General features: G+C 37.1%; 97 protein-coding genes and 1 tRNA gene (1 of these 98 running past the window's edge). 50 read left to right on the top strand and 48 right to left on the bottom strand.

The window, feature by feature from the left end; genetic code table 11:
- The 18 genes from APR43_RS01710 to APR43_RS01795 all read left to right on the top strand — a co-directional run.
- Positions 1-2,172 carry the 3' portion of a hypothetical protein gene (locus APR43_RS01710; protein ID WP_123959090.1) on the top strand. 90 nt of this gene lie to the left of the window's left edge, so 2,172 of the gene's 2,262 nt are visible here — the last part of the coding sequence; its start codon lies off the left edge, out of view; it ends in the stop codon at positions 2,170-2,172.
- A 6-nt stretch (positions 2,173-2,178) separates the two neighbouring features.
- A complete protein-coding gene (locus APR43_RS01715; RefSeq protein WP_053471307.1) occupies positions 2,179-3,639 on the top strand; it encodes a lectin-like domain-containing protein in 1,461 nt (486 codons plus the stop codon).
- An 11-nt stretch (positions 3,640-3,650) separates the two neighbouring features.
- Positions 3,651-4,892: a gliding motility-associated C-terminal domain-containing protein gene (locus tag APR43_RS01720; RefSeq protein ID WP_053471308.1), complete on the top strand. Its 1,242-nt coding sequence runs from the start codon at positions 3,651-3,653 to the stop codon at positions 4,890-4,892.
- 112 nt (positions 4,893-5,004) lie between these two features.
- Complete coding sequence (locus APR43_RS01725) at positions 5,005-5,922, top strand: type IX secretion system membrane protein PorP/SprF (RefSeq protein ID WP_053471309.1); 918 nt, start codon at positions 5,005-5,007, stop codon at positions 5,920-5,922.
- An 11-nt stretch (positions 5,923-5,933) separates the two neighbouring features.
- Complete coding sequence (locus APR43_RS01730) at positions 5,934-7,853, top strand: OmpA family protein (protein ID WP_053471310.1); 1,920 nt, start codon at positions 5,934-5,936, stop codon at positions 7,851-7,853.
- A 790-nt stretch (positions 7,854-8,643) separates the two neighbouring features.
- Positions 8,644-10,302, top strand: coding sequence for an arylsulfatase (locus APR43_RS01735; RefSeq protein ID WP_053471312.1), 1,659 nt, complete (start codon positions 8,644-8,646; stop codon positions 10,300-10,302).
- Positions 10,303-11,151: 849 nt separating this feature from the next.
- Positions 11,152-12,030 carry a helix-turn-helix domain-containing protein gene (locus APR43_RS01740; RefSeq protein WP_053471313.1) on the top strand — a complete coding sequence of 293 codons (879 nt, stop codon included), beginning with the start codon at positions 11,152-11,154 and terminating at the stop codon, positions 12,028-12,030.
- An 85-nt stretch (positions 12,031-12,115) separates the two neighbouring features.
- A complete protein-coding gene (locus APR43_RS01745) occupies positions 12,116-12,706 on the top strand; it encodes a sugar O-acetyltransferase (protein WP_053471314.1) in 591 nt (196 codons plus the stop codon).
- Between the two features lie 15 nt (positions 12,707-12,721).
- Positions 12,722-13,207: a cyclophilin-like fold protein gene (locus APR43_RS01750; RefSeq protein ID WP_053471315.1), complete on the top strand. Its 486-nt coding sequence runs from the start codon at positions 12,722-12,724 to the stop codon at positions 13,205-13,207.
- Positions 13,208-13,219: 12 nt separating this feature from the next.
- Entirely contained in the window at positions 13,220-13,720 is a 501-nt protein-coding gene (locus APR43_RS01755) for a cupin domain-containing protein (protein ID WP_053471316.1), read from the top strand.
- Between the two features lie 32 nt (positions 13,721-13,752).
- Positions 13,753-14,499, top strand: coding sequence for an SDR family oxidoreductase (locus APR43_RS01760; RefSeq protein ID WP_053471471.1), 747 nt, complete (start codon positions 13,753-13,755; stop codon positions 14,497-14,499).
- 91 nt (positions 14,500-14,590) lie between these two features.
- A complete protein-coding gene (locus APR43_RS01765; RefSeq protein WP_053471317.1) occupies positions 14,591-15,637 on the top strand; it encodes an alpha/beta hydrolase in 1,047 nt (348 codons plus the stop codon).
- 458 nt (positions 15,638-16,095) lie between these two features.
- Positions 16,096-16,572 (top strand): (2Fe-2S)-binding protein, encoded by a 477-nt coding sequence (locus APR43_RS01770; protein ID WP_053471318.1) that lies wholly within the window; start codon positions 16,096-16,098, stop codon positions 16,570-16,572.
- Between the two features lie 78 nt (positions 16,573-16,650).
- A complete protein-coding gene (locus APR43_RS01775) occupies positions 16,651-17,268 on the top strand; it encodes a hypothetical protein (protein WP_088636378.1) in 618 nt (205 codons plus the stop codon).
- A 27-nt stretch (positions 17,269-17,295) separates the two neighbouring features.
- Positions 17,296-19,455, top strand: coding sequence for a xanthine dehydrogenase family protein molybdopterin-binding subunit (locus APR43_RS01780; protein WP_053471320.1), 2,160 nt, complete (start codon positions 17,296-17,298; stop codon positions 19,453-19,455).
- 573 nt (positions 19,456-20,028) lie between these two features.
- Positions 20,029-20,682, top strand: a complete 654-nt coding sequence (locus APR43_RS01785) for a hypothetical protein (RefSeq protein ID WP_123959093.1) — start codon at positions 20,029-20,031, stop codon at positions 20,680-20,682.
- Positions 20,683-20,847: 165 nt separating this feature from the next.
- Positions 20,848-22,122 carry a hypothetical protein gene (locus APR43_RS01790; RefSeq protein ID WP_123959096.1) on the top strand — a complete coding sequence of 425 codons (1,275 nt, stop codon included), beginning with the start codon at positions 20,848-20,850 and terminating at the stop codon, positions 22,120-22,122.
- 173 nt (positions 22,123-22,295) lie between these two features.
- Entirely contained in the window at positions 22,296-22,925 is a 630-nt protein-coding gene (locus APR43_RS01795; RefSeq protein WP_053471323.1) for a hypothetical protein, read from the top strand.
- A 701-nt stretch (positions 22,926-23,626) separates the two neighbouring features.
- On the opposite strand, the gene APR43_RS01805 is transcribed toward APR43_RS01795, so the two are convergent.
- Positions 23,627-26,293 (bottom strand): UvrD-helicase domain-containing protein, encoded by a 2,667-nt coding sequence (locus APR43_RS01805; protein WP_053471324.1) that lies wholly within the window; start codon positions 26,291-26,293, stop codon positions 23,627-23,629.
- A 378-nt stretch (positions 26,294-26,671) separates the two neighbouring features.
- Between APR43_RS01805 and APR43_RS24635 the strand changes: the two genes are divergently transcribed.
- The 4 genes from APR43_RS24635 to APR43_RS24375 all read left to right on the top strand — a co-directional run bounded on the left by APR43_RS24635 (position 26,672) and on the right by APR43_RS24375 (position 29,381).
- Positions 26,672-27,250 (top strand): SH3 domain-containing protein, encoded by a 579-nt coding sequence (locus tag APR43_RS24635; protein ID WP_053471325.1) that lies wholly within the window; start codon positions 26,672-26,674, stop codon positions 27,248-27,250.
- 169 nt (positions 27,251-27,419) lie between these two features.
- Positions 27,420-28,169 (top strand): hypothetical protein, encoded by a 750-nt coding sequence (locus APR43_RS01815; RefSeq protein ID WP_053471326.1) that lies wholly within the window; start codon positions 27,420-27,422, stop codon positions 28,167-28,169.
- 478 nt (positions 28,170-28,647) lie between these two features.
- Positions 28,648-29,220, top strand: a complete 573-nt coding sequence (locus APR43_RS01820; RefSeq protein ID WP_205720326.1) for a zeta toxin family protein — start codon at positions 28,648-28,650, stop codon at positions 29,218-29,220.
- Entirely contained in the window at positions 29,217-29,381 is a 165-nt protein-coding gene (locus APR43_RS24375; RefSeq protein WP_165590680.1) for a hypothetical protein, read from the top strand. The genes APR43_RS01820 and APR43_RS24375 overlap by 4 nt, the downstream gene beginning before the upstream one ends.
- Before the next feature lie 1,064 nt (positions 29,382-30,445).
- Here APR43_RS24375 and APR43_RS01825 read toward each other — a convergent pair.
- The 4 genes from APR43_RS01825 to APR43_RS01845 form a co-directional block, all read right to left on the bottom strand.
- A complete protein-coding gene (locus APR43_RS01825) occupies positions 30,446-31,114 on the bottom strand; it encodes a hypothetical protein (RefSeq protein ID WP_053471327.1) in 669 nt (222 codons plus the stop codon).
- Between the two features lies 1 nt (position 31,115).
- Positions 31,116-31,820 carry a hypothetical protein gene (locus tag APR43_RS01830; protein ID WP_053471328.1) on the bottom strand — a complete coding sequence of 235 codons (705 nt, stop codon included), beginning with the start codon at positions 31,818-31,820 and terminating at the stop codon, positions 31,116-31,118.
- A 686-nt stretch (positions 31,821-32,506) separates the two neighbouring features.
- Positions 32,507-32,917, bottom strand: a complete 411-nt coding sequence (locus APR43_RS01840; protein ID WP_053471330.1) for a hypothetical protein — start codon at positions 32,915-32,917, stop codon at positions 32,507-32,509.
- 246 nt (positions 32,918-33,163) lie between these two features.
- On the bottom strand, positions 33,164-33,457 hold the full coding sequence (locus tag APR43_RS01845) for a hypothetical protein (protein ID WP_123959099.1): 294 nt from the start codon (positions 33,455-33,457) through the stop codon (positions 33,164-33,166).
- A 1,038-nt stretch (positions 33,458-34,495) separates the two neighbouring features.
- On the opposite strand from APR43_RS01845, the gene drt2 reads away from it, so the two are divergent.
- Both drt2 and APR43_RS01855 read left to right on the top strand, forming a co-directional pair.
- Positions 34,496-36,082: an antiviral reverse transcriptase Drt2 gene (gene drt2 / locus APR43_RS01850; RefSeq protein WP_053471332.1), complete on the top strand. Its 1,587-nt coding sequence runs from the start codon at positions 34,496-34,498 to the stop codon at positions 36,080-36,082.
- A 219-nt stretch (positions 36,083-36,301) separates the two neighbouring features.
- Positions 36,302-37,084: a hypothetical protein gene (locus APR43_RS01855; RefSeq protein WP_053471333.1), complete on the top strand. Its 783-nt coding sequence runs from the start codon at positions 36,302-36,304 to the stop codon at positions 37,082-37,084.
- 106 nt (positions 37,085-37,190) lie between these two features.
- Here APR43_RS01855 and APR43_RS01860 read toward each other — a convergent pair whose 3' ends face one another.
- From APR43_RS01860 to APR43_RS01900, 9 genes are all read right to left on the bottom strand, one after another.
- Positions 37,191-37,583, bottom strand: a complete 393-nt coding sequence (locus APR43_RS01860) for a hypothetical protein (RefSeq protein ID WP_053471334.1) — start codon at positions 37,581-37,583, stop codon at positions 37,191-37,193.
- A 124-nt stretch (positions 37,584-37,707) separates the two neighbouring features.
- Positions 37,708-38,640: a hypothetical protein gene (locus APR43_RS01865; RefSeq protein ID WP_053471335.1), complete on the bottom strand. Its 933-nt coding sequence runs from the start codon at positions 38,638-38,640 to the stop codon at positions 37,708-37,710.
- Positions 38,641-38,826: 186 nt separating this feature from the next.
- On the bottom strand, positions 38,827-39,552 hold the full coding sequence (locus tag APR43_RS01870) for a hypothetical protein (RefSeq protein WP_053471336.1): 726 nt from the start codon (positions 39,550-39,552) through the stop codon (positions 38,827-38,829).
- A gap of 230 nt (positions 39,553-39,782) precedes the next feature.
- The gene (locus APR43_RS01875; RefSeq protein ID WP_053471337.1) at positions 39,783-40,394 is read right to left on the bottom strand and encodes a hypothetical protein; all 612 of its coding nucleotides are present in this window, start codon (positions 40,392-40,394) and stop codon (positions 39,783-39,785) included.
- Between the two features lie 193 nt (positions 40,395-40,587).
- Positions 40,588-41,196, bottom strand: a complete 609-nt coding sequence (locus APR43_RS01880) for a hypothetical protein (protein ID WP_053471338.1) — start codon at positions 41,194-41,196, stop codon at positions 40,588-40,590.
- Between the two features lie 176 nt (positions 41,197-41,372).
- Positions 41,373-41,900: a hypothetical protein gene (locus tag APR43_RS01885; protein ID WP_053471339.1), complete on the bottom strand. Its 528-nt coding sequence runs from the start codon at positions 41,898-41,900 to the stop codon at positions 41,373-41,375.
- Positions 41,901-41,926: 26 nt separating this feature from the next.
- Positions 41,927-42,559 carry a hypothetical protein gene (locus tag APR43_RS01890; protein ID WP_123959102.1) on the bottom strand — a complete coding sequence of 211 codons (633 nt, stop codon included), beginning with the start codon at positions 42,557-42,559 and terminating at the stop codon, positions 41,927-41,929.
- 188 nt (positions 42,560-42,747) lie between these two features.
- Complete coding sequence (locus tag APR43_RS01895; protein WP_053471341.1) at positions 42,748-43,419, bottom strand: hypothetical protein; 672 nt, start codon at positions 43,417-43,419, stop codon at positions 42,748-42,750.
- Positions 43,420-43,615: 196 nt separating this feature from the next.
- Positions 43,616-44,248 carry a hypothetical protein gene (locus tag APR43_RS01900; protein WP_053471342.1) on the bottom strand — a complete coding sequence of 211 codons (633 nt, stop codon included), beginning with the start codon at positions 44,246-44,248 and terminating at the stop codon, positions 43,616-43,618.
- 747 nt (positions 44,249-44,995) lie between these two features.
- Between APR43_RS01900 and APR43_RS01905 the strand changes: the two genes are divergently transcribed.
- The 8 genes from APR43_RS01905 to APR43_RS01940 all read left to right on the top strand — a co-directional run bounded on the left by APR43_RS01905 (position 44,996) and on the right by APR43_RS01940 (position 50,624).
- Positions 44,996-45,406 carry a single-stranded DNA-binding protein gene (locus APR43_RS01905; protein ID WP_053471343.1) on the top strand — a complete coding sequence of 137 codons (411 nt, stop codon included), beginning with the start codon at positions 44,996-44,998 and terminating at the stop codon, positions 45,404-45,406.
- A 56-nt stretch (positions 45,407-45,462) separates the two neighbouring features.
- Complete coding sequence (locus APR43_RS01910; RefSeq protein ID WP_053471344.1) at positions 45,463-46,536, top strand: DUF932 domain-containing protein; 1,074 nt, start codon at positions 45,463-45,465, stop codon at positions 46,534-46,536.
- Positions 46,537-46,653: 117 nt separating this feature from the next.
- Positions 46,654-47,028 (top strand): hypothetical protein, encoded by a 375-nt coding sequence (locus tag APR43_RS01915; RefSeq protein ID WP_053471345.1) that lies wholly within the window; start codon positions 46,654-46,656, stop codon positions 47,026-47,028.
- Entirely contained in the window at positions 47,012-47,680 is a 669-nt protein-coding gene (locus APR43_RS01920) for a PRTRC system protein E (protein ID WP_053471346.1), read from the top strand. The genes APR43_RS01915 and APR43_RS01920 overlap by 17 nt, the downstream gene beginning before the upstream one ends.
- A 15-nt stretch (positions 47,681-47,695) precedes the next feature.
- Entirely contained in the window at positions 47,696-47,914 is a 219-nt protein-coding gene (locus tag APR43_RS01925; RefSeq protein WP_053471347.1) for a PRTRC system protein C, read from the top strand.
- Between the two features lie 16 nt (positions 47,915-47,930).
- Entirely contained in the window at positions 47,931-49,103 is a 1,173-nt protein-coding gene (locus tag APR43_RS01930; protein ID WP_053471348.1) for a hypothetical protein, read from the top strand.
- Positions 49,096-49,824 (top strand): PRTRC system protein B, encoded by a 729-nt coding sequence (locus APR43_RS01935; protein WP_053471349.1) that lies wholly within the window; start codon positions 49,096-49,098, stop codon positions 49,822-49,824. Before APR43_RS01930 ends, APR43_RS01935 begins: the two co-directional genes overlap by 8 nt.
- Positions 49,821-50,624, top strand: a complete 804-nt coding sequence (locus APR43_RS01940) for a PRTRC system ThiF family protein (protein ID WP_053471350.1) — start codon at positions 49,821-49,823, stop codon at positions 50,622-50,624. Before APR43_RS01935 ends, APR43_RS01940 begins: the two co-directional genes overlap by 4 nt.
- Before the next feature lie 227 nt (positions 50,625-50,851).
- On the opposite strand, the gene APR43_RS01945 is transcribed toward APR43_RS01940, so the two are convergent.
- The 14 genes from APR43_RS01945 to APR43_RS02010 form a co-directional block, all read right to left on the bottom strand.
- Positions 50,852-51,403, bottom strand: a complete 552-nt coding sequence (locus tag APR43_RS01945; protein ID WP_053471351.1) for a hypothetical protein — start codon at positions 51,401-51,403, stop codon at positions 50,852-50,854.
- Positions 51,404-51,585: 182 nt separating this feature from the next.
- A complete protein-coding gene (traN, locus tag APR43_RS01950; protein ID WP_053471352.1) occupies positions 51,586-52,479 on the bottom strand; it encodes a conjugative transposon protein TraN in 894 nt (297 codons plus the stop codon).
- Positions 52,480-52,501: 22 nt separating this feature from the next.
- Complete coding sequence (traM, locus tag APR43_RS01955; RefSeq protein WP_053471353.1) at positions 52,502-53,788, bottom strand: conjugative transposon protein TraM; 1,287 nt, start codon at positions 53,786-53,788, stop codon at positions 52,502-52,504.
- A 4-nt stretch (positions 53,789-53,792) separates the two neighbouring features.
- On the bottom strand, positions 53,793-54,062 hold the full coding sequence (locus tag APR43_RS01960; RefSeq protein ID WP_053471354.1) for a hypothetical protein: 270 nt from the start codon (positions 54,060-54,062) through the stop codon (positions 53,793-53,795).
- Positions 54,063-54,081: 19 nt separating this feature from the next.
- On the bottom strand, positions 54,082-54,510 hold the full coding sequence (locus APR43_RS01965; protein WP_053471355.1) for a hypothetical protein: 429 nt from the start codon (positions 54,508-54,510) through the stop codon (positions 54,082-54,084).
- A gap of 9 nt (positions 54,511-54,519) precedes the next feature.
- Entirely contained in the window at positions 54,520-55,143 is a 624-nt protein-coding gene (traK, locus tag APR43_RS01970) for a conjugative transposon protein TraK (protein WP_053471356.1), read from the bottom strand.
- A 19-nt stretch (positions 55,144-55,162) separates the two neighbouring features.
- Positions 55,163-56,158 (bottom strand): conjugative transposon protein TraJ, encoded by a 996-nt coding sequence (traJ, locus tag APR43_RS01975; RefSeq protein ID WP_053471357.1) that lies wholly within the window; start codon positions 56,156-56,158, stop codon positions 55,163-55,165.
- Between the two features lies 1 nt (position 56,159).
- Positions 56,160-56,792 (bottom strand): DUF4141 domain-containing protein, encoded by a 633-nt coding sequence (locus APR43_RS01980; RefSeq protein ID WP_053471358.1) that lies wholly within the window; start codon positions 56,790-56,792, stop codon positions 56,160-56,162.
- Positions 56,793-56,821: 29 nt separating this feature from the next.
- A complete protein-coding gene (locus APR43_RS01985) occupies positions 56,822-59,323 on the bottom strand; it encodes a TraG family conjugative transposon ATPase (RefSeq protein WP_053471359.1) in 2,502 nt (833 codons plus the stop codon).
- Positions 59,320-59,652, bottom strand: a complete 333-nt coding sequence (locus APR43_RS01990) for a DUF4133 domain-containing protein (protein WP_053471360.1) — start codon at positions 59,650-59,652, stop codon at positions 59,320-59,322. The genes APR43_RS01985 and APR43_RS01990 overlap by 4 nt, the downstream gene beginning before the upstream one ends.
- Positions 59,653-59,661: 9 nt before the next feature.
- Positions 59,662-59,967, bottom strand: coding sequence for a DUF4134 domain-containing protein (locus APR43_RS01995; RefSeq protein WP_053471361.1), 306 nt, complete (start codon positions 59,965-59,967; stop codon positions 59,662-59,664).
- 228 nt (positions 59,968-60,195) lie between these two features.
- On the bottom strand, positions 60,196-60,828 hold the full coding sequence (locus tag APR43_RS02000) for a hypothetical protein (RefSeq protein ID WP_053471473.1): 633 nt from the start codon (positions 60,826-60,828) through the stop codon (positions 60,196-60,198).
- A 1-nt stretch (position 60,829) separates the two neighbouring features.
- On the bottom strand, positions 60,830-61,246 hold the full coding sequence (locus tag APR43_RS02005; RefSeq protein WP_053471362.1) for a DUF3408 domain-containing protein: 417 nt from the start codon (positions 61,244-61,246) through the stop codon (positions 60,830-60,832).
- 4 nt (positions 61,247-61,250) lie between these two features.
- Positions 61,251-62,018, bottom strand: coding sequence for a ParA family protein (locus APR43_RS02010; RefSeq protein ID WP_053471363.1), 768 nt, complete (start codon positions 62,016-62,018; stop codon positions 61,251-61,253).
- 644 nt (positions 62,019-62,662) lie between these two features.
- On the opposite strand from APR43_RS02010, the gene mobA reads away from it, so the two are divergent.
- The 4 genes from mobA to mobC all read left to right on the top strand — a co-directional run bounded on the left by mobA (position 62,663) and on the right by mobC (position 67,811).
- Complete coding sequence (gene mobA / locus APR43_RS02015) at positions 62,663-63,100, top strand: conjugal transfer protein MobA (RefSeq protein ID WP_053471364.1); 438 nt, start codon at positions 62,663-62,665, stop codon at positions 63,098-63,100.
- A gap of 1 nt (position 63,101) precedes the next feature.
- Positions 63,102-64,388: a conjugal transfer protein MobB gene (gene mobB / locus APR43_RS02020; RefSeq protein WP_053471365.1), complete on the top strand. Its 1,287-nt coding sequence runs from the start codon at positions 63,102-63,104 to the stop codon at positions 64,386-64,388.
- A gap of 118 nt (positions 64,389-64,506) precedes the next feature.
- Complete coding sequence (locus APR43_RS02025; RefSeq protein ID WP_053471366.1) at positions 64,507-65,544, top strand: YhcG family protein; 1,038 nt, start codon at positions 64,507-64,509, stop codon at positions 65,542-65,544.
- Between the two features lie 257 nt (positions 65,545-65,801).
- On the top strand, positions 65,802-67,811 hold the full coding sequence (gene mobC, locus APR43_RS02030; RefSeq protein WP_053471367.1) for a conjugal transfer protein MobC: 2,010 nt from the start codon (positions 65,802-65,804) through the stop codon (positions 67,809-67,811).
- 54 nt (positions 67,812-67,865) lie between these two features.
- Here mobC and APR43_RS02035 read toward each other — a convergent pair whose 3' ends face one another.
- From APR43_RS02035 to APR43_RS02055, 5 genes are all read right to left on the bottom strand, one after another.
- Positions 67,866-69,944, bottom strand: coding sequence for a type IA DNA topoisomerase (locus APR43_RS02035; protein ID WP_053471474.1), 2,079 nt, complete (start codon positions 69,942-69,944; stop codon positions 67,866-67,868).
- Positions 69,945-69,950: 6 nt separating this feature from the next.
- A complete protein-coding gene (locus tag APR43_RS02040; protein WP_053471475.1) occupies positions 69,951-71,387 on the bottom strand; it encodes a DUF3945 domain-containing protein in 1,437 nt (478 codons plus the stop codon).
- A gap of 81 nt (positions 71,388-71,468) precedes the next feature.
- Entirely contained in the window at positions 71,469-71,777 is a 309-nt protein-coding gene (locus APR43_RS02045) for a helix-turn-helix domain-containing protein (RefSeq protein WP_053471368.1), read from the bottom strand.
- 230 nt (positions 71,778-72,007) lie between these two features.
- A complete protein-coding gene (locus APR43_RS02050) occupies positions 72,008-72,856 on the bottom strand; it encodes an RteC domain-containing protein (protein ID WP_371079491.1) in 849 nt (282 codons plus the stop codon).
- Between the two features lie 104 nt (positions 72,857-72,960).
- Positions 72,961-75,387, bottom strand: coding sequence for an aminotransferase class I/II-fold pyridoxal phosphate-dependent enzyme (locus APR43_RS02055; RefSeq protein WP_053471370.1), 2,427 nt, complete (start codon positions 75,385-75,387; stop codon positions 72,961-72,963).
- Positions 75,388-75,639: 252 nt separating this feature from the next.
- Here APR43_RS02055 and APR43_RS02060 point away from each other — a divergent pair, with 252 nt between their 5' ends.
- From APR43_RS02060 to APR43_RS02075, 4 genes are all read left to right on the top strand, one after another.
- Entirely contained in the window at positions 75,640-76,023 is a 384-nt protein-coding gene (locus APR43_RS02060) for an STAS/SEC14 domain-containing protein (RefSeq protein WP_053471371.1), read from the top strand.
- Positions 76,024-76,066: 43 nt separating this feature from the next.
- Positions 76,067-77,011, top strand: coding sequence for a helix-turn-helix domain-containing protein (locus APR43_RS02065; protein ID WP_082356400.1), 945 nt, complete (start codon positions 76,067-76,069; stop codon positions 77,009-77,011).
- An 80-nt stretch (positions 77,012-77,091) separates the two neighbouring features.
- The gene (locus APR43_RS02070; RefSeq protein WP_053471373.1) at positions 77,092-78,624 is read left to right on the top strand and encodes a MauE/DoxX family redox-associated membrane protein; all 1,533 of its coding nucleotides are present in this window, start codon (positions 77,092-77,094) and stop codon (positions 78,622-78,624) included.
- Positions 78,625-78,715: 91 nt separating this feature from the next.
- Entirely contained in the window at positions 78,716-78,991 is a 276-nt protein-coding gene (locus APR43_RS02075; RefSeq protein ID WP_053471374.1) for a DUF6520 family protein, read from the top strand.
- A gap of 71 nt (positions 78,992-79,062) precedes the next feature.
- On the opposite strand, the gene APR43_RS02080 is transcribed toward APR43_RS02075, so the two are convergent.
- Genes APR43_RS02080 through APR43_RS02090 form a run of 3 tightly spaced genes read right to left on the bottom strand, consistent with a single transcriptional unit; the run spans position 79,063 to position 86,180 of the window.
- The gene (locus APR43_RS02080) at positions 79,063-81,714 is read right to left on the bottom strand and encodes an alpha/beta hydrolase family protein (protein WP_082356401.1); all 2,652 of its coding nucleotides are present in this window, start codon (positions 81,712-81,714) and stop codon (positions 79,063-79,065) included.
- Positions 81,715-81,745: 31 nt separating this feature from the next.
- Complete coding sequence (locus APR43_RS02085) at positions 81,746-83,149, bottom strand: RagB/SusD family nutrient uptake outer membrane protein (RefSeq protein ID WP_240514912.1); 1,404 nt, start codon at positions 83,147-83,149, stop codon at positions 81,746-81,748.
- Positions 83,150-83,159: 10 nt separating this feature from the next.
- Positions 83,160-86,180, bottom strand: coding sequence for a SusC/RagA family TonB-linked outer membrane protein (locus APR43_RS02090; RefSeq protein ID WP_053471376.1), 3,021 nt, complete (start codon positions 86,178-86,180; stop codon positions 83,160-83,162).
- Between the two features lie 956 nt (positions 86,181-87,136).
- On the opposite strand from APR43_RS02090, the gene APR43_RS02095 reads away from it, so the two are divergent.
- The 3 genes from APR43_RS02095 to APR43_RS02105 all read left to right on the top strand — a co-directional run bounded on the left by APR43_RS02095 (position 87,137) and on the right by APR43_RS02105 (position 89,950).
- Entirely contained in the window at positions 87,137-87,400 is a 264-nt protein-coding gene (locus APR43_RS02095) for a helix-turn-helix domain-containing protein (RefSeq protein ID WP_053471377.1), read from the top strand.
- A gap of 269 nt (positions 87,401-87,669) precedes the next feature.
- Positions 87,670-89,205, top strand: a complete 1,536-nt coding sequence (locus APR43_RS02100; protein WP_053471378.1) for an AAA family ATPase — start codon at positions 87,670-87,672, stop codon at positions 89,203-89,205.
- A complete protein-coding gene (locus APR43_RS02105) occupies positions 89,189-89,950 on the top strand; it encodes a hypothetical protein (RefSeq protein ID WP_053471379.1) in 762 nt (253 codons plus the stop codon). The genes APR43_RS02100 and APR43_RS02105 overlap by 17 nt, the downstream gene beginning before the upstream one ends.
- On the opposite strand, the gene APR43_RS02110 is transcribed toward APR43_RS02105, so the two are convergent.
- From APR43_RS02110 to yhhA, 4 genes are read right to left on the bottom strand one after another with little or no spacing between them, the layout of a single operon-like run.
- Positions 89,904-90,746, bottom strand: coding sequence for an aKG-HExxH-type peptide beta-hydroxylase (locus APR43_RS02110; RefSeq protein ID WP_053471380.1), 843 nt, complete (start codon positions 90,744-90,746; stop codon positions 89,904-89,906). The genes APR43_RS02105 and APR43_RS02110 overlap by 47 nt on opposite strands.
- 2 nt (positions 90,747-90,748) lie before the next feature.
- On the bottom strand, positions 90,749-91,336 hold the full coding sequence (yhhC, locus tag APR43_RS02115; RefSeq protein WP_053471381.1) for a cyclophane-containing peptide 2OG-Fe(II) oxygenase YhhC: 588 nt from the start codon (positions 91,334-91,336) through the stop codon (positions 90,749-90,751).
- A complete protein-coding gene (gene yhhB, locus APR43_RS02120; protein WP_053471382.1) occupies positions 91,329-92,474 on the bottom strand; it encodes a cyclophane-forming radical SAM/SPASM peptide maturase YhhB in 1,146 nt (381 codons plus the stop codon). The genes yhhC and yhhB overlap by 8 nt, the downstream gene beginning before the upstream one ends.
- Complete coding sequence (gene yhhA / locus APR43_RS24380) at positions 92,464-92,658, bottom strand: YhhA family cyclophane-containing RiPP (RefSeq protein WP_053471383.1); 195 nt, start codon at positions 92,656-92,658, stop codon at positions 92,464-92,466. The genes yhhB and yhhA overlap by 11 nt, the downstream gene beginning before the upstream one ends.
- Before the next feature lie 536 nt (positions 92,659-93,194).
- Between yhhA and APR43_RS02125 the strand changes: the two genes are divergently transcribed.
- From APR43_RS02125 to APR43_RS02140, 5 genes are all read left to right on the top strand, one after another.
- On the top strand, positions 93,195-94,868 hold the full coding sequence (locus APR43_RS02125; protein WP_053471384.1) for a DUF262 domain-containing protein: 1,674 nt from the start codon (positions 93,195-93,197) through the stop codon (positions 94,866-94,868).
- Positions 94,869-95,016: 148 nt separating this feature from the next.
- A complete protein-coding gene (locus tag APR43_RS02130; protein WP_053471385.1) occupies positions 95,017-95,466 on the top strand; it encodes a hypothetical protein in 450 nt (149 codons plus the stop codon).
- Between the two features lie 93 nt (positions 95,467-95,559).
- Entirely contained in the window at positions 95,560-98,736 is a 3,177-nt protein-coding gene (locus APR43_RS02135; RefSeq protein ID WP_053471386.1) for an SIR2 family protein, read from the top strand.
- Positions 98,737-99,058: 322 nt separating this feature from the next.
- Positions 99,059-99,229: a hypothetical protein gene (locus tag APR43_RS24385; RefSeq protein WP_165590683.1), complete on the top strand. Its 171-nt coding sequence runs from the start codon at positions 99,059-99,061 to the stop codon at positions 99,227-99,229.
- A complete protein-coding gene (locus APR43_RS02140) occupies positions 99,226-100,776 on the top strand; it encodes a recombinase family protein (protein WP_082356403.1) in 1,551 nt (516 codons plus the stop codon). Before APR43_RS24385 ends, APR43_RS02140 begins: the two co-directional genes overlap by 4 nt.
- On the opposite strand, the gene APR43_RS02145 is transcribed toward APR43_RS02140, so the two are convergent.
- Positions 100,742-100,815: transfer RNA gene (locus tag APR43_RS02145), tRNA-Arg, on the bottom strand. The genes APR43_RS02140 and APR43_RS02145 overlap by 35 nt on opposite strands.
- A gap of 112 nt (positions 100,816-100,927) precedes the next feature.
- On the opposite strand from APR43_RS02145, the gene APR43_RS02150 reads away from it, so the two are divergent.
- Positions 100,928-101,440, top strand: a complete 513-nt coding sequence (locus APR43_RS02150; RefSeq protein ID WP_053471387.1) for an adenine phosphoribosyltransferase — start codon at positions 100,928-100,930, stop codon at positions 101,438-101,440.
- A gap of 201 nt (positions 101,441-101,641) precedes the next feature.
- Here the strand turns inward: APR43_RS02150 and APR43_RS02155 are convergent, their stop codons facing one another.
- Both APR43_RS02155 and APR43_RS02160 read right to left on the bottom strand, forming a co-directional pair.
- Positions 101,642-102,292 (bottom strand): response regulator transcription factor, encoded by a 651-nt coding sequence (locus APR43_RS02155; protein WP_053471388.1) that lies wholly within the window; start codon positions 102,290-102,292, stop codon positions 101,642-101,644.
- Positions 102,276-103,064: a sensor histidine kinase gene (locus APR43_RS02160; protein ID WP_053471389.1), complete on the bottom strand. Its 789-nt coding sequence runs from the start codon at positions 103,062-103,064 to the stop codon at positions 102,276-102,278. The genes APR43_RS02155 and APR43_RS02160 overlap by 17 nt, the downstream gene beginning before the upstream one ends.
- 42 nt (positions 103,065-103,106) lie before the next feature.
- Here APR43_RS02160 and APR43_RS24390 point away from each other — a divergent pair, with 42 nt between their 5' ends.
- Positions 103,107-103,361: a hypothetical protein gene (locus APR43_RS24390; protein ID WP_159439046.1), complete on the top strand. Its 255-nt coding sequence runs from the start codon at positions 103,107-103,109 to the stop codon at positions 103,359-103,361.
- Positions 103,362-103,692: 331 nt separating this feature from the next.
- On the opposite strand, the gene APR43_RS02170 is transcribed toward APR43_RS24390, so the two are convergent.
- The 5 genes from APR43_RS02170 to APR43_RS02190 form a co-directional block, all read right to left on the bottom strand.
- Positions 103,693-104,127 carry a hypothetical protein gene (locus tag APR43_RS02170; protein WP_053471391.1) on the bottom strand — a complete coding sequence of 145 codons (435 nt, stop codon included), beginning with the start codon at positions 104,125-104,127 and terminating at the stop codon, positions 103,693-103,695.
- Positions 104,128-104,743: 616 nt separating this feature from the next.
- The gene (gene pheT / locus APR43_RS02175; RefSeq protein ID WP_053471392.1) at positions 104,744-107,164 is read right to left on the bottom strand and encodes a phenylalanine--tRNA ligase subunit beta; all 2,421 of its coding nucleotides are present in this window, start codon (positions 107,162-107,164) and stop codon (positions 104,744-104,746) included.
- 135 nt (positions 107,165-107,299) lie between these two features.
- On the bottom strand, positions 107,300-108,163 hold the full coding sequence (locus APR43_RS02180; protein ID WP_053471393.1) for a bestrophin family protein: 864 nt from the start codon (positions 108,161-108,163) through the stop codon (positions 107,300-107,302).
- A 204-nt stretch (positions 108,164-108,367) separates the two neighbouring features.
- On the bottom strand, positions 108,368-109,678 hold the full coding sequence (locus tag APR43_RS02185; RefSeq protein WP_053471394.1) for a TolC family protein: 1,311 nt from the start codon (positions 109,676-109,678) through the stop codon (positions 108,368-108,370).
- A 56-nt stretch (positions 109,679-109,734) separates the two neighbouring features.
- On the bottom strand, positions 109,735-112,830 hold the full coding sequence (locus tag APR43_RS02190) for an efflux RND transporter permease subunit (RefSeq protein WP_053471395.1): 3,096 nt from the start codon (positions 112,828-112,830) through the stop codon (positions 109,735-109,737).
- Positions 112,831-112,860: the final 30 nt, after the last annotated feature.

Below are 112,860 nucleotides of genomic sequence, written 5' to 3' on the forward strand. Positions count from 1 at the left end.
ACAGTTTCAGATATCATTCCTGGTTATTATTACTGGTATAATAATAAGTGGATTCGATTAGGAGTGGAAGGAAATATTACTAATCTTATAGATAATGGAGACGGAACGATTACTTACATTAATGAATTAAATATTAAAGAAACAATTAATGTTTCCCAAATAGTTCATGATTATGAAACGTTGACATCGGCCAGTTTTGATCCCGCAACGGGAATCCTGACTTATAATGACGAAGCCGGTGCGGCCAATGCATTGAACCTGTCGACCATGATTCCGAATTTTGAGACCCTGACCTCGATTTCCCAAGATGTGGCGGCGGGCACCATTACCTATGTTGCAGAAAATGGAACACCGACAGTTTTGAATATCGCAGCTTTGATTGCCCAGAATGAAACCCTGACTTCGGCCAGTTTTGATCCCGCAACGGGAATCCTTACCTATAACGATGAAGCCGGAGCGGCCAATGCATTGAACCTGTCCACCATGATTCCGAATTTTGAGACCCTGACTTCTATTTCACAGGATCTTCCCGCAGGAACTATTACGTATATTGATGAAAACGGTGCCTCAACTGTTTTGGACATTCTGACTTTAATCAAACAAAATGAAACGCTGACTTCGGCCAGTTTTGATCCCGCAACGGGAATCCTTACCTATAATGACGAAGCCGGAGCGGCTAATGCATTGAACCTGTCGACCATGATTCCGAATTTTGAGACCCTGACCTCGATTTCCCAGGACTTGGCGGCGGGCACCATTACCTATGTTGCAGAAAATGGAACACCGACAGTTTTGAATATCGCAGCTTTGATTGCCCAGAATGAAACCCTGACTTCGGCCAGTTTTGATCCCGCAACGGGAATCCTTACTTATAACGATGAAGCCGGAGCGGCCAATGCATTGAACCTGTCCACCATGATTCCCAATTTTGAGACCCTGACTTCTATTTCACAGGACTTGGCGGCCGGAACGATTACTTATGTGGATGAGGCTGGAACTTCAAATGTTTTGAATATCGCAGCTTTGATTGCCCAGCATGAAACTGTAACAACATTGGGACTCTCAAATGGAATTTTGTCCTATACCAATGAAAACGCTACGAATTTGCCTTTAAATTTGGTCTCAACTGATGCAAATAATGCTGTTATAGCAGGAACTGATGGTGCTCTTTACGCTGATACAACTTCGTTGGCAATAGAGCCATGGTTTGCTCAGGGAAGTAGTAATAAAGCGACATTAAATACCCAGGATATTTATCAAATGGGTCGGGTGGGAATAAACAAGCAAACTGCAGATAAACAATTGGATGTTCAGGGAGATTTCAGATCAGTAAGTCCTGCATCTGATGGAAAATTTCATAGTATGGAGGTAAATAGTACCACTCTTGGCCGATCATCAACTCATATGTTTGTGGGAAATGGCCCTAGTCCTGATACTTCTTTAGACATGAGCGTAATAGCGGTCGAGAACGGGAGTGCCACGATATATTCCAAAGGCACAACTTCTCAAAGTGCTGCTATTTTGACTGCATATAATCAGGGAGTACATTTTATATTTGACAGTGCAAGTAATTCTGTAGAAGGATCGTATATTTTTCCACGAAATAATGGTTTTCCTAATCAGGTACTAACCACTGATGGAAATCCAATTACTGCTCAGCTACAATGGTCTGATATTAAGGTATTTGCTCATAATGGTCTTCAAGGGAGTGGAATGGATGTTATATTGGGAGGCCAATTAGATATGCCCACTACAATTCTAACTAATGGCGGCAATACTCTGGCTATCCAGGGTCTACAACCTGGAAACGCAACAAATGATAGAGTGGTCGTTACAGATGCAAATGGTGTTTTAAAAAATATATCCCCCATGCCCAGATTTTTTTATATGCCTGCCATTACCTTTGATACTACAGCAATTGGAGCCGGATTAACTAAAAATTTATATCAGGAATACGTTGCCCAGTTTACCAACGTGACGGTAAGAAATACAAGCGCTCCTGCGAACATTGCCTATATACCCCTTAATACTGAACTTAATTATTATATAACTTATTTCGATCCGGCTGTTTTTGCAAATTTAAGTATAGATGACAATGGCATTCTAACCTATGACATTATAGGTACAGGTAACCCAACATCTTATTTAAATATAGTTTTTGCGTTAAAATAGGATATTATGAGAGTAAACTTAAAATACAACAAAAAAAATAATTATGGTAGGTCTATAGTAGCTATTCTGCTTTCCATGTTTTATGTGAATGAGCTAAAAGCCCAATTTACTTTTAAAGATGATTTTAAAAATAATTCCGCGCCAGATGTAATTATTGGAGGTAGTGGCGGGGCAAATGGCACTGCCTATCTGACTTCGGGAATTGATGATCCTTCAGGAGCAGGCTGGCTACGCCTGACGAAAGCTGCAACAAATCAGGGCGGTTATGCCTATATCGCACAATCATTTCCTTCGACCCTGGGTATTGTAATGGATTTTGAATATAAAATGTGGCGCAATGTCAATGACCCTACCTTTAACGGTGCCGATGGTATAGGTGTTTTTCTGTTTGATGCTGCTGATGTTCAGATAAATGGATTCAGGCTTGGTGCATATGGAGGCGCCCTAGGCTATACTTCCAACACAGATGAAGGAATTACCTACGGACTAAGGGGCGGTTATATCGGGATTGGCTTTGATGCCTTAGGTAATTATGCCAATACCGTTTTTGGGCCTAAAAATGGCGGTGTGGGAATTCGCCCCAATGCCGTTTCGCTTCGTGGCCCGACAAATGATGTTGACCTCACGCAGTCAAATGTTTTTTTAACCGGGGTAACAATTTTAAGCGGGCATACGGTTGTACCCATTACTACTCAAGGAAATTGGACTGATAATGAACTGGATTATAATACAGTTGTTAGCGCCAGACCTGATGATAATACATTTTACAGAAGAATTCAAATCGAAATGCAGCCCGAAGGCGGAGGTTATCATATCACAGTGCGCTGGAAAACAGCTCTTAACAGCGATTTTGTTCCGTTAATTGATTACACGACCCCGTTACCTCCGCCGGCATTGCTTTCGGTTGGTTTTGCAGCATCAACTGGCGCTGGGGTCAACTTACATGAGGTTCGTAATTTAACCTTAACAACTCCGGGTAATCTCAGAATTACCAAACAGGCAGATAAGACTTATTTAAGGGCTGTAACAACTTCAGGATTAAATCAGATCACCTATTACATTGATGTGGTCAATGATACTGCGGCGGCGTTATCAGATGTTGATTTTACAGATATATTAACCGATGGCAACGGAACTCAAATTACGCCGTCGCTCTTTACAATTACTAACATTTCAAATACCGGTTTTTTAGCAGGAACAAATTTGCCGACAACTTCTGCTACTAATCAATTTACCGGAACATTGAATATGGCTGCCAATAGTACCGGCCGAATTATCATTACAGGTGAATTAACAACTGGCCAAATTCCGACAGGAAATGTTATAACGAATACTACAACTGTATTTTCATCTGCTATTACAGATCAAGATCCGGGAAACAACACTGCTGAAGTTACTGTCCCGGTGCTCGCTGAAAGTAAAGTCGTTTCAAACCCGATGGTTCGTCAAAAAGTAAAATATAATTAAATCAGAAAAAAATGAAACCGAAAATTCCCATACTGCTGTTTCTGGCTTTAATTAGAACTGCATTTGCACAAAATGCCCAAACTGTCAATGAAGGTTTATTACATGTAAATCCCAATACACTGGTAAGTGTGGAGTGGGATTTTGACAACAAAAATAGCGGCGATTACGAAAATAATGGCGAGGTCATTTTTAAGGGACATTTCAACAATAATGGCATAGTAACTTTTGACCCTCAATTTCAGGGTTACACCCGCTTTGAAGGTTTGTTGAATCAAGATCTTACCGGTATGGCAGCTTCTGATTTTTTTGATGTATTGTTTAACAATATAAGCCCTCAGCCTGCTTTTCGCTTGCACAGCGCTATTTATGTTGCCGGTGATGCCGATTTTAATAAAGGTATTGTACAATCTGATGATTTTGGGGGGAGTTTTACTTTTGAAAGAAATGCAACTCATACACATACCTCCAATACAAGCCATGTTGATGGCGAAGTCACTAAAAATGGAAACGAAGGATTTTTATATCCTATTGGTGACAAAGGCTTTTTTAGGTATGCTGCCATTTCTGCTCCGGGCAATAACGATAGCAGTTTTAATGCACATTATCTTTTAGAAAATTCTAGTGCGCTCTTTCCCCACGATAAAAAAGATGACACAATCATTGATATTATTGATGATAAGGAATACTGGACAGTTGATAAAAATGCAAGTACAACAGATATAGTCCTGACACTAAGCTGGGATGAAGCTACCACTCCGACGGCTATTATTGCCAATCCGCAGGATGTTATTCATATTGTAAGATGGGACGATGCAAAACAATTGTGGACAGACGAAGGTGGCGTTGTAAACACTAATGAAAAAACAGTTACTTCAATAGCTACTGTTTCCGGTTATGGTGCCTTTACTTTGGCAAGGGTAAAAAGCAGCGTCGATGACGATGTTGAAATTTTTGATGCAATAAGCCCAAATGAAGATGATAAAAATGATTATTTCTATATTAAAAACATAACGAAATATCCCGACAACAGGGTTCAGATTTTTAATCGCTGGGGAATAAAAGTTTTTGAAACTACAAATTATGACTCCAAGGGCAATGTCTTTAGAGGTTATTCCGATGGAAGAGCTACGATAAGCCCAGATCATTTGCTGCCAAACGGAACATACTTTTATGTTGTCCAATATACAAAAATAACGGGTGGATTATCCAGTACAGTAAAAAAAGCCGGGTATTTATATTTGAGCAGGAATTAAACAGAGATTTTCCTATTGATGATCCGGTGGTACTATGAAATGGACGCTATAGAATCTGGTAGTACACTGAATGGTATTCTTTTAAGCATAACTAAAAAATCCAATTGCTGCTATGAAAACTAAATTAATTTCCATCATTATAATGTTTTTTACAATTACAGGTTTTGCGCAGCAGGATGCTCAGTTTACGCAATACATGTACAATACCATAAATATAAATCCTGCGTATGCGGGTTCTCGGGGAGCTTTGAGTATTTTTGGCTTATACCGCACGCAATGGGTCGGACTCGATGGAGCTCCTGAAACAAGCAGTTTTTCAATTAATACACCTATCAATAATAGTAATCTGGGAATTGGAGGCTCGCTGGTGAACGATAAAATAGGACCAACCAATGAGAATAATATCTCAGTTGATCTTTCGTATACGGTTCAGACATCGGCCAATTTCAAGCTTTCTTTTGGTATAAAGGGAACTGCCAATATCTTAAATTTAGATGTCAGCAAACTGAATCCTGAAGATCAGGGAGATCCACAATTTCAGGATCTGGACAATAAATTCTCCCCAAATGTGGGAGCCGGTGTTTACTGGCATTCTGACAAGGCCTACATAGGTTTGTCTGTACCTAATTTCATAGAAACCAACAGGTACGATGATAATGATGTCGCTATTTACAAGGATAAAATCAATTATTATTTAATGGCCGGTTATGTATTTGATTTGGATAAATACCAATATACCAAATTCAAACCTGCTGTACTTACTAAAATGGTAGAAGGTGCTCCGCTTCAGGTTGATATTTCAGCAAATTTTATGTTTATGGACAAATTTGTAGTGGGTGTTGCCTACAGATGGAGCGCTTCATTGAGTGCTATGGCAGGATTTCAAATCACAGATGGCCTTTATTTAGGATACGGTTATGATCGTGAAACCACAAACTTAAACAATTATAATTCAGGATCGCATGAGATATTCCTTCGCTATGAATTTATCATTAACAATGGTAAAATGACAACTCCTCGTTTCTTCTAAAAAAATATGAAATGAAAAATTATATATTATCTGGCCTGTTATGTATAAGCTTTTTTCAATTTGAGCTTTATGCCCAAAAGTCAAAAGTTACTACTGCTGATAAAAAATATCAGAAGTACGCTTATATTGATGCCATAAAAACCTATGAAATAGTAGCAAACAAAGGATATAAGTCTGAGGACATGTTTAAGAAACTGGGGAATGCCTACTATTTCAACTCGGATTTTGAAGGCGCGGCAAAGTGGTATGGCGAGCTCTTTGCCATGAATGGAAATGTTGAAACCGAATATTATTACAGATATGCCCAGTCTTTAAAATCAACAGGACAATTGGATAAAGCCGCTAAAACGCTTCAGGAATTTAATTCACAAAATAAAGCCGACAGCAGAGGAAAGTTATTTAAGGAGAAAACAAATTATCTTGACGAAATTAAAGCTAACTCCGGACGGTATGATATTGAAAATGCCGGAATCAACTCAAAATATTCAGACTATGGAACCTTTGTGCACGACAATAAAGTATATTTTGCTTCTGCCAGAGATACGGGCAACTTTTCAAAACGAAAACATGCCTGGACAGATCAATATTTCACCAATCTGTATGTCGCTGACGTTGATTCTGCAAAAGTAATAAAATTCAAAACTGACATAAATACCAAATTCCACGAAGCATCTCCGGTTTTTACCAAGGATGGAAAAACAGTCTATTTTACCAGAAATAATTATGTTAAAGGGAAAAAGGGAAAAGATGGCGAAAAAGTTACTTTAATTAAAATTTATAAGGCAACACTTGAAAATGGAAAGTGGACTCATATTACACCACTTCCATTTGACAGCGATAATTACAGCACGGCACATCCTGCACTTAGTCCCGACGAGAAAACATTATATTTTGCATCTGATATGCCCGGAACGTTAGGCCAGTCTGATCTTTATAAAGTGAGCATAAACAATGGCAGTTTTGGGACTCCCGAGAATCTGGGGAAAAGCATCAATACGGAGGGAAAAGAAACGTTTCCTTTTGTAACGGATAAAAACGAAATCTATTTTGCCTCAGACGGACATCCCGGACTTGGAGGTTTGGATGTATTTGCAGGAAAACTAGCAAGTGACGGAACTGTAAGTGATATTCAGAATCTTGGTGCAGATATCAATTCCCCAAAGGATGATTTTGCCTATATTATTGATCCGGATTCCCGAAAAGGATATTTCAGTTCCAATAAAGATGGCGGACAGGGGTCTGATGATATTTACAAGTTTGTCGAGAACAGAGCGCTAAGATGCATTCAGGAACTTAACGGTACGATAACTGATTCTGAAACCGCTTTTGTTTTACCTGGAGCAAAAGTTGTTCTGTACGAAAATCGACTTGTAAAAGAGACTACAATTACTGATGCCAACGGGCTTTATAAATTTTCGGTCGAATGTGGTAAAAGCTATACTGTTAGAGCTGAAAAAGAAAAATATGCTACGAAGGAAGTTATTATATCAATTGGAAAATTGTCAGGAAAAACTAGCCTTCCAATTGCCTTGGATCCTGTTACTTGCAAAGTAACGGTGGGAGACAATTTGGGAAAATGCTTTAATATAAAAATGATTTATTTTGATTTGGACCAATCTAATATCCGTACCGAAGCGGCTATTGATTTAGAAAAAATACTGGTTGTTCTGCATAACAATCCGACAATGACACTCGATATCCGTTCGCATACCGATAGCCGTGCAACATCCAAATACAATCAGGGATTATCCGAGAGAAGAGCAAAATCAACCATACAATGGCTGGTTAAAAATGGCATCAACGCGAACCGACTAACAGGCAGGGGATATGGCGAGACACAGCTGGTAAACAAATGTGCCGATGAGAAACCTTGTAGCGAAGCTGAACATCAGCAAAACAGACGAAGTGAATTTATTATCACTGCTCTATAAATCAGTCAAATGGTTAAATACAATCTTAAATTTTAATGAGGTATAAATATAAAAAGTTCAATACAGCAATAGTACAGCAAAAAAAAGAGGTACGATTGTAAAAACAACTGGATTGGAAACTTAAATTAATATTTCATCTTGCGGTTTTAAAAAAGTACTATGACTTGAATGATATAAGTACAGTATAGAAATTCTACCTTTTGTTTCATTTTATAATTTGCAACCATTTAAAATAACGATAGTATGGTGTAAAAGATGAAATCGCTTAATTTTGAGTATTGCGTTATAAAACTAAAATATAGCTATAACAATTATTTCTATGTCTATTCCAGATGAATTGTACAATGGAACCTTTGCCAAATATATCGAATCCATTGAAATTATGTATCTGGTAGATGATGATTTCAAAATGATTTGCAATGATTATTGCTACTGTAAGAACAAAATTGAGAAATATAACAAAAATCTTAAAAAATATTTAAAGAGTAGCATCAAAGAGGAAAAATTATCACAAGAGCTGCAGGAAGAGATTATATTCTACTTAATACGGAAAATTTAAAGTTCACGATAATTAAAAACAAATAGATGTTAAAAGGATGAATAAAAATCGTAAATTAGTTCTGTTTATCTCACGGTATATCAAATCTTTAGCGCAATGTAAACTTTTTTATTTTCAAGACAAAAAAACGAAGCAAATTGCATGGATTCTATAGCTGATAGTCTATTTAATTAAATTCTTAGAAAACTAATTACACATTTAATTAATATTTAACTTAATACCTACAATAATATGAAGCTTGAAAAAGTAATAAAAAATTGCGGTAAAAAAGCACTAATTGGCATCTTTGTGGCTATAGGGCTAATTTCTTTCCAACAGGCTGAGGCACAGACTGCCAAGAAACCAAACATTTTAATCATATTCGGCGATGATATCGGGCAGTCCAATATCAGTGCCTATACCCACGGACTGGTAGGGTACCAGACCCCAAACATTGACCGTCTGGGAAAAGAGGGCACTATGTTTACCGACTACTATGCCGAGAACAGCTGCACGGCCGGGCGCTCGACCCTCATTACCGGACAAAGCTGCTATCGCACAGGACTCTCTAAAGTCGGCATGCCGGGCGCCCCAATTGGCCTGCAGGCCCGTGATATTACCATAGCGCAGGCACTTAAGCCTTTGGGCTATGCGACAGGGCAATTCGGGAAAAACCATTTGGGGGACCTCAACAAGTACCTGCCGACCGTTCATGGTTTTGACGAGTTCTTCGGAAACCTGTACCACTTAAACGCTGAGGAAGAACCCGAAGATCCGAGTTATCCTTACAAGGATTCGGCATTTGTGAAATCCTATATGGTAAGGGGAGTGCTCAAATGCAAAGCTACAGACCGCGATGACCCCACGGTTGACCCGCGTTTTGGAAGGGTGGGCAAACAAACTATTGAAGATTCCGGGCCACTGACCAAAAAAAGGATGGAAACGATCGACGATGAGACTTTTGCAGCCGCTATTGATTTCATTAAAAGGCAGAATGCCGATGGAAAGCCCTTTTTCTGCTGGATGAACGCAACGCGCATGCATGCTTTTACCCACGTTCGCGAATCCCTGCGAGGAAAAAGCGGTATGTCCGATAATGAGTATGCCGATGGTATGCTGGAGCATGACACCGATGTAGGGCTGATATTGAAAGCTTTAGATGATTTGGGAATTGCAGAGAATACCATTGTTATTTATACTACCGATAACGGGCCCAACATGTTCAGCTGGCCTGATGCGGCGATGTCTCCTTTCAGGAGCGAGAAAGACTCCAACTGGGAAGGCGCGTTTCGTGTGCCTGCCTTTGTACGCTGGCCCGGGCATATTGCGGCGGGAAAGATATCCAATGAAATCCTCTCAGGGCTTGATTGGTTCCCGACAGTACTCGCTGCGGCCGGAGAGCCTGCCATAAAGGAAAAACTGTTGACCAGTTATAAATCACAGGGCACCACTTTCAAAGTGCACCTGGATGGTTTTAACCAATTGCCGTACCTGACCGGGCAGCAGCCGAAATCTGCACGAACCGAATTTTATTATTTCAACGATGATGCGGAGCTTGTATCGATGAGGATGAACGACTGGAAGATCGTTTTCCAGGAGCAGAGAACCCAGGGCGGTTTTGGCATATGGGCCAATCCATTTACCCCGCTTCGCGTTCCCAAATTATTCAATCTTCGTATGGATCCCTATGAAAGGGCCGATATTACCTCTTTTGTGTATGAGAAATGGTGGGGAACAAAGATGTATATAGTGGCTGAAGGCATTCAGAAAGGGGCCGCATTTTTGGAATCCTTTGTCACTTATCCCCCAAGCCAGGATCCGGCGAGTTTTTCGATTAATGATATAAGCGAGAACGTTAAGGACCAGATTAAGATGATCCGTTCCCAGCAGCAAAATGCAGTAAGGAAATAATATTTATAATGGTGCCTGATTAAATAAAAGGCAGCTGATTTAAAACCTTAAAGTCTTAAGGATATTGTTTTTTTTTAAACTAAACATTTTAACACCTGCAATACCGTTTTATTTTTGTAATTTAGTAACTGTTTCATGGAAGGGCCAATTGACTTATTTTTAAGTCATTGGCTCTTTTTTATAATACTCGTCCCTTTAAAGGGTCATTCTCTATAAGGTCCTTTTCTATGTCCTTGCACGTTATGTCTTTGGGGCCGCTTTGGGGTTCCTTTTAAGGGTTCTGCGGGTCATAGGGGCTGGGTGTTTTTGGCTGCGTGTTTTGGGGCTTTGGTTTGGTTTTGGGAATTACGGTGGTGCTTGTGGTAATTTTTGGTTGTATGGGAAGTTGTCGTTTTATTTTTTGAATTGAATTATTGGTGTTGTTTTTTTAAAGGGGTGCCGGAGCGGGTTGGGCGGTATTGCGTTGCTTGTCCGGGGTTGTACTTATGCTTTGTTTGTACTTTGTACTTAGTGAATTGTATATAGTTTTATTTTTTGGAGCTTTTTCCCGCTATCCATTCCAATCTTTTGTGCCGAACCCCGGCACAAAAGGATTTCCACTGCTATCGGGGCTAGGATCTGCAACAGATCCAATTTGTCTTTGGAGAATGTAAATTTGAACCAATTCTTCTATTGTCTAGTTTACAGGCATTGCAAAAAATAAAGCATTTTTTTTAAGATATGTTTTTGCTTTTTTATGCCTTTTAAAAAAGGATTCTAAATTTGGTCAGTATTGTAAATAGGGAAGTGATTTAGGTAGAAATTAAGATTAAAGAGTTATGGTATGTTTGAATTTCTTAACTTTGCAAAATGAAAGAGATCATAACAAGAGAAATTTCGAAGTTTAACAATGAACTGAAACTCCAGGGTTTTAAAGCATTTCAGATAGAGGATGATGGCGCAGAAACCAGAACCTACAGCAGAAAGGAATTTTATAAAATCTGCCTCACTACAGGGAAAAGCAGGATTCATTATTCCGATAAGACCTATGAGCAGGAAGGCACGATTCTTTTTTTCGGAAATCCGCACATTCCGTATTCGTGGGAAACCATTTCCACCACTTACGTTGGTTACACTATTTTATTTTCTGAGGAGTTTTTTAAAAACTCCGAACGTTCTGAAAGCCTGCAGCAATCTTCCTTTTTTAAAATAGGGGGAACACCTGTTTTGAAAATCACAGAAGAGCAGAGAGGCTTTCTGAATACTATTTTTCAGAAAATGATTGCCGAGCAAAAAAGTGATTATGTATTTAAAGATGAACTGATTCGCAATTACATCAGTCTGATTATCCACGAATCCTTAAAGATGGAACCTTCTGAGAATTTCGAGCAAAACAAGAATGCTTCTTCCAGATTAGCATCTGTGTTTTTAGAACTGCTGGAAAGACAGTTTCCTATTGAAACCGCTTCGAATCCGCTCCAATTAAGAACGGCGCAGCATTACGCGCAGCATCTCAATGTGCATATCAATTACCTGAACAGGGCTGTAAAAGAAGTGACGGGAAAATCAACAACGACCCATATTACAGAGCGCATCATCACAGAAGCCAAGGCGCTTTTGCAGCACACCGACTGGAGTATTTCTGAGATCGCATATGCCTTGGGATTTGAATACCCGACCTACTTCAATAATTTCTTCAAAAAGACTACGGGAACCAATCCCACTGCATTTCGTCTGGCAGAAGTTTGAATTTCTTAAGCTTTGGTTTGATAATCGTTACTTCCCTGCTTAAAGGCAGCCTTATCTTTGTATCTGGATATTTAATTCAAATACTATGTCAGATTCAAAACCTATTTCTACTGCTTCATCGTCTCAAAAAGATATTTTTGAGAGGCTTTTAGCCGGTGAGGCGATACTTCCAAACGATCCGCAACTAGGCAGATTAAGAGAAGAGGCATTTGCTGTCAAAGCATTGCTTAACCAGATGAATAAATCCTCAAATCCAGAGGAAATTGAACAGATACTGAGCATAATTTTAGATACAAAAGTTCAGGATGTAACCGTTTTTACACCCCTTTACATCAACTACGGAAAACACATTTCGATCGGCAAAAACGTATTTATCAATTTTGACTGTACTCTTTTGGCCTTGGGCGGTATTACCATTGAAGACGATGTTTTAATTGGCCCGAAAGTCAGCCTTATTACCGAAAGCCATCCCTTAGATCCGGAGCAAAGAAAAGGACTCATTGGAAAACCTATCCACATTAAAAAAAATGCATGGATTGGTGCCAATGCAACGATTTTGCCCGGCGTTACCATTGGAGAGAATGCCGTTGTCGCCGCAGGGGCCGTAGTTTCCAAAGATGTTCCCGATAATACTATCGTGGGCGGGATTCCTGCAAAATTCATTAAAAATGTTTAACCTTAAACATATCGTATGAAACTGAAATCTTTTCTAACCGTTATGGCTGTTGTTTTCGTTTTTTGTTTTTGTAATGCAGGCTGCAGCAAGGACAATGAAACGTTACCGCAAAACAATGAGAATGGAAATGAAAATACTAATACTAATTCAACAAGTAAAATGAAAATTACAATTGGTACAGCAGTTTTTACAGCAACATTGTATAACAACCCGAGCGCCGCTGCACTAAAAGCAAGACTTCCCCTTACCATCGATATGACAGAACTGAATGGCAATGAAAAGTATTATGATTTTCCCAGTCCGCTTCCAACAAATGCTTCAGTTGGAGGCGATATAAAAGCGGGCAATTTAACGCTTTACGGAAACAATGTCCTGGTGCTTTTTTATAAAAGTTTCAACACTTCCTATAGTTATACAAAACTAGGATATATTGATAATCCATCGGGACTGGCCGCTGCATTGGGTACAGGAAATGTAGTTGTGAAATTTGAAAACAATTAAAACAGGATCTTTATGAAAAGTAATTTTAAAACAGCATTTTTATTCATCATGTTATTGGCAATGGCTATTGCTTGCAACAAGAATAAAAACCATGAAAAAACAAATGGAGATAAAAACCAGCTGACTCAAATTTTTCCAAAAGGTGAAAAAGGTTCAAAAGATTTATTTACAGGTAATGCATACAATACCGGTCTGGTTGATGCCGATAGGGTTTTTACAACAGCGGTTGGCAATGTATATTTCCAGCCTGGTGCAAGAAGCAACTGGCACAGTCATCCCGCGGGTCAAATCCTGATTATTACCGATGGTGTTGGTTATCATCAGATTGAGGGCAGGCCTGTTGAAATTATCAAAAAAGGGGATGTCATCAAATGTCCGCCCAATGTAAGGCATTGGCATGGTGCGAGTGCTGATGTAGGTTTGCAGCAATTATACATCGTTCCAAACACGGAAAAGGGAATTGTAAACTGGAACGAAGCCGTAACCGATAAGGTGTATCAAAGCGCAAAATAGTTTTCAAAACAATGGACTTAAATGAAATAATTATGGAAAACAATATCAAAGATAAAGTAGTAATCATTACAGGAGCAAGCAGCGGGATGGGAGAGGCTGCGGCAAAACATTTGGCAGGATTGGGAGCAACTGTGATCTTAGGGGCGAGAAGAGCTGATAAAATTGAAAAGCTGGCGACAGATATTCAAGCAGCGGGAGGGAAAGCCCTAGCTGTAAAAGTGGACGTGACAGATCTGCAGCAGGTAAAAAACCTGGTTGATTCAGCAGTGCAGCAATTTGGGCGTGTAGATGTCATCGTGAATAACGCTGGGATCATGCCTTTGTCTCCTATGGACAGAATAAATGTGGAGGAATGGAATACCATGATAGATGTGAATATCAAAGGCGTACTCAATGGTATTGCCGCTGTTCTTCCTTATATGAAAGAGCAAAAACTTGGTCAGATCATCAACACTTCTTCTGTGGCCGGCCATAAAGTATTTTACGGTTCTGCCGTTTATTCGGCTACCAAATATGCGGTGCGCGCCTTAACGGAAGGCTTGCGAATGGAGCTCAAGCCCTATAATATCCGAACCACCATTGTATGCCCCGGTGCTGTCAAAACAGAGCTATTGGAACAGATTTCAGAGGCAGATATCCAGAAGGCCAACAAGGATTATGTAGGGGAGGTAGGAATCAGTCCGGACAGTTTTGCCCGTGTAGTAGCTTTCGCAATCAGCCAGCCTTTGGATGTAGACATTAATGAAATCATCTTTCGCCCAACAGCACAGGAGCTTTAATAGACTTCCGTTCCAAATATAGAATAGTAAATTGGGGAAGTCCATAACTCAGAAGTGGTACTTAAGTATTAAAAATTAATTCAAACATAAAATGAAAAAAGCATTGGCAATCATAATATTGTTTCTGATAACAGGGCAATTATTTGCACAAAAAACAAAATTAAATTCAGAGAAAATGAACACGTCAAAAGAGCATTATACATTCCAATTAAGCGATAAGGTAACCCGTCAAAAAGTTGCATTCAAAAATCGTTATGGGATTACGCTTTCAGGAGATTTATACCTTCCAAAAAATGCAGCAAACCAAAAATTATCTGCATTGGCTATTGGCGGGCCTTTTGGAGCAGTCAAGCAGCAATCATCAGGATTATATGCCAATCAAATGGCAGAACGCGGGTTTATTGCTTTGGCTTTTGACCCGTCTTATACAGGAGAAAGTGGAGGTGAACCCATAAACCTGGCCTCTCCGGAAATCAATACGGAAGATTTCAGCGCCGCGGTTGATTTTTTGGGATTGCAAAAAAACGTTGACAGGAACAAAATTGGGATCATCGGGATTTGTGGTTTTGGCGGCTTTGCCTTAAATGCCACGGCTGTTGATAAAAGGGTGAAAGCGGTCGCCGTGACAAGTTTGTATGATATGACAAGAGTCATGTCCAAAGGCTATAATGACTCGGTTACTCCCGAACAAAGAACCAAGACACTGGAAGCTTTGGGTGAGCAGCGCAACAAAGATGCCCAGGCTGGTAAACCGGCAGCTGGTCCAAGGAATCTGCCCGAGAAATTAAAAGGTGATGAGCCGCAATTTGTAAAGGAATATTTTGACTATTACAGGACACCGCGCGGTTTTCAGGTCAATTCTGTGAACTCAAACGGGGCCTGGCTTGCAACCAATCCAATAGCTTTTATGAATATGCCGATACTCTCTTATGTAAAGGAAATTGCGCCACGACCAATGTTATTGATTGCAGGGGAAAAGGCACATTCAAGGTATTTTAGTGAAGATATTTTTAAAGTGGCAAACGAGCCAAAAGAATTAATCATTATACCAAATGCGGTTCATGTGGATCTATATGACAAAGTCGATGTGATTCCTTTTGATACATTAGGGCGTTTCTTTAATGATAATTTGAAATAAGATAGTGAACTATTATTGAAAAATAGTACATGCTAAATGGAATAAGGCTCAAAGAATTATAAGAATTGTCAAATTTTAGTTTGTGGCACAGATAGTTTCCTAATGACGTTTTTAATATAGCTGCAGCTCCTAATCCGTTAGATTATAAACCTCCAAAGTCATTTGATTTAGGAGGTTTTTGTGTAGGTTTATGACATGTAGAAACCTTGGCGGTAACCGGCTTTTTTACAATTGAAAAGAGGTGATATGACCAACTCATTTTTTGAGCTGTTGAAAATAATTAATTCTAAAAAAAATCCGGATGAGATTCAATGGTGGAGCCTCTTTAATTCTTTGATTAGCTTAACTAATAGTTTGAATTTATAATTTTATGCAAACCTTTTATGTTAATTTTGATTATAAATTAAATCCTAAAGTATTTATGATTAATTTTAAATAAAAACTAAATTAATTAGAATATGATTAAATTAAATGTAAATAATAAATCACATGATTGTGACATTAGCAGTGATATGCCTCTGCTTTGGGCGTTGCGTGATATTCTCCAGCTAACCGGTACAAAGTATGGATGCGGCGTGGCGCAATGCGGTGCCTGTGTGGTACATCTTGACGGGGAAGCAGTGCGCTCCTGCGTTACTAAGGTGAGCCGTGCGCAGGGGAAAAAAATCACTACCATTGAAGGCTTATCTTTAAACAATGATCATCCTTTGCAGCAGGCATGGCAAAATATTGATGTTCCGCAGTGTGGTTATTGCCATTCCGGGCAAATTATGTCAGCTGCCGTACTGCTTCGTGAGAATAACAACCCTACAGATCAGGATATAGACAATGCAATGGCCGGTAATATTTGCCGCTGCGGTACTTATCCCAGAATTCGAAAAGCGATACATATTGCTGCGGAAATACAACGAAAATCAGCTGAGAAATCAAAGTGATCTCTAGGATTCTAAATTTATACAACTTTTCAATTCTTCAGTATGATAAAAAATAGGTACTCAAAAAACATAAGTGTTATGCTCCGAAAAAAAGGCGGCTCAATTGCAGCTGTAATCCTGGTTATGATTACCATTGCAGCTTTTGGTTTTAGCAATACATACAGTTCCGATAAAGTATACAAAGATATACCCGCCCCTATTGCAAAGGACAGTATAGCATCGGTAAAGGCTTTTGAGAAAGTATATAGTGTGCTGATGAGCCCCAGATGTGTTAACTGCCATCCCATTGGGGATATACCCCTGCAGGGAGATGACAGCCATATCCACAAAATGTTTCCAAAACGTGGAGCAGACGGTAAAGGGCTTTATGCCATGAAGTGTGCCAATTGCCACCAATTGGAAAATACTGCAGGTCCTAATGCGCCTCCTGGGGCTCCAAACTGGCATTTGCCCCCGGCTAATATGAAAATGGTTTTTCAGGGCAAATCGGCACATGATCTTGCCAAACAGCTAGTAGACCTGAAACAAAACGGCAATAAGAATATGAAACAGCTCCTGGAGCATGCCGATGACGAACTGGTGCTGGCAGGCTGGAAGCCTGCCCAGGGGCATTCAATGCCCCCGATGAGCCACAGCGAATTTAAAAGAGCGTGGACTGCCTGGATTAAAAACGGGGCCTATGCGCCGGCTAAATAATGAATTTACAATAAAATACTCAAAAACATGTCAGAGTCAAATAAAGTGCCAGTCTCAAGGAGAAGTTTTCTTAAACTGGCTGGTATAGGGGGAACGGCTTTCTACCTTGGTGTATTTAACAGCGCGGGTGCATCGGCCAATATCGTAAATCCGCAGCTGGGCATGCTTGATTCGGTGGAGATGAATGCCTGGATTATTATTGAGCAAAGCGGCCAGGTAACCCTTATAGACCATCGCGCAGAAATGGGGCAGGGTTCTTTTCATTCTGTACCCCAAATTATAGCCGAAGAGCTTGAAGTGGACCTCAAGGATATTAATGTGGTATTTGCACAGGGAAGTAAGAAATATGGGGGCCAGATCACAGGGGGAAGCTCCACAATTAGAGGTTCGTATAAAAATCTTCTCAAGTTAAGCGCCACGGCCAGGGAAATGCTCATCGCTGCAGCGGCCGGTGTCTGGGCTGTGCCGGCAGGTGAATGTTTTGCCCAATCAGGCCATGTCATCCATAGGCCGTCGGGAAAAAGCCTGCATTATGGGGAGTTGGCCCAGAAAGCCTCCAAACTGGCTGCCCCTTTAGAGGTAAAATTAAAAAAACGCTCGGATTATAAGCTGATTGGCAAAGGTATCCGACGAATTGATACGGCCAGAAAAACCAATGGAACTGCCGTATTTGGAATTGATAAAAGAATTCCCGGGATGCTTTTTGCAGCAGTAGAGCGCAATCCCAGGCTGCGGGGAAAGCTCGTGAGCTATGATGACAGCGAGACCTTGAAAATTGCCGGGGTAAAAAAGGTATTTAAGATAAAAATGAAGGTCCATAACACCTTGCGTGAAGGGGTGGCAGTAATAGCGGACAATACCTGGGCTGCCCTGCAGGGCAAAAAAGCATTAAAAATAGTTTGGGACGACAGCGGCTTTGAGCACTTGGACAGCGCTGAAATATCCAAAAGGCAATTGGGGCTACTGCAAAATGAGCAGGGGCTTATCTTTAAAAAAGTGGGTGATCCCGATAAAATTATAGAGGGTGCAGTAAAAAAGCTCGATGTGACCTATCAGACGCCCTACCAGTCGCACTATGCAATGGAGCCTTTAAATTGCATAGCGCACCATCAGGGAGATAAAATTGAAATTTGGGGACCCCTGCAGGCCCCGGACTGGATGCAGGAATTTATAAGTGCAAGTTTCGGGATCCCTCTGGATTCGGTTATCGTAAATATGACTTTTTTAGGCGGTGGTTTTGGACGAAAGGCCTTTACGGATTTCGTTCATGAGGCCGTTGTGATCTCCAAGGAGATCAGGGGACCTGTCCAGGTCGTATGGACAAGGGAAGATGATGCCAGCCAGGGGCCTTTCAGGCCGGGTATTTCCTATAGGGGAGAAGGTGTTATAGAGGATGGGGAAATGACCGCCGTAAAGTTTCGTATGGCGGGCCAGAACATCGACCACTGGATGTCCGAGAATAGGGGAAAAGCCAATGGAAGCACTACAGAAGGGTTTTTGGCGCCCTATTTCGAGTCGGTTAAAAATATAAGTTTCTCTGATATTCCTTTTGAAACGCCAATACCAGTGCTCTGGTGGAGGTCTGTCTATGCCTCTACCAATGGTTTTGCCTATGAGAGCTTTATGGACGAAATGGCGCATGCGGCCGGGAAAGACCCACTGGATTTTAGAAGAAAATATTTAAAGCAACAGCGCCTTCAGAAACTTATCGATAAGATGGAAGAAGTATCGGGATGGAAGGCAAGAAAAAAAAACGAAGGATTTGGCGTTGCCATCACCGAATGTTTTGACAGTACCGTGGGGCAGATCGTAAAGGTTTCCCATAAGCCTGAAGGAGGGGTGAGGGTAGATAAAGTATGGGCTGTTATGGATTGCGGCTGGTATGTAAACCCCGATATAATTGAGGCCCAGATAGAGGGCTCTATCATAATGGCACTGGGAGCCGCTGCCTTCCATGAGATGACTTTTACAGATGGGATGGCAGATCAGCAGAATTTTTACTCTTACAATATGCCGCGCATCTATGATATGCCCCAAATGCAGGTACATGTGATGGAGAATGATGCCGATGCCGGGGGAGTGGGCGAGCCTGCCCTTCCGCCATTTGCGCCGGCGCTTACCAATGCTATTTTTGATTTGACAGGAAAAAGAATAAGGGAACTTCCTTTTAACCTGGAGCAGGTATAGTTTAGGTCTTTTTCTATGTTCTTCACCGTTATGTCTTTGGGGCCGCTTTGGGGTTTCTTATAAGGGGGCTGGGTGTTTTTGGCTGCGTGTTTTTGGCTGCGTGTTTTGGGGCTTTGATCGGGTTTTGGGAATTATGGTCGCCTTGTGGTAATTTTTGGTTGTATTTTTTTCGTTTGATATTGTTTTTTTTGGAGCTTTTTCCCGCTATCCGTTTCAATCTTTTGTGCCGAACCCCGGCACAAAAGGATTTCCACTGCTATCGGGGCTAATTGTTGGGTCCACACTATTGTTAAGACATACTTTATGATGCTTTTATACCATAAGATAATAAAGTTTTCCAAATCCCTAAACCGAATCGTGCCAATTCAGCCTATAGGGGATTTGTATACTGAAAAAATGGATTTGGCTGTGATGAATTCCTATGATATGTTGTATTTCTAAAAACTCAAAAATCATTTTTTAGAACAACTTTTTTGTTACATTTGAGGTAAAACAAACAAAGTTTTTCCATAAACTGACCTTATGCGTCATACTATATGGTCAGTGAAAAATATAGATTTTAATAGCGATAAAATGACCGACAAACTCACGGAGCTTGAAAAACAAATTGGACACCTTTCAAAAAAATTAGAACTGTCCGGAGAAAACCTTTTGGTATTCCCTGAAAACTTCAGACAGGTTCATTCCTTTAAGATTTTTGGAGACAATTTACTTGCCATACCAGCGAACCTAATAATTGAAGGTGATGATGAAGAATTTGAAAAACCGTTTAGTTTTTTAGACAGCCTGGAAAACCTAAAATTATTCGAGAGTGAATTCAGACCAGAAGTTCCCTATGATTTTATACAAATTGGAAATTTATATGGTTCAGCTGAAATTGTGTTATTAAATAAATTGAAGGACACTATTCATATTTTCCATGTCTCTGACTTATCAGACAAGGATTGGCTGAAATACAAATTGGAAAAAGGAATCTGTGATTTAGAATCATTTATTGATAGTATTCAAGTACAGACTGTTTGTTGTTTAATGGACCCAACAGATTACTCCAAGTGGGATATTTGTGAAATTCGAAATAATGAAATGTTGACTGGTGCCGGGCTCTTAAAATTTAAAGACAAGGAAACTGCATGCATGAAATATAATAGATTTATAGAAAAATCATTAGAGAGAGGATTTCAAATATACTATGCTCCGAAAAAAATATTAAATGAACTCCAGCAATAATTTACAAATATCTAACAGGCTCCGGGCGGACTCAAAATTTTAAGCCAGGAGCATTGCGTTTCATATACACAAAAACAGGAAACTTTGTACTTTGAAGCCTCATGAACTCAGGTTCAAAGTGTTAGTTGGTTAAACCACATCATACACTAAATAATTAAACATAAAATGAATTCTAAAAATAGAAACTTAATAAATATATTAATTGGTATAATTTTAATCCTTTTTGGCTATTATTTATATTCTTTAAATGCGTTATTGTTTCATTATATGGGACTTTTAATGATAATTTACGGAAGTTTTGTATCAATTGTTAAAACGCTAAAAATAATATTTTTGAATAATGGCAAATTTAAAGCTATACGCAGATTTGAAGAACGTGAAAACCTGCAAATACCTAGTTTTATTAAAGAAATTTTAGAATTTAGAATAAAACATAATAAAGAAGTTATTTTTGAGGTTCCTTATTTTGGCGAGTTTAAAGTTTTAAATTATAGCAGTAGAGACAGCAATTTTAATAATCCAAGTTTCTTAAAAGAAGCAATTCTCGACTTTGTCAATAGCGAGTTTTATCCAGTATTCCGTGTAGAAAATTTAATTCCTATAGCCCGTAATAAGAGCAATGGCGCTTTATTTGTTGAAGAAAATACATCCGAGGTAGTCTATATTGATTTAGATAATTCTAATTTTAAACCTTTGGCTTTAGATAAAAAAATAGATTTTTATTTAGACCTCAATAAATTATCGTTGCAAAATAATGCTTATTATGGCAATGCATTGGAGAAATTAGAGAATATAATTTCAAATAAGGAATTCTTTTATGATGTTCCGGATGGTATTTTTGAAGGTAAGGATTACATGGAAATTTTTGATAAAAGTTTCAATTTACTAGATATAAGTATTGATTATTCCATTACAGCTATTCAAGAAAAAGAAGATAAATATTTTATTGAGTTAGAAATAAAGAATAAAATTTTTAAAACTTTTTTTCAAAAATATAGCCATTATATCGATAACGAAAGAATTACTATTGTTTTAAATGAAATTTTGGAATTAACAGAAGCTCATGTTCAAAAGAAATTCTATTTACTCTCTTATGAAATTTGCGATTTCGGAATTGTATTGGCTGACCAAAATACTTATGAAAAATTAAAAGAAAATGGCTGTATAGATTTTGATTTTGAAAATCAAAAGTTAACAGCAGAAGAAATCAAAAGTATCAGGAAATATTCTGATTTGTCTACGGAAATTGAAAATATAGAATTTCATATAGAAGTGGTAAAAAAATCCAATAAGAACGATTTTAAAAAAGGAGAGCAATATCATTTTTCCTACCAGACCAAATATTTATTTGATGCTGATGGATTAAATTTAATTAAGGAAAAACTCAATATTATAATTGTAAAAATAGAATTGGGATATGAGATTTTCTTTAAAAACTGACAATAATATTTAATGATCAAACGATTAAAAATTTGTAGAATAGATTTGGGTAATTAGATTAATTGAAAATAGTTCTGGATTTGGAGGATTTGATAAAGTCGAAGAATAGGGCTCATTTAATGCAATATCTAGTTTAAGTCAAGAAAATCTGCTGTTATATTAAAAATACTATTATGAAAAATAAAACCATAATCGAAAGATTAAAAGAGACCGAAATTCAATTAGAAAAAAACGTAACTGAAAGTCTAAAATTAACAGACAACAAAACCCAACTTGAGTTTTATAATCTTTGGAAAGAACATGATAGCAATAAAAATATTGAAAGCATGTTTAATGATTTGAAAACAAATATTAATAATTACTGGTTGAATGACAAGTACAATAATGACCTGAAAAAAGAGTTCAATATGCTTTATTTTGAGCATGGAGGGCTGTACGGCGGCGCATTTGATACCTTTGCCATCGATTTCAATTACAGTAGCATTGAATCGCCTATTTTTAAAACTATGGACGAGCGGCTGAATTATTTAGAAAACATTTCTTGTTTGCCAGGGTGTATAATTCCATTACTTTCTGATTTGACCAGAGAAATTCAGGGAAAAGAAAATGATTTTGATGATTGGGAGGACTTAATGGATATTTATAATTTATTTGAAACTGCAGCATTTATTGAATCATACCATACTTTTTTAAGGGCTCACCACGAGAATATATTTAGTAAATTAAATTTTAAAAAACCTTTTTATTTAGCGGTTGGCGAACATGATGCAGGCGCTCCGAAATTACTATATGTAATTGAATAAATACACAGCGAATATGCTACAACGAATTTGGACATTTGGCCTATAGCGCTTAAAACGGATTTGGGCAACAGCCTTAATGGAAAGTTGGATCTGTATTTTGGAACCTGGCAAATCTCCTGGTTGCCCAGTTTCCCTATTTCGAATTCCCTGCGCGCGTGATTATCCGGTAATGTTACAGATTAGGTGTTTATGTAATTTAATCATTTAACTAGCTGAAAAAGAGTATTAAATTTAAATTATTGAAAAAAGAAAGAGATGACCATCAGGTCGTCTCTTTCTTTTTTGTCTTTTAATAAGCCTTAAAGTGCTTTTGCCTCAACTTAGTGTTCCAAATTAGGTCATGAAAATAAAATGTAATTTTTGCAATGGTAAATGCATAAAAAATGGATTTCAATCTAAGGGTAATCAGCGTTATAAATGTTGTGTTTGCAAAAAAAGACAGCAGATTGAGTATGGCTGCAACGCTTACAAAAAGGATATCAATCAGGAAATTTAAAGGAAGAATTATTAGTTAGTTAGTTAGTTAGTTAGTTAGTTTCTTTTTAGATTGTTTTAATTGCTGTTGATTTTTTTTATTTTGATTTTGGCCGGTGACGGGGTGGTTGGTTGGACAGGCTGGTTTATTTGAACGGGTAGACGATTAAGCGTTCTTAAAATGCGGTACAGCAGATAATTTGTTAGGTTATGACAATTTTGGCAGTTTATTTTAAATTTATGGTATTTCTGCAACCAGGGTAATTTGTGCATCCTAAAAAGTCTCCGTATGTTCCTGATCTTTTAACCATGAAACCGCTTTCGCAGCTGGAGCATAGAAATTGATCATCTAAAATTTCTAGGTTCTTATAGGTCTGATTGCAGTTAGGATAGTGCGAGCATCCTAGAAACTGGCTTCTGGTATTTTGATTTTGTCTGGTGACCAGTTTGCCTGTCTTACAGTATGGGCAGTTAGCGGCGTGCAGATTTCCGCCTTTTTTAGCCAGTAGGTAATTATTGTCTGTAAGAAGTTCTTCCGTAAATAGTGAAGCGTCCGTGGGAATCAGCAGCACAGCTTCATTCTTTGTTCTTGTCAGGGCAACATAAAACAGCCTGCGTTCTTCCGCAAATCTGTATTCTTCTTCATCACTCAGCAGGAGCGATAAAATGGGGTCATCGGTCATTTTATTGGGAAATCCCAGCAGATCGTTTTGAAGATTCAGAATAATGACATTATCGGCCTCTGTTCCTTTAGACTTGTGCACAGTCAGATATTTGATATTAATTTCTTCAAATCCTCTGACTTCCAGTGTGTCAGTTCTTTCAACGTATTTTATTCTGCTGTCCGGTTTTAGCTTTATCAGATCTTTAATGTCAAAACCGTGTCTTCCCAAGACAAGTATTGATTTGTTCCCATATTTATTGGCTAGATTTTGTATTTGATTTATGAAAACACCCTCTATCTCATCGAGCTTATAGTATACAAAATGTAAAGGATTCTCCAAGGGCTCTTTATTGGAGCGTGGCTTTTTGGCAATCTGTTTTGGGTTTTTCTGGATGTATTTTGAGCTGATATCGATAAGGGACTGGGAATTTCTGTAAGTCTGCTCGATCAGCAGCTTCTCATATTTGCCGACATGCTTTTCAAAATTGCTGAACAGGGAGACATCACTGCCTGCAAAACGGTAAATGGATTGCCAGTCATCTCCAACACAAGTAAGTCTTGCGCCTGAAAGATCCCGAATTTCTTTAATCAGATTAAATCTGGAAAAAGAAATGTCCTGGTATTCGTCAATGATTATATATCTGTATGGATAGCTGGGCCTATTCATTTTTACAGACTCTGCGGCTTTATTGATCATATCATTGAAATCAATTTCATTCCTTTCCTTCAGCCTCTGGCCGTACTTTTCAAGAATGGGGAGTGCAAACTGCAGGAACATTTCCTGTCGTTCGATCATGAAAGTGTCCTGGGATTTATTTTTCTCTGACAGCAGTTCCATTAATGAACTATTGTTCAGCTGTCTGGATTTGATGAGATTGATAAAGCTTTCAATAAGCCTGTTTATCTCCTTTCCGAAGTTTTTCCCATCTTCCGATACTTTTGAATAGATATCCTTCGTGTCTCTGGGCTTAAAAGATACATTCTCTGCTATCAGCATATTTTTAAGCTTCTCCAGCAGGATTTTGTCCCTGTTGTAATAGGAGTAAGTTTCCAGAAGCTTGGTTTTATGCTGTTTGTGGGTATTTCTTTTCATCTCCATGTCTTCCACATATTTCTGTTCATGGAATGGAGTAAGCCATTTTGCCTGATTATGCTCATCTACGCCGAAATGCTCCAGATAGATATTATAATCTGTCAGAAAGAAATCAGGACGGTACATTGCATCGCCATAGGGATAAGGCCTTTCATACTCATATTCAATTCCATTGAGGTAAAGGAAATTGGCAATTATAAGCTCTTCTACGCTTCTGACTCTTTCTCCATTCATGGTATTGAGATTGGGGTTTGCCACTATATTTAGCGGCTCGCATTTTGATCTCAGTGTTTGGAAATCGATTCCTTTCTCTGTGTCCAGTTTTTCTCCCAATGAATCGTAGCTGTCATGCTCTTCGGGAATATTCATATAGCAGGATACATATTGGATGTAGGACTGCAGGGCTTGGTCATCATCCAGAATATCGGTTTTCAGATATTCCCTGATAACGGCGCTTAAAGTGTTTTCATTGGTGACTGCGGGAACAGCAGCATTAAATCTTTTAATGGTATCATAACCGAGTTTGTGAAAGGTGGTGGCCTGTACGCCAAGATTGAGCTTCTGCAGTCTCTCATTCAATTCGGCAACTGTTTTCTGGGTAAAGGACAGCAGCAGGATTTCATCAGGCTGTATGTTTTTCTGCTTGATAAGGTATTGGACTTTCCCTAGAATGGTGAGCGTTTTTCCTGAACCTGCCCCTGCAATGATCAAGTTTGAATACTCATCTGTTATAACTGCGGTGCGCTGCTGGTCATCGAGTTTTTTTTCTTCAATATTGTCGAAATACAGTTTTAGTTTTTCTTTCTGGGAGCTGACGTAATTTTGGTTGTACTGGACGATATATAAATCAAAATCCTGAAAAATGTCATTAAACTTTTTTACAGTCTCTTCTTTTTTGTAAAAATTGGTTCGGTTTTTAAAGAATTGCCCTGATAATGAATATTCAGACTTTATACGGTCACGTTCCACCCATGTAATGTAGTCGCTTAATTTCTCGATGTGGTTGATAAAATTCTTAGCTTGATCTAGATTAATAATGTACTTTTCTTCTAGATACTTTTTCTTTTCTAGATTTTGTCGGTAGACAATAACAAAAAATACTGTCGCGATGCAAATAAGAATGATCGTTATAACCATATTTACTTTTTATTTTTGGTATTAGGTATCTGTTTACAAACAGTTTTTGGATGCCTTTTCAAAAATACAAATTACAGGCAAAGTATTGCCCGTATAAATACCTGTTGTAAATGCATATTATTTCTAGTTAGTTAGTTTCTTTTTGTACTTGATTGTTTAATTGTTGCAGATTTCTTTTATTTTGATTTTGGCCGGTGATGGGGGAGTTGTTTTGAATGGGGAGTTTTAATTGAAGGATTTATTAAATAAGTAATTCTTTTTATTAGAGATCGCATAAAGCTGCAATTGTCTTGATTTGAAATATCTGCTAATTACGGAAAACCGTAAACTTTAGAGGAAAGCTTTCTTTATGTTTGCCTGAAACATAACTATTTGACCATGATAAAAATACTTTTTTATTACACCTTACTCTTTTTTACGGTATTATGTGCTAATGCGCAGAACGATAAGCTCATGGCAAGCTGTTGTGATGCCAAACCAAAAGAAGCGGGGAGATGCACAGGGAGCGCTTACTGCAGCGCATGCTCAAACTGCAGCAGATGCGCACATTGTTCGAATGGGGGAAGCTGCGGAGTTTGCGCTACCTATTCGCCGCCTGCGAGGTATACGGCTCCGCGCGCAAGCACTTCTTCTTCTTCAAGAAGTAGCGTCAATAGTCCGTCTAAAAAAGTACAGACCGTTTCTCTTACTTCCGAAGAGTCCGTTAAATCCAAGGCAAAGAAAGAAGCCGTAAGCGAAAAAAAGACAGCTATCTATCATCCTGAGGATATAGTCGCTGTAAATTCTGAAACTCTAAAGCTGCGTGAAGAGCCAGGAAATGAATCTGCAGTTATAGAGCCCCTTAAAAAATATGATCTCTTGATGGTGATAGCCATTGACGGGGACTGGCTGCAGGTGAAGGTGATCCAGTCAGGGAATTTTGGATACGTGAAGGCGGAGTATGTCTATAAGATGTAGAATGTGGAATTCACATTTGCTTTTTGTAGATAAAGTAGTATTGCCTCCGAATAATGAACAACTTTTTTGAATTAAAAATTACGTAGTTACGATGTTCAATTCTATCAGATCTATGTATTATTAGTTTATTTTTAATGTTAATAAATTTAAATATACCAACAAGTATCTTATGAAAATAAATCTACTTATAATTTTTACATTGCTTACAGCCAGCATCAATGCTCAAAATCGAATGGATGAACCATTGCCAATAATAACAAAAAAAAGTAGCGCATTAATATTAGCTACCGGTTGGTTAAAAAACTCTTCTGGACAATGGATAAGCGGAAAGAATAAAATACCTCAAGATCTTGGTGAAAATCAAAAGCTTTTAGGTAACTATGAGTCGTATGGTTTAGGTACTGACAATTTTAATTCGCTTGAAATAAAAGACGTAAAAATTGCTGATAGTGCATATGCGATTATAATTAAAAAATACAGGGATGGTTTTTATACTTATAGTTCAATCCAAAAAGGCTGGAACAATAAAGTCAGTTGTAAATACTATGTAGTATCAAAGGCAGAATTAGCTAATGCATACAAGTTAACACCTGATTATCTAAATAAAACAACAATGAGAATATTATATGAGGGCACTTTGATGTTTATTAATACCCAAACCTTCAATGATAGGAATATAGCAAAAGACCTGGCTTCTAATGTTAAGCAGAATTCACATAATCGAGATTTTTTTGAACATAGATTAGGTTTGAATATATATTACTTTAAAGCAAAAAACCTTGTGCAATTTTACCTATACGATGCCAATTCTTATAGTATGGATATGGAATATGAAGATGATGAAAGTCAGAAAGCTACAAAGTATTATGAAACAGATGCCATAACCTTCAAAAAATTTCTAAATTTTTCAGTTCTATAAAAAATTATATTAAATCCTTAACATACTCAAACTTATGAATTGAAACTTATAAAAACTGGTCAGAAATCGCAACTGCAGCCACACCTAATTGGTATCCCGGATTTTTTCCATGGGATGCATTAGGTTATGAAATCTATCAGAAAAGTCATGCCAGTCAGCTTTAGATTTTTTCAATTTCTTTATTTGGACTGGCAGGGAAGAAGCTGGCCATAAAGATTAGTTTATTTAAAGGTGTTAGTTAGTTAGTTAGTTAGTTAGTTAGTTAGTTAGTTAGTTAGTTAGTTAGTTAGTTAGTTAGTTAGTTAGTTTTGTTTTTTGATGTTTTTTATTGTTGTTTTTGTTTTGGCCGGCGATGGGGGAGTTGGTTGAAGGCGGACGTGATTTTAAGTTTTTGTCTAGATGCACGGATTATTGAAAGATATATTTTCAACTGTAAAGAATGAATGTTATTATATCTGAAATTCTTATCTTTGTAATAATGGATAAAAATCTCTATATAATAGCTGGCTGTAATGGTGCGGGTAAAACTACAGCCTCCTTTACAATTCTTCCCGAGATATTACAATGCAAAGAGTTTGTCAATGCGGATGAAATAGCTAAAGGCCTTTCTCCTTTCCAGCCTGAAAAGGCTGCCTTTGAAGCGGGAAGGATAATGCTTCACAGAATAAATGAATTATTAGCCAATGGTGAGGTCTTTGCTTTCGAAACTACTTTAGCGACGAAAAGCTATAAACAGAAAATAATTGCAGCTCAGCAGAAAGGCTATAAAGTAATGCTTTTATTTTTTTGGCTAGATAGTGTCGACTTGGCTATCGAGAGGGTTAGGACAAGGGTTCAGGAAGGGGGGCATAACATTGAAACCGACGTTATTAGACGCAGGTATAAAAACGGAATAATTAATTTATTTGATATCTATCTGCCAATAGTCAATGAGGCATTGATTTTTGACAATACAGATGTAAAAGCTGAATTGATAGCACAAAAAACATTAGGCAATCCTATTGAGATTATAAATAAAATCAAGTTAGATAAACTCAAAAATAACAGATGATGGGAGAACACAAAACAACAACAACACCGACTCAGAAGAAGATCATAGAGGCAATGGATAAAGTTGCTGAAAAATTAATTGAGTTTAAAAAGAAGAATAACAGCGATCTAGTGGTTATGAAGGATGGTAAAATCGTAAGGATTAAAGCAAGCTCTTTATAAAAAAGTATTTAAATAAAAATTGAAAGCTCTCAGAAATGTGGGCTTTTTTTTATTATTATTTATTTGCTTAGTTAGTTAGTTAGTTAGTTAGTTAGTTAGTTAGTTAGTTAGTTAGTTAGTTAGTTAGTTAGTTAGTTAGTTAGTTAGTTAGTTAGTTAGTTAGTTAGTTAGTTAGTTAGTTAGTTAGTTAGTTAGTTAGTTAGTTAGTTAGTTAGTTAGTTAGTTAGTTAGTTAGTTGCTAGATTTTTTAGTTTAGTTTTGGGTGGTGAGGGGAGGTGGATTAAAAGGTTTTGTTAATTTAATGGGGAGAATGATTTGGTTGTGGATCATAGTCAGGTTTGAGAAAAGCAGCTGCCAAACTTTTTCAGTCAAAAAGGCTGGAACGTAATTGCGACCATGCGGGATCTTGAGGAAGATAAAGAATTAGCGGAACTGTAAAATGTTACCGTATTTAAACTATATGCTGCTGATCTGGGACAGATTAAAGAAGCTGTTAATTTCATTACATGAAATTGATGTGGTATTCAATAATGCCGGCTATGGATTATCGGATGCTCTGGTATAATATAACAATTAAAGGATAGTCCGTCAAATTAATGCCAATTTACTTAGCGTAATCCGTATCAGACAAGATTTTATCCCGCATTTTAGAGAAAAGAGGAACCGAACCATTATCAGAACGACCTCTTTTAATTAGCTTTAAATTTCAGCAGGCTGTCCTAAAGCATAATGGTATTGCGGAATTTTGTATGTCCAAGTATGGATTTTCTCTAGGTTAACTAACGGAATATGGATATAAATGAAGCTAAATTAAGGGTGCATTTTTTGCACCCTTAATTATTTTTTATAGTATAACTTTTTAAAATGAAAAACAATTTTTAAAATTCTCCGCAGCTTTTTTGCAGCAGAAATAGGATCAAGTCTAAAAATTAACAGCGTAAAAAGGCCTTCACTTTCCAGAGCAATTCTTAACCGGCCGGCATAAGCAAAAAAGGAGAACAAGGCTTCTGCTTTTTATGGTCTTCACTTCAAGACTGCCGCAGAGAATCTTTAATGAACCTGCTTCATTTTAAACTGCTCAATGCCTCCAGCACCGGATGTGTGTCCAGTGGCACAAATTTGGTGGTATAAACCACCATGCCTTTGCCGTCGGGATAGCTGGTGGTCATCTTCAGGACCCGTCCCTTGAATCTCGGCTCAATTACGTCAAAAAAGACAGGGGGTCTCTCTTCTGTTGGAAACTGCTCCAGTAGAATATCATATTTTTCCCGGTTTTCAGAGGTATAGCTGATTTTCTTGATTTTCTTTCCTTCCCAGACAGTATCCTTTATTTTAAAATTTTCATTAAAATGCAGATCTCCCCGGAAGTTAGTCCCATAGCTTTTTTCGCGCAGATTTTTCCACGGGATTTTTTCTGTTTTCTGCTCAAGATCCCTTCCCAGGTCCTTAAAGAGGTCCCTATGAAAATCAATAAGATAATAGGTTTCTACAGACTGCATCAGACTGGTCTTTCCGTTAAAATCGAATTGGTCCAGCCGCATGATCTGCTCAACGGCAAGGTCTGCGCTGACAAAAATGCTGTCATCAGGAAATTTAAAGATTCTTTGGCCGTTCTGCAGGCTTTCAAGTGAAATAACATATACACCTTTACTGCTCTTCTGAGAACTTCCCTTTAAGAAAAAAAGACCGCACACAGCAGCTGTTATTAGAATAGAGATTGAAAAAACTTTCATATTAATACCCCGTGCTGTAAACACCATTTGAATATACAATTGAATTGATATTTCCGTTTTTGTTTTGTGCAAAAGGCAGTGAAGAGTTGCCCTGTATCAAATTTCCAGAGGTATAGAACCAAAAATAGTTGGATGTATAGGCCACATTTCTACCGGTTTCACTCCAGCCTAAAGGACCAGATGCACCCCTGAGCCCGCTGCCGGCATGATATGCAGATACTATTATATAACTGTAATTATAATTTCCCAGCGGCCCGTTATTAGCAACTGTAAGGTTCTCAAAGGACATTATATCAAATAACCCTAATAAATTGTAGGCCATCGTCCATCCATAAATAAGGGTTTGGTAGCCGGATATGCCGATGATTTCGACACTGCCTCCAAAATCAGCACTATTTGCAGGAAACACCTGGACCTTCATGTAATCGGCAGGAGTGTAGTCGGCTGTTTTGGCAGTGACTGGTGAATCTCGAACTGCCGTGCGGGGGTCTTTTAAATAACCTTCGGGCATCAGATATTTAATGTCCTGGGGATTCTTTTCCAGATGTTCTAAGATTTCCTTACGCTCTTTGAGGGTCAGACTGTTTTTATCAGCAGTCTTCATAAGTCTGATCACAGCCGCATCTGCAGACTCCTTTGAAGTTTCAGTTTCATTGGTGCAGGAAAACAGCATTCCTAAAGCGAAAATAAAAATAATTTTCTTCATAATTTTTTTAATAGTTAATGGGTTGTTTACAAATTACACGATGTAATTTGTAAGTAAGAGCTGTAAATGCAGAAATGGGCGGAAGGAAAAAAGTTAAAAAAATGTTAATTTTGTAAGTTTAATATGTAGTCTTCTGATTACGAAATAATTAGCAGAATGCTATTTTTTAGTGTGTTATAGCATAATCTGATTTTACAAGCATAAAATGTTTTACAAAATATTTGCTTTTAAAACTTACTTGTTAATTTTTTTACACCAGCACATTGTAACCAGGCACTGTGCCGGATGCGCCGCAGGCTTTCAGTATAAGTATAGGAATTTTGTTTTTTAGAAATAAGAAGTTTTGCATGTGCTGGGTAAAACCCGGGAAGGGGAGAAGAAGGATTTTAATACTGCGGCGCTATTGCAGCACCGCAGCTGCAGGCAGGGAACTGTTGCCGATAATCTTACAGCTCAAAGACTGGGGGCAGCGTGTAAAGCAGATCCGCGGCGGTGATGCCGGTAACGGCCCCTTTGATGCCCAGTAAGCTCATACTGGATAAGCACTACTGATCCATAGAGGCTGACTGATTTAATTTCTTTTGAATGCTCTGTAATAACAGGGCAGAATGCCTGTTTTGTGCAGGCTGGCGCAAAAAGGGCACCCTGTAATGCAAAAGCATTTGCATGTAAAAAAACAGCGGTTTTTATGCCTTGTTTGAAATCCTGCCCGCGGTTCTCAGTTCAATCCAGGCAAGGGCCAGGATAAGGGCTGTTTCCCCTGAGAAGTAAACCGCCCCGAAAAAGGTCAAATTTTTACGGTGGATGATCGCCATCAAGAGGGCCGCAAGGCAGTAAAAGCAGTTGGCCGCGCTTAAGGTCCTGATAAAAAAGGCCCATTTTTCTTTTACCAGCAAAAAGCAGGCCCCTGAATAAAGCCAAAGGCATAACGAGGCGCCCAAAAGAAGGGAAAGGGCGTTTTTGGGCATGCCGGCTGCGGGGCTGAAATCCTGCATCAGGGCCCATAGGAGCAGGGCGCTGAGCAGCGCCCCCAGGCTGTCGGCCAGCAGCAGCATTTTTGGGTTCTGGGCTGAGAGGCGGGTTAGTTTTTTGATCATACGGTTGATGGGCATTTTGAATTGTATGGGATGTTATTTTTTGGGTTTGCTGCTGTTGTTGTTGTATGGTTTTTTAGATTTCATAGGATCGTGTTTTTTGGGAGCTTTTTCCCGCTATCCGTTGCAATCTTCTGCGCCAGACCCCGGCGCAGAAGGATTTTCACTGCTATCGGGGCTAGGGTATTGGCTTTTATGGTTTTATGAGAAGCGGCGCTGGTATAAGTATGACTGCCCGGATCTGCAGCGTTACTGGTTTATTTTATCCTTGTGGTACCTTGTGAGCCATTTTTCCATTTTCTGCACCAGCAGAATTTCATTCAGGTCACCCGACGGGCTGGAAAGCCCTGTGATGGTCCTTTTGAGATAAAATTTTTTATCCTCGAAAAGGCAGGTGAATTTTGGGTGCTCATTGTGGGATGCCATCCAGTTGTTATCTGCTGCTTTTTTAATTTCAAATTTCTTCATTTTTATTCTTTTCCGGAAGCCCGCAGGGAAGGGGTATAATTGTCTGGTGCCCTCTGTGATGCCTTTTGTTGGCAAAATTAAGGATTTTTATTTTTATGGGGTTTGAGGCTGTTTTTGCTTTGGGGCGTGAAGTTCGCGTGTTGAGAATGGCGGGGTTATTTGTTTTGTGATTTACTGCGCGGTTTTTTTAGGGATATCGGGTTTCTTTGAAATTATATAAGGATTTTTGTTTTGACTTTGCGGATATTATGTTTTTTTTGGAGCTCCTCCCGCTATGCGCTTCAATTTTCTGCGCGAACCCCTGCACAGAAGTATTTTCACTACACACGAGAAAAGCGAACTGGCGAAGCAATCGGGGCTAGGGATTTAGCCTGCATATTTTTTTGAAATATGTTGGTAGAACACGGCTAACAAACTATTGGTAAATGCAATGACAAACGTAAAAGTAACATGACTGGAATAGAAAATAACAAAACAGGGAGAGCATATGTCAGATATGTCATATATACTGACAAAGTTTTCAAAATCAATAACCCTAATATGTAAAACCTGATATTTATAGAACGTTATTCTTAAATAAGGTGGATGAAATGATCTATGGCATAGATTTTGAAGTACATAAGTGCCTTCAGAATAGTCTGGAGGGTTGAATGTTTAAGTTGACTATTCTGCCTATCGCGACAGGCAGAATGTGATTCATGACATATACTGCAATTTCTGTACCAGAGGGGAAGAAATATTCCACCAAGATACGAAATATCAGCCATAATGTCAAGATTAAAGTTGCTTTCATAACATTTCTATTGTTTGTAAGATTTCCCGGACTTTGTCTGGTATGTCCGAGCAGGTGTAAAACATTTCTGCAAGGTTCCAAGGCCCACAAAAGCAGTTCAGTCAGACTGCCGGTAATCTTGGAAAGGTTGGAATTAAAAAGCCAATCTGAAGTGCTGAGAATAAAATTCTATCAGCCAATGTGAGGATTAAGGCATGAATGGGTGTAAACCCCAGGGCGATGGAAATCGGTCGTCTGCCAAGCAATGTTTAACATTGTGCATCAGCAGGTAAGGTTAATGACTGATACTGCGTTCCTGCTGGTGTCCCTATAAAATTGTAATGAAGCAGACTTCAATTTTTACGCAGGATTTATGGGAACGTTTTCTGGCCAAGACAGCCCAGAGCCAAGAGAGTTTTGAACTTAAAACTTATCCCCATCTTGATCCTTATTTTAATTTCTTTAAACACAGCAGTGACATCAAAAAGCTCGTATCAAACACGGAGCTTATGGCAAAGCATCCTTTTCTTCCTTTTGTAAAAATACTTACCAAAACGCCAAGATTCAGATTTCAGGAAAACGAAAAAACGTACGGTCTGGAAACTAAGATAAGGCCTATCGCTTTCGCTTCGCATTTCGATTCTTATATTTACGGTTATTATTCTTTTGCCTTAACCGAAAAGTATCAAGAGTATATTCGCAGTAAAGGTTTTAGTGAATGCGTGCTGGCCTACAGGTCAGATCTTGATGGGAAATGCAACATACAATTTGCCAAAGAAGCATTCGACGCTGTAAGGCAGAAGACATCATCCAGAGGGCACTGCACTGCTATAGCGCTTGACATCACAGGTTATTTTGATAATATTGACCACGCTATTTTAAAAAGCAAATGGTGTACAATACTGGACCTTCAGGAGCTGGCAAAGGACCAGTATAAAATTTTCAGATCTCTGACAAAATACAGCTACATAAGCCGTGACAGTATATTAAAGCATTTTAAAATAGATTTAAAAACAGCCCCACACTGGAACTCCCTTCTGGATTTAGTTCCGGACAATATTGCCGGTCCAACGTTCAGCAATAAGTTTGATCTGCTCAGGAAGAGAAATCTTGTTACGGTCAATCTTCCTAAAATTTCCAAAGGGGGTGAGAAAAGTTTCCGGGGAATACCGCAGGGCTCCCCTATGAGCGCACTGCTGTCCAATATTTACCTGATTGATTTTGATGAAAAGATATTTAATCTCAGTATCAAGCTGGACTTTACCTACCGCCGCTACTGCGATGATCTTCTGATAATCTGTGACCCTGAAAAGGCAGCGCAGATCAACGAAATCGTTCTAAAGGAAATAACGGCATATAAGCTGGTTATTCAGCCAAAGAAAACTGAAATAATCCATTTCAAACCTGCATTATCAGGCAAAGTAAGAGGGTTTAACCAAAAGAAAATAGACACGCTAGCTCCCGTTTTCACTCCGCAGAATGAGCAGCAGTTTTATAAGAATCTGCAGTACCTCGGCTTTGAGTTTAATGGTTCTTCAATTTATATAAGACCCGGAAGCCTTTCCCGTTATTTCAGGAAAATGAAGGGCAGAATCGTAAAGACCGTCATGATGGCCTACAGCGATAAATCCAAGAGGGACAAAATATTAAAAAAACAGATTTTCGAAAGATATTCGCATTTAGGAAAAAGGAATTTTCTTTCCTATGCCGTCAAGGCCTCAAAGAAGCGTTATTATTCCAAATCAATGAAAGCCTATCGGGAAGGGATGGATTCCAAATCGATAAGAAAACAGCTGTCAGCACATTTTGCAATTATGGAAAAAGAGGTTTTAATAAAATCTCTCTCGCGCCACGAATTTAAAGAATATATATATACCAAAAAGAAAGAACAGGGACGAAGGGTAAGCCGGAAAAAAATGAAGTTTTAAATTTTATGAATTCGGTGCTTACAAATTGCAACTGCACTTTTTTTATTAAGGACGCTGTGGATGTCTAAAATTATTACGGCTTATTTTATGAAAGATTGTTTACTTCTTCTCCTGTCGTTTTCTAGCCATGCTGTTATTGGGCTTAATCATTTTTAAACCCTTGGAAGTGCCAGATGATAGGCACGAATCAACAAGTTACTTAGTTAAAAATACACATATATGGATATTGATATTAAACTAAAAAATCTCAGGGTCAAATTGAGACAGAATTCCAAGGAAATCATGAATGACGTTTTAGTTAGACATGTTCCTAGAATTAGTTCAAAAAATAAATCAAAAAAAGAAATATGTGTTTTTTGTGCAAATCAGGATAATTTAACAAAAGAGCATGTACTGCCAAAATGGACCTTTGAAGGTTGTACTAAGGAGTTCTTTGTAACAGATATAAATGGGAGTGAACAAACATATAATAAAACGACAATTCCTGTCTGCGCAGATTGTAACAATAATTTATTAGGAAATGTTGAAAAGTATATAATTTCCATTTTAAAGGATACAGATTTATCAAACTCATTTTTTGATAATGAGCAATTGCAGAACATAATTCGCTGGTTGGAAATTATAGAATATAAATTTCAGTTGTTAGAGATTCGAAGAAAATTCATAAAATCTAAGTCCTCTCAATATTTAGAATACCTAAAGGACATTCCTGTATCTATTATGAGAGCCAACATTGATTATTCGCCTAGTAAAGCGGTAGCTCAAATTAGACTTGCCCAGAAAAGAGTAACCCAGAAATCTAAAGCTAACAATGAAAATTCTTTAGTTATATTTAAAACAAAAAATGAAAGTTTTTTTTTCTTTCATCACTTAAATGATTTTATTTTTTTAGAACTTCCAAAGTTTGGAATAGCGCTATTTTACTTCTATACCCGACAGTTCGAAGAGGTAGAAGATGCTAAAAATGAAGCAATGGAGATTATAAAGAAAGTTTACGAATAATAATAGGCTTCTATGGGAATGTAACGGATTTGCCACCCAGCTTACTTCCAAATACAAAACCAACTTTACAGTAAGCCAATATTGCCCAAATCCGTTGTAGTAGCAGTTAGTGGCTGTCCAGATTATTGAATTTATCTGTCCCATGACCTTTATGATCGCTTAATTTTTCTGTACAGTGATGTATAATTTCTCCTTTTGAATTTTTCACTTCTTCAAAATAGTAGTCCTTATCACGATTGACTATTCGGGTTTTTTCTGCCCAGTCACCATTTGCTGATTGCGATGCTCCAAGAGTAAATTTCTCACGCATCTTGTCTTTGCTTCTCAAAGATGGATTTATTATTTTTCCATCAATACAATCTTTTAATTCGAATTCGAATTTATCAACTAACTCTAATACAATATTCTTCTTTATAGAGCCGCAAGATTCGCATGGTCCTGATAAATTTTGAATTTTATGATTACAATTTCCGCAAAATATTTGTTGTTCTGAATCCATGTTTGTCTTGTTTTTTAGGAAGATTTACAAAAGTTGCCATTAACGTACTACAGCAAGGTCTGTGACTAAATAAAGTCCATTTTACAGATTTAACATCCGAGTAATAGCGAACAGACGGAGCAAATCACTCCAAATTTTTATCTAAGTGCATTTGAATAAATTTTTTCGCCATTTCCTTAAATAGTAATTTACCTTCCAAAATACTTTCGTATTGCTCATTGTGAGCGAAATGACCATACGTATAAACTTGATAAATTCTTTTTCGGTTACTTGTTAGTTTTAGTTTCAAAAAGTTGTTTTCAAAAATTCCTTTTACATCTTTAATTGATATTGCCGCATAATTTCTATAATCGTATTTTTGACCATTCAATCCATTCGAGAAATTAATATCAATTCTAAAATTATTTTCAAATAATAGATTTACTTCGTCTCCTTTTGCTAATGTGAACGTGTCGGAAACTGAATAAAATTCAAGACAAAGTGTTCCATTATAGTTTGAAATTGTAATACCTAAATAGTCAGCACCGCTTCTTTCATCTTCAGTATATAATTTAAAATATCTAAAATCAGAGGCTCCTATTTTTGAAAATTTAATTTTATATTCGTTCGAAAAATCATCTAAAATATAATTGATTTCTGTTTTGTTTAAATTTTTCTGGTTTTGTTTTAAAAGATTTTCTTGAAATATGGTTTTATCATTTATTTGAGTAACGGTAAAAAGTACATCATTTTCTTTTATAAGTTCATTGCCATTAGTGTAAATGTTTTCCAATCTACAATCAAAAGGAAGAAAAATTTTTAAATTACCTGTTCCGTGAATTTGCGGTTTTAAAATAGCAATTTCTTTATTTGCAACGATTAATTCACCACTTTTAACAAGCATTTCAACAATGTATCTTTCTGTATCAACTGATCTTTGACCTTCAAATAGTAATTTACAATACTTTCTTTCAAATTTAATTACTTCAAACTTTCCATTTTCTGAATAGTCAACTTGATTCACAATTGGTGAAAGACTTGGTTTTAAATTGAATATTCGACTTAAAAAGTTTTTCATTTCATTTTCTTTTTAGCGATTCTGATGTAATAGATCTGACCCTTGGCGTGGTCGGGGAATAAAGATGCAGGATTTTTTGGTAAAATACAAATTTTCAAGTACATAACCATCTTTAAATTTAGACCGAAAATCCCAATCTTGCCAGACAGATGCTATACCTAGTAGTTTTATTTATTCCTATTTTTGTTAATTAAAGATTTCTAAAAACTCCTGGCATTTGTTTTTTATTTCTTCTATTTTCATTTTGTCTTTATCGCTTTCTTTTAATACCCAATATTTGTTTTCATTCCATTCAAATTTTCGGTTTTCACCTCCATTTTGCGTTATAAATCCCCAAAACCATAAGTCATCCCAAACTTCAATTTGATGTCCTTTATATTTTGTTTCTAATGTTTTGTTTATTTTGTTAAAATCCCATTTTATCGAATTATCTAGCTTCTTGAAAATTGCAATTATTACAGCATCAACGGGAAGATAAAAACTATCATTTTCATCAATTATTTTAGGAACATCATTCCAAATTTTTAGATTCTCTGAATATTGGCCGTTATGTAAGTGAAATATAGTTTTAGAAATTAATGCAGAAGTTTTTGGTCCCCATCCTTTTTGATTTAGCATTCCTTTATAAACGCTTTCGAAATTACTTTTTGCATTTGGATTAATTTGCCCGACAAATTCCTTAAAAGACTTCAAAGAATTTTCTTCAGTAATTATTGTTTTATAAAATTCCGAAAGTTTATCAATTTTGGGTTGACTTTGAGTGTTTGCAATATGGTATAATAAAGAAATTATTTTTTCTTTTTCATCTTTGTACGGCAAAATAATTGAACGATAATATCTTTCCTGTAAAGCTTTGTTGTATTTTCTATTATTAGAAATGAATTTAAAAAGTTTTTCTATTCTATCTGTCATTCAACAATTATTTAAAGGTTTAATTTTGTTCTGTTTTCTGTAGTATAAAGCATAATGTTTTGGCGCTACAGCAGGTTTGGACTAAATTCATCCCATTCTTGGGATTTGCCACCCTATCGCGAATAGGCGAAGCACTCGAGCCTTAGCGAATAGATGAAGTAAATCATTCCAAATACAAAACGAGCATTTAACTAAGCCAATTGCCCAAATCCGTTATAGCTGTTACAAACCTATCTCTTTGCCTCATTTATCAAATTCTCTATGTACTTTTTTTTGTCTTCTGCTAATATTTTTAAAATATCAAAGTTCTCTTTTTCAAATCTACCATTGTCAAAATGAGCTCCCGAATTTAAAACTTTATAGAAAATATCTGTGATAACTTTTTCGGCAATGTCGATCAGCTTTTCAGTTTCTTCAAATGTGATTTCTAAATTGTATTCATTATAATTTGGGTCTGTATGACTGTAAGCTTTGTCGCGAAGAGTAACAATTTCGTTAATAGTTTCTTTATTATTTTCAATGTCACTTTTCCATTCTTCGACTGTTTTATTATCAATTTTTTGACTTCCAAAATAACCATCTTTTTCAAACTTTTCGATAAAACGAATGATGCTAGATCTGTCACTATTTTTTGAGCTGAAAAGCTTGGAAAGTTCTGTTACAGCCATCTTCCATAATATTCCTCGTATAAAAATGAAATCAACAGATTCATCAACATAGTTTTGCTCTTCTAATGTACTAGGTTTGTGTAAATAGTATGAATAATGAAAACACTCTTTTGCATTTACAAGGATAAGCCATATTTTATTTATTTCGGTTTGGATTTCTTCCTTTTTAGTCATAGTTCTTTGGATTAGATCACTAATGTTCTGTCAGTAGCGGGTTTGGTATTAAATCAAGCGTATTCTTCGGATTTGCCACCCGAACTTTGGGAACAGGCATAGCAAATTATGACAAAAACAAAATCAATTTTCCATATAGCCAATTGCCCAAATCCGATGTAGTGGCTTTTGGCAGTAGTAGTTTTTATCTAATTTATTTAAGTTCCATTATCGGTTTGAATTCTATTTTTCCAATCTTCGGAATGGACTCAGTCAAATTTGCAATATGTGAATCAATTTCTTGTTCTTGTGAATGAAGAAAGACTATTGTGTTCATGAGCAAATAAGCGTTATTAATATTTTGTAACTGTTTTATTAATAGTTCAACTTGAGAAATTTTGTAAATCCAAGATCTTTTTTCATATCCGCTTTTTGTTGCTTTACTATGCCTAAGGCTAAAATAGTCTTTATCAATATTTCCATCAAAATCTTTCCATCCCAATCGATATGAGCCATGGGCAAAAGAATTTCTAATTTCAGTTACTTTGTCAACAATCTTAGAAATTTCTTTATTTGCTTTTACAAGTTCGGGTAATTCTTTGTAATTGTCGAATATCAAAGAGTCGTAAGATATCTTCAAGGTTGAAGCTGTCATTGCGCACAACAAAGTCTCAATATTTCTCTTTTCAAGTTCTGTATGATCTTTTTTATATATTATTCTTGGAATATTAAAAGGAATCGTAGAAATTACCGTATCAAATTGAAGAAAAAATTCGCCAATAATTTTCCTTTGATGATTTATGTCGTTTTCTTCAAAATTCATTAGTTGTAATTTTTAACAATGTTTTTTAGTACTATTACTGCCAAGGTTCTTACGCTCCACACAGTTGCTAGGTTCGGAACAGATCATTTTGTGTTAAATAAAAATTCTTGCTGAGGGTAGAGGTGAGCTTACCACAAAATTCGCAATTGTGTGTAACGGCTATTAGCAGACTTTCTTCACTTTTCTGCGACACAATTTTCTAGTCCAATTATAATTCGGTTAATCGTGTCAATGATTTTAGGAAAAGAGTAAATAAGATTTTGTAAATCTTCTTCTACGTCTTCATGATATATTATTATTTGTTTTCCGTAATTTTTTGTACCAGTGTAACTTAAAGTTGTTTTTTCTCTAGAATAGCTATTTACATAGTTTGGATCCAAATAAAGAATAGTATGTGCAACCAAATTTCTTATGATTTGGATATACTCTAAATCTTTAATCAATTCTTTGTAAAAAATATCGGCTGGAATTTTCCCTTCTTTCTTCAAAGAAGCTAAAATATATTTTTTAGTATCAAAAGTAATTTTATCAGAAACTATATATCTAAAAAAATCTCCTTTTTTACTTTCTTCTGCAAAATAGTTAACTAAAATTTTTGAGATTAAAAATTCGACAGTAACTGCGGTTTCCAAAATTCTGCCTCTAATTCTTTCAGAATCTTCTCTAATTAAAATTATGTTTTCTTCATTATATGGGTTTTCCATAGGAGTGTTTTTGAAATGACTGCAGTTTATTGTACTTGACGAAAATAGAATATTACGTTGCAAAATATTTTAAGCAAAATCAAAGAGTATATTAGTGGAAACCCAAATGAAACAAAATCAGTATTATAAAGTTTGTAACAAATTATTCCATTAACTATTAATGGTAAAAACATGAATAAAACTGATATAAATATAAAGCCTGTTGTACTTACAAAGGAGTCATTCGATAACCTCATTTTTATACTTTCTAATTCTATGAGAGAAGGAAATATAGTTAATTCCAAAATCGAACTTTGACTTATGTTTGGATATATTTTTTGTTGTATTTGTTTTAGTCCCGCATCTATTAATTGATTAAAAGCCATATATGTTATAGAAAAATAATAGCAGATTACAGACAAAAATGGAATTCCGATGATCAAAATTTTTCTATTGTTCAGATTAACATCAAATAATTTTATTTCTGTAATCACAGAATTGTCTATGAGAAACCAAAGAAGCATCAAAACAAGAGTAATGAAATAATACGCATACATTTGTTTGATACTAGATTTACAATTTTCGATTAATATTGGTTCTATCGCCTTTAATTCATCTACAGTTGTTTTTCCATTATTTATCGTATTATTTACTTGTTTATTGAAATTTGGATTTTTCATTTTTATATGTTTGTAAATTGCAGCTAACGTTCGCGCGCCTTGCGCCGTTTTCGACTTACGAAGACGAGTATTTTCAGCTAAATGAAAATACAATTAGAAAATGGTAATTCCACTAAATTTGCAAATGGCGCAAGACATTTGTTATCTGATGTTTTTCTTTTGTGTCGCGTGTTTTTGTCATTTGTTCTTTAAGTCTTCATTTTTTTTGCTTGATTTATTATTTGATATTCGGCTATTACTTTCATTATTTCTTTGTAACAATTATTATATGACAATAATATATTTGTATCAATTAACGCATATCTTTTTTGCTGGGATGGAGTTTCAATATATTCTAAAGCGTAATCATAATTTGGACTAATAAAACATAATTGTCCGTGAGTATATTTATTTCTATCCAAAATAAAAGTATTGAAAACTTGACTGAAAGTTTTAAGTTTTTTTGTAGAATTATATTGTTTAAATTCTTGATAAATTTTAGATGCTCTAACATCGTCCATAAACAATTTCTTTAATTTCATAAAATCCAACTTCATCAATTCCACTCTTTCTTCTTCTGATTTTAGATTGGCTCTATCTAAAACTATTTGATGTATTCTGTTCTTAATATCTTCAGCATTATCAACACAAGATTTCATTAAACCCTGCATTCCACCATATAAAATAACTTTCGGGTCAGTTGGATCCGTATTTCCCATATTAATATGTTGATGATTAATTCCAGTTCGTACAGGAAAAGTTATAGTCGTAATACTTTTTGTCATAGGAACATTTAATATCGGATCAATAAATTCAAATGAACCTGTAACGCTAGTCATAATATTAACTGGAGGAATTACTTTAGGACTTAATATTTCCATATTGTTGTGATTGTGATTTTGTTTTAATGTTAATATTTCTGCAGCTCGGCGTCAAAATAACAGATAACATTCTGGTACTACAACGGGTTTGGGATTAAATTAAGCCCATTTTCGGATTTGCCAAATATTCCAAATACAAGACCATTTTCCCATTAAGCCAAATGCTCAAATCCGTTGTAGTGGCTTTTATTGGTAGTTATTTTTTCTTTTTGCCTTCATTTAGTGTTACTCTTCGCTCTTGAGTTATTACAGGAATTACCCGAATTTTTTGCGGTTCTAATTTTGGTGTTGTCGTTTTTTTTTCGTCTTTTTTCTTATTATCAGGCATAATTATTTGTTTAGATATTTTTTTATTGGTTGGTCTAAAAATCTGATTACTAAATAAAAGTAAAGTTGATAAAACAATTGCAACTAAAGTTAGTTTAATTGCAAAATTATATTGACTATTATATTTTGCGGTTATTTGTTCGTTGTCGTTGAAAGAATCTTTATTAGCTCCAATTTCACTTAATAATATATTTTCATATGAATCATTTACCAATTCATCTATAAGTTTAAAATTGGCTCCTTGATATAAAGGCCTACTTCTTAATACTTGTATTAGCAGAATAATTGCCCAAATTAAAATTCCTGTTGGTATTATTGCTAGTATTCTTATCATTAGATATGAGTCGCCTAAACCATTTAAGAAAAAGGGTATAAATAAAGCTAAAACAGTCATTATTATACCTGAATTAGAATGATGTTGTCTATATGACGCCACTTGTCTTTCAATCAATTCTTTTGATTTTGTAGCTAAAAATTCTAAATCTTTGAGGTCATTTTTCATTAATTTTTAATTTCTCGTTTGGCATAATAACCGCTAATTAATTTATATCGGCCATAAAATGGCACCAAAACAACATTTTTTAGTTGGCTTTGTGCAATTAGTAAGGTTTTTTCAGCTAATATAACAATAATATACTACATTTTTCAGCTGTGAGGCTATAGCTGTGAATCAGTTATTTTAATTGTTCTGCTGCTGTTTTTGCGATAGTTGAAAATCAGTGTTTGCCTGCAGATTTTTAATTTTTTGTTGCAGTGTTAAAATGCCAGCGGGCTTGAATCTTCGCGAACATCTTTTGGAATTTATCCAGTGATTACTGCTTTTCTTACCTGTTTCTCTTTATCCAATAGTATCCCAATTGCTTCCCTTTTGCTTTTTATCAAAGACACTGTATGCTTTTGTTCATTTCAGGAGCAAAGGTAGTCCGTGTCCTGAGCAAAAGCAAGGCCGGGCCTTTCAGGTCTTGGCAAAAAATCTCCACCCATCCGGGTTGTATTTTTTGCCAGAGCCTTGCTTCTGCAGGGCACTAACCTTTTTATGCTCATGAAACAAAACAAAGCATACTGCGGCTCTTTAGACGAATAAAAAAAAATGTCAGAAATGAGAATTGAAATATTGAAAAAAGCAATGATGAAACAAAACAGCGCCTGCTCTCATTACCGAATAAAATTCTGAAAAAAAAATAAAAAAAATAAAAAGTAAAAATGCGGGGCGGGAAAAAGAAAGTAAAAATTTTAAAAACTAGAAATCATGAACATTACAGGAAGAGTGACAAAGGATGCGAAAGTAAGCACCTTGTCAGACAGCAGACAGGTAGTAAATTTTTCAATAGCCATTAACGAGAGCTACAAAAACAAAAAGGGCGACAGGGTAGAGCAGACCACCTTTTTCGAGTGCGCCTACTGGATAAGCCCGAGGGTTGCCCAGTGGCTGACCAAAGGCACGGTGGTGGAACTTACTGGAATGGTAAGCGCAAGGGCGTGGAAAGGAAACGATGGGGAACCGCGCGCGGGGCTGAACTTCAATACCTCGAACATCAAACTGCACGGGGGCGGGAAGAAGTCCGAAGGGACGCAGGCATTGAAAACTGGGCAGACTGCAGGGCAGGGAGAAAACCAAAAAGCCACCTTAAAAGAGCCTGAGGACGACATCCCGTTTTGAGCAGGCAGTAAAGGGTTTTAAACAATTTTATTTTCAAACTTTAAAAATCAAATATCATGGCACATAATATCAATTATAACAGCGAGACAGGAAAGTATTCTTTTTTCAGTGTAAAAGAAAAAGCATGGCACGGGCTCGGGCAGATTGTCGAGCAGTACCCGACAAGCGCCGAAGCCATCAGATACGCAGGACTTGATTATCAGGTGGCTAAAAGCCCTTTATATACAAAAGCATCGGGCATTATTGAGACCTCGGACGGCATCGAGATGGGCAGTACTGAACTTTCAGTACCTGACTGTTTTGCCACTATCCGTACCGACAGCAATGCCGTACTGGGGGTCGTGGGAAAAGACTACCAAATCGTGCAGAACCGTGAGGCGTTCAGTTTCTTTGATGCGATTGTCGGGGGTGGTGACGGTATACTGTACGAAACGGCAGGGGCTTTAGGACAAGGCGAGCGCATTTTTATCACCGCCAAACTTCCTGATTATATCCGTGTGGGCAATGGGGATGATGTGACCGAAAAATATATTTTCCTGACCACCTCCCACGACGGGAGCGGAAGCATCACAGCGGCTTTTACGCCCATCCGCATCGTATGCCAAAACACCCTTAATGCTTCTTTGCGCTCTATGAGCAATGTGGTGCGCATCCGCCATACCTCAGGGGCAAAACAGCGCCTTGATGATGCCCATAAAGTAATGGGACTGGCAGACAGGCTCAGCAGTCAGCTTGAAGGCATTTTCAATGAGTGGGCTAAAGTAAGGGTAACCGATAGAGAAGTTAAAAAACTGATCCAATTGGCATTATGCCCCAATACCGAAACTCTCGCTTTAATTAAAAAAGGGGCAGGCGATGAAGTTTCCACAGTGTTTAGAAATACGGTAGATGATGCTTTTGCCTATGCCATGGCAAGCGAATCCCAGCAGATGGAAACCACTAAAGGCACTCTTTTCGGGGCTTATAACGCGGTGACGGGCTACTATCAGAATGTGCGCAAATACAAGGACAGCGAAGCCAAACTGCAGTCCATTGTGATGGGAGGTACAGCGCAGGGAAAAGCCCAAAAGGCGTTTGAACTGTGTACGGCTTTTAAGGCAGATGGCGCAGAAATCCTAAACCTGAATTAGCAAGACATATAACCAAAGGCTGTTACGAAACCGTGACAGCCTTTAAAATCAGGTTTTACTCATGCGATAGCAGGGTTGAACATCTGCACAATTGAAGAACATAAAAGCGCAGGAATTATGGCAGGGAACGACCCAAACAATTTTGAGTTTATACTGTATCTCTACAATCAGTTTGTCAGTAAACACCGCAGTATAGGCAAGGAAGCACGGGTGTATTGGCATATTTTGGACATGTACGCAGAACTTGGGCTTTCAAAAAAAAGCCAGGAATCCGAAAAAAAGTACGCCCAAAAGCTTACAGCCATCATAAGGGAAGCGGTAATGAACTGGAACACTAATCTGCTTATCTTAAAAGGAGAAGAAGGGGAAAAGGAATATCAGGAAAACATGGCAAGCTACATCGAACGCCTCTACAGGTTAGGGCATGATGAGCAGGGCGTGATTGAGCTTGTCATTAAAAAATTAAAACTAAATTATGGAAACGACAACTAATTTTTTCAATCAGATAGCACAATTGCAGATCATAGGCGATTTGCACATTACAATTGCCAAAGGGGCAGAAGGAAGGCTTATTGTACTGGTTATGCTCCAAAATGATACGTGTGGGGACAGCGCCAAACACAGCATACCGCCATTAAACCTAAGAGGAACAGCCGAAGAACTCGACAGCGGTTTTTTTGAGAATATAACAGCGCCCATTGAGTCGGCTTCGGGTCTTATGGTGGACATGGAAGGCTATATGAAACAGCTTGAAGATACTAAAAAACAGTCGGCAATGGAGAAGGAAAAAGCCGACAGCCAAAAGAAGGAAACAGAAGCGAAAGACAAAAAGTTTGCTGACGCCATGGCAAAGGCGGATGAACTGGAAAAAGAAGGGAAATTCCGTGAGGCATGGATAAAAGTGCCCGAAGTGCATGAGTTTCCCTTAAAGGCAGAGCAGATACGTAAGAGAAAATCCGAATTGTCGGCAAAATTTGCGCCCGATCTGTTCGGAAACAGCCCTGACACCGCAAAGCCCGAACAGCCCCGAGAGGCACTTTTTCCTGACTATGCCAATGTGCAAGAGCCCGAAACGGACGGGGAAGAAATTGATACAGAGGACATGGAAAACTGGGAAGACGAGAACCAAGAGCAACGATACTAATCTAAAACACAAATCATGTTATTAGCGACACAATTACAGCGGGTTTTTATACTCAGGGACAAAGGGCAGGAAATCAGGCTTTCCGACCCCGAACCAAGATGGAGCACCGAAGCGGTACTGAATTTTTATGCACCGACCTATCCGATACTGACCACCGCCAAAATTTCTGCCCCTGCCATCAGGGACGATGCGGTAGAGTACCGATTTGAAACGTTAATGGGAACAAAAGGCTAACCAAAAATCTAAAGCCATGAATTATGCAGAAGAAAATTATTTCGGGAACAGTGCAACTGCCCGAGCGAAAAAGACAAAAACAGCTTCACGCACAGCTCGCAGGGTTTATGCACTCGATGCAGAGAATCAAGGACGCGGACGAAGTACAGAAAGACAAACCAAAGTCAGTTCCTGCGGGGATGCTGCCGATGGTTTTCTAAAGGTTTCATTTCTGCCCAGACTGCAAGAAAATAAAACGCTGCAGGCTGGTCAGGATATTTCCAAAATGGAAAGCGATTTTTACAGCTCTCTTGACAGTCTAGCAGAGCATTACCACATTTTGCTGATGCCTACCTCTCATTTTGAATATCCTTATAATACGGCATTGGCTGTATGGGATTTGGAAGAGAAACTCAAAAAAAGTGTGGGGAACTTATCCGAACTGCGGTTATTGCAGGACAGCCACAGAACGTATCTGCTCAGCGAGGAAAAATACAGCACAGGCACAACGCTGTACTACATCCCCATTGAACTTATTTATCAGATGCTCAAAGACCCCAAATACAAAAAAAATGCGCACCTTCTTTTATCGGTCTGCTCGTATCTGTGTCATAGTGCGGATGTACCGTATTACAGACAGCAGGGCAGTTATCTGTACTGGCTCTATGAAATGCACCGAGACTGGACAGAGCAGGACGACGACAGGGAAGAAAACGAAAGATATGTGCGGGAGTTTGACAAGGCAGAATTTATCGGGGACTGTATCGAAAAGAAGATTTTCAACCGCATAAATTTAGCCGTGTTCGAAGAACGTTTAAAAGGTTTTAAAAGCCGTGATGGCTTTGATAAGCAGTGTTTGGATACAGCTAAAAAAGCTTTTGCATTATTTAACGACTATCCTAATGAGAGCATTTTTCGAAATGCACCCATTAATGAAGAAGAAGAGGACGAAACCGAAAACGAAAGCATCGGGATGGAAAAGTACATTTCCTTTATTTCCAACACCAAAGGATGGCTGTATGAAAGCATTGAGGAGAGCATCAACAATGAGTTTAACGAATACGGTACAATGGACGAACCGACCATTTTAAAATGTTTTGACGGAAGTGAATTGATTAACACAAGCCTTGATTTTGAAAGCCGATTCTTTGACCTTTTGGACGAGCTGTGCGCTTTATTACATAACTATAAACAAAACGAAAATGAATAATGCAGTTGATATAACAGGGGATTTCGGGACGCTCTACCACCCGAAATCCGCCCTTGTTTTCTATGAAAGCAAAACTTTAGATAAAGAGGTTTATGTAGAGCATTTTGATATGGATAGAAACGGCATGCCAATTAATGCGCATCCCCTCACAGAGCGTGAAGCGGAAGCCCTTGCAAAATCGCTTACAACCGAAAAGCAGAAGCAGACCGCTTTTTTAAAATCGGATGGCATTCTGCCGACCAATATCCTGCATATCAATCCGAGCAGGGACAAAGGCACTGTTATATGGTACACCAAATCCCAAAAAAGACCGCTTTATTTTATAGAGGGTTTAGGGATTCCGAGCGGTAAGGCATTTGTACCTGCCATGGTCTGGCAGGCGGATAAAAAAAGCCTTAGGGTATTTGCGCTTTCCACAAGCAGAAGACCCACGGAAAAAACACCGCTTTATTACGCACCATTTTTTAATATTTATGAGGACGGCAGGGTTTGTATGGGTTCAGTCACTATCGATATTAAAAACTCTGCATCGGTGGAAGAATTTACAAAGGCGTGGGAGGCTTATTTCTTTAACAGCTATTTCAGCCACCTGATGGGAGAGAACAGCCCTGTAAAGGGCAATTGTGTGAGCCTATGGAAAGACCTTGTTATATCAGGCGGAACCTTTCCAAAGGAAGCATTGAAAAGCAGTAACAAAACAATTAAAAATCTATTGTCATGAAAACCGAGAAAATCAAAATGCATTTTACGGATAATTATTTAATAAGCCCCACAAACCCCATTACGGTAAATTTAATAGGGGCAGGTGGTACAGGCTCAAAGGTGCTCACCGCCCTTATGGAAATGAACCACAGCCTTACAGTGCTCGGGCATGCAGGGCTTTCGGTTCGCCTTTGGGATGATGATATTATCACAAATGCCAACCTTGGCAGACAGCGTTTTGCACACAGCGAAATAGGACTTTATAAATCCGTCGCCCTTATCAATCGGGCAAACCGTTTTACGGGTACAAACTGGAAAGCGGAAACCGTAAAATTTGAGAGGGACAGCTTAGGAAAACGGCCGAGTAATGCAAATGCATCAATTTATATTACGTGCACGGACAGCGTGAAGTCACGATTTGAGATTGCCGATATTTTACAATACAGCAGACGCGCGCATCACAGGGACGACCCCAAATACTGGATAGATTTTGGCAACAGCCAGTACACGGGACAGGTTATACTCTCCACAGTCGGGGAGATCCCACAGCCCAAGTCCGAAAAATTTGAAACTGTGGCGAGCCTGCCGTTTGTAACCGAGGAATTTGGGGAACTGCTGAATCAGTCTGAACAGCAGGACGACACTCCGAGCTGTTCACTTGCCGAAGCATTGGAAAAACAGGATTTGTTTATTAATTCTGCTTTGGCACAGATGGGATGCTCGCTATTGTGGAATTTGTTTCGTGAGGGCATGACCGCAAACAGGGGATTTTTTCTGAATTTGAAAGATTTCCGATTACAGCCCATTGCAGTTAGATAAGCCCTTAATCGGGCGGCAAAAAGACACTCCTTCCTTGCGGTCGGAGCGTCTTTTTGCGTTTAAAGCGGTGGAGCGCTTTTGCCAAAATGCAGTTCCCGCCATTTTACCAAATCCGCTGCGTTTTTTTTAAGGGATCTGCATCCCTTCTGCTGTTTTTGGCGGGCTTCTTTTCTTTCCGGGGCGGCCAAAGAAAAGAAGCAAAAGAAGGCCGCTTTATGGCGCTGGCTTTATTTAAATTGTGGTATAGGCTCTTTTTTCCAGCGAGCAAAGCCTTTGAAGAGGTACTGCATCTTTTCAAATTCGATAAGGGCTATGAGTTCTTCTTTGCACTTGGTTCTAAATCCGCGGATACGCAGGAAGTCCTTAAGTGGGAAATCGGCCATCTGGCCAAAGGTTTCGATCTCCAATGCATCGAGTACCGACAGCAGTCTTCTGCTTAACGCATACTGGCTGTCGCAGACGAGTTTTTCCCTGTCATTTTTAGTTTTTTTTTCTCTGATCTGGGCAGCACTGGGGTTTAATTCTTGTTTTAGCTCCTGCAGTTTCTCCATATACTCGTTGATTTCTGAAAGCAGTTCGGTAACTACTTTTACTTTGCTCAAGGTGCTCTCATAAAGTATCTCCACATATTCTGATGTAATAGCATATTGTGCTGCCGCCTCCTGCAGGGGCGTCTTTTCTGTTATAAGTTTATGAAGCAGACCATATTCCTTTTCGGGAAGCGCTTTTTCGGACATTTCAAGATAAAAGCTGTTGGTGCGGTCAATAGCATTCTGCATAACAATACAAATTAAATCCTTATTGTCAAATATGTTTTGGCTCTTTCGGTTCAATGCTAAGATACTAAGCTTAATTGAGTTATGCAATGTATCTGCAGGAAAGCATTAAGCAGATCAGGAAACAGAAAAGCCCAAAGCATTGCTTTGGGCTGTATTATTTTTAATTCTTTTTTGAATAATTATTAAAATTTAAGGTGCATGCTGCTTATCAGCCTGGCTTTTACCAGATCTGAATTTTTAATCTTGAGTGTCTGGTGTCTCCCTCCGTTTTTCTCAAAAATCTCAATTAGCAGCAGTTTGTCATCCGCTATTGTAAATTGATCAAAAAGAAACACATTCTGGTCTGTGGCTTTTCCGGGAATCTCATCAAGGGTTTTGCAAATTCGGAGCGGCACAATCGGCCTTTGCTGCGAGGCAGTTCGTCTGGCAGTTTTTTTATCTATCACCTTGAAAATCATAAAGTCAATGCTGAAAGGTACATTGGTTTGGTTTTCAAGCTGCGTATGGAAATAATACTTGCCGTTGTGGATATAGATGCCCTTTAAGATGAACTGAATGCCGAAACTCTCCGATGCAATGTGCTTTACGATTCGCTTGTTGTTTTTGTAAATAGTTTCCAGGATCAAACCTGCCAGTGATGGCGGTGTTTTTCCAAGCTCCTCAAAAAGAACATCGCTTGCGCTGACTTTGTCGAAGTTCTTCTCCATCGCCATAAGATCATAGCTGAGGGCAGGCGGGTTGGCGCTGTAATGCACGTTAAAATTGTAAAAGCGGCCGTCATCTGTAATCACCGAAAAGTTGGTTTCCTCTTCAAAAGTCTTTACCGATGCCTTGACGCGAAGGACGTTTTCAGCATCCTCGGCTTTTGAGGCAATCAGGTAGTCGCTTCCCAAATCCACGTATCGTATAGGGGACGGGAAAATAAGATGCGAAGTTTTGTCATATGTGACCTGCATCTCATAGGGCTGTATCGTTCCCAAATCCAGCCTTGGAACTTGCTTTTCCTGAGCAGGTACTGATAGTGAAAAGGCAGTTACAAGAGTTGTTGCCCAAAATGTTTTTAAATGATTTTTCATAAGTAATTTGTTTAGATTGCTGTTATTTTTTGGAAACCAGAAATACTTGATGCCCCGCTTTGAGAATCACTTTAGGAGTTTTCACTTTTTTAGCGAAATAGCCCGAGATACCCTGAACCACACCGCGGCTCAAATCAGCTGCCACCTGCTGTCCTGCCGACTGTGTCATCATAAGGCTGGTGCCGGACTGCTGGCTCATGTTGCCCGCCATTTCAGTCAGGGCGTTCCTTTCAGCAGAATAGGGAACTGGCACTCCCTGCTGGCCGTCCAGATCGTAAATGATGATCTCAACCGGTATAATCGAGCCATCCAGTTCAACGGAACTGATTTTTAACTGCAGGCGTCCTTCCTGTATCTTGGCATTTGCCGTTATCATTGTGCCCGCCGATACTTTGTGGCCCGAGATTCGGGCCGCTTCCAATAAGCGAAGGACGACGCCTGCCTCGCCACTAATGGTCTGGGTCTGGTGTACGCAGGCCCTGATACTGTTTTTTGGGTGCTGAGCCTGATCTGTTACACCTGTGGTATAAAATCCGTTATTTCCGCTTTTACTCAAGTCCGTCAGAAAAGTGCTGTCGGAAGCAGGGCGGTACAGGGAAGAAACCCTGTTCTTTTTTGCTGGAACCAGTGCCGAAAAATCCTTTTTTTGCGGTTCCTCATTTGCCACTGCAGCATTTTTGCCAGCGGGCCCGATGCTATTGGATCCCGATGGGAGGTATTTGGCGGCCATCTGATAGGATTTTTCCATGAGCGTCAGCTGGTCATCAATAGAGGCAGGTACGGGAATATCCTTTTGCGTGAGTTCCTCCTTGAGCTCCTCGAGCTGCCGGCGCAGCTCCTTTGTTTCTCCATTGTCCTGCTGGTAGAAAGAGCCAAGTGCGCTTTGGGCACTGCGGTATGTGCTGAGCGCCGGATTTTTAGGCTCTTGCGTTTCATCGGGCAGTGCTTGTTTCTGCTTATCGCTGTCCTCATTCCAGTAATCGGACAGCGCCGTTAAAGCATTCTTTTTGTGCTCTTCTTTGTCTTGGAGCATTTCCTGCTCATACGCTTTTTGCTTGTCTGCCTGCAGAACCGATCCGCTGGCCTGCGGCACGCTGTCGTTCAGCCCGAGGTTTTCTATTTGTTTTTTACCCGTCGACGGCTTAAAGATTAAATACATACAGCCGATGCAGACAATTCCCATCAGGGTGAATATCAGCGGTTTTTTAAAGCGTTCGACAGCTGTTTTTTTTTCAACAGGCACAAACGAGGTACTGCTTTGTACAGCCTCATCAGAGAAAAGGCTGACCTTTTTTTTAGCTTCTTTCATAATCTTATTTTTTTAAAATTGGCTTCAGGGAGTCCTGCATCTGCGCTGGACTCTCTTTTCCTTGCGGGGCTGGGTTTTCGATATGCTCTACATTCAGGCTATTTCTGGCTGTTGCCGTATCACGGCATACGTTGAAAATGACAACTGCGGTCAGCAGTGCATAGGCTGCAAAAAAGTAGAGTATCATCTGATGCTGCCTTCTTACCGGCATTTCGTCCCAGTGCTTGTCAAGCCTTTCCAGCCACTGGTCTATATTGGCTCTTAATTTTTTCATAATCTTGTTGTTTGTGTTTTCAGAGCTTAAAACGCTTAGGGGATTTATCTGTTTTTAGCTGCTGTTCATCATTGACCAAAGCGACTGCCTGCGATGCGGTGGGTGCTGATATTGCAGACAGGTTTGTCAGTTCCGATTTTTTCAGCAGCTGCCCAAATTGGTCTTTCCGTGCAATCTCCATTCTGTTAAGGGAAAATTTGCCATCCAGGTATTTTACCAGCATAATGCATCGTACACTTGGCTTGTCTTCACCCGACCATTGCAGGTAGGCTGTCAGCAGCAAATCCTCTTTAGGCAGGCTATCTGCTGTTTTTTGACAGTTTTCAAGATATTCCCCAATGCTGTCTTTCAATTTTCCCCCGTACGCACCCTGCGTATGGAAATAGCCGTTATATCCTTTGTCAGTAAGGATTTTGGCAAATGTGTCTAAATCTAATAATGCTTCCATAAGATTTTTTTAGCGTTCGATGACTTCTATATCCCTGTTTTCAACCACCGCAAACTTTTCAATATTAAAGCCCTGCGGATTATTGTCCGAGCGCACCGAGTTTACCAGAAGGCAGGATGTAACCAGACTGCGTCTGGTTACATTACTCGAGCGTATGATAATCTGCCTTGCATAGCTCCGCACCACATACGGGTAAGTCTCGAAATTGCAGACCACGCTGTCCATTTCGATACGCTGCTGTACATTGCCTGATATAATCCGGTTGTAATAACCTTTTTCCAAAAGGTCCTTGTAGTAGTTAAAGGCACTTTTATCGGCAAGGCTAAATGCCCTTTTCATATTGCTTTCAATAGCATTTTTGTCGGGCGCCAGGGTAAAGAAGAGCTCATGAAAACGCCTTACGTGCTCTCGGGCTTCCACAGGACGGTTGATTGAAGCATCCTGTGCCAGAGCCAGCATGAGTGATTTGCCATTATCGAGTACATAAATTTTTTGGCGCTGCTGCTCGGCAAAAAGGTACGATTTCCAAAGGGCAAAGCCTGTGACGACTGCACAGAGCACGGCAAATACAATGGCGTAGAGCCTAATCTGCCGGAAACTGTTTTCTATATTTCTGAGTGTTTTAAATTCCATTTTATTGAATGTTTATTGATTACTTATTGACCAGCCTTCCGGCAATGTTGCCTGCGGCCGAACCTGCGCCTGCGCCAGCGATATTTCCGGACTTCATGGCAGTCTGGTGGATGTTGCGTGAAAAGTTTCCTGCTCCGCCCGCCTGTATTATCCAGCCTGTCACAGTTGGAATGGTAAAATAGCCCACGATGCCGATGATCATAAAAATGATGTAAACTGTATTAGAGGTGTCAGGAATGAAAGCAGGATCGGCAAGCATTTCGATGTCCCTTTCAATAATCAGCGACTGAATCCTCGCCAGCATTGAGCTGAAAAGATCTGCAACCGGAAGCCACAAATACACGCTGACATACCTGGTGATCCATTGTGTGAGTGTAGATTCAAAGCCATCCCAGACCGATATGGCAAATGCAATAGGCCCAAGAATAGACAGAACGATTAGAAAAAATGTCCGTATGGTATCGATAACCAGAGCTGCCGCCTGAAACAGTATTTCGAGCAGGTTCCGAAACCACTCTTTTATTATTTTCTCTATCTGATAGGTCTGCTTGTCCATATACATTCCAGCCATAGTCCCGATGTCTGAAGGCGACCAGCCCAGCTCGTCCAGTTTTTTGTCGAACTCCTCGTCCGATACCATATACGCCGTTTCTGGATTGCGGATCATCGCCTCATGCTCAAGCAGGTCCTTTTTTGCCTGAAGATCGTTCAGATCCAATACCTGATTTTCCAGAATGCTGTGCGTTCCCTGAACTATTGGGCTTAATACGGCATTGATTGTGCCCAGTACGATCGTCGGGAAAAACATGATGCAGAAACCCAGAACAAAAGGCCTCAGAAGCGGATATACATCGATAGGCTCTGCGCGGCTGAGCGCCTGCCAGACTTTCATAGCTACAAAGAACAGCGCCCCGAGTCCTGCCAATCCTTTGGCCACTGCCGCCATATCAGCTGACAGGGGAAGCATTTCATCATAGAGTGAGCGAAGGACCTGGTGAAGATTATTGAATTCCATATTACCAGTATTTTTGGTCTGGTGTGCCGTAAAGCTCAAGCACCCTTTTGGTACTGTTCTGCTTTTTAGCCCTCAGGATACTGACTGAAATATTCTTATTGGTATAGTAGCGCACCAGGCTGTGGTATTCTTTAACCTCCTTGTACACGCGGTCAATAATATCCATGCGTTCCTTATCAGTCAGCGACAGGCTGGAGGAGGTGACAATCTGCTTGAGTTCTTTTAAAAGCTCTGTACTCTCTCCCAGGAGCGCCGAATATCCTTTGGCAATGGCTGTCAGTTCCCTTGCCGAAAAGTTAGGGTCATTTAGCATCCTTCCGAAATTCTGTACATACATTTCCGATACATTGCCTACCAGAAGGACGGTCTGCTGCACCTTACGGGCATCTTTTACCAGATTGTTAATGGCTTGAAGCTTGTCGTAATATTCCTTGCCCTGCTTGTATACCTTTTCGACTTCCTTGAAATTTTTAACCACATTGCTGACTGTTGAGGAAGTCTGGATGATTTCATTGGCGCTGTTGAGAATGCCCGAAGCAAGATTGGCCGGGTCGGTAACTACAAACTGCGCTTTTGCTGGAGGTGCCGAGGCAAGCATAATTGCCGTAGACACCATGAATAGTATTTTTTTCATTGTTATAAGTTTTAAATTATTGTTGATTTTTAATTTTCCTGCTCGCGGCGCCTTATGGCAATCTGCTTGATGGCGAGTTCTACATTGCCGCCAAGTCCCGAGGCACGCTGCATCACTTCCATTTTTTCTGTTTCCTCGGTGGTGTAAGCGTAATACTCTTCGAGGCTTACTTCTGTGGCATAGACCGCCGAGTGTGTTCCCCCAAGTCCGATCCACACTTCCTTGTAAAGACGTGATGGATCGTTGTTCATATTAATGGAAAGCACCTGCGCCTTTTCCTTATCGGTCAGCCCGAGCATGGCCTGGATATCATCAAACTTGTTCATGTATTTGCGTTGATCGAGAAGGATCTTGCAGTCTGAATTGTTGATGATACTTTCCTTAACAATAGGGGACTGGATGATGTCATCTACTTCTTGAGTGACCACGATGGCCTCTCCAAAGAACTTTCTAACAGTCTTAAATAAATACTTTATATAATTTGCCATACCTTCCTTAGCAATAGCTTTCCAGGCCTCTTCAATCAGTATCAGTTTACGGACTCCTTTAAGCCTTCGCATCTTGTTGATAAACACTTCCATAATGATGATCGTCACGATTGGAAATAAGATTTTATGGTCTTTGATTGCATCAATTTCAAACACGATAAAGCGTTTGGAAAGCAGGTCCAGCTGTTTGTCGGAATTCAGCAGGTAATCATACTCGCCGCCTTTGTAATAAGGCTCCAGTACATTTAGAAAATTGGCAATGTCAAAGTCTTTTTCCCTTACCTGTTTTTCTATCAGCACGCTTCGGTAATCTCCCTGAACATACTCGTAAAAACCATTGAAAGACGGAAAGACGTCATCGCGCTTAATCTTTTCGATATAGCCGCTTACGGCATTGGACAGTGCCACTTCCTCGGAGCGGGTGGGAGGCTCGTCATCACGTTTCCATAATGTCAGTATGAGCGTCTTAATACTTTCTCTTTTTTCAATATCGAAAACCCCGTCATCGGTATAGAAAGGGTTAAAGGCAATGGGATTGTCCTCGGTATAGGTAAAATACACCCCGTCTTCGCGTTTGGTTTTTCCATTGATCAGCTCACACAACCCCTGATAGGAGTTACCGGTATCAACCAGCAGGACATGGGCGCCTTGTTCATAATACTGCCTCACCATATGATTGGTGAAAAAAGACTTGCCGCTTCCCGATGGGCCGAGTATGAACTTGTTACGGTTGGTAATGATGCCGCGCTTCATCGGCAGGTCCGAAATATCAAGATGGATGGGTTTACCCGTCAGCCTGTCCGCCATCTTGATACCGAATGGCGATGGGGAATTATGGTAATTGGTTTCCTGGGTGAAGAAGCACAATGCCGGCTCAATGAATGTGTAAAAGCTTTCCTCGCTCGGAAAATCTCCCGAGTTGCCGGGCATTCCCGCCCAATACAAGGCTGCTGTATCGGTAGTATTGTGCCTTGGCTTACATTCCATAAGGGCCAGAGCGCTTCCGCAGTCATTTTTTAGCTGTTTGAGTTCTGATGGGTCATCCGACCATGCCATGATATTGAAGTGTGCCCTTACAGAGGACACCCCAAAAGAGTGCGCCTCATTCAGATAGCGTTCTATCCACTCTTTGTTGATCTGGTTGGCACGGCTGTAGCGTGCCAGCGAGTGCATGTTCCGGGCCGACTTTTCAAACTTCTGCAGGTTTTCCTCACTGTTGTCCAAAAACAGATACTGGTTGTAGATGTGGTTGCAGCTGAGCAGCAGTCCCACAGGAGCGGCAAAGGAGAGTCGGCAGTCGCTGCGGTCGGTGGACAGTTTTTCATATCGCGTATCAGCCGATACCGATGAGGGGAGTTCGTCGGTGTCTGAAAGGGTATGCAGGCAGAGCCTTTTGTTTCCGACCCGCACCTCTTCGCTGCCAAGCGCAATATCCTGCAGAGGTGTTCCGGTTTCCTTTGAAAGGGTCAGGTATTGTTCGAGCAGTCCTTGCTTGCCTTCGCATCCAATAATGTCTTCTTCACTCATGCGGCTGATTTTGATAAATCCGCAGTCGTTTATAATGCGCTCAAACTGCGCCACGGCTTCCATAAATCGATGCACGGTTTCCTTATCCCTTATTTCTTTAGGTATGAGTGCCCCTTTGCACAATGAGGAGAAATTGCTCTGCATTCGCATACGTTCTTTAGTAGTCTTGGTCAGGAACAGGTAACAATAATGGTTCAGAAACGGACGCTCATTAAAGTGCCGCTGATAGGATCTGGCCAGAAAACTCTGGTCATCCTTATCCATTTCAGAATCATAATTCTCCCTGATGTACCAGTCCTGTTTATGGACGACCGTAAAATCCGGCAGGGTCTTAATGGCCTTATGCCAGGCAGAATGAATGGCTTCATATTCGGGCGAAGCCACCGTGAAGAGTTCCGGCAGATGGACTTCAAAGCAGGCTGTCATATCCGCATCTTTGGAAAGGATGCAGTTGTTCTCTACTGCCAGCAGCGGAAATCTGCTTTCCAGTGTTGCGGTCTTGGCTGTGTTTCTCATACGGTGCTGGATTTAGGAGTTAATCTTAAGCAGCGTCGTACAGGCTTGCGGCAGATGATGTAACGGGGATGTCTTTTTTTTGCCCCGATTTTCATCAGCCCGTGCTCGCCGTACTTTCTGTTCAGTGAGAAAGTCTGCCAGACAATCAGCGAGGCGCCGCCCGCGCCGAGAAAAAGACAGATATAGGAACTGATTCCGGCCATGTAAAGTATCATGACCAGGATGAGTATTCCCAGAAGTCCGCCTGCGAAAATGAAAAGGTACTGCGCCTTGAGCCCCCTGAACTCGACAGTTCTCCCGATGCCTTTGTTGATGTTGTAATTATTCATAAGGCTTTTTTAAAGGAAGAAAGAGCGAAGGATGGTCGCCGCGACAATAAGGAAGATACAGGCGCCGAACCAACTAGCCGCGGTTTTTGATGTGTCGGGATCTCCGCTGCTGAATTTGTTATACACCTTAACCCCTCCGATTAAACCTACGACGGCTCCAATGGCGTAGATAAGCTGTGTCGCTGGATCAAAATAGGAGGTTACCATTTGGGTTGCTTCAGTGATACCTGCTGTGCCATTTCCTTGTGCAGATAATTTTACAGATGACAGCGCGACTATTGCTGCCGTCAGGATTTTTTTTCTTTGTTTTTTCATAATAAAACACTTTAGATTGTTACTGTATTGCCGCACTGTGCGGACGCTACAGACAAAAGTGTGATGAAAATCAAATGCCTTCAGGAAAGTGGCATTATGTGGAATCAGTTGGCAGTAAGAAGTATGATGAGTAGTTTCCAGTGCAAAAAAAAAAAAACGCCTAAACCATATTGTTTCGACGTTTTCATAATGCAGTAATCATTAAAATAATAAAGGGGATTTTCATCCTTAGACAAAATCCCCAATATCAAAATCATTGAAACCACTTTTCCGCAGATAGGAAGAGCCGGAATCATTTTCAGAAGAAAGGCCACCGTCCAGCAGCTCGGCTATTTTTCGCGAAGCACTTTCTATGGAATTTTCCAGCAGGCTGAATAATTCAGTTCCCTGTATTTTTTGAACTAATGCAATTGCTGTTTCTTTTTGGGATAGCTCTAGTTTTTCTTTTTCCAGCAGCACCCCTACAGCACTTAGTTCCTCGAAGGTAACCCCTTGGGCAAAACTGTCATTCCCTGTCAGTATTCCATAAGCGTTCCATTCTTCTTCCTCCTGTTCCAGATCAGGCTGATTTCTGAAAACATCGTCCAGCTCTTCCTGCGGAATTTCTGTATCGACATATTCCTGGTCGATTTCAATATCAAAATTATTCATTTCCTGCTGCTGTTTTCTTTCCTGGCTCTCAAAGGCGTTTATTGGCACTGGCAGGCTTCTTACGGTTTTTGGTTGTCCCATAACATCGGGCAGGTTAGGGTTAGCTTTTGCCAGCTTTTGCTTTTCCTTTTTCCTTATCTGAATAACAATTTTATCCTGAAGCAGCAGGATTATTACAAGGAGCAGGCAGATTACGATGAGCGTTTCCATATTAAAGTATTGGTTTATATTTATCATTGAAACTTTTGATAATCCGGTCACCGAACTCCTGAAAATGATATTCGAGAAGATTGTCCAGATAGGCGTAAATGCTGATCTTGTCCTCTCCAATTACCTGTACGATCCGGGTGAGTTTCTCATGAAAATCCGGCCGGATATATACCGTTTTCCCGTCTCGCGCATTGGTGTCTGACTTTTTCAAAAAGAGGATTTCGTATTCCTGATCATCCTCTTTCTTCATTTTGCTGTGCTCCTTTGCCATTGGCTTTTCCCTTAGTGGCTTTATTCCCTCTCCTAGACCTTCTTGCGGCAAGTGAAGTCCTTCCATCCTGACCCCGTCTACCATTAAGTTCATCATCATCTCTTCGTTTATCTCCGGTATGGCTTTTTTCTTTTGCTCTTTTTCCATGATGTTATAATTGGGTGATTCTTAAAAATTCTGTCATGAACTGTTCCAGGCGGCAAGAGCTCATCAGCCGCTCATCAGGAGGCATTAAGGTGGAACGAAAAACACTTCGGGCATCCGCTTCGCTCTCTTTTCGGAAACGTGTGCTGTTCATGATCTGGCAGTCCATCAGACTTAGGCCAAGATCAGCAATAAGCTTGTTATAGAATTCATATAAAGGCGAGCGTTCACGGCCGTCGACCTGATTCCAAAACAGGTTAATTGTCTTGATCGACGTTTGTCCTTTTTTCATAATAACATCCTTCATAAGCTGGGTAAAAATAAGTGTGCTTTCCATTACCACGCGGTCCGCTGTTATGGGCGTAAAAATATGATGCATTCCCACCAGGGCTTTTAATATGCCCGGAGTATTTACTGTCCCCGGAAGATCGAAAAAGATGTAGTCCAAGCGATCAGATGACGATTCTACAAAATCATGCACAGCCTGAAGCACCCCTTCGGCCTTATGCTGAAAAATGGGGTACGCTTTCTTGTTGATGGCTGTGAACTGCCTGAAGGCGGCTTTTTTTAAATACTCATTTTCCATTACCATTGATAAATCACGGGTTTTCATTTTCATCAGGCTGTGCTGTGGGAAGTCGGCATCGAATACCGCCACGTTGTAACCCAGGCGATAGTGGAGCGTACTGGCAGTGAGCGCCGTAAAAGTGCTTTTGCCTACACCTCCCTTCTGGGAGGAAAAGGCGACAAATACTGGTTTGTGATCTGTTTTCATCTTTAATGTATTTAATTATTTGTTATTATCTGTGCGCGTATGGATGTATTTTAGTAAGGCTGTCAGTGCGCAGTTATGCAGAACGCTGGATATCTATACACAGACATTATGCTGTATTTGTATAATCACAGATACACATGCATTTTCAGCGGGGTATACAAATAAGTATGTTTTTACATGCAAACCCAAATCTTGAAATCTGTACCTATGCTTGTACGTATATAATCAAGGGATCATGTAACAACGTATTTATGTCTCTACATTTTCCTGCATGCACAAAGAAATGCAGTTATATAGGTACTTCTTTTAATATAGTAGCAATTGGCGTTTGAAGACTTTGTTTGGCATTTTGCTGATATGCAATACTTTACTGGATAGTACTTTATTTTGTAATAAGATTTTTATTAATGGACTAGTGCAAAATCAATTTAAGATATCTGGCAAAAATGAGGACAGCTTCAAGCTGTCTTTCCTTCTATATTTAATCCGTACCGAAGGGCGGATTTTTGTGTTCGCCAGAACACGGCAAGTTGTGTTTTGCGGCACTCGAAACTGAATTCGTGCCCCAAAACAACTTGCCCTGCCGGGGGGTGGAAAAACCTTCCGAAGTCAGGTTTTTTTGCAGTAGTTAAATCGGATTTGTGATGAAAGAAAAAAATAATGGAAAAAAAAGCAGTGGAGGCAGAAATCCCAAAATAGATCCCAGCATATACAGGCATGTTTTTCGTCTCACTGAAAAGGAAAATGCGAAGCTGTTATCGCTGTACGAAGCTTCGGGAATGCACAATAAAGCAAAATTTATCATATCCCTTTTGTTTGGAAAAGAAGTGAAGACAGTCACAATAGACAAGGGGACAGTTGATTTTTATATGCGGCTCACCTCATTTCACAGCCAGTTTCGGTCAATTGGAGTAAATTATAATCAGGTTGTGAAACTTTTATATCGTAATTTTTCAGAGAAAAAGGCAGCGGCATATTTGTACAAACTTGAAAAACAGACCGCCGAATTTGCATCACTTTGCCAAAAAATTATTCGCGTAGCACAGGAATTTGAAGATAAACACTTGAAAAAGCAGTCTTGAAATGATAGCGAAAATTGGAAGAAGCAGCAATTTGTATGGCGCACTGGAATACAATCAGCTCAAAGTTCAAAAAAAAAAGGGACAGGTTCTGTTTACCAGCAGGATAATCGAAACTGCAAGCGGCATATATTCAACTGCACAATTAGCCCGGTCCTTTGAGCCATATTTGCTGGCCAATCGCAATACAGAAAAGCCGATACTGCATATTTCACTTAACCCTGATCCAAAAGACAGTGTAAGTGATGAAAGGTTTATAGCGATGGCAGAGGAGTACATGCGGGAAATGGGATACGGCCAGCAGCCTTTTGCAGTATTCAAACATACCGATATTGACCGTACACATATCCATATAGTATCGGTCTGTGTTGATGAGAAAGGTAAAAAAATCTCTGATAAGTTTGAGAAAAGAAAATCTATGGACGTTTGTCGACAACTGGAAAGAAAGTATGAACTCATAGCTGCGGAAGACAAAGGACATAAGCGGGAAGACAAATTTTTTAATCCTGTGGACTATCGAAAAGATGATATTAAAAGCCAGATCGGGTCGGTTATACGTTGTCTGCAGCAATATTATCAATTCCAAACTTTGGGTGAATATAATGCTCTTCTCTCACTGTTCAATATTACTGTTGAAAAAGTAGAAAGCCACCTGCATGGAAAAATCAGACAGGGGTTATTTTATATGCCCTTAAATGAAAATGGAGAAGGGGCGGGGCATCCTATAAAGGCGTCTTTATTTGGCAGGAATTCATGTTTGCCGGCTTTGGAGCTGCATTTTGCAAGATCCAAAGAGGCTTTAAGCGATAATGGTACAAAAGTTACTCTTAAAAAAGCTATTACCACTGCGATCCAGTCAACAGATAATCAAAAGGATTTTAAAATGCAGTTAACAAAACAGGGAATCAATACCGTAATACGTGTAAATGATAGTGGGCGTATTTATGGGATTACTTTTGTAGACCATAATTCCAGAACAGTCTGGAACGGTTCACGTCTTGGCAAAGAATTTTCAGCCAACGTCTTTAACGACTGCTGGAATAATGCTATAAAATCAGAAATTAAAGCCTCGGGGCAGCTGCAATCCAAAGTATCAAAAATCAAGGTCATGGAGGATTTATTTGCTGAAAAACCGCATCAGTTATTCGATTTCCTGAATATAGATGGACAGCAGGGCGGGCTGCTTGAAACGCTGGGAGGAATATTGCCTGAAGCCCCTGGTGAAGATTTTAACGAACAGGCATTGGGCACTAAAATAAAGAAAAAAAGAAGACCCAATAAAGATAAATAGCCTGCCTTGGTCATTTTCTAAAATCATAGTCCATAGTGGATTTAGTGTTTTAGAAAACCTTATTCCAGCAGTGGGCTCTTTTTGTTATATTTGTCAATATCCTAACTATTCCTTTAACATGAGTGATGAAATTATAAGAAGTAGTGACTACATAAATTGGTCAGCCTTTATTTTCAATAAAATAAAATTTGCCCAAACTCAAACTGCTTTCAAAGTAAATGCTGAAATGCTTACATTATATTGGGAGATTGGAAATTCTATTATTGAGAAACAGCAACAAAATAGCTGGGGAAGTAAAATAATTGATCTTTTAGCTGCTGATCTAGCTCGTAATTTTCCTGACAGCAGAGGTTTTTCTGTTCGAAATCTCAAATACATGAGAGCTTTTTCTGAGGCGTATCCTCATTTTCCAATTGTGCAAGTCCCGCTTGCACAATCCGAAAACCAATTTGTGCAAGTCCCGCTTGCACAAATTACATGGTATCATCATATAAGCTTGCTGGCCAAAGTAAAAAATGTAGCGGAAAGAGCATTTTATATAGCTGAAACATCTAAAAATGAATGGAGTAGAGATGTAATGCTTTTACAGATTCAAAGTAATTTGTATTCCAGAAGCGGGAAGGTCTTGAATAATTTTGAACAGACTTTGCCTGAATACCAATCTGATTTAGCAAAAAGTATTTTCAAAGACCCTTATAATTTTGATTTTTTAATGATTTCCGCTAAAGTCAAGGAACTTGAAATAGAAAAACTTTTGACACAAAAGATCACGGACTTTTTATTGGAACTCGGAAAAGGATTTGCATTTGTAGGAAGACAATATGCAATTGAAGTTGATAATACAGACTACAAAATTGATTTACTTTTTTATCATACCATTTTACATGCTTATGTTGTAATAGAACTAAAGGCAGGTGAATTTATACCCGAGTACGTCTCTAAACTTAACTTTTACATTAGTGCAATAGATGACACACTCAAAACTCCGGCTGACGAGCGAACAATAGGGTTATTGCTTTGTGCATCGAAAAGCAATATAAAGGTTGAATATGCGATGCGTGGTCTTGATAAACCTTTGGGAGTCGCTACATATCAATTAGAGCAACTGGTAAAAGAAAATATAGACCAGTTGATAAATGATGCTGACCAAGAATAGTATGTTCCAAATGTGACTGTAATAATTTAGAATAACTTTACAAATCATTTGATTTTAAAGGTATTGTACAATGCATTGCATGATCTTCCTGCCTCTAATACCCACCAACTCAATTTTCAGTAAAACTCAATTTCAAAACTAAATAGGATTGTATTGTTGCAGTGCCAAAGACTGCCATTCAATGCCAAAATCCGCCTTGTTATTACAGCGGTGATCTCCGGCGTTTAAATTCATGCCCGAATTTAAAATATTTTAAAATGCAGGGTGATGATGATTTAAGAGGACTTGCCAAAATTATGGCATTTATGAGGGCAGTAAGTATCCTGATACTACTGATGCATTTATACTGGTACTGCTATGGGTTCTTTCTTGAAAGAGGATGGACATTGGAAATCATTAATAAAATTTTAGGCAGTTTCCACAGGACAGCAGGTTTGTTTTCGCATAAAATTTACACGAAAATTTTTTCAGTAGTATTGCTGGCCTTAAGCTGCCTGGGAACAAAGGGAGTAAAGAATGAGAAAATTACCTGGACAAAGATCGTTAGTGCTTTCATCATTGGCTTTGTCCTTTTCTTTTTAAATACCCCGTTGTTAAGTCTGTCGAAGGAAACAGCTGCTTTTTTTTATATGCTTGCTTTGGGATTGGGTTATATCGCTTTAATGATGGCCGGTGTTTGGACCAGCCGTCTTTTAAGGACTAATTTGATGTCAGATGTATTCAACAATGAGAACGAGAGTTTTCAGCAGGAAACCAAACTCATGCAAAATGAATTTTCGGTAAATCTTCCTACCAGATTTTATTATAAGAACAAATGGAATAGGGGCTGGATTAATATAGTTAATCCATTTAGGGCTACAATTGTCCTTGGTACGCCCGGATCGGGTAAATCGTATGCAATAGTGAACAATTATATCAAGCAGCAGATTGAAAAAGGCTTTTCAATGTATATCTATGACTTCAAGTTTGACGACCTTTCCACAATTGCCTACAATCATTTATTAAAGCATCATAACAAGTACAAAGTAAAACCTAAATTCTATGTAATCAACTTTGACGATCCAAGAAAAAGCCATCGCTGCAATCCACTTAATCCTAATTTCATGACCGATATTTCGGATGCCTATGAGGCGGCATATACCATAATGCTGAACCTGAACAGGAGCTGGATACAGAAACAGGGAGATTTCTTTGTTGAAAGCCCTATTATTCTTTTGGCCGCCATTATATGGTTTCTTAAAATCTATGAAAATGGCAGATACTGCACGTTTCCACATGCCATTGAATTATTGAATAAGAAATATGCGGATGTGTTTACTATCCTTACATCTTATTCGGAACTGGAAAACTATTTATCGCCGTTTATGGATGCATGGCAGGGCGGGGCGCAGGATCAGCTGCAGGGCCAGATAGCATCAGCTAAAATTCCCTTGTCGCGTATGATTTCTCCAAGCCTCTACTGGGTTATGACCGGTGATGATTTTTCATTGGACATTAATAATCCAAAAGAACCAAAGGTATTATGCGTAGGTAATAACCCTGACCGCCAAAATATCTATTCAGCTGCATTGGGACTGTACAATTCGCGTATTGTAAAACTCATTAATAAGAAAGGACAGTTGAAAAGTTCGGTAATTATAGACGAGCTGCCTACCATTTATTTTCGCGGATTGGATAATCTTATTGCTACTGCCCGAAGCAATAAGGTCGCAGTGTGTTTAGGATTTCAGGATTTTTCACAATTGAACCGCGATTACGGGGACAAGGAAAGCAAGGTTATCCAAAATACGGTGGGCAACATTTTCAGCGGCCAGGTGGTAGGAGAAACAGCGAAGAGCCTTTCGGAGCGTTTTGGGAAAGTATTACAGAAAAGACAAAGCATGAGCATCAATCGAAACGATAGGTCTACCTCAATATCCACTCAACTAGACAGTCTGATACCTGCATCCAAAATCTCTACATTAACGCAAGGGTTCTTTGTAGGCGCTGTTTCGGATAATTTTGACCAGCGTATCGAGCAGAAAATCTTCCATGCTGAAATTGTTGTAGATAATGAAAAGATTGCAGATGAATCCAATGCGTATCAAAAGATACCCCAAATCTTATCCTTTGTTGATGAAAACGGCGCCGACAGCATGAAAAAAGAAATTGATGCGAATTACAAACAGATAAAAAGAGATATTATTAAAGTTATTGAAATAGAATTGGAACGCATTAAAAAAGATCCGGAATTACAGCATTTAGTACAAAAGGAGCAAAAAAAATGACCATTATATATTAATAGTCATTCCTGTTTTTATATAGTTTACATCTAGGCAGTATCAATTTCTATTTTTTCTTGTGCCGAATTCAAAATCACTTCCGGCTTGTTCATTTAAAGTGATATAAGCATCAAATTTCTTTCCAGATTTGCTTTTCATTCCCTTTATTAATGACGTTTTCCCTTTATTGACAAGATTTTCAATTTCAGATAAACTCAAATGCACACCGCAGATATTCCGGAACTGTATCCAATTGCATATTTCATCTTTGCATTTGACAATTTTATCGCCAATAAGAAGATGCTGGGTTTTGCACTTTGGGCATAAGAGTTGAGGAAGCTTGGTTTCTACAATAGAAGTTTGTAATAACTCAGCAGTGATAGATGCTGTGTAGGTTTCGATATCATTTTGAAAAACCACTTCATCAGCTTCGCTGTTTTCAATTTTCTCTAACGAAGCTTCCCACTGCGCAGTCATACCTGCATCAGCAATTTTCTTGTCTTTTACCAGTTCATAAACTTTTAGTCCTTTAGAAGTAGGTAACAATGATTTTCCTTCCCGTTGCATGTAATTACGGGAAAAGAGTGTCTCTATAATGCCAGATCTTGTAGCAGCAGTACCAATACCGATATTTTTTACAGGCTTGCATTCTTCCTTGATTTCTATTTCCCTTCCGACGGTTTCCATCGCAGACAAAAGCCCTGCTTCAGTGTAAAGAGCAGGAGGGCTGGTTTTCTTTTCCAGAACATACACACTTTTTATTTTGAGTTCGTCACCCATTTTCAATTCTGGAAGTTCCTGCTGAGGATCATTATCATAAAAAGTGCCTTTAATGGTGCGCCAGCCTGATTCTATAATTCGGCTTCCTTTCAGGTTAAAATCATAGTGCAAAGCCTGTAATATACTATGGGTCACCTCCTTTATGCATGGCTGTGAAATTGCTTCCAGCATACGGAAAGCAATCATATTATAAACTGCATTTTCCTTTGCCGTGAGGGCAGAAGGTACCTTTTCGGTTGTAAGCAGGCCATGATGATCAGTAACACGCAAATCATTCACGATACGTTTATTTAAATGCCCCCATTTAACTTTAGCGACTGCCTGCTTAAATAAGTCGCACCCCTGCAAAACTCTGATTAATCGAGGGATTTCTGCCCACAAATCATCAGGAATAAATTTGCTTCCGGTTCGTGGATACGTAATGAATTTCTTTTCGTAGAGGATTTGTGCAATAGTAAGTGTTTCCTCGGCAGAAAGATTCAGTTTTGTATTAGCTTCTTTTTGAAGGCCGGTCAAATCAAACAGTAATGGCGGATGTTCAACTATGTTTTTTATTTCTGCAGATGTGACAATAGCAGTACTTCCATCTCGTGTAATTAATTGTAACACCTTATCTGCCGCTTTTTTATCTTCCCATTTATTTTGGGATAAGCTTTTAAAATCACTGAATTCTTTTGAATGCACTAGTTCTAGCTGCCAGTATTGTTTAATTGAAAAGCTTTTGTTCTCGAAATAACGCCTGCAGATCAAACCAAGGGTAGGAGTCTGCACTCTTCCGAGCGAATAAATTCCATCTCCTGCTGCAATGCTTAATGCCTGCGAAGCATTAATTCCTAATAGCCAGTCAGCGCGGCTCCTGCTTCTTGCGGCCTTATATAGCCCTTCGAAATCACTGCTGGGTTTTAGGTTTTCAAATCCATCCTTAATAGCCTTTTCAGTAAGTGAGCTGATCCATAAACGCTCAACTGGCTTGCGGCATTTAAGAAATTCGTAAATGTTGCGGAATATTAATTCACCTTCTCGTCCGGCATCAGTTGCGGCAATTATCTTTTCACTCTGGTCAATGACGTGCTTTATTATTTTTAACTGCTTTTGTGCGCCTTCATCGGCAGCGTAGCCTTTGTTATTTTTTATTTTACGTATAGTTAATAAAAAGGGCTGTGGTATTATAGGCAGTGCGGATTTCTGAAATCCGGAAATTCCGTAATCTGACGGCATAGCGAGCTCCACTAAATGTCCGAATGCCCATGTAACAAAATAGCCGTTACCTGTCAGGTAGCCATCCTTTTTTTCTGTGGCTCCGAGCAGTACGGCTATTTCCCTTGCTACACTGGGCTTTTCTGCAATAATAGTTATCATAGCCAATTACATTTTACGGCCTTTTGATTTAGCAGGTGTATTGGATTCTTCTTGCAGTTCCTGTTGTTTTTTGTTATCAGGGTTTGCCTGCCCTGATTTTAAAGGCTCCTGAATGTTCTTGGTAGCTTCATTAGTTTTGCCTTCCGAATTGACAGCGGTCTGCGTTTTATGCGCTTCAGAAGGTTTTATCTGTTCTTTGATTTTATCTGGATTTTGGAATGAAAAATCTGTTTTATTGGTTTCCTTGTTATAGGTGATATATCCATTATATTCTTTGCCTTTTTTATCCACGAGGCCGCTGATATAAACTGTCTGGCCATTTTTGAGCTTTTGATACTGCTCATTATCGAGTTCTTTATCTCTAAAGTTTTTTGGTGCTCCCTGAGTCTGATTCTGCTGATTGCCTTGAGCCTGTTTGTTAGGGTCATTTCTATGAAAGAGAAATTCGACAAAACGTTTATCTGCATTGAATTGCACAGATGCATCAAAGGCAGTTCCTTTCTTGGAAACCATGCCTTCTAGAGTAAGCGGTTTTCCTTCCAGCAAGGTTTGTTTTTGCTCTTCATTGAGCTTTACTCCTTTAATTTCATCGGGAATTTTAATGAAATCCGTGCGCAGAGCCACCACTTCATTGGTCAGCCTGTCTATACTTATAATGGAGGGCAGGATTTCATTGTTTTTCGGATTAGTTAGATTCACTACACGTCCCATATTGCCTGTTTGCAGCAGATTGTCTTTATCTTCCTTGCTGAACTCGTGGCCGAAGAAAGGATAATTCAGGTTAGGTCCTTTGCGGATGCCGTGAATAGCCACTACGACCTGTCCTTCGTCGTTTTGTTTGAGTGATAAGCGGGCATCCATTTTGGTAACTGCAGTACCAAGATTAAGACTTACCGGTACAAGTTCATTTGTTTTGTATCCTTTGAGCAGCGGATCAAGCAGTCTCATTTTTTCAAGTTTTTCTTTGCTTAAACCCAAATGGTTTAATGTTTCCCAATCGATCTGTTCCGGTTTGTATTTGTATTCACTTGTTTCCGGATTTGTCTGTGCTGTTTCCATATTGATTTCATTTTTTTGTTTATAATCTTTTACTTCGTGCTGTTTCATTATTTGTTCACCTTGAGGTGTTGGATGATCTAAATGTTTCTGCATCTCTTTTGAAGTATCAACAGCCAGCAGAGCAGGAATTTTGAAGAATGAAAAATTAGTTGGGTTCTTCAGCTGGCTGAAAAAATTAGAAAAGAAATTTGAAAACACATCCCCGTGCTTGTCTACCCTCATAAACTGATTCTGATTTTTGTTGGTAGTGTCAACGGTTTCCAGATTACCATTTTGGTCAATGCCTTTTACCGCCATGATTTTCTTTTTCTCTTTATCCAATACCAGCAGTATATCTGATAACTCTTCAGGAGTATTTAGTCCATCTTTAATTTGTTCGTTCATAATCTTTGATTTTAAATTCATTTGCGAAATTAAATCTTGAGATAGTGCTGATTAAAAGATGGAACCTGTTGGCGTTATTTTTCACTCCCTGGCACTTGTTTTTGTTGTTCGGACATTTAAGCTTTCTCTGACGAACTGGTGTACATCCGACAGCTTATAATATATTTTTCCGCTGATAGTATAATAGGGCAGCCTGCCGATTGATCGGTAACGCTGAAGTGACCTCCCGCTTATCTTAAGCATCTGCAATATATCCTGATTGTCCAAAAGCTCTTCGCCATCGACACTTCCTCGCTTTTTTTCAAGTTCGCTGATATGCGCACTCAAAAGGTCGAAACGTTCTATGATCCGTTCCATCCAGGAAATGAATTCCATTCTGTCTATATTCATGGCCGATTATTTTACATTACTGATGCAAAGTTGCTAATGGCAAAAGTTTTTCATCGCCAATGCCTGCCAATGTAAAATGCGGTTTTGTGAAAATTTTAACGATTATAGGAAGTATATAAATCGTTGATTTTCGGGGATAGGTTAACAGAGGCAACTAGTTATGAGCCATAGTTAATATCGTTGCCAATTGCCCCTCATTGGCAAATGAATTGTATGTTTTTAGATAGGTACTATAACTCTTTTTCCATGTGCTGTTTAAGTGATGATTTAAGCTGGTCCAGAAAAATGCTTTTACTGTCAGTCCTGTCTTTCATCCTATGGAAGGCGTGATGGACATCGCCTAACTGAATCCTGAAAAGCAGCTGGAAAACCATACTTATTTTGCGGATGCCGGCTTTTCCATGCGAAATGCTTCCCGATGCATGAAGTGCATAAATTAATTCTATCAGGGCATTCTTTGAATCTGTCCAGAAAAAGTCTCTGTTTGCTGTATTTCCGTCTGAAAAAATGCTGGTCTGCTTAGTATCGGGTTCAATTTTTGAAGCAAGGTAACTGTAAAGCAGTTCGTTGGCAATTATGCGGGCTACCTTATAATCATAATAAGTTGAAAATTGAGTGTCAATTTCAAAAACAAAACTGTTAACGCCTTCATGGAGGTCGATTTTTCCCCGACAAAAAAAATGATGATCCCATTCGGTTCTTCCCGTGCGGTAGTACCTATAAAAATCAGTGTTATAAAAGTGCTCCTTATATTCCTGCTTGAGAAGGTTGAGCTCGTTGGAAAAATATTTATGATGCATTTTACCGCTTACAACTGGGCAGGATGCTTCAATTCGGAAAACTTTATTATAGAATATTAATTTACCAAGTATTTGGGGTTTAATACTTTTAAAAAAATTAATCTCTTCATTTTCATCGGAGAATCCTTTTTCTAAAACATTTTTTTTAACCGTACCAAGCAGGTTTCGAAGTACGGTAGTCATATGGTAGGATTTTTCAATTATAAGTTCAGGATCTAAGCTGAATTGCTGTTCTGCTTTTCGAATAACCTGAAGCGCGTTCTCGCATGTAGCTCTTATCATGGCAACAGAATTTAGATTTATTTGAACAAGGGAAAGCCGGGGCATTGCTGCCCGGATAAGTTATGACGTCATTTTTTTGCCGGAATTAAAATGTGGCTGTATCAGCGCGGGATGCCGGTTTCATTCTGCAGTGTCTGCATAAGCTCCATAGCATAGTTATCTCTGGCCTGTACGTAAGCAACCTTCGGTATTATAGAAGCACCAAGTTTTTTCTTCTCAAAACTTGCCGATATTCCAAAATCGATTCGTCCAATTTCAAGCTTTCGTGCTCTTTTGATAGTTTGGTATAAAAGCTGTCTATACAAGTTCAAGCCTTCGCCGGCAATATAGTCCATGCCAATAAGTTCAGGGACATATACATTTCCTGAATTTTTATAGCAGAACATTATCCCAACTAAATTCTTTTCAGGGTCATTTTTCAGGGTCAGAATTATGAACTCCCAGTTTGCAAAGCTGTTCATGTTTTCAAATACTTGTCTATTGTATGTAAAGGTATTTATGGCCAGGTTACGGTACTTTACATTGCAGTATAGCTCGTAGGACCTGTTTAGTTCTTCTTGGTTGAGACAGCCTTTTATCTCTACATCATAGAATTTTTCATACTTAAGTATTTCCCTGTTGAAATGCTGACGAGAACGAGTGGAAAGGAGGGAACCATAACTTTCTGCGGCAGACCATTTTTTATTTTCAATAACACAGGATTCGGGCATGTCGATCCTGAAATAACCTTGATTTCTAATCATTTCATCCCAGTGGAATCCAGTCTCGAAATCACGCAGTACGAGCATATCTGCCGATAGTGTATTATATGATTCCTCAAGCTTATTTAAGAGCATTCTCATTGACTGCTCTGCCAGAGGATGATCCTTGTCAATATAGCAGTGTGTTCCCTCTGTAAATAATGAGCCTGTGCTCAGTACTTTGGAAGTCATATGCATAGGGCTTGTTTTTCGAATTTCTTCAAGGTGTCTTGATACAGATTCAGTCGCGAGCATATCATCTTTCCAGATCCCAAATGTACAATAAGTCATTAAGACAACTTGCTTGTTCTGGTCGCGGATTGTATAATAGAAGAAATTCCATTTATTGGCTGGATCTTCGTTCTGTGCAAAAGAACTTTCAAGATACTGCATTCCGTCCCAATCCAAAATATTACAAGCGCCCAGATACTTGTTCCATTCCTGCTTGTCAATGTTCGCAATTGTTGTTGTCTCTTCGATCTGAAGTATTTCAGCTTGTTGTTTTATAGCAGGGAGTTTCGTTTTGATATCCATTCTAAAAGCTTGTCTTATCTTTTCGTAGCTGCTTTCGGTTTCTTCCACTGCCTTGTGAAAGTGATAATTCATTGCAAGTACAAGATCTGTTATATCTTCAATTTTATTATGCGCAGATATAGTGATACGGATTCCAGTATTTTTTATGGGTACTGCCGGGTAGATGCCAAGATTGAGATAAAAGCCCTCTGAGAAGAGGCGCTTGGTAAAATTATAAGCAGTGGCGGGTGTCCCCATTCCAAGAAAAAAAACGGGGGAGTCGTTATCAGATACTAGGGGCAGGCTGCTGTTTGAAAGCAGCGTACTGAAATGTGCTGTTTTTTTTGCAAGCTCGGTTTGGAACTCATAGATTTCTGCAGAGAGATGGATATCGCATGATGCGATTGCAGCGGCTACTGATGCCGGTTCAAGCTGGGCAGAGAAGGTAAGAGGACCGCCAAAAGTTTTAATCTTTTCACGTAATTTGCGATCGCTGCAGAAAAAGGTTGCGCCGCTGGCGCCAAATGTTTTGCTCAGCGTGCTGACAACCACAATGTTTTCTTCCAGCGTTCCAATTGCGTCAAAGATAAAACCTGTCCCATTTTTTCCTTTCCAGCTCATACCATGAACATCATCAAAGTAGAGGTGAAGTTGTGTATACTTTCTGGCAAGGTTCAACAAATCCTGTACTGGCGCATAATCGCCGTACATAGAATAAACACCATCTGCCATGTACCAGATTTTACCCGATTTGCCAGTTAGAGTTCGAATTTTATCTTCAAGCATTTCTAGGTTATTATGGCGTATCATCTCCACTGGTATTCCTCTAAGCTTCAAAACCTGACAAGCATTCTGGACACTCCAATGCGCCTGATGATCAATAATTACTGCATCTTCATCTCTTATCAGGGTTGGGATGATTGCCATATGTCCAAGGGTACTGTTCTTAGTTATAATTGGCGGTGTATTGTACATCTGTTCAATCTTGCTTTCCAGTTCAGCATATAAGGGATGGGAAAGATAAGTTTTGGAAAGCGGGAACTGCGTGCCATAATTATTTATGGCGCTTATTGCTGCCTCTTTTAGCCTTGTGTCCTGTTCCAATCCAAGATATCCTGTAGTTCCGAAATGGAGCATTTGCTTTCCGTTAATTTTTATGCTTCGCCCATTGAGATATTCACCTTCTGCGTAAAGATGTAATATGCCTTTTTCTTTTGCATTTGAAAAGACGGTGTCAACGGTATCAATAAAATTATTGTGCTTTATTTTTGCCATTTTTTATAAGATTTTTAAGTTTTAGAATTATTATTTTTTAAATATCTGAAAAACAGACATCTAAAATTCCTTATAAAAATTGAAAGTACTTTTATTGACAGATATTTTACTCCCAATTTGACAAGGGTAATTCCCGATATAACAACAAATTGGTGTGTTTTGCAAGAAATAATCCACAATTGACAATTAGAATGTTTCTTAATCTTTATATTTTTGTTAAATTACAACCCTTTATTTAAAAACTGATAGGACATGATTGCGGCACATGAATCTTATGAGAATCGAAATGCGAGGTTTTGGATTGAGAAGGGAATTCTTTTTTTCGAATATAAACCTAATACTGCAATTGATTTAGAAGTGGCTATGCGTGTTGTAGCTGACAGGATTGCATTTCAAAATGAGAGACTTCTTCCTGTCTTCTGTGATATCAGGGGAATAGCATCAATTGACAAAGCAGCCAGAGACTACCTGGCTAAATCCGGATCTCTGCTTGCAAAAGCTGTCGCATTGGTTGGCAGTGAAAACGTTTCAATGACAATGAGCACTTTTTATCTGGAAATAAACAAACCATCTGTACCTACCCGAATATTTACCATTGAGCAGGAAGCATTGGATTATCTTAAAGGATTTCTATAGAAACAGATCTAACCAGGCAGAAATATAAATAAAATCAGGACCGATGAAGAGACCCCACAATCGCCAGCGGCTAATATCCATGCACAAGATGTTATTTGAGATAGCACGGGGTAACTTCAATGGTCATATCCCCCTTAGCAGTTATGACGACGAAATTGAAACTCTGGTGGTTCTGGTAAACATGGTCGCCGAAGAACTTAAAGAGTCTGCCTTTCATTCCGGTTTTGTGAATCCCTATATTACACACAGGATGGTAACACCTGCAACTTTTATTTTAGATGAAAACCATTCCATAAAAAATGTAAATCAGGGTGCCTTGGAAATTTTGGGTTATAATGCAGCAGAAATGCTCAGACGACCAATACAGGATTTCTTAAGCGATGACTTCAGCAGTATGTCTGACATTCAGAGAAAAGAACTGGAAGAAATGCTTTTATCGGGTGAAATCATTACACTGAATTTTATAACACTCAAAAAGCTGATTGTAACTGCCGAGTGTTCCGTATCGAGATTATCGGATGGTAAGTTTACCGTACTTAGTTTTGTGGCTCCCTTTCTCAAGGTTAATGAAGCTGCTTCGGAATCATTTGAAATTAATTTAAACCGGCATTCTAATTTCAAACAAACCGATGCGCGCCTTATACAGCGGGTTTATGATTATGTACTGGCGAATTTGACGGAGCCATTACCATCTATTAAGGAACTGGCAAGACAGTTCGGTACAAATGATTTTAAACTCAAAGATGCATTCAGGCATTTTTTCCATACAAGTGTCTACAAGTTTTATACAGAGCAGCGCCTAAAAAGAGCTTATCTTATGATAGAGCATACCGATATTCCGCTGAAGAATATTTCCTTTATGAACGGTTTTAACAGCTATCCTAATTTTTCTAAATCATTCAAGAAGCAGTTTGGATTTCCTCCAAAAGAACTCGGCAGAGGCAGAGCCGATGGTTTTTTGCCATTGGATCACTTTAATCCTTCATAATTAATTTTTGATCCCGATAGTGTAAGTGTTATGGGTTTGGAATTCAGAATTTTACATTATTGAATTCAAATCGAGTAATTATGATACTGAATGTGAAAACGGGATTTAAAAAAATTATATTAGAGATAATTTGTCTACTCTATATCCTTTTGTTTGTCTACGCAGCCATGAACAAAAGCCTTGACTTTGAAAAATTTCAAGTCCAATTAGCACAATCTCCTTTATTAAGTGCCTTCGCACAATGGGTTTCATGGACTGTATTAATAGTAGAATTTAGTCTTGTATTTTTTCTTCTATTTCCAAAAACTAGAATTAAAGCTCTTTATGCAGGATTTTGTTTAATGGTAATGTTTACTGCATATATTTTTATTATGTTAAATTACAGTTCATTTCTTCCTTGTTCCTGTGGCGGGATTTTGGAGAAGATGAGTTGGCAGCAGCATCTCTTATTCAATATTTTCTTTGTAATGATAGGCGGAATTGCACTATGGTTAAATCATAGTCTAATTCAGGAAAGAAATAATAAATGGAAATTGTTTTATCCTTTCCAATTATTTTTAGGACTATTAGTAAGTACGGTAATTGTTATTATTTTATTTCTTTCATCTGAGCAAATTATGCACCGTCAAAATCCTTTTATCAGACGTTATCCACACCAGCCTGTTACTTTGAAACAAACTATCGATCTAAAATATAATTCGTATTACTTTGCGGGTTCAGGCGAAGGCAATGTATATCTTGGAAATTCAACAGTTCCTTTTTATCTACTGTCTATTGATTCCCTTTTACAGCAACAAAAAATAAGAGTAAAAATAGATCGCGACAGTTTTTCCTTTAAGTCACTCAAAATACGTGTTCAACCACCATATTTCTACATCTTAGACGGTAGGAGCCCAGCAATTTTTAAAGGAAAAACTACTTCTTGGGTAGCGAAACTACAAAATACAAAACTTCCATACTTTAATATAGCTATGCCAATTGACAGTAATTCGTTTGTTTTTAGAGGTATCAGTAAGACTAGCAGTACTAATATTTTAGGATTTTTTGAATCAGGAAAGGAATCTAAGATAAAATTAGCCCCGAGCTTGTTGCAAAAACAAATAGATGGAGTTTTTGATACTGATGGAATGCTTCATTATAGTGCAGAAATGAAGCGAATCGTTTATATCTATACCTACAGGAACGAATACATAGTAGCAGATAAAGATGGAATATTAGATTATCGTGGAAACACGATCGATACGGTATCAAAGGCGCAAATAAAAGTCGCATATCTCAAAAACAAAACAGAACAGACAATGGCAAAACCAGCTTTAGGTGTCAATGCAGACAGTGGTATTTGTGGACATCTTCTTTTTGTACATTCAAATGTTCCCGGTCGATTTGAGAAGAAAAAAATGTGGGAACAGTCTTCGGTTATAGATGTATATGATATTAATAGAAAAGTATATCTATTCAGTTTTCACATTTATGATATTGGTAAAAGAAAGATTCGAAATTTTATAGTTACACCAACCTATGTATATGCCCTTATCGATACCAAATTAGTAATGTATCAGTTAAACGATAAACTAAAAAATGAATTAAAAAATGTATCAAAAAAAAGTCTTTGATGCACTTAAAATATACTTGCGCAAGTATCAGGAATCAGATCGAACACCTGTAGAAAAAAGTAGATCACCTTAATCTTTAAATTATAGTATTATGAAACCATTAATTTTAAAAAAAATGACTCCCTTTGCAGTTGTTGTATTGGGAATCGTAGGTGCCTTTGGAACCACATCTATGCAAAGTGCCAAAGCGGATATTGCTCCTGTAATTGGTTATGTTTCCATACCAGGCGATCCTTGTAGTGTTGAAGTGGAATGTAGTGATAGTGGAGACGATACATGTCGTCTTTTTTATCCATCAGGACCAGAAGCAAAAGCATTGGATCCAGACAGTGAAACAACCTGTGCTCAACAATTGTATCGTCCGTAAATTTATTAATAATGATATTAAAAAAGTGCAAAGCAGCTCTTGGAGAGCTGCTTTGGTTTTAATACAAGTTGTTACTCTAATCCTGCTCTGATCCATCCTGTAGGTATAGTATCTTTTAAATGGTAATCAAACCACTCTTGAAATCGCATAGAGAGATCTTTTTTATTCTTACTGCTAGAAAGGACATGTCCTTCATTGGGATATAGTAAAAGTATATGTTTCTTTCCAAGCCGTCTCAATGCGAGATAAAATTCGATGCTTTGATTCCAGTTTACCTGTTTGTCCTGATCACCGGTCCATGATAAAAGTGGTGTGGTAATATTCTTAGCATGGACAACAGGTGAGTTTCTATCATAACCTTCCTTATCTTCAAAAAAAGATTTTCCCATGCGCCACTGTTGGCTCTCAAATCGCCACATATCGGGTCTTCCTGTATCCCATCCCAAGGTAAGGTAAAAACTGGTCAGGTCTGTTGCGCCACTTCCAGCTATAGCAGCAGCAAAGATATTGGTTTGAGTGATGATAAAAAAAGTTTCATATCCTCCAAATGAGTGGCCCGTAAGTCCGATTTTATTGGGTAATACAACTCCTTTAGAAATCACTTCTTTCGTTGCTGAGACAACACAGTCCACTGCGGATAATCCAGGATTTCCAAGTTCGTAAGATATATCGGCCGCGAGTACAAAATATCCCTGAGTGGAGAAGTTTGAAATATTAAAACCGGCATCACCTGAGAACTGCGAGGGATTGATATATTTATGTAGAAGATCCTGAGAAAGTTTTTCGTAAATATAAACGATCATTGGATATTTTTTTTGGCTGTCATAATGGGAAGGATAATATAAGAGCCCTTGTAAAGAATCTCCTTTCGCATTTTTATAATGAATCAATTCTGATTTTCCCCAATAAAAATTTTGTTGATGAGAATTGCTTTGAAAAAGTACTTTTGACTCTTTGCCCAACCGATTGTAAAGTATCAGTCTAGGAGCAAGGTCATAGCGTTCTTCACTGTATACAAAAACATTTCCCATCTCTGATTCAGTCAGCTGATCCAGACGTGAATTGTTAGAAAATATTAGCGTTTTCATGGATTTCGGTAACCATTTATAGTAACTAAAATGCCCTTTAATATTAGTGCTCTCTAGCAATAATCCTTTATTTAGGTCGATTGGATCATGGATTCTTCCGCTATAATTTATTTTGCTTACAGGTTTGATGGAATATCCTGCCAGACGAAATTGAGTTTTGGTTTCCTTTCCATGTGTTAACCTGCGGGCAGAAGAGCCATCGGGTCGTATCGCCCAGATGTCATAGGCATCACATAATAGTATTTCCTTATCTAATAATGTCCAGCCCAGATCCGGATAATTATTTTTATGCTGGTGCTGATTTTCGTCACTAGCAAAAGATGAACCAATATTTTTGGTAATATTGGTATGCGTTTTATTGGCAATATTATAAATCCACCAATTTTCCTCTTTAAAATAGGCAATATATTTTCCTTCTGGAGAAGGAATAGTATGGGAAAAGTGACCTGAATGATTTTTTAAGAGCAAACTGCTTTTACCGGTAGACAAATCAACGAGATAAAAATCCCTCTTGCCTTCATAATCATATTGTGGTTCATATTGTTTTGGATTGGATATTAGTGCATAATTCTGATCGCCAGTCAGCATAAATTTCGGCAGCGTGTCATTGGAAATAAACTGATAGTTATCAGCACTAGGGCACCATAGCGCAAGGTTAGTTTTTTTGTTCTGTTTTTCTTCCATGGGATAAATCCACTTGGCATTTCCATTCCATAACTGTACATCAGAAGGTAATTGCTTTTTTGATTTTGCTTTTTGCTGTACGGCAAAAAAAACTTTTTGTAAATCATCAGAAATTTTTAACTTATAACTTGTCGTTGAAACAAAAAGCGAATCTCCTAAGAATGAATTTCTAAACTCTAAAGGATTTGGACTGTATAACCTACTATTATTCATGTTATAGTAAAAAAGAGTATTGATAAAATCATTTTTGTCTTCAGCTTTTTCAATGAAAGCCAGTGCTTTTCCCTTGGAGTGCCAAACAAGATTGGTAAAAGAAGCAGACCCGCTCAATAATTTTTTATTTCTTTTTTCTCCTGCCAGCTCCATAAAACTAATTTCGTGGAGTTTGTTTTTTGTAGTTGTGTAAAGAATCATTTGCTTTGTTGGGTCTGCTATAAATTCATTAACGCCAACAATCTCTTTTTCGATTCTCCCATCAAGTTGGCGAAGAATCAATGTGTTTTCCTTTCCTTTCTCTTCTATCAAGATCAGAAGTCGCTTGGCTATAGCGGAGTAAAGATATTGACCGGCATGAGGTATTATTTCCTGCATTCCTGTTTTCAAGTTCCTCAAATGCAATGCAGTTGGTGACTGACAGACAAACCATTCCGGAGTTATAAAATCTTCCCTGTTTGCTGACGGAAAAGAAAATGTTTGTAATGATTTTGTATTTTTTACAAATAGCGTATCAAGGCCATTTTCATAAGACATGGTATAACTTATCCATTGCCCGTTTACATTTACTTTACCAAGCCTTAAATTTCCCCATTTTGCATAATCTGCAACAGTAAGTGCTTTTTTCTGCAATTCCTGCCCCCAAAGGGGACAGGCTACTAATTGCAAAATTAAAACTAAAAAAAAGGATGCCTTTCGGCGTGGTAATCTTATGTTTGTACAAAAGTGCGTTTTCATTTGGTATGACTTTTTTGAGAAATGAAATTGGTTAGCCCGGATTCTGAGAACCTAAATTAGGATTGACAATAAATTCACTCTCGGGAATAGGCAAAAGACGGTCAGTAGTATTCCATCCAGGTTTTATGGGCGATAATATAGCATCGAGTTTATTAGTTCGTTTGAGATCAAAAAAACGATGTCCATATTCGGTAAAAAGTTCTTTTCTTCTTTCGTCTATAATGGCATCTAGAATTTCTTCTTTTGTATTGGCTGTTATATCGTTTAATCCGGCTCGTTTTCGAATTTTATTCAGGTCTTCTTTAGCACCGCTATAGTTTTTTAGCTGTGTCCTGGCTTCAGATCGTATCAAATATTGTTCTGTAAGACGCAGTACAATGGAGTACTCCTTTGAAGCCGCAGAAACTTTTGACTCCTTGTATTTAGAAGCATGATACCATGTACCGGAGGCATTAGTTATGGCATTAGTCCAGCGTGTTTTTCTCAGGTCATTAAAGGCAAAGGAATTAATCAGTGAGGGACTAAGAGCAATTAGAGAAGGTGGTCCGGAAACAAAAGTAAAAAGAACTCCTTCATCGGTGTTTTTACCAGCAACGGAAGGCATAAACTGCCAGATTGTTTCTGTTGAGCCTTTCAAAAATACTTTGTCAGGATTGTCCTCAAAAACATACAAGGAGTTATTGTTTATAATCTCTGTCGCTATTTTTGAAGCGTTCTCCCAGTCCTCTCTGTATAAATATATCCTTGCGATCATTGCCTTAGCGGCAAAAGCATTAGGACGTACCCTTTCTGTACTGGAATAAGTGGCTGAGAGTAAACCGGCAGAGGTACTTAAATCATTAATTATATTTTTATAAACCTCTTGCTCAGGCATGCGGGAAGTAATGCTGTTTGCCTTGTAATCCGTACTGGTAATATAGGGAACATCACCAAAGAGCTGAAGCAGATAAAAATGTAACAACCCTCTTACAAATAAGGCTTCGCCTTCCAGTTGTGCTTTTTCCTGCGTACTTAGCGATGATTCTTGAAGACCTTCGAGTACGGCATTTGCGGCATAAATCTGATTGTATGAATTGTTCCAGAATAGTGTTACAGTACTGTTGGAAGGTAATACTGTGTTGTTATAAAACGGCAGGGTAGAATTGGTAGGTGATCCATAAAAAGTAAGCTCATCGGTGTAGTTGCCTAAATAATTCGTCACACCAAACTGCGTTCCTGTCAATACACCTTTGTCCCTGATTTTTGAAAATATATCGGACATTGCAGCGTTGGCTGTTGTGTAGTCTTTAAATACAGCAGTTTTGGTCAGTTGTGATTTTGGTAATTCAACTTCTACAAAAGAATCGCAGGAAATAACCAATAAGGAAATGCTTAAACATACTATTGCAGAAAACATCTGCATTTGGGTTGTAATCTTTGGATATATTGTTTTCATAGCAGGATTATTAAAAAGTTAATTGTACACCACCTGTAATTATTTTAAGGGGAGGCAGATAACCGCTGTTCTTAAATTCAGGATCGCCATCTTCGTAGGAAGTAAAAGTCAGCAGGTTCTGTCCCTGAAGAGTAATACTACATTGTACTTCTTGCAATCTCAAAGGAAGGTTATAGCTGACTGATACATTTTTAAGTCTGATGTAAGAGGCGTCCACAATACCTGCATCACTGGTGCTGTAGCGTGACTGGGCAGCTATAGCTGCTGAGTTGTAACCTGTGGTATAAACCTGATAAACAGCATTATCCCCCTGTTGTTGCCAGCTATTGACCATTCTTTCTGGTTGATTATACATAAGGCCCGGGATGCTGCCAAAACTCCTGTTGCGTTGTTTTACAAACTGAAAAAGAAAATCGATTCTCCAGTTTTTATAAGTCAGTTGATTTTGCAAACCCCCAAAATAATCAGGATTCAGATTTACAATCGTCTGTTTATCATCTGGAGATGACAGTAAACCATCTCCATTAGCATCTGCAAACTGATAGATTCCTGTTACGGGATCAACACCCAAATATTGGTATGACAATTGAATATTGAGCGGTTCGCCGATTCGGTATTTATCCTTATAGGTTGAGCTCTTCAAATTCGGAAAGCTAATAAGTTTATTTTGGGAAATACTAAGGTTAAAATTGCTTGACCATTTAAAACTTTTTCGGGAAAAATTGACCGTACGCAGTGTAAGCTCCAATCCTGTGTTTTCTACAGTGGCGTTCAGATTAGCCTGCAATTGTGTAAATCCTGTAGTCCCAGGCAATGGAATACCTACAAGCTGATTGGAGGAACGGTTTCGGTACCAGGCTCCGGTTACAAATATTCGGTCTGCAAAAAATCCCAGTTCCAAAGCCACTTCCAGTTTTTTATTAATCTCCCATCCAAAATCAGGATTAAATAAACGCGAAGGCTGAAGCCCTGCGATACTCTGATAGTTAACACCCGACGAAGTGTAGGTATCTAAAAATTGATAATCCCCAATCTGGTCATTACCAGTTGTTCCATAACTGGTGCGAAGTTTTCCAAAACTAAGCCACGAACTGCTTTTTAGGATGCTTTCATTAGAGAACAGCCACGCAGCTCCAACTGCACCAAATTCAGCAAACTGGTTGCCGGGACCAAAGCGGCTAGATCCATCCCGTCTTGCGGTCAGGTTTACAATATAGCGGTCTTGCCAGTTGTAATTAATTCTGCCAAAAAATGCCTGATACTTATACAGGTTTTCATCGTTTACCTGTACGGATCGGGTAGTTGCCGAAGCGAGGTCATAGATAAGACTGTTGGAGCTGAATCCGGTTCCGGACTGGATCAAACGTCCTGTATTCTGGTTTTGAAAAGTTCCTCCTAAAAGAATTCCAAATCTTCCGCCGCCAAATTCCTTTTCCCAGTTGACTTGGGGTTCAATAATCCATGAATTTCGTGTAGTGTTGTTTCGGTATAAAATTGAGTTGGCACTGGTATATCCGTACGAAGGGTTATAAATGGTAGAAGGAGTAATCCTTGTCTCTGTATGTTGTAGATCGGTGTAACCAAAACTGCTTTTTAATACCAAATCTGGCAGTATTTCGTAAGATAGGACTGTATTTGCAAGCAGATCTTTTGTTTTGGATAAATATTTAGCGTAAAGGTTTCGAAGGGGATTATCCCATGTTCCATTTTCCCAGTTTAGATTTCCGTCTGCATTATACAAGGCAGGAGCATTAGGGGCAAGGTTACGGGCTTCTGTAGTGAAGTCACCTGCGGGCTGGTCATTGTTTTGAATTGTATAGCCAGCGGAGAACACCATACGAAATTTACCGTCCGTGGACTTATGATTAAGATTGAAATTTGAAGCGCCTTTTTTGTAATTAAAAGTACCTGGAAATACTGTTGTCTCGCTATGGTAGTTCCCGCTAAAAAGAAACTGAGTATATTCAGATCCCCCGCTAATACTTCCACGGAGATCATTCATGACGGAGGTGCCGCCAATGAGTTCCTTCTGCCAGTCAGTATAGCGGTTTTGGTCCCATGTGCCGTTGACATCGTAGGCGTTTGCCGGATAGCTAGTTATTTTATCATTGGCAAAGGCCTGCCGTCGCATGGCAAGATACTGCTCGGTGTTCATCAGGTTCATGAATTTGGTTACCGTTCCGGCTCCAGTGGAAGCATTGATAGTGAATTTTGTTTTTCCCTCTTTCCCTTTTTTAGTGGTAATAAGCACTACTCCGTTAGCACCACGCGAGCCATAAATGGCAGTTGCATCGGCATCTTTTAAGATTTCGATACTTTCTATAGCATCGGGATTGATACTGTTTAAAGGACTTGTTGTAGTTGGGAAAATTGTTGAGGTCTGCGAGTAACCGATGGCGTCCGATGCATAGGGAACACCGTCTATAATATAAAGGGGAGCATTCGCTTCCGGACGGATGCTGTTCTGCCCCCTTATCTGGATTTCAAATCCTCCGCCGGGTGTTCCTGTGGTTTGGGTGACATTAACTCCCGCCATACGCCCCTGCATGGTAGCAAGTACATTAGTTACAGGCTGTGTTTCGATATCCTTGGAGGTGATTCTAGCAATACTTCCTGTCCGTTCGCTTTCTTTTATGGAATAATATCCTGCGTTAACCTTAACCTCTTGCAGAGTCGTGGTGTCATCAGATAGTACAATGTTTAGAACTGAGCGTCCCTGAATGGGAACAAGCGCAGTTTTAAAGCCTATATAAGATACTACAAGTGTGTCATTAGAAGAGCAGGTGAGAGAGAACTGACCGCTATAGTCGGAAATAACCTCGCTGTTTCTTTTGTTTTTGATAGCAATGGTTACACCAGGTAGGGGATTAGAGCCGTCAGTGATAGTTCCTTGAATCTTATGCTGTTGGAAAAATAAATTGTTTTGCCGATAGTAACTTTTGGCAAGCAGAGGTGAAAAAGATAGAAGAAAGCCTAGAAATATTAGGCAATAACAACCTCTCCCACCAGTTAATAATGAAAAATTATTCATATTTTTGGTTTGGTTAAATGAAACTTTGGTTTTATTAGCTGTGGCCCTCTATTCAACAGCCAAGAAGAGTTAGAGGGCCTTTTATTTTATCTTGAAGTAAAATGTTGAACTTTCAATTTTGGCTTCAAGTAGTTTATTCCATACGCATTTTAGTTTAGTCAATGTTTGGGAAGGCACACTGCCGTTTCCTTAGTTGCAGCCTAGTAAGAGTGTATATTTTACATCAAATTTAAAAGAACCCATCAGATTTTATTTGATAGCTAGCAAATGTGATGAAACGGTTTCCTTGTAAAATTTTTAGAAAACATTTTAAACTTTCAGTTGTGAAATAGAAATAAAGGATATACTTTTAAAGTGCGAGTTTAAAGATTTTATCTGGTCATTCTAAGCATAAACGAGAGTAGTTACGGGGTCTAATTACTGCAATTTATAGTTTTCTGTAGTATAGTTATTATTAAGATGGCTTACAAAATCGTCTCTCTTACGAGAGCAAACTAAATGATGTAGATCTCCACTGTGTGTTTTAATGGGGAAACAAAAAAGTTGACCTTGATTAAGGGGGTCTGACAATAAAGGGTTTTAAGTAATTCGTTCTCATCAATTATTTATTTTATGATAGTTGAACGATGTCTTTCAGAAAAGTAATGAAGAGAAACAATAAGGCGAACTTCAAAACTTTGAAAGAGGTACCGCTAAGAACCCTACAATCGAAATTGTAGTCCACAAAGATTTACATGAAGCTCGCCCTATTAGATATTATACAAAAATAGTAAAATCTAATAGATAATGGCGAACTCATGTCTTCTCATGTGGAATTTTTAGCGGTTTTCTTTCATGAGAGACATCATCAATGAAGTCTTATTAGACTTAATTAAAATTTAATGTCGCAAAATTATAAATACAAATGTATAAAAGTTTTACGTTAAACGCAAAACTTTTTATTAAAATTTTTAAGAATGAAATTAAATAGATTAAAAAAAGTCTTTGACGATCAGAAAATTAAGAACCGAGTAATTGCTATATATTTAGGAAAATCAGAATCTACTATATCTTTATGGCGTAACAATAAAAGACAACCAAACCTTGAGGAGTTTTATCAAATAGCGAAACTTTTACGTATAAACATACATAGTTTGATAGAACCTACTAATTGGAAAGATGAAACGTCAGAAACTTATGAAGAGTTTGCTAAGAAGTATGCAGGTAAAAAAAATAATTAGTCAAGATATATATGTTTTTTCCGTAAATCCTACAAATTGGTACAGTAATAAATTTAATAGCTATAATAATTACGAGTATAATTGAGTATTTTAAAAAACAAGATAATCCGAATAATGGCTTAATTTAATCCCAAACCTTGTGTAGACCTATATTTGAGTTAAATTTGCGTGACAGAATTAATCCAATTATTGGTAGGCAGTAAATATGTAGTATTAATCAGATAGTAATTAAAATATTTATTTTTTTTATTTTCAATAAAAATTAAAAAATGCCACAGCAAGAAACAAAGGACAAAAGATCATTGCCAATGTATTTTACATCATTAAAAATTAAGAATGTGAAGTCATTTGGAGAAAATGAACAAATTTTAAGTTTATTAAATAATGACGGTAGTATAGCGCAATGGACTCTTATTTTGGGGGATAATGGGGTAGGTAAAACTACATTGTTAAAATGTTTAGCGTGGATGGTTCCTGTTCCGGCGCCACCTAAGCACGAATACACTGAACAACTAAGAATTGCAAAATTATTGCACGACCATAAGTATGAGATTGAAAAAATATCAAAGATTACTGGTATTTCGAAAGAGGAAATATTGAATCCTTCAGAGCTATCAGTTAAAATTAAGCCGGCAATGGATGATTTAAGTTATGATGTGGAGGTTTACAATAAGATATTACGCAAAGGTGAGAATATTAAAACCCAGCTTTTTGCATCATTTTCAAATGGATATCAATTAAATCAAATACCCGCAGAAGTACTTTCTATTTCAATGGATTTTGAACGAATTAGTGGCAAATTGGAGGTTGTAGAGCCAGGTTCATCAGAAATATTAGAATTTAATACACCCAATCTTTTTGCATATGGAGCTAGTCGACATTTAGTGCATAAAAATTTTGAGAAACGAGAATTGACAGATCCAACATTTAATTTGCTATCTGATTTTGGAGAACTATATGATCCTGAGCAGGTTTTGGCATATTTAGATTACGCTGCAATTAAAGAAGAGCTAGAAAATAAAAAAGTAAAAAATCCAAAAGACAAGAAATTTTCATCTAAAAAATTACTTGACACGTTAAAAAAATTGCTTGCAGATCTTTTGCCTGATGTCAAAAATGCAAAATCAATAATTATAAATCCACCTATTAATAAAGATGGATTAAAGAATGAAAAAATCGTTGAAATTCAAACTGATCATGGACTTATATCGTTATTTAATATAAGCTTAGGCTATCAGACAATGCTTTCTTGGGCAGTTGATTTAGCTATTAGAATGTTATGGCTCAATCCCGATAGTTTAAATCCTTTACATGAACCCGCTGTCGTTATAATAGATGAAATTGATTTGCATTTGCATCCTGTTTGGCAGAGAAGTTTGAAAAGCTTTTTAATCAGCCATTTTCCAAAGACACAATTTATTTGTACAGCACATAGTCCATTTATGGCACAATCAGCTGAACTAGAAAATTTATGTGTTGTAAGTAGGAGAGGTGCAGAAATTGTAATTGAAAACGATCCATACGTGGTTAAGGGATGGAGGATTGGACAAATTGCAACAAGCGAATTATTTGGATTACAAAGCGAGAGAAGTTTCGAAATTGAAAAGGATTTAAATGATAGGCGCGACATTTTAGATAAAGATGTTCAATCACAGTCTGACAAATCTAGATTGTCAGAGTTAAATAATGAACTTTCTAGTATTCCAGTGATTGAAAATGAAGAGGACCAAAAAATTATAGATCAAATTAGAAATGCTGCTAAATTATTAAAAGAAAAAGGTATGATAAATGATTCAGATAATTAAAGGAGCAGCGCCTGCATCACTTGTTGTGGCAGGAACTGCACTACATAACGCTATGAAAGCTGATTACTTAATTCATACAAGGGATTATAGAAAAGGTAGTAGAACTTTTAGTTTTACAGATGCATATAAGTCTGAAGATGTTAAAAAAGAACTTAAAGATATTCAACATAATAAATGTTGTTTTTGTGAAGCAAAGTTCGTTAATGATTTTTTTCATGTCGAACATTTTCGTCCAAAGGGCAGAGTAGACAAATGGCCAAGAGGTGCTTTCTCGTACCCAGGTTATTACTGGCTTGCTTATGAATGGACAAATCTTTTTCTTGCAAAAGGAAAAACAAATACAAGTTATAAGCGTAATTTTTTTCCTTTATCAGGAAATATCACTCGTAACAGGAGTCATCTTGAAAATAAAGTAGAAAGCTCTGTACTAATCGACCCCGGAACGGAAGATCCACGACTTCATATAAGGTTTGTAAATGAAGAAATATCAGGAGTCACTAAACGTGGCCTTAAAAATATCAAGCTATTAGATTTACGGAATCCTGAGATTGATGAAGCTAGGCGTACTAAATATGTTATTTTAAACGCATTGAAATCTTCAATCGATTTACTAGTTGCCGAGGGTGTTAACATTACAACTCCTGCCGTTCAGGATATGATTCAACCTTTGAGGGATGCTATTAAACCACAGGCAGAATTTAGTTCGATGGCAATAGATTTGTTATTAGGATGGCCCCATCTATAGTTAGATCGCCACATTTAACAAAATCCTTTAATTGGAATAAATCTTTTTTTATTTGGTTAATTCGTAATTGAATGTATTTTTTTTCTGATATGTTAGTTTTAATTAAATCTTCAAAAAAATCTAATAAAGCTTTAAAAACAAATAATCCATGTAGTACTCCTCGAGCAGGTCTTGGTTCATCTCGCCAAGGAGAAAAATAAACACCTCTTGCGTTTGGTATAATTAATGGGACTATGTTTTCAATAAGAGTTAGTTTAAGATGCATTGCCTCATGTAATATTGATTCGGCAACACGTAGATCTGATATAATTGAAATTTCTTCGCATACGGAAAAGAAAATTGAAAAGGGAATTTCGGGATGACTATAGCTAATATCTGTATCAGAGTATTCTGCTTTGATTAATTGTGCAGATTTTACAATCTTCAAAATAAAACATTGTATTGGCTCAATTTTTTGAAATACCTGTAGCGCTGTGATAATTTTATTAAATTCATTCTCAGGCTTATCGATGCTAATTTCGATTGGTTTTATACCATGTTTTTTATAAAATCCTTTTAAATCATCAGATGGTACTGCAATTTTTATATCATAATTACTGTCAGACAAGGGTAGATTGGTCTCAGTAACACTTTTATCCTTTATAACGCATTCCGCAATAGTGTATGTATTTGGAGTTATGTTAGATTGTAAAGCTAATTCTTCCCATTTATGTTCAACAAGTAGTTGCGTAATCTCATTTTCCCACACCGGTAAAGGCTGCTTAAGATAATCTTGTATAATTGTTTGTATATCCAATTTTATAGATGTTTAAAAGTATAAACGATTGTGAACCTTTTAAAATCATAAATTTTAGAAACAGCATGATGTGATTTTCTTGAGATTTCAAATCCAAAAGCAGAATTATTAATTGGGCTAACTACTTTCGCCATATCTTTTGAATCAGAGGAATTGAATAAAAGTAAATAACCTCCGTGTTCTTCTTTCCATTCCGGATTAATATGAAGTACTAGTCTGTGAGTTTCTTCATCATTAATAAAATCATTATGTACACCAATATGTTGAGAGTTTACTAATTTATGTGCTACCACATCAACAAGTTCAAATCCTTTTACGTTAAATGATTTAGTAAATTGATTTTCAATATTATTTAAAAAATCTCGTTCAATTATGCATTTTAAATCTTCTGGCAGCTTTACATTCAATAAACTAAATTCATACTGTTCATAAAAATCTGTTTCAACTAAATTCCAATCTGCTGTTAATTGAAACCACTCATATATTTTTACTTCTAATTGATTATTAAGAACCGATGTTGCAGAAAAATGTGGAAAAGGTATTTCTTGAGCTACTGCTGAAGAAAGATTTAAATTTTCTTGATTATGCATATGCTTTGGTAAATTGCGCGACAGTTTCACGCAAATTTTTAATTAAAAAAAGTTGATCAGAACAATAAACAGAAGGGTTATCAAAACCATTTTCATTACTCCATCGATTTAGAATCATTCCACCACCACAAATGTGAAGTTCAGGGCAACTTAAGCATTTAGAATTAGTTGGCCTTTGCATTTTGCGATAAGCATCAAACTCATCCGATTTTAAAAAGTCACCTAATTTTATCTGTTTAATATTAAAACTATCTAGAAATTTGTCGGCACCATTAAAAGTACTTTTTAAGGTATCGTTTTTCATGATTGTACCATCTGTATCAATAATAACAATGGCAAAATCAGTAATACCCAAACCTTCTTTTGTAACGACTCCTCCAAGCAATACTTTTAGCATATCATCCAAAACTCTTATCTGAATAGGATTTGAATCAGCTAAATAAGTTTGAAGCAATTCAACCATCCATTCACCATATTCAGTTGAATCTTGGGATAATTTGTTAAGAGGTAACTTAGAATGATTACCATCTTTATAGAGAAAATCAACACTTGGAGCTGATAGCGTTTTGAAAAAATTATAAACCTCTGACGCACTCGAAAGAGGATCTATAACTGCTAATAATCCGGCATTCAAAAATTGAGAATTAGGATGGTTTACTAATATATCAAAACCCTTTAAAACTTCATTAAATGTTCCGGATTCTTTATGATCGACTCTGTATTTATTATGAACATGTTCCGGACCGTCAATGCTTACAGCAACACTTGCACTATATTGAGAACAAATATCTAAAATTGCATTAGAAATTAAAATTCCATTCGTCTGTATACTGATTGGATAATGTACAGGAAGAACTTTTCGCAAATTTTCTAGTAAATGCGATAGTTTTTTGGTTCCAAGTAAAAAAGGTTCTCCACCATGCAAAACAACACTGAAACACTTTTTTTGGTTTTCTACTAACTCTTTAAGTGATTCACATAGGGCATCAATTGTTTCGTCACACATGAATTTTGATAAATTTTTCCAATTATCATCACCCATATTATAAACATAGCAATAACTGCAATTAATATTGCATCTACTAGCTACTTTTACAAGAACAGTATCAAGACCTTCAATGATATTTTTATCTTCCACGGTTGTGGCGGTTATGGGCACGATCGTAAGCAAACATGTTGTTTGCAGTGTCATTCTTTACTTCCTCCATTAACCTTTGTAAAACTGAGTTTGGCATTTGGTGTGCGTCAACAATAATTTCTTCTGTTTGTGCCGCAACTTCAATTGCTACACCCTCTAAATCTGAATGATTAATATGTTCCATAGTATCGATTTTATTAAGCAAAGATATATAAAAAAATAGCGATAAAATAAATAAAAGATAATGTATTGATATTCAATGAATTGTATTTGTTTTGTATTTAAATTAAATAAGAGTTTTTAGATATTTTTTTTTGTTTTTTTATGTTTTAATGCTTTGTTTTTCAGTTGTTTGACTTGTGTTTTTTTATTTTAAAGTTTATTCTTTTAAAATAAGAAATAGAAATAAAAAAAACTATAAATTAAATATAAAAAAAGATTTAGAATCAACATTCTAGAGTAGTTTATGGGAGTGATTACAAATTTCCAAAATTATAATAAAAAACAGGTATTTATTCTCTTATCTATCAAAAAGATTAATTTGCCAACTAAAAAAAGATGCTGTTACGGAAAACCGTAAAATAAAGCAAAAGTGGTTTTGTATGTTTGGAATTAAATATTGATCAATCCATAACGCTTTTGAAAATAAATGAGTTAGAACATTTTATAAGAATAGAATAGTTACCGGTATTGTAACAAAGAGAAACACAAATAGAGATAATGCAAACAGGGAAATCAACAGTAAAAACAATTTTTGACGGGACTCGAATTTTTAACGTTCCAATTTATCAACGTTCCTATTCCTGGAACAAAGAAAACTTACAAGAATTCCTTACCGACCTTGTTAACCAATATAAAGACAGAAAATATTTCTTAGGATCTTTCTTATTTCATATCAATGGAACACGTGATGAATTTACAGTAATTGATATAGTCGATGGACAGCAGCGATTAACAACTTTTATAATTTTTATTCAGGCACTTTTAAAAAAATTGGTTGAAAAAAACTCCTTATTAGTTTCTCAAAGAACTCAAAGGATTTTTATAAAAGATGAAGATGTTTACAAGCTAGAATTATCCAATGAAGACACATCTTTTTTACATAATTATATCTTATCGGATTATGCATTAGACAAAATAAAAACCAATACACCTTCCCAATCATTATTACTTGAATCAAAAATATTTTTCACAGAGGAACTTAATAATTTAGAAATTGAAATTTTAGAAAAAATATATCAAACATCAACAGAAGCAGATGTTTTACTTTATGTAGTTGAAGAAATAAATTCTGCAACTCAAATATTTGAACTTTTAAACGATAGAGGAAAACAACTTACAGACTTAGAAGCAATCAAAAGTTTTTTGATGTATAATATTGGACTAGTGTCCAAAAATCCGAATCAATTAATAAAAAATATTCAAAGTAGTTTTGGTGAAATTTATCGTTTGATAGAACAAAATGAACTTAATGAGAAAGATATTCTTCGTTATCATACGATAGCTTTTGAAGGTTCAGACGAAGATGCCAAGAAATATATCAAAACAAAAGTTCAATACTTAATGAAAACAGAACCTTCTGAAATGGTTATAAAGACTATTACAGATTATGCTATTAAACTAAAAGAAAGTTTTGAAATTTTTGTTGAAATTCAACAATTGAAACCAGTTAATTTTGAACTAAGTAAACTTTTTATGATCGGAAGAATTGCTCCATTTTACCCTATTTTAATGAGAGTAAGAAAAGATGATAAACACCTGTTTGACGATTTACTTAAAAATATCAATAGCTTTACTTTTAGAGCTTCATTGATAGGACTTAGGAGTAATGCAGAAAGTCAAATAAATAATTCACTTCGAAACAACACCCTTTCAGACATTGTAAACTTAACAAAAACAATTACTGTTGATAATTGGTGGAACATTAATGAAAGAGCTAAAGAAACCCTTACTAGTAAATATATTTATCAATCATTGGGAAATAATATTTTAAAATTTATATTGTTTAGCTATGAAAATAGTTTAAGACAAAAGAAAGGTTTCCCCTTACTTGGTTATAATGAATATTTCACAGAGAATGAAAGAGAGAAATTAAACATCGAACATATTACCGCTCAAAAAGCGAAAGGTCTACAATTTGACATTGACTTTGAAGAGAACTATTTACACAATATAGGTAATTTAGTAATTGACTGTAAGGCATCTAATTCAAGCAAAGGCAGCAGAAATACTGAGGACAAAATGAATGCTTATCAAGCAGCACCTATTATGTCTCAAAACGAATTAGACAATATTAACTGCAATTGGCAGGATTTAGTCAGTGTAAAGCTGTATATAAACAATAGAGAGGCAATATTGAAAAATTTTATAAAAGAGCAGTTCGGCTTAGCATAAAAAAGAACAACTAAAAAACCAAAAAAAATGACACAAGATAACTTTATCAAAGCGTAATTGGATCTACCACAGATTAAAGCATTATTTGATAAAAGTAAATAAATCAATAAGTAAAAGATTGCATCCCAATATATATAAGTAAATAATAATGAGAAATTCAGATAATAATTATAATACAAACTTAGCATCTGAATATTTTGTTATGAGCTTGATGTGCCGCGCTGGAAAAGAAGCATATTTATCTTTAGGAAATAAAAAAGGGGTTGATGTAATTGTAAAGACTTTAAAAGGATCAATGTGTATCGTTGAAGTTAAAGGTGTTAATAAAAGAAATGATTGGTTAATTAATAATTTAGGTAAATTTGAAGTTGCGCCAAATCTTATTTATGCTTTGGTTTGCTATCATGGAAAAATTGAAGATTTAACATCAACGCCTGATTTTTGGATTATTCCTTCTTTGAAATTAGCAGAAGTAAGTGAACATAAAATTTCTAAAAATGAAAGAACTGTTTATATTTCAAATAAATATATAAGAGATAATTATGATGAGTATAAGAATTCGCTAAAACATCTTGAAAATTATCTCAGTTCTTTCTAAGTAATTATTACTAATATTATGGATTCTACCAAAGAATCCAAGCATTTATAAAGATGGTAAATCCTGATTATTTTAAATAAACTTATTTATGTTATGATAAAAAAAACAATTGAAGATGAAGCAAGTCTTTTTCTAAGTTATGACGCATTTTTAAGATCATTTAAGCGGAATGTTGATACACCTCATTCATTTTTGTTAGGTGCAGGAGCGTCAATTACTTCAGGTATTCAGTCTGCATATGATTGTATTTGGGAATGGAAAAAAGATATATATTTATCAAAACATTTAAATGCTTCAGAATTTTATAAGAGTCATAAAAATGAATCTGTTCGAACTAGTATCCAGAAATGGTTAGATAATGAAGGTATCTATCCAGTTTTGGATTCTTCTGAAGAATACAGTTTTTATGCGCAAATGGCTTATCCAATAGCTGATGATCGAAGAAAATATTTTCACAGTCTATTTGAAAATAAGGAACCTTATATAGGTTATAAAGCATTATGTTTACTTGCTAAAAATGACATAATTAAATCAGTTTGGACAACAAATTTTGATGGACTTACAGTTAGAACAGCTTTTCAAAGTAATTTAACTCCAATTGAGATTACCTTAGATAATGTTGATAGACTCTTTCGCAACCAAAGTAAAAGAGAGCTTCTTTCAATTGCGCTCCATGGTGATTATAAATACAGCACACTTAAAAATACAGAGAAAGAACTGGATTCTCAAGATAGTAATTTTTCTGAGCATCTTGGAAATTATCATGTTGATAAAAATCTAATTGTGATTGGATATAGCGGTAGGGATAAATCTTTAATGAAATCTTTAAATGATGCATTCACTAAACAAGGAACAGGAAGACTTTATTGGTGTGGTTATGGGGATAAGATTAATAAAGAAGTTGAGGAACTTATAAGAAATGTACGAACCACGGGACGAGAAGCATTTTATATATCAACTGATGGATTTGATAAAACTCTCATTGATTTATCAAAATCTGCATTAGAAGATAATTCAATATCATTAGAATCACTTAATTCTATTTTAAAATTGGCTAATAATGAGGAATTATCTAAAATTGAATTTAGCCAGTCTATAACCAGAACCGATAAATATTTAAAAAGTAATTTACATGCTATTGTGTTTCCAAAAGAAATATTTCAATTTGAAGTGGAATTCGGAGATAATAAACCTTGGTCATTTTTAAAGGATAAAACTAATAATACTGATATCTGTGCAATACCTTTTAAAAGAAAAGTTTATGCGCTAGGCACATTATCTGGTATATCAAGTGTGTTTAAAAATGTATTAAAAAGTGAAATTAGAAGAGTTCCTATTTCAAAGTTTGATATTGATAATGTTAGTTCATTTAGGTCTTTAATGATTCAAACCGTTATTAAGCATTTTTTAAGTTATGGAATATTTGATTCAAATTTAAAAGATAAGATTTGGCTTATAAATAGTGATAATTCATCTGGAGATAAAAAAATACATAAGGCAATATATCTGTCGTTTTATTTTGATAAGAGTTCTAAATTTGGTTATATATCTTTTAGCCCTTCGATACATATAACAAGTGAAAATGAAATTTCAAAGGAGGTAAAACAACGAATTAGTAAAGAAATTTTAGAGAAATTACGTAACGATAAATTTGATGAAATTTTAGAATATTGGAATACAATTTTGTTTAATTATAAAAACCTAAAATTCGAATATCCATTAAACTCAGGAACTGGTTTTGAATTTCAAATTTCTAGAAATACTGCCTTTGCTGAGATAATGGTTTTAGATCCTAATTATAGAGTTTATAAACCTTCTGATTATAATAATAAATTAACTCAGTTTAGGGGTGTTCAATATTTGGAACCTCAATTAATATTTCAAAATAGTTTGTCAAATTCTCATACTAAAGATTATCATCCTATGCGTGCTCTGACAAATAATCGACCTTATGATAATAACTTGAATGGAATTGTTTATTCTAATGAGGTCAATCTGGCTGTCATTTGTGGTAAAAATTATTCAAAAAATTTGTATGATTTTTTAAATCAACTAAATCTAAAACAACCTACGGATAATATAAATCCAGATTTTTTGATTGAATATCCTGGTTTTGCTTCGGCATATAACCTCCCAATAAATATTCCCTATTATGAAGATGCCGATAAATGGATAAATATTGAATTAGAGAAATCTAATAAGAGTGATAGTGAAAATGCAATCATTGTGGCGAGACTAATAACCTCAAAAATTGAGCAAATTATTAATATTCAGAGTCAACATACAATTGTAATTTTCATACCAAAGGAATGGCAGGCATTTGAAAGTTTTCAAGAAAACGGAGAGGATTTTGATTTGCATGATTATATAAAAGCTTTTTCAGCTTCTAAAGGTGTTTCTACCCAATTAATTAGAGAGGAAACCTTAAGTGATAGATTAAAGTGTCAAGTATATTGGTGGTTATCATTATCTTTTTATGTAAAATCATTAAGAACACCATGGGTTTTAAACAATCCAGAAAAGAATACGGCATATGCAGGAATCGGTTATAGTATTAAAAAGAATTCAAATGATACTGAAGTTGTAATCGGTTGTAGTCATATTTACGACTCCAATGGTCAAGGGTTAAAATATAAATTATCAAAAGTTGATAATTATATTTTAGATAAACAATCAAATCCGTTTATGTCTTATAATGATGCATTTCAATTTGGAGTTTCAATTAGAGAACTTTTCTATAATTCATTAGATAGATTGCCTGAAAGAGTTGTAATACATAAAAGGACAAAATTCACAAATGATGAGATTAAGGGGATTACTGGTAGTCTAAATATGGCAGGTATCACAAAAATTGATTTAATAGAAATTAACTACGAAACTGAAGCTCGTTTTTTATCAATGAATGTGTTTAATGGTTTACTAAGTATAGATAAATTTCCAATATCGAGAGGAACGTGTATAATTACAAATAAATATGAAGCCCTATTATGGACTCATGGAATTGTGCCTTCTGTCAAAAATCCAATTCATAAATATTACTTAGGGGGAAGGAGTATTCCGGCACCTATCAAAATTACAAGACATTACGGAGAATCAGATTTGAACACGATTGCAATTGAGATTTTAGGACTAACAAAAATGAATTGGAATTCGTTTGATTTATATTCGAAATTGCCAGCTACTATTAATTCGTCGAATCAGATTGCTCGTATTGGAAAATTACTTGCAAGATTTGAGGGTAAAACATATGACTATAGGCTGTTTATTTAGAATCTTAAAATGTTTGTTATAGATCAAATTAGCAAAGAAGGTTGTCACTTACTCGTCACAATTTCTACTTACAATATTTTTGGCAATGACCTCAATATTTTTTTTGCCACCTGGGAAACTAGTTCTTAATAACTTCAAAACACTGTACTTTGTCGTAGTTATATCGACCTAAACTTTGTTACTATTTTTTAGTTATGTTCCCTAGTATTGAGCAAAAAATTGGGGAAATATACTTCCTTCTAAGGACAAGTACTACTGCTACTTAAATTTGAATCATTTCTGCATTTAAATTACATTTTTATGAATTTTAAAAGGTGTGATTATGGAGAAAGATATTGACTATAGTAATTCAAAGTTAACCGCGGAAAAAGCTTTACAAATGCTAAAGTCTGAGGGAATAGATGTAACTATTGAACAAGCAGAGGAAATCTTGTATTTCTTAAGAATAATTGCTAATATCGCTGTGTTGAAATATTTAAACAAAAGAAAATGAGCAAGATAGCAGACTTGTATATTAGAGTGAGTACCGATGAGCAGGCAGAAAAAGGCTTCTCGCAGCGTAATCAGGAAGAGATGTTAAGAAAATATTGCAGTATAAATCAGATACAGATACGAAATGTAATATGTGAAGATCATTCGGCCAAGACCTTCAATAGGCCTCAATGGAAAAAATTCCTTGCTGATCTGAAAAAATATAAAAATAGAATCAACATGGTTCTTTTTATGAAGTGGGACAGGTTCAGCCGTAATGCTGGAGATGCTTACCAAATGATTAATCAATTGCGAAAATTAGGGGTCGAACCACAGGCAATAGAACAGCCGCTTGATCTAAGCGTGCCGGAAAATAAAATGATGCTTGCATTTTATCTGGCCGCGCCGGAAGTTGAAAATGACCGTCGGGCTTTAAATACTTTTCAAGGGCTTAGACGAGGCAAGAAGGAGGGAAGGCATATGGGGATGGCGCCTTATGGATATGCAAATAAAATTACTGAGGATGGAAAGAAATATATTGCGATTGTACCGGAGAAAGCTGTAAAACTTATCTGGATATTCGAACAGGTCGCAAGAAATGTCTTCAGTACTGAATCTATTTATCAGATGGCAAAAGATAAAGGGCTGGTGCTGTCTAAGAGCAACTTGTGGGTAATTTTAAGAAATCCGCTCTACTGCGGAAAAATAGTTGTTCCTAAATACAAAGATGAAGAGGAAAAATGGGTTTCGGGACAACACGAGGCGATTATCAGTGAGGGGTTGTTTTACAGAGTTCAGGACGTCCTTGACAGCAAAGCGCGGACATACAGACCGAAAATTAAGACTGTTGAGAATTTTCCTTTGCGAGGTTTTTTTCTCTGTCCAAAGTGTGGACAGAAGCTAACAGGCAGCAAATGTAAAGGGAGGAGTAAATATTACTACTATTATCACTGTGATAAAGTTTGCAAATGGAGAATAAACTCAGAAGTAGCCAATAAAATATTTAAAGAACACTTAAATAAATTTAAACCTTTAGTAGAGGTAAAGAAACTATATACTGCAGTGTTGCTTGAAGGTTATAGAGAGCATACCGGAGTAATAGCTGGTGAAAAAAAGAAGTCCCTTGAGCAGATCGCGGTTTATGAAAAGAAATTAGCAGTGGCAAGAAATTTATTAGTTACTGAGAAAATCGATGCTGATGATTATAATCTAATGAAAATTGAATACAATGCAGTTATCAGTAAGCTGGAAAAAGACATTGGAAATGTAGAAGACGATAGGGCAAGTATAGAGCATCTAACGACGACAGGATTGGAAAACCTTTTAAAGTTAGGTGAGGCCTTTGATAGTGGGACTTTAGCCGATTGTAGAGAATTAATTGGTTTAATTTTTCCCGAAAATTTCACATTTGAAGAAAAGAAAATCCGCACCGCACGAATCAATGAAATGGTCAATTGTATCTATTTGGTAAACAATAGATTACGAGCAAAAAAAAACGGGACAAAAGATGATATTTTTCTTTTGTCCCGAGTAGTGACCTCGACTGGATTCAAACCAGTAACCTTCTGAGCCGTAATCAGATGCGCTATTCAGTTGCGCCACGAGGCCTTTTTGCTTGGTTCAGCTAATTTTCGTAGCTTTGTTGAACGCTGTTTGCGGGTGCAAATATAGAGATAAATGTGAGATAAACAAGCAAAAAAATACAGAAAAATAAAAAAAAATGAAGATTGAAAATTATATACGTGATATTCAGGACTTTCCTAAAGAAGGAATTTTATTTAAAGATATCACTCCGCTCTTAAATGACGTTGAAGCAAGGCAAGAATGCTTATCTATTTTGGTAAATTCTTTAAAAGGACAGAAAATTGATAAAGTAGTAGGGGCAGAAAGTCGTGGTTTTTTCTTCGGAATGTTATTGGCGCAAGAACTAAATGCAGGATTTATTCCGGTAAGGAAACCTAAAAAGCTGCCTTATGAAACTATTTCAGCTTCATACGCATTAGAATACGGAACAGACAGCCTGGAAATGCATACAGATGCCATTCAAAAAGGAGACCGCGTATTAATTCACGATGATGTTCTGGCAACTGGCGGAACTGCAAAAGCAGTCTGTGAACTGGTTGAAAAGTTAGGTGGTGAAATTGTACAATGTAATTTTTTAATGGAACTGACTTTCCTTAACGGAAGAGAAAAAATCAAAGAGTTTCCAGTTTTTGCCGCGCTTTCTTATTAATTAAACAAACTCGTTGGTTATATAATTAATAAAAAATCATTTAACACATAGAAACATAAGTTTTAAATGCGTTAAAAGAATATAAAAAGAAACATGTTTCTAAAACATAGCTGTCTCTGTGTGTTTAAAATGAGTGAAATGCCTTTTTTCTGAGTGCTAAATCTATGTTTCTATGTGTTAAAATAACTACGCCCAAAAAGTTTAAACAAAAACAATTTTATGTTTAACAGCGTACAAAACTAAACCTATTCTCGTTTTTATCTCTAACTTATCAAATAAAGATTCCCTGTAACCGTCAATGGTTTTAGGGCTTAAACACATTTCTGAGGCGATTTCTTTATAAGTCATCTCTGTGCAGGCATGTTTTATAAAAACCAGCTCTTTTTCCTTTAAACTGATTTTTTTATTATCGCTGTTGACTTTGTTAACGAGCATTGCTGAAACTGATTCGGTAAAATAATAGCCTTTTTCGATAACACATTCAATAGCTTCTTTAAAAATTTCGGGTGATGTATCTTTTAATAAATAACCTTTTGCACCGTTTGTAATCATTTTTATAATGATTTCTTCATCGTCGTTTACAGAAAGTGCAATTACTTTTAAATCAGGTCTGTTTTCCTTAACCCATTTCATGGTGCTTAAACCGTCTAAAACGGGCATATTAACATCTAATAATACCAAATCGATATTAGTATCCGGATTTTCCTGAAGGTAGGAAATAAACAACTTTCCGTTTTCAAATCGCTCGATAACATCGTAATCTCCAAAACTTTTAATTAAAAGTTCTAATGATTGGGAAAAAAGCTGATGATCGTCGACAATAATAATTTTACTTTTAGTATTCGGTTTCATTGGTTGTGGTTAAAGGGTATTCTAAAGTTACGGTTGTTCCTGATGAATCTGATTCCATGATTAATTGAGCTCCAATAAGTTTAGCCCGAAGTTTCATGTTAGTTAATCCTTGTCCGGAATTTGCTTTAAGAGGATCATAGCCAATTCCGAAATCCTTTAATTTTAATTGAAAAAGGTCTTCAGTTGTTACAATATTTACCTCATATAAATCGCTGTGGGAATGTTTTAAACTATTGTGTAAAGCTTCCTGAAAAATTCTGTAAATGAATAAATCGTGTTCTTCACTTATATTGGGAATTTCTCCAGTTAAATTATATCGGTACTGAATTTTTCTAAGTTTTTTTATACGTATTAAATCCTGTTTTATAGCTTCAATAAAGTTGCTTTGCAGTAAATTATCTTTACTAATAATGCGAGATAAAATCCTGAGTTCGTCAAGTGCTTTTGCAAGTACATTTTTAAGATCTTTTAATTCTTCTACCTGAATACTTTTACTGCTTATAGACATATTAAGCTGCATGATTCCAACAGATATAATCTGGCCAATATTATCATGAAGTTCTTTACTGATTTCAGAAAGTGTCTGATCTTTAATTTCGATGCGGGTTTTTACCAATTCCGATTGGAAATACATCTCAGATTCCATTTTTTCGACCAGATAGCTGTTCTTCTTCTTTAAAAAATAAAAGAAAAGTACAAGTACAACGGCCAGTAAAGTAAAAAAAACAATACCTAATGAAATTACTAATAGTTGTATTTCTTTTCGCTCCATAAAAAACCTATAATATAACAACTATGTGCTAAAAAATTTAAGATGAACAATACTAAACTAAATACCGATTCGTCTTGTTTGATAAGAAACCAATTGATGGCTAACATAAAAGGCGTAAAAGGAACGTGGAAAACCAATATTCCTAAAATGTACCAGAAAAAAACAGATCGTTTGAAATTTAAAATTTTGTCTGAATTAAAAATCTCCACCAAATATAAGCAGGATAATATTAATACTAACATTACACCTATGGCAAAACTGTATGTAAAGGAGCGATTTGTATCTTCTTTAAAATAAATAATATTTAAAAAGAAGGAAACAATAAACAGAATTAAAAAGTAAACTGCCGTCATTCTGTAATTTATCTTCGACAAAAGACTTCGGAGCAGTAGTATATAGGCAGAAAAGCTGACAAACATATAGAAATTATAGACATAATAATTTAATAAGCCTGTCAAATAGGTAAAATAGTATCCCACTAATTCTATTAGTGCAGAAAAAAAGATTAAAATTACTAAAAATTTAGCTTTATTACCAGGTAATTTATGCATTGAAATTAATCCGATGCCTCCTGATAATAAAGCTAAATAAATGATATACGATCTTAAAAATTCAAACATATTTTTTATTAATAGATTAAGCTTGGCGGTCTGCCGATATTACCGTAATTCATGGGGTCAAGACTTTGAATATCAGCTGGAGCTGATTCTTGCACCATGGCAAAGCTTTGAACTTTTGCGGTATTATCTTCAACTTTTTTTCCTGTTGGAACCAAGAATAGGGTTGTTAATCCGGCTTTTTCGCCGTGTTGTTCATCATCTGGATATACACCAAAATAAAAACGTATTCCATCTACGTTATATCCGTCTTGTGCGCCATGGGTTTTAATATAGTGTATATAACTTTCTAAAGCTTCTAATGAATACCAAACAGCATTTGCATCTTCTTTCTTAGCGCGTTTACCAGTTAAGGAAGCCGCTTTTTTAGCATTGTAGTTAACATTTAATTGTTTTGCAAATTCTTTCGATATTAACTGATTCGGTTTTGCGGGAGGATTTTTCATTGTTTTTTTAATTTAATTGGTTACTGGTTTAGTTTACTGTTTTTTTAATTGTAGACGACAAAATTATTTGATGCCTAAAAACAACGCAAGGGGAAAAACACCCTTTTTTTACAGGTAAAATTATCTAAAAAAACGGGTTAAAATACGGCTTAATACTATTTTGTAATTAAATAATTTTACGATGTCAATTTTTAGGAATAAGAACAGATGCTAAAAGCACATAAACAACAGTAAAGAAAATCCTTTTAGCAGAAAAAGACACAATGAAAACTTATAATTAAAAATACATAATTAACAATTAAGATTTTAGGATCAAATTTGAAATAGATATTTTATTAGTTAGTGTTTTTGTTTTTTGGTGTTTAAGGTTTCAGGCTCGGCAGCTTGTGAATTTACCTCAAAGTCCGCAAAGGATTGCGTAAAGAAAGAAATGTTTTGAAGATGTGGGTCAACAAAAACATTCAGACACTTTGTGAAATTCTTTGCGAATTTTATGGCAATACAATACTCAGGCAGCCCCTGAAACCTGAAACTTGAAACAAAAAAACTTGAAACAAAAAGAAAAACCCGACAAGTATAATACCTGTCGGGTTTGTTATTTAATAACTTTAAGACTTTATCTCAAGCTTGCGCCAAGTTCAGTTTCAAAAGTCTGTTGTAATTTAGACATGATTTTATCAATCTGAGCGTCAGTAAGCGTTTTTGTATTATCCTGGATTGTAAAACTTAAAGCATACGATTTTTTACCTTCCGGAAGTTTATCTCCCTGATATACATCAAATAAATTAATGTCTTTTAAAAGCACTTTCTCCGTTTGTCTCGCCAGGTTAAAAATGCTTTCGTAAGTCGTTTTTTCATCGATTAATAAAGCTAAATCCCTGCGAACTTCAGGATATTTAGGAATCTCCGTATACTTGATTTTTCCTGTAATGATTTTTAAAATCAAATCCCAGTTGAAATCAGCATAATAAACATCTTGTTTGATTCCGAAATGTTTTAAAATCGATTTCTTCACGACTCCCATTTCAACCAATGTATCATTGTTGTAGCAAATAGAAGTTCCTTCTGAGAAAACATCAGACTGAACCGGAGCATTCGAAATTTTTTCAATTCCCAAACGAGCCAAAATACCTTTTGCATACCCTTTCAATAAGAAGAAATCAGTTCCTTTTTGCGGCGTTGTCCAGCTTTCTTTATTTCTGTTTCCAGAAATAGATAAAGTTAAATGTTTGTGCTCTTCGTAACCGTTTAGGTATTTGTGATAAGATTTTCCGAATTCAAATAATTTTAAATCAGAATTTCTTCTGTTGATATTGTATGAAATCGCTTCAAGGGCAGAAAACAACAACGACTGACGCATTGTTGATAAATCACTGCTTAAAGGATTTAACATCGTAACATTATGTTCTTCTTTTAAAACAGTCGATAATTTAGCATACGCGGCTGTTGTTAAAGAGTTTGCCATCATTTCGTGAAAACCTTGAGAGTTTAATTGAGAAGCGATAACATTTTGCACTTTATAATCTTCTGTTCTTGGAGAATTAGCTACCGTTGCATTGAATTTTTTTGAAAACTCAATATTGTTGTAACCGTAAACTCTTAGAATTTCTTCGATAACATCAATTTCTCTTTGTACGTCTACACGATACGCAGGAATAGTTAAACCTAAACCAGTATCAGAAACGCTGTTTACTTTAATATCTAAAGAAACCAGGATTTTTTTGATGGTATCTTTTGGAATTTCCTGCCCGATGATTTTAGAAACGTGGCTGAAATTCAATAAAACTGAAAAATCTTCTACTTTTTTAGGATAAACTTCTACAACATCAGATGTGATTTTTCCACCTGCAACTTCCTGAATTAAGATAGCCGCACGTTTTAAAGCATATTCTGTAATAGTTGGGTCAATTCCTCTTTCAAATCTAAAAGAAGCATCGGTATTCAATTGATGTCTTTTTGCTGTTTTACGAACGCTTACAGCATCAAAATAAGCACTTTCTAAGAAAATAGAAGTTGTTCCGTCTGTAACGCCCGATTTTTTTCCTCCAAAAACACCTGCAATACAAAGCGGGCCTTTTTCATCACAAATCATTAAATCCTCAGCATGCAATGTTCTTTCAACATCATCAAGAGTGGTAAATTTTGTTCCTTCAGGCAATGTTTTTACAATTACTTTTCCGGTAATTTTTGCAGCATCAAAAGCATGAAGCGGCTGTCCTAACTCATGTAAAACATAATTAGTAACATCGACAATATTATTTTTTGGCGTTAAACCAATCGCTTTTAAACGATCCTGAAGCCATTTTGGAGATTCATGAACGGTAATTCCAGAAATTGTTACACCACAATATCTTGGTGCTAAAGCTGGTTCTTCAACATTAACATCGATTTTAAGTGTACGCATATCCACTCTAAAATTGCTTACAGATGGTGTAATCAATTCAACATTTACGCCTCTTTGAAGCATTCCGGCTCTTAAATCCCGCGCTGTTCCATAGTGGCTCATTGCATCGGCACGGTTTGGTGTTAAACCAATTTCGAAAACTTCATCATCTGCAATTTGAAAAACTTCAGAAGCTTTAGTCCCCGGAACCAGATTTTCATCCAGAACCATAATTCCGTCGTGACCATTCCCAAGACCTAATTCATCTTCGGCACAAATCATTCCGTGGCTTTCCTGTCCGCGAATTTTACCTTTTTTAATAGTAAATTCAACGCCATCTTTATCATATAAAACGGTTCCAATAGTTGCAACAGGAACTTTTTGTCCCGCAGCCACATTTGCAGCACCGCATACAATTTGTACAGGAGCTTCTAAACCAATATTTACTGTAGTAACTTTTAATCGGTCTGCATCAGGATGTTTTTCGCAAGTAAGTACATGACCTACAACAACGCCTTCTAACCCGCCTTTAATAGACTGGTATTTCTCAACAACTTCAACTTCAAGACCCAGATCTGTCAATAATTCAGAAGTTTGCTCAGATGTCCAATCCGTTTTAATGAATTGTTTTAACCAGTTATAAGATATTTTCATGTTAGTTTTATTCTTTTATCAGGATACAAATATAAGGATTGAGAATTGTAGTAAGAAAGAATTTATTTGGTTTTTCTGCCTTAAAACGTTTGGTAAACTCAAAATTGTACGTTATTCTTTTGATTTTTAGCTTCTTTAAATCAATTCTTCAATATGTTTTTTGATGTTTTCAGAAATCTTTTTTGTTGGAAGATCATTTTCATCATCTCCAAACGGATCTTCGATTTCCTCGGCAATAAGCTCCAAACTCGCCAAAACATAAAATATAAAAACGACAACCGGCGCTACAAAATATCCCAAACTAATAGAATACCCAAACGGAAGCGTCATGGTATAAAAGAAGATAAATTTCTTGATAAAAGCGCTGTAAGAGTAGGGAATAGGCGTATTTTTGATGCGCTCGCACGCACCGCAGATATCTGTAAACGACTGCAATTCGTCATTTAAAATGATTAATTGATCGCCTGTGATTTTCTTTGCATCATACAAATCATTGATTTTATGATACATGATTCTTTTAAGCTGATTGGGCTTGTGTTTATGATGGTCAATTTCTAAATCAACATCTTCAAAAAGCTGTTTACTGGTATCAGCATCTTTTAAATGTTTGTGCAGAATATCAGCATACAACGGGATAAATTTTCTAAAGAAACTCCTGTCGTTTTCGTCTTTTAAAATTGCAGACAATTTAATAGCCAGATTACGGCTGCTGTTTACCAAACCTCCCCAAAGTTTACGTCCTTCCCACCAGCGGTCATAAGCGGTATTTGTTCTAAAAACCAGCAATAACGAAATGACAAAACCAAGCATTCCGTGCATAATAGGAATGTTGTGGATATAATCATTTTTGCCAACTTTAAAATATTCAACTTCCAGATATCCAACGGCTGCGGCATAAGCACCAATCGCAAGCATGATTGGAAATAGTTTTCTAACGGTATCTGATTTATGAAAATGGAATATGAACGTAAACCATTCTTTGGTATTATAAGAGATCATCTAAATTTTGTTTTGAAACAAATTTAAACTAAAAAATCACCTAATTTGTTGTAATTTGAAAAAAAATCTGCTGAATCTGCTGTATCTGCGAGCTGATTTTTTTTTCCGCAGATTTAGGAGATTAGCAGATGAAGATGAGTTCAAACTAATGCTTTGTATTTTATAGGTAAGTGGTTCTAGTTCTCTTAATTATTAGTTGAAAAATTAAAAATTAATATTTCCTGCTAATTCTTTTAAGGCAATTTCAGATAATTTTGCTTCGTATTGTGCATTGCTGTAACGAACTTTTGCGTTTACATAATTGAGCTGAGCCGTTCTGAAATCAATGGTTGTGATAGTTCCAATTCTGAATTTATCTAAAGTAATTTCTAAATTTTGTCTGGCGATTGCTTCGTTATTTTCTTCTAAATCAATAAGTTCTAAATTGGTTAAATACGTTTGAAAAGCAGTGCTTAATTGCGTGTTTAAAATCATATTTTGCTGATCGATTGCAATTTGAGAATTTTCGATTTGAAGCTTGGCTACTTTTTCATTTCGATGCTGATTAAATCCGTCAAAAATATTCATCGAAGCATTAAAACCATAGGTAAAACCTCTTGAAGAGTTTTCACTTGTAAATCCTAAACTCGACTGACTTTCGGCAAAATTATAACCAGAAGTTAAATTTACAGTTGGATATCTGCTTGCTTTTACTTGTTTCAGCTGTAATTCGGCAATACGTTTATTGATAATTTGCGATTCCAGAGCCGGATTTTGTTTTTGTGCCAAATTCATTAAATCGGCCAAAACCAGTTTTTCATCAACAGTAACAACATCAGTTACTTTGAAATTAATTTTAGGATCACGCGCTAAATATTGGTTCAATAATATTTTAGCATTCGCATAGGATTCTTTTTGTCTTAATAAAGTAACCTGATCTGTATTTAAATCAACCTGCGCATTTAAAACTTCTAATTTTGAAGCTTTACCAATGGTGAAACGATTTTGTGCTAATTCTACTCTTTGTTTAGAAATTACAATTGTAGTATCTAAAGCCGCTAATTGATGCTGTTGCTGAACCAAATCATAATAAGCAGCATTTACCTGACCAATTTTTACGAGAATAGTTCTTTTTAATTCAGAATCGCCTAATTTTTGAAGTTCTTTTAACTGATCGTATCTCGCAAACATTCTCATGCCGTCAAAAACTGTCCAGCCTAAACTAACTCCATACGTTAAACTGTTGTTTTTTGCATTGTTTAATGTAGTTGATGTTCCGTCCTGACGTACCTGAGTTGAGTTGGTAACACTATTGTTGTCAACAATATTAGCTGTAGCTGTTGGCAATATTCCGGCGTTTCCTACAGTAACATTTGTTTCGCTTATTGTCGAATTATTTTTGGCAATTTTAATCTCAAAATTATTCTCTAAAGCGATTTTCATTGCTTCTTCAATAGTCAAAACTTCCTGTGCATTTGTTTTAAAAATGCAAAAGAACAGAACTATTAAAGTGCAGTATATATTCTTAATATTCATATTATTTTTCTTTTGCCGCGAATTCACAAATTTTATTCGTGAATTCATGGCTAATATTATTTACTTTCTTTTTCGTATTCATCGATACGATCAAATTCAGGATAATGTTTTCTGGCTTTAGACCACATAAAATAAATTGCAGGAATCACAAAAAGAGTCAGCGCCAAAGAGAAAATAGTTCCTCCTACAATTACAACTCCCATACCAATTCTACTAGTAGAAGCTGCTCCAAGTGACATTGCAATTGGTAATGCTCCTAATGCAATCGCTAAACTCGTCATTAAAATTGGACGTAAACGTGCCTCTGATGCTTCAAGAATGGCTTCCATTTTTGGTTTGCCCTGCTCTCGTAACTGATTGGCAAATTCGACTATCAAAATACCATTTTTCGTAACCAGACCAATAAGCATTACGGTTCCAATCTGGCTGAAAATGTTCCAGGTCTGATTGAATAACCAAAGTGAAAATAAGGCACCGGCAACCGCCATTGGTACTGTTAATATGATAATAAGCGGATCGATAAAACTCTCGAATTGTGCCGCAAGAATTAAGAAAATCAATAATAAAGCTAATCCAAATGCAAAAGATGTATTCGAACTACTTTCGACAAAATCTCGCGATTCTCCACTTAAATCTGTTGTAAAACTTTCGTTTAAAACTTTGGCTTTAATTCTGTCCATTTCCTCAATACCGTCGCTGATACTTTTTCCCGGTGCTAAACCTGCAGAAACGGTTGCAGACATATAGCGATTGTTGTGGTACAATTGCGGCGGATTACTCTGCTCGACAACATTTACAACATTGTCCATTTGAATTAATTGTCCGCTTTTGTTCTTTACAAACATCGAAGTTAAATCCAGCGGTTTTGATCTGTCTTTTTGATCAAACTGGCCAATAACCTGATATTGTTTTCCGTTTTTAATGAAATATCCAAAACGCTGTCCGCTTAACGAAAGCTGTAAAGTTTGTGCAATATCAATAATAGAAATTCCTAAACTCTCTGCTTTTTCACGATCGATACTTACGTTGATTTCAGGTTTATTAAATTTTAAATTGACATCTGTTGTCGAGAAAACATCGCTTTTACCTACTTCATTCATAAAAACAGGGATTTTTTCTCTTAGTTTTTCAAAAGTTGGAGCCTGAATAATGTACTGAATCGGAAGACCTCCACGTCGGTTCACGGCAATTGTAGGCTGCTGAATTACCGATGTTTTAGCATCTGGATATTTTTTTGTCCATTTTGATAATTGATCAGCAATATCTTTTTGAGACTTGTTTCTTTCGTCTGGTTCTTTCAGCGAAAGCCTGATAAAACCGGAATTTGTTGCAGAACCTCCGGAACCTCCTGCGGTAATTACCAAGCTGACTTTTTTCTCCGGAATAGAATCATCAACCAATTTTGATATTTCCTGCATAAAACGGTTGGTATATTCATAAGAAGAGCCTTCTGGAGTGGTCATTCTCATGGTTACCGAACTTCTGTCATCATAAGGAGCAGTTTCTTTTGGGAGTATAGTAAAAAACAAATAAATCAATCCAAAACAAGCAATAAGGATAGGGAAGGAGATCCATTTTTTATCCATGAATTTGGTTAAAGACTCCGCATAACCGCTATTCATTTTTTCGAAAAATGGTTCTGTTTTAATATAGAATTTTGATTTTTTCTGTTCTCCGCCTTTCATTAAATAAGCATTTAACATTGGCGTTAAAGTCAAGGATACAAAGGCAGAAATTAATACAGCCGCACCAATAACGACCCCAAATTCCCTAAAGAGTCGGCCTACGAAACCTTCTAGGAAAATTACAGGCAAAAATACCGCCGCAAGTGTTACTGAAATAGAGATTACAGCATAGAAAATTTCATTAGAACCTTTAATAGCTGCTTCAATTGGCGACATTCCTTCTTCGACCTTTTTAAAGATATTTTCAGTTACTACAATTCCGTCATCTACAACTAATCCTGTTGCCAAAACAATGGCTAATAAAGTCAATACATTGATGGAAAACCCGAAAAGCCACATGATAAAGAAAGTAGCAATTAACGAAACGGGAATATCAATTAAAGGCCTGAACGCAATGGCCCAGTCTCTAAAGAAAAGATAAATAATAATGATTACCAGAATGATCGAAATTCCTAAAGTTTCGGCAACTTCAAGTACCGATTTTTTTACGAACAGCGTATTGTCAAGTGCAATATTTAGTTTTATATCCTTTGGAAGATCCTTTTTTAAAGCATCATATTTTTTATAGAATTCTTTCGAAATATCAAGATAATTGGCTCCTGGCATTGGTACAATGGCTAAACCAATCATTGGAAGTCCCGAAGATGTTAAAGAAGTTTCGATATTTTCAGGTCCTAGTTCGGCACCGCCCACATCGCTCAAACGAACAATTTTTTCTCCGTCTGTTCTAATGATAATGTTATTAAATTCTTCTGGTTTCGAAAGGTTTCCAATGGTTTTTACGGTCAATTCGGTATTGTTTCCAGTTAATTTTCCAGAAGGTAATTCTACGTTTTGCGCATTTAAGGCATCCCGAACATCAGCAACAGTACAGTTGTAAGCATTTAATTTTATCGGATCAATCCATAAACGCATCGCATAACGTTTTTGTCCCCAAATTTGAACCCCGCTTACTCCGGGAATAGTTTCTAAGCGCTGTGAAATTACATTTTCGGCATAATCGCTTAGTTCTAAAGAACTTCGGGTATCGCTCTGAACCGTCATCGAAATAATAGATTCACTATCTGCATCGGCTTTAGAAACCACCGGCGGCGCATCAATATCCTGTGGTAAACTTCGAACAGCCTGCGAAACTTTGTCACGAACATCATTTGCGGCTTCTTCCAGATTTTTATCCAGATTAAATTCGATGGTAATGTTACTGCTTCCCTGATTACTGGATGATGTTATGTTTCGAATTCCGTCAATTGCATTTACTGCTTTTTCAAGAGGCTCCGTAATTTGTGATTCTATAATATCAGAATTGGCTCCTGTATAATTGGTTCTAATAGAAACCTGAGCAGGATCGATGGAAGGAAATTCACGAACACCCAAAAATGTATAACCAATAAAACCGAATAATATAATTAATAGATTCAGTACAATGGTTAAAACAGGTCTTCTTATACTTGTAGTTGATAAACTCATGTTTGATTTTAGATTGTTGATTTTAGATTT

The sequence above is a fragment of the Flavobacterium sp. NLM genome (genome assembly GCF_002210235.1).
GTDB classification, from domain to species: domain Bacteria; phylum Bacteroidota; class Bacteroidia; order Flavobacteriales; family Flavobacteriaceae; genus Flavobacterium; species Flavobacterium panici.

Excerpts from the sequence above, each read along its gene's own strand:
- APR43_RS01715 (WP_053471307.1), top strand. The coding sequence starts at position 2,179 with ATGAGAGTAAACTTAAAATACAACAAAAAAAATAATTATGGTAGGTCT.
- APR43_RS01720 (WP_053471308.1), top strand. The coding sequence starts at position 3,651 with ATGAAACCGAAAATTCCCATACTGCTGTTTCTGGCTTTAATTAGAACT.
- APR43_RS01725 (WP_053471309.1), top strand. The coding sequence starts at position 5,005 with ATGAAAACTAAATTAATTTCCATCATTATAATGTTTTTTACAATTACA.
- APR43_RS01730 (WP_053471310.1), top strand. The coding sequence starts at position 5,934 with ATGAAAAATTATATATTATCTGGCCTGTTATGTATAAGCTTTTTTCAA.
- APR43_RS01735 (WP_053471312.1), top strand. The coding sequence starts at position 8,644 with ATGAAGCTTGAAAAAGTAATAAAAAATTGCGGTAAAAAAGCACTAATT.
- APR43_RS01740 (WP_053471313.1), top strand. The coding sequence starts at position 11,152 with ATGAAAGAGATCATAACAAGAGAAATTTCGAAGTTTAACAATGAACTG.
- APR43_RS01745 (WP_053471314.1), top strand. The coding sequence starts at position 12,116 with ATGTCAGATTCAAAACCTATTTCTACTGCTTCATCGTCTCAAAAAGAT.
- APR43_RS01750 (WP_053471315.1), top strand. The coding sequence starts at position 12,722 with ATGAAACTGAAATCTTTTCTAACCGTTATGGCTGTTGTTTTCGTTTTT.
- APR43_RS01755 (WP_053471316.1), top strand. The coding sequence starts at position 13,220 with ATGAAAAGTAATTTTAAAACAGCATTTTTATTCATCATGTTATTGGCA.
- APR43_RS01760 (WP_053471471.1), top strand. The coding sequence starts at position 13,753 with ATGGAAAACAATATCAAAGATAAAGTAGTAATCATTACAGGAGCAAGC.
- APR43_RS01765 (WP_053471317.1), top strand. The coding sequence starts at position 14,591 with ATGAAAAAAGCATTGGCAATCATAATATTGTTTCTGATAACAGGGCAA.
- APR43_RS01770 (WP_053471318.1), top strand. The coding sequence starts at position 16,096 with ATGATTAAATTAAATGTAAATAATAAATCACATGATTGTGACATTAGC.
- APR43_RS01775 (WP_088636378.1), top strand. The coding sequence starts at position 16,651 with ATGCTCCGAAAAAAAGGCGGCTCAATTGCAGCTGTAATCCTGGTTATG.
- APR43_RS01780 (WP_053471320.1), top strand. The coding sequence starts at position 17,296 with ATGTCAGAGTCAAATAAAGTGCCAGTCTCAAGGAGAAGTTTTCTTAAA.
- APR43_RS01785 (WP_123959093.1), top strand. The coding sequence starts at position 20,029 with ATGACCGACAAACTCACGGAGCTTGAAAAACAAATTGGACACCTTTCA.
- APR43_RS01790 (WP_123959096.1), top strand. The coding sequence starts at position 20,848 with ATGAATTCTAAAAATAGAAACTTAATAAATATATTAATTGGTATAATT.
- APR43_RS01795 (WP_053471323.1), top strand. The coding sequence starts at position 22,296 with ATGAAAAATAAAACCATAATCGAAAGATTAAAAGAGACCGAAATTCAA.
- APR43_RS01805 (WP_053471324.1), bottom strand. The coding sequence starts at position 26,293 with ATGGTTATAACGATCATTCTTATTTGCATCGCGACAGTATTTTTTGTT.
- APR43_RS24635 (WP_053471325.1), top strand. The coding sequence starts at position 26,672 with ATGATAAAAATACTTTTTTATTACACCTTACTCTTTTTTACGGTATTA.
- APR43_RS01815 (WP_053471326.1), top strand. The coding sequence starts at position 27,420 with ATGAAAATAAATCTACTTATAATTTTTACATTGCTTACAGCCAGCATC.
- APR43_RS01820 (WP_205720326.1), top strand. The coding sequence starts at position 28,648 with ATGGATAAAAATCTCTATATAATAGCTGGCTGTAATGGTGCGGGTAAA.
- APR43_RS24375 (WP_165590680.1), top strand. The coding sequence starts at position 29,217 with ATGATGGGAGAACACAAAACAACAACAACACCGACTCAGAAGAAGATC.
- APR43_RS01825 (WP_053471327.1), bottom strand. The coding sequence starts at position 31,114 with ATGAAAGTTTTTTCAATCTCTATTCTAATAACAGCTGCTGTGTGCGGT.
- APR43_RS01830 (WP_053471328.1), bottom strand. The coding sequence starts at position 31,820 with ATGAAGAAAATTATTTTTATTTTCGCTTTAGGAATGCTGTTTTCCTGC.
- APR43_RS01840 (WP_053471330.1), bottom strand. The coding sequence starts at position 32,917 with ATGATCAAAAAACTAACCCGCCTCTCAGCCCAGAACCCAAAAATGCTG.
- drt2 (WP_053471332.1), top strand. The coding sequence starts at position 34,496 with ATGAAGCAGACTTCAATTTTTACGCAGGATTTATGGGAACGTTTTCTG.
- APR43_RS01855 (WP_053471333.1), top strand. The coding sequence starts at position 36,302 with ATGGATATTGATATTAAACTAAAAAATCTCAGGGTCAAATTGAGACAG.
- APR43_RS01860 (WP_053471334.1), bottom strand. The coding sequence starts at position 37,583 with ATGGATTCAGAACAACAAATATTTTGCGGAAATTGTAATCATAAAATT.
- APR43_RS01865 (WP_053471335.1), bottom strand. The coding sequence starts at position 38,640 with ATGAAAAACTTTTTAAGTCGAATATTCAATTTAAAACCAAGTCTTTCA.
- APR43_RS01870 (WP_053471336.1), bottom strand. The coding sequence starts at position 39,552 with ATGACAGATAGAATAGAAAAACTTTTTAAATTCATTTCTAATAATAGA.
- APR43_RS01875 (WP_053471337.1), bottom strand. The coding sequence starts at position 40,394 with ATGACTAAAAAGGAAGAAATCCAAACCGAAATAAATAAAATATGGCTT.
- APR43_RS01880 (WP_053471338.1), bottom strand. The coding sequence starts at position 41,196 with ATGAATTTTGAAGAAAACGACATAAATCATCAAAGGAAAATTATTGGC.
- APR43_RS01885 (WP_053471339.1), bottom strand. The coding sequence starts at position 41,900 with ATGGAAAACCCATATAATGAAGAAAACATAATTTTAATTAGAGAAGAT.
- APR43_RS01890 (WP_123959102.1), bottom strand. The coding sequence starts at position 42,559 with ATGAAAAATCCAAATTTCAATAAACAAGTAAATAATACGATAAATAAT.
- APR43_RS01895 (WP_053471341.1), bottom strand. The coding sequence starts at position 43,419 with ATGGAAATATTAAGTCCTAAAGTAATTCCTCCAGTTAATATTATGACT.
- APR43_RS01900 (WP_053471342.1), bottom strand. The coding sequence starts at position 44,248 with ATGAAAAATGACCTCAAAGATTTAGAATTTTTAGCTACAAAATCAAAA.
- APR43_RS01905 (WP_053471343.1), top strand. The coding sequence starts at position 44,996 with ATGAACATTACAGGAAGAGTGACAAAGGATGCGAAAGTAAGCACCTTG.
- APR43_RS01910 (WP_053471344.1), top strand. The coding sequence starts at position 45,463 with ATGGCACATAATATCAATTATAACAGCGAGACAGGAAAGTATTCTTTT.
- APR43_RS01915 (WP_053471345.1), top strand. The coding sequence starts at position 46,654 with ATGGCAGGGAACGACCCAAACAATTTTGAGTTTATACTGTATCTCTAC.
- APR43_RS01920 (WP_053471346.1), top strand. The coding sequence starts at position 47,012 with ATGGAAACGACAACTAATTTTTTCAATCAGATAGCACAATTGCAGATC.
- APR43_RS01925 (WP_053471347.1), top strand. The coding sequence starts at position 47,696 with ATGTTATTAGCGACACAATTACAGCGGGTTTTTATACTCAGGGACAAA.
- APR43_RS01930 (WP_053471348.1), top strand. The coding sequence starts at position 47,931 with ATGAATTATGCAGAAGAAAATTATTTCGGGAACAGTGCAACTGCCCGA.
- APR43_RS01935 (WP_053471349.1), top strand. The coding sequence starts at position 49,096 with ATGAATAATGCAGTTGATATAACAGGGGATTTCGGGACGCTCTACCAC.
- APR43_RS01940 (WP_053471350.1), top strand. The coding sequence starts at position 49,821 with ATGAAAACCGAGAAAATCAAAATGCATTTTACGGATAATTATTTAATA.
- APR43_RS01945 (WP_053471351.1), bottom strand. The coding sequence starts at position 51,403 with ATGCAGAATGCTATTGACCGCACCAACAGCTTTTATCTTGAAATGTCC.
- traN (WP_053471352.1), bottom strand. The coding sequence starts at position 52,479 with ATGAAAAATCATTTAAAAACATTTTGGGCAACAACTCTTGTAACTGCC.
- traM (WP_053471353.1), bottom strand. The coding sequence starts at position 53,788 with ATGAAAGAAGCTAAAAAAAAGGTCAGCCTTTTCTCTGATGAGGCTGTA.
- APR43_RS01960 (WP_053471354.1), bottom strand. The coding sequence starts at position 54,062 with ATGAAAAAATTAAGAGCCAATATAGACCAGTGGCTGGAAAGGCTTGAC.
- APR43_RS01965 (WP_053471355.1), bottom strand. The coding sequence starts at position 54,510 with ATGGAAGCATTATTAGATTTAGACACATTTGCCAAAATCCTTACTGAC.
- traK (WP_053471356.1), bottom strand. The coding sequence starts at position 55,143 with ATGGAATTTAAAACACTCAGAAATATAGAAAACAGTTTCCGGCAGATT.
- traJ (WP_053471357.1), bottom strand. The coding sequence starts at position 56,158 with ATGGAATTCAATAATCTTCACCAGGTCCTTCGCTCACTCTATGATGAA.
- APR43_RS01980 (WP_053471358.1), bottom strand. The coding sequence starts at position 56,792 with ATGAAAAAAATACTATTCATGGTGTCTACGGCAATTATGCTTGCCTCG.
- APR43_RS01985 (WP_053471359.1), bottom strand. The coding sequence starts at position 59,323 with ATGAGAAACACAGCCAAGACCGCAACACTGGAAAGCAGATTTCCGCTG.
- APR43_RS01990 (WP_053471360.1), bottom strand. The coding sequence starts at position 59,652 with ATGAATAATTACAACATCAACAAAGGCATCGGGAGAACTGTCGAGTTC.
- APR43_RS01995 (WP_053471361.1), bottom strand. The coding sequence starts at position 59,967 with ATGAAAAAACAAAGAAAAAAAATCCTGACGGCAGCAATAGTCGCGCTG.
- APR43_RS02000 (WP_053471473.1), bottom strand. The coding sequence starts at position 60,828 with ATGGAAACGCTCATCGTAATCTGCCTGCTCCTTGTAATAATCCTGCTG.
- APR43_RS02005 (WP_053471362.1), bottom strand. The coding sequence starts at position 61,246 with ATGGAAAAAGAGCAAAAGAAAAAAGCCATACCGGAGATAAACGAAGAG.
- APR43_RS02010 (WP_053471363.1), bottom strand. The coding sequence starts at position 62,018 with ATGAAAACAGATCACAAACCAGTATTTGTCGCCTTTTCCTCCCAGAAG.
- mobA (WP_053471364.1), top strand. The coding sequence starts at position 62,663 with ATGAAAGAAAAAAATAATGGAAAAAAAAGCAGTGGAGGCAGAAATCCC.
- mobB (WP_053471365.1), top strand. The coding sequence starts at position 63,102 with ATGATAGCGAAAATTGGAAGAAGCAGCAATTTGTATGGCGCACTGGAA.
- APR43_RS02025 (WP_053471366.1), top strand. The coding sequence starts at position 64,507 with ATGAGTGATGAAATTATAAGAAGTAGTGACTACATAAATTGGTCAGCC.
- mobC (WP_053471367.1), top strand. The coding sequence starts at position 65,802 with ATGCAGGGTGATGATGATTTAAGAGGACTTGCCAAAATTATGGCATTT.
- APR43_RS02035 (WP_053471474.1), bottom strand. The coding sequence starts at position 69,944 with ATGATAACTATTATTGCAGAAAAGCCCAGTGTAGCAAGGGAAATAGCC.
- APR43_RS02040 (WP_053471475.1), bottom strand. The coding sequence starts at position 71,387 with ATGAACGAACAAATTAAAGATGGACTAAATACTCCTGAAGAGTTATCA.
- APR43_RS02045 (WP_053471368.1), bottom strand. The coding sequence starts at position 71,777 with ATGAATATAGACAGAATGGAATTCATTTCCTGGATGGAACGGATCATA.
- APR43_RS02055 (WP_053471370.1), bottom strand. The coding sequence starts at position 75,387 with ATGGCAAAAATAAAGCACAATAATTTTATTGATACCGTTGACACCGTC.
- APR43_RS02060 (WP_053471371.1), top strand. The coding sequence starts at position 75,640 with ATGATTGCGGCACATGAATCTTATGAGAATCGAAATGCGAGGTTTTGG.
- APR43_RS02065 (WP_082356400.1), top strand. The coding sequence starts at position 76,067 with ATGAAGAGACCCCACAATCGCCAGCGGCTAATATCCATGCACAAGATG.
- APR43_RS02070 (WP_053471373.1), top strand. The coding sequence starts at position 77,092 with ATGATACTGAATGTGAAAACGGGATTTAAAAAAATTATATTAGAGATA.
- APR43_RS02075 (WP_053471374.1), top strand. The coding sequence starts at position 78,716 with ATGAAACCATTAATTTTAAAAAAAATGACTCCCTTTGCAGTTGTTGTA.
- APR43_RS02080 (WP_082356401.1), bottom strand. The coding sequence starts at position 81,714 with ATGAAAACGCACTTTTGTACAAACATAAGATTACCACGCCGAAAGGCA.
- APR43_RS02085 (WP_240514912.1), bottom strand. The coding sequence starts at position 83,149 with ATGAAAACAATATATCCAAAGATTACAACCCAAATGCAGATGTTTTCT.
- APR43_RS02090 (WP_053471376.1), bottom strand. The coding sequence starts at position 86,180 with ATGAATAATTTTTCATTATTAACTGGTGGGAGAGGTTGTTATTGCCTA.
- APR43_RS02095 (WP_053471377.1), top strand. The coding sequence starts at position 87,137 with ATGAAATTAAATAGATTAAAAAAAGTCTTTGACGATCAGAAAATTAAG.
- APR43_RS02100 (WP_053471378.1), top strand. The coding sequence starts at position 87,670 with ATGCCACAGCAAGAAACAAAGGACAAAAGATCATTGCCAATGTATTTT.
- APR43_RS02105 (WP_053471379.1), top strand. The coding sequence starts at position 89,189 with ATGATTCAGATAATTAAAGGAGCAGCGCCTGCATCACTTGTTGTGGCA.
- yhhC (WP_053471381.1), bottom strand. The coding sequence starts at position 91,336 with ATGCATAATCAAGAAAATTTAAATCTTTCTTCAGCAGTAGCTCAAGAA.
- yhhA (WP_053471383.1), bottom strand. The coding sequence starts at position 92,658 with ATGGAACATATTAATCATTCAGATTTAGAGGGTGTAGCAATTGAAGTT.
- APR43_RS02125 (WP_053471384.1), top strand. The coding sequence starts at position 93,195 with ATGCAAACAGGGAAATCAACAGTAAAAACAATTTTTGACGGGACTCGA.
- APR43_RS02130 (WP_053471385.1), top strand. The coding sequence starts at position 95,017 with ATGAGAAATTCAGATAATAATTATAATACAAACTTAGCATCTGAATAT.
- APR43_RS02135 (WP_053471386.1), top strand. The coding sequence starts at position 95,560 with ATGATAAAAAAAACAATTGAAGATGAAGCAAGTCTTTTTCTAAGTTAT.
- APR43_RS24385 (WP_165590683.1), top strand. The coding sequence starts at position 99,059 with ATGGAGAAAGATATTGACTATAGTAATTCAAAGTTAACCGCGGAAAAA.
- APR43_RS02140 (WP_082356403.1), top strand. The coding sequence starts at position 99,226 with ATGAGCAAGATAGCAGACTTGTATATTAGAGTGAGTACCGATGAGCAG.
- APR43_RS02150 (WP_053471387.1), top strand. The coding sequence starts at position 100,928 with ATGAAGATTGAAAATTATATACGTGATATTCAGGACTTTCCTAAAGAA.
- APR43_RS02155 (WP_053471388.1), bottom strand. The coding sequence starts at position 102,292 with ATGAAACCGAATACTAAAAGTAAAATTATTATTGTCGACGATCATCAG.
- APR43_RS02160 (WP_053471389.1), bottom strand. The coding sequence starts at position 103,064 with ATGGAGCGAAAAGAAATACAACTATTAGTAATTTCATTAGGTATTGTT.
- APR43_RS24390 (WP_159439046.1), top strand. The coding sequence starts at position 103,107 with ATGAACAATACTAAACTAAATACCGATTCGTCTTGTTTGATAAGAAAC.
- APR43_RS02170 (WP_053471391.1), bottom strand. The coding sequence starts at position 104,127 with ATGAAAAATCCTCCCGCAAAACCGAATCAGTTAATATCGAAAGAATTT.
- pheT (WP_053471392.1), bottom strand. The coding sequence starts at position 107,164 with ATGAAAATATCTTATAACTGGTTAAAACAATTCATTAAAACGGATTGG.
- APR43_RS02180 (WP_053471393.1), bottom strand. The coding sequence starts at position 108,163 with ATGATCTCTTATAATACCAAAGAATGGTTTACGTTCATATTCCATTTT.
- APR43_RS02185 (WP_053471394.1), bottom strand. The coding sequence starts at position 109,678 with ATGAATATTAAGAATATATACTGCACTTTAATAGTTCTGTTCTTTTGC.
- APR43_RS02190 (WP_053471395.1), bottom strand. The coding sequence starts at position 112,830 with ATGAGTTTATCAACTACAAGTATAAGAAGACCTGTTTTAACCATTGTA.